At 71.7% G+C, this 112293-nt stretch carries 111 protein-coding genes, 2 pseudogenes and 1 riboswitch (2 of these 114 only partly in view); of the genes and pseudogenes, 34 read left to right on the top strand and 79 right to left on the bottom strand.

The features are described 5' to 3' along the window. Positions 1-333, bottom strand: the 5' end (the start) of a protein-coding gene (locus EV567_RS18005; RefSeq protein WP_130441213.1) for an AAA family ATPase. The gene continues 777 nt to the left of window position 1, outside the view; only the first 333 of its 1110 coding nucleotides appear in the window; it begins with the start codon at positions 331-333; its stop codon lies off the left edge, out of view. A 145-nt stretch (positions 334-478) separates the two neighbouring features. On the opposite strand from EV567_RS18005, the gene EV567_RS18000 reads away from it, so the two are divergent. Then, positions 479-1843 (top strand): SWIM zinc finger family protein, encoded by a 1365-nt coding sequence (locus EV567_RS18000; RefSeq protein ID WP_130441211.1) that lies wholly within the window; start codon positions 479-481, stop codon positions 1841-1843. 165 nt (positions 1844-2008) lie between these two features. Further along, the gene (locus EV567_RS17995) at positions 2009-3652 is read left to right on the top strand and encodes a DUF5691 domain-containing protein (RefSeq protein WP_130441209.1); all 1644 of its coding nucleotides are present in this window, start codon (positions 2009-2011) and stop codon (positions 3650-3652) included. A gap of 104 nt (positions 3653-3756) precedes the next feature. On the opposite strand, the gene EV567_RS17990 is transcribed toward EV567_RS17995, so the two are convergent. Continuing rightward, entirely contained in the window at positions 3757-4173 is a 417-nt protein-coding gene (locus EV567_RS17990) for a cobalamin B12-binding domain-containing protein (protein WP_130441207.1), read from the bottom strand. Between the two features lie 306 nt (positions 4174-4479). On the opposite strand from EV567_RS17990, the gene EV567_RS17985 reads away from it, so the two are divergent. Both EV567_RS17985 and EV567_RS17980 read left to right on the top strand, forming a co-directional pair. Next, a complete protein-coding gene (locus EV567_RS17985) occupies positions 4480-5361 on the top strand; it encodes a triacylglycerol lipase (RefSeq protein WP_130441205.1) in 882 nt (293 codons plus the stop codon). A gap of 117 nt (positions 5362-5478) precedes the next feature. Further along, on the top strand, positions 5479-7149 hold the full coding sequence (locus EV567_RS17980) for a M23 family metallopeptidase (protein WP_130441203.1): 1671 nt from the start codon (positions 5479-5481) through the stop codon (positions 7147-7149). 72 nt (positions 7150-7221) lie between these two features. On the opposite strand, the gene pcrA is transcribed toward EV567_RS17980, so the two are convergent. Further along, complete coding sequence (gene pcrA, locus EV567_RS17975; RefSeq protein WP_130441201.1) at positions 7222-9711, bottom strand: DNA helicase PcrA; 2490 nt, start codon at positions 9709-9711, stop codon at positions 7222-7224. 268 nt (positions 9712-9979) lie between these two features. Beyond that, positions 9980-10153: riboswitch (cyclic di-AMP (ydaO/yuaA leader) on the top strand. An 8-nt stretch (positions 10154-10161) separates the two neighbouring features. Here pcrA and EV567_RS17970 point away from each other — a divergent pair. Next, the gene (locus EV567_RS17970; RefSeq protein ID WP_130441199.1) at positions 10162-11343 is read left to right on the top strand and encodes a C40 family peptidase; all 1182 of its coding nucleotides are present in this window, start codon (positions 10162-10164) and stop codon (positions 11341-11343) included. Between the two features lie 74 nt (positions 11344-11417). Here the strand turns inward: EV567_RS17970 and EV567_RS17965 are convergent, their stop codons facing one another. After that, positions 11418-11771, bottom strand: a complete 354-nt coding sequence (locus tag EV567_RS17965) for a hypothetical protein (RefSeq protein WP_130441197.1) — start codon at positions 11769-11771, stop codon at positions 11418-11420. 481 nt (positions 11772-12252) lie between these two features. On the opposite strand from EV567_RS17965, the gene EV567_RS17960 reads away from it, so the two are divergent. Together EV567_RS17960 and EV567_RS17955 are read left to right on the top strand one after the other, a co-directional pair. Then, entirely contained in the window at positions 12253-13332 is a 1080-nt protein-coding gene (locus EV567_RS17960; RefSeq protein ID WP_130441195.1) for a C40 family peptidase, read from the top strand. Positions 13333-13528: 196 nt separating this feature from the next. Beyond that, entirely contained in the window at positions 13529-14263 is a 735-nt protein-coding gene (locus tag EV567_RS17955) for a hypothetical protein (protein ID WP_130441193.1), read from the top strand. On the opposite strand, the gene EV567_RS17950 is transcribed toward EV567_RS17955, so the two are convergent. Beyond that, a complete protein-coding gene (locus tag EV567_RS17950; RefSeq protein ID WP_130441191.1) occupies positions 14154-14921 on the bottom strand; it encodes a response regulator transcription factor in 768 nt (255 codons plus the stop codon). The two genes, EV567_RS17955 and EV567_RS17950, sit on opposite strands and share 110 nt — an antisense overlap. Beyond that, positions 14918-16210: an ATP-binding protein gene (locus EV567_RS17945; RefSeq protein ID WP_130441189.1), complete on the bottom strand. Its 1293-nt coding sequence runs from the start codon at positions 16208-16210 to the stop codon at positions 14918-14920. The genes EV567_RS17950 and EV567_RS17945 overlap by 4 nt, the downstream gene beginning before the upstream one ends. A gap of 179 nt (positions 16211-16389) precedes the next feature. Here EV567_RS17945 and EV567_RS17940 point away from each other — a divergent pair, with 179 nt between their 5' ends. Next, positions 16390-17946: a PspC domain-containing protein gene (locus EV567_RS17940; protein ID WP_130441187.1), complete on the top strand. Its 1557-nt coding sequence runs from the start codon at positions 16390-16392 to the stop codon at positions 17944-17946. Then, positions 17933-18172 (top strand): hypothetical protein, encoded by a 240-nt coding sequence (locus tag EV567_RS17935; RefSeq protein ID WP_130441185.1) that lies wholly within the window; start codon positions 17933-17935, stop codon positions 18170-18172. The genes EV567_RS17940 and EV567_RS17935 overlap by 14 nt, the downstream gene beginning before the upstream one ends. A gap of 91 nt (positions 18173-18263) precedes the next feature. On the opposite strand, the gene EV567_RS17930 is transcribed toward EV567_RS17935, so the two are convergent. The 3 genes from EV567_RS17930 to EV567_RS17920 all read right to left on the bottom strand — a co-directional run bounded on the left by EV567_RS17930 (position 18264) and on the right by EV567_RS17920 (position 21234). Further along, positions 18264-18791 (bottom strand): DoxX family protein, encoded by a 528-nt coding sequence (locus tag EV567_RS17930; protein WP_130441183.1) that lies wholly within the window; start codon positions 18789-18791, stop codon positions 18264-18266. Between the two features lie 151 nt (positions 18792-18942). Continuing rightward, positions 18943-20220, bottom strand: coding sequence for a hypothetical protein (locus EV567_RS17925; RefSeq protein ID WP_130441181.1), 1278 nt, complete (start codon positions 20218-20220; stop codon positions 18943-18945). Between the two features lie 219 nt (positions 20221-20439). Beyond that, complete coding sequence (locus EV567_RS17920; protein ID WP_130441179.1) at positions 20440-21234, bottom strand: class II aldolase/adducin family protein; 795 nt, start codon at positions 21232-21234, stop codon at positions 20440-20442. A 97-nt stretch (positions 21235-21331) separates the two neighbouring features. Between EV567_RS17920 and EV567_RS17915 the strand changes: the two genes are divergently transcribed. Together EV567_RS17915 and EV567_RS17910 are read left to right on the top strand one after the other, a co-directional pair. Beyond that, positions 21332-21970 (top strand): hypothetical protein, encoded by a 639-nt coding sequence (locus EV567_RS17915; RefSeq protein WP_242620875.1) that lies wholly within the window; start codon positions 21332-21334, stop codon positions 21968-21970. A gap of 45 nt (positions 21971-22015) precedes the next feature. Beyond that, positions 22016-22522, top strand: coding sequence for a pyridoxamine 5'-phosphate oxidase family protein (locus EV567_RS17910; RefSeq protein WP_130441177.1), 507 nt, complete (start codon positions 22016-22018; stop codon positions 22520-22522). 12 nt (positions 22523-22534) lie between these two features. On the opposite strand, the gene guaA is transcribed toward EV567_RS17910, so the two are convergent. Continuing rightward, the gene (gene guaA / locus EV567_RS17905; RefSeq protein WP_130441175.1) at positions 22535-24115 is read right to left on the bottom strand and encodes a glutamine-hydrolyzing GMP synthase; all 1581 of its coding nucleotides are present in this window, start codon (positions 24113-24115) and stop codon (positions 22535-22537) included. 397 nt (positions 24116-24512) lie between these two features. Here guaA and EV567_RS17900 point away from each other — a divergent pair, with 397 nt between their 5' ends. After that, positions 24513-24794, top strand: a complete 282-nt coding sequence (locus EV567_RS17900) for a chorismate mutase (RefSeq protein WP_130441173.1) — start codon at positions 24513-24515, stop codon at positions 24792-24794. Between the two features lie 568 nt (positions 24795-25362). Here the strand turns inward: EV567_RS17900 and EV567_RS28230 are convergent. Then, the gene (locus EV567_RS28230; RefSeq protein WP_242620874.1) at positions 25363-25680 is read right to left on the bottom strand and encodes a hypothetical protein; all 318 of its coding nucleotides are present in this window, start codon (positions 25678-25680) and stop codon (positions 25363-25365) included. On the opposite strand from EV567_RS28230, the gene EV567_RS17895 reads away from it, so the two are divergent. After that, a complete protein-coding gene (locus tag EV567_RS17895; protein ID WP_242620873.1) occupies positions 25658-26431 on the top strand; it encodes an LPXTG cell wall anchor domain-containing protein in 774 nt (257 codons plus the stop codon). The genes EV567_RS28230 and EV567_RS17895 overlap by 23 nt on opposite strands. A gap of 185 nt (positions 26432-26616) precedes the next feature. Here EV567_RS17895 and EV567_RS17890 read toward each other — a convergent pair whose 3' ends face one another. The 8 genes from EV567_RS17890 to EV567_RS17855 all read right to left on the bottom strand — a co-directional run bounded on the left by EV567_RS17890 (position 26617) and on the right by EV567_RS17855 (position 42838). Further along, positions 26617-28395, bottom strand: coding sequence for a GMC family oxidoreductase (locus EV567_RS17890; RefSeq protein WP_130441169.1), 1779 nt, complete (start codon positions 28393-28395; stop codon positions 26617-26619). A gap of 72 nt (positions 28396-28467) precedes the next feature. Further along, positions 28468-30099, bottom strand: coding sequence for a succinic semialdehyde dehydrogenase (locus tag EV567_RS17885; RefSeq protein WP_130441167.1), 1632 nt, complete (start codon positions 30097-30099; stop codon positions 28468-28470). 118 nt (positions 30100-30217) lie between these two features. Further along, the gene (locus EV567_RS17880) at positions 30218-31834 is read right to left on the bottom strand and encodes a serine/threonine-protein kinase (protein ID WP_130441165.1); all 1617 of its coding nucleotides are present in this window, start codon (positions 31832-31834) and stop codon (positions 30218-30220) included. A gap of 85 nt (positions 31835-31919) precedes the next feature. Continuing rightward, positions 31920-33689 (bottom strand): serine/threonine-protein kinase, encoded by a 1770-nt coding sequence (locus EV567_RS17875; RefSeq protein ID WP_130441163.1) that lies wholly within the window; start codon positions 33687-33689, stop codon positions 31920-31922. Between the two features lie 104 nt (positions 33690-33793). Beyond that, on the bottom strand, positions 33794-35620 hold the full coding sequence (locus EV567_RS17870; protein ID WP_130441161.1) for a serine/threonine-protein kinase: 1827 nt from the start codon (positions 35618-35620) through the stop codon (positions 33794-33796). A gap of 166 nt (positions 35621-35786) precedes the next feature. Then, complete coding sequence (locus EV567_RS17865; RefSeq protein WP_130441159.1) at positions 35787-38432, bottom strand: protein kinase; 2646 nt, start codon at positions 38430-38432, stop codon at positions 35787-35789. Between the two features lie 175 nt (positions 38433-38607). Next, positions 38608-40848, bottom strand: a complete 2241-nt coding sequence (locus tag EV567_RS17860; protein ID WP_130441684.1) for a serine/threonine-protein kinase — start codon at positions 40846-40848, stop codon at positions 38608-38610. Positions 40849-41131: 283 nt separating this feature from the next. Beyond that, on the bottom strand, positions 41132-42838 hold the full coding sequence (locus EV567_RS17855; RefSeq protein ID WP_130441157.1) for a glycerol-3-phosphate dehydrogenase/oxidase: 1707 nt from the start codon (positions 42836-42838) through the stop codon (positions 41132-41134). A 301-nt stretch (positions 42839-43139) separates the two neighbouring features. Between EV567_RS17855 and EV567_RS17850 the strand changes: the two genes are divergently transcribed. Beyond that, on the top strand, positions 43140-44348 hold the full coding sequence (locus EV567_RS17850; protein WP_130441155.1) for a nucleotide sugar dehydrogenase: 1209 nt from the start codon (positions 43140-43142) through the stop codon (positions 44346-44348). 115 nt (positions 44349-44463) lie between these two features. Here EV567_RS17850 and EV567_RS17845 read toward each other — a convergent pair whose 3' ends face one another. The 4 genes from EV567_RS17845 to EV567_RS17830 form a co-directional block, all read right to left on the bottom strand. Further along, entirely contained in the window at positions 44464-45588 is a 1125-nt protein-coding gene (locus EV567_RS17845; protein WP_130441153.1) for a GuaB3 family IMP dehydrogenase-related protein, read from the bottom strand. 136 nt (positions 45589-45724) lie between these two features. Continuing rightward, positions 45725-47227 carry an IMP dehydrogenase gene (gene guaB / locus EV567_RS17840; RefSeq protein WP_130441151.1) on the bottom strand — a complete coding sequence of 501 codons (1503 nt, stop codon included), beginning with the start codon at positions 47225-47227 and terminating at the stop codon, positions 45725-45727. A gap of 164 nt (positions 47228-47391) precedes the next feature. Continuing rightward, positions 47392-47985, bottom strand: coding sequence for a sigma-70 family RNA polymerase sigma factor (locus EV567_RS17835; RefSeq protein WP_130441149.1), 594 nt, complete (start codon positions 47983-47985; stop codon positions 47392-47394). A 623-nt stretch (positions 47986-48608) separates the two neighbouring features. Further along, positions 48609-49220 (bottom strand): response regulator transcription factor, encoded by a 612-nt coding sequence (locus EV567_RS17830; protein ID WP_003948568.1) that lies wholly within the window; start codon positions 49218-49220, stop codon positions 48609-48611. Between the two features lie 378 nt (positions 49221-49598). Between EV567_RS17830 and EV567_RS17825 the strand changes: the two genes are divergently transcribed. Beyond that, complete coding sequence (locus EV567_RS17825) at positions 49599-49925, top strand: WhiB family transcriptional regulator (RefSeq protein WP_130441147.1); 327 nt, start codon at positions 49599-49601, stop codon at positions 49923-49925. A gap of 181 nt (positions 49926-50106) precedes the next feature. Here the strand turns inward: EV567_RS17825 and EV567_RS17820 are convergent, their stop codons facing one another. Beyond that, on the bottom strand, positions 50107-51006 hold the full coding sequence (locus EV567_RS17820; protein WP_130441145.1) for a LysR family transcriptional regulator: 900 nt from the start codon (positions 51004-51006) through the stop codon (positions 50107-50109). 377 nt (positions 51007-51383) lie between these two features. On the opposite strand from EV567_RS17820, the pseudogene EV567_RS17815 reads away from it, so the two are divergent. The 4 genes and pseudogenes from EV567_RS17815 to EV567_RS17800 all read left to right on the top strand — a co-directional run bounded on the left by EV567_RS17815 (position 51384) and on the right by EV567_RS17800 (position 55554). Continuing rightward, positions 51384-52603: pseudogene (locus EV567_RS17815) on the top strand (RNA-guided endonuclease InsQ/TnpB family protein). A gap of 51 nt (positions 52604-52654) precedes the next feature. Next, the gene (locus EV567_RS17810) at positions 52655-53428 is read left to right on the top strand and encodes an SDR family oxidoreductase (RefSeq protein ID WP_130441143.1); all 774 of its coding nucleotides are present in this window, start codon (positions 52655-52657) and stop codon (positions 53426-53428) included. A gap of 87 nt (positions 53429-53515) precedes the next feature. Then, complete coding sequence (locus tag EV567_RS17805) at positions 53516-54205, top strand: ester cyclase (protein ID WP_130441141.1); 690 nt, start codon at positions 53516-53518, stop codon at positions 54203-54205. A 320-nt stretch (positions 54206-54525) separates the two neighbouring features. Beyond that, positions 54526-55554: a hypothetical protein gene (locus EV567_RS17800; RefSeq protein ID WP_242620902.1), complete on the top strand. Its 1029-nt coding sequence runs from the start codon at positions 54526-54528 to the stop codon at positions 55552-55554. 8 nt (positions 55555-55562) lie between these two features. Here EV567_RS17800 and EV567_RS17795 read toward each other — a convergent pair whose 3' ends face one another. Both EV567_RS17795 and EV567_RS17790 read right to left on the bottom strand, forming a co-directional pair. Further along, positions 55563-56798 carry a PP2C family protein-serine/threonine phosphatase gene (locus EV567_RS17795; protein WP_130441139.1) on the bottom strand — a complete coding sequence of 412 codons (1236 nt, stop codon included), beginning with the start codon at positions 56796-56798 and terminating at the stop codon, positions 55563-55565. Between the two features lie 92 nt (positions 56799-56890). Then, on the bottom strand, positions 56891-57850 hold the full coding sequence (locus EV567_RS17790; protein ID WP_130441137.1) for a chlorophyllase: 960 nt from the start codon (positions 57848-57850) through the stop codon (positions 56891-56893). A 160-nt stretch (positions 57851-58010) separates the two neighbouring features. Between EV567_RS17790 and EV567_RS17785 the strand changes: the two genes are divergently transcribed. Continuing rightward, positions 58011-58598 (top strand): TetR/AcrR family transcriptional regulator, encoded by a 588-nt coding sequence (locus EV567_RS17785; protein WP_130441135.1) that lies wholly within the window; start codon positions 58011-58013, stop codon positions 58596-58598. Positions 58599-58736: 138 nt separating this feature from the next. Here EV567_RS17785 and groL read toward each other — a convergent pair whose 3' ends face one another. The 4 genes from groL to EV567_RS17765 form a co-directional block, all read right to left on the bottom strand. Then, positions 58737-60362 carry a chaperonin GroEL gene (groL, locus tag EV567_RS17780; RefSeq protein ID WP_130441133.1) on the bottom strand — a complete coding sequence of 542 codons (1626 nt, stop codon included), beginning with the start codon at positions 60360-60362 and terminating at the stop codon, positions 58737-58739. Positions 60363-60506: 144 nt separating this feature from the next. Continuing rightward, a complete protein-coding gene (gene groES, locus EV567_RS17775) occupies positions 60507-60815 on the bottom strand; it encodes a co-chaperone GroES (protein WP_020132158.1) in 309 nt (102 codons plus the stop codon). 353 nt (positions 60816-61168) lie between these two features. Then, entirely contained in the window at positions 61169-61951 is a 783-nt protein-coding gene (locus tag EV567_RS17770) for a polysaccharide deacetylase family protein (protein WP_130441131.1), read from the bottom strand. Further along, positions 61948-62874, bottom strand: coding sequence for a polysaccharide deacetylase family protein (locus EV567_RS17765; RefSeq protein WP_130441129.1), 927 nt, complete (start codon positions 62872-62874; stop codon positions 61948-61950). Before EV567_RS17765 ends, EV567_RS17770 begins: the two co-directional genes overlap by 4 nt. A gap of 365 nt (positions 62875-63239) precedes the next feature. On the opposite strand from EV567_RS17765, the pseudogene EV567_RS28625 reads away from it, so the two are divergent. Then, positions 63240-63302, top strand: a pseudogene (locus EV567_RS28625) (hypothetical protein); the annotation flags it as partial. Between the two features lie 284 nt (positions 63303-63586). Here EV567_RS28625 and EV567_RS28225 read toward each other — a convergent pair. Beyond that, positions 63587-64060 carry a hypothetical protein gene (locus EV567_RS28225; RefSeq protein ID WP_242620872.1) on the bottom strand — a complete coding sequence of 158 codons (474 nt, stop codon included), beginning with the start codon at positions 64058-64060 and terminating at the stop codon, positions 63587-63589. A 20-nt stretch (positions 64061-64080) separates the two neighbouring features. On the opposite strand from EV567_RS28225, the gene EV567_RS28220 reads away from it, so the two are divergent. Both EV567_RS28220 and EV567_RS17750 read left to right on the top strand, forming a co-directional pair. Then, positions 64081-64506: a transposase gene (locus EV567_RS28220; protein ID WP_242620871.1), complete on the top strand. Its 426-nt coding sequence runs from the start codon at positions 64081-64083 to the stop codon at positions 64504-64506. Between the two features lie 63 nt (positions 64507-64569). Continuing rightward, a complete protein-coding gene (locus tag EV567_RS17750) occupies positions 64570-65760 on the top strand; it encodes a THUMP-like domain-containing protein (protein WP_130441127.1) in 1191 nt (396 codons plus the stop codon). Between the two features lie 30 nt (positions 65761-65790). Here the strand turns inward: EV567_RS17750 and EV567_RS17745 are convergent, their stop codons facing one another. Both EV567_RS17745 and EV567_RS17740 read right to left on the bottom strand, forming a co-directional pair. Then, entirely contained in the window at positions 65791-66852 is a 1062-nt protein-coding gene (locus tag EV567_RS17745; protein WP_242620870.1) for an LCP family protein, read from the bottom strand. Positions 66853-66958: 106 nt separating this feature from the next. Then, positions 66959-68038 carry a LacI family DNA-binding transcriptional regulator gene (locus EV567_RS17740; RefSeq protein WP_130441123.1) on the bottom strand — a complete coding sequence of 360 codons (1080 nt, stop codon included), beginning with the start codon at positions 68036-68038 and terminating at the stop codon, positions 66959-66961. Between the two features lie 140 nt (positions 68039-68178). Here EV567_RS17740 and EV567_RS17735 point away from each other — a divergent pair, with 140 nt between their 5' ends. Further along, positions 68179-70548 carry a glycoside hydrolase family 3 N-terminal domain-containing protein gene (locus tag EV567_RS17735; RefSeq protein ID WP_130441121.1) on the top strand — a complete coding sequence of 790 codons (2370 nt, stop codon included), beginning with the start codon at positions 68179-68181 and terminating at the stop codon, positions 70546-70548. 37 nt (positions 70549-70585) lie between these two features. On the opposite strand, the gene EV567_RS17730 is transcribed toward EV567_RS17735, so the two are convergent. From EV567_RS17730 to tsaB, 4 genes are read right to left on the bottom strand one after another with little or no spacing between them, the layout of a single operon-like run. Continuing rightward, the gene (locus tag EV567_RS17730; RefSeq protein WP_130441119.1) at positions 70586-70846 is read right to left on the bottom strand and encodes a hypothetical protein; all 261 of its coding nucleotides are present in this window, start codon (positions 70844-70846) and stop codon (positions 70586-70588) included. 10 nt (positions 70847-70856) lie between these two features. Next, positions 70857-71978 carry a tRNA (adenosine(37)-N6)-threonylcarbamoyltransferase complex transferase subunit TsaD gene (tsaD, locus tag EV567_RS17725; protein WP_130441117.1) on the bottom strand — a complete coding sequence of 374 codons (1122 nt, stop codon included), beginning with the start codon at positions 71976-71978 and terminating at the stop codon, positions 70857-70859. Beyond that, the gene (gene rimI, locus EV567_RS17720; protein ID WP_165430424.1) at positions 71971-72495 is read right to left on the bottom strand and encodes a ribosomal protein S18-alanine N-acetyltransferase; all 525 of its coding nucleotides are present in this window, start codon (positions 72493-72495) and stop codon (positions 71971-71973) included. The genes tsaD and rimI overlap by 8 nt, the downstream gene beginning before the upstream one ends. 44 nt (positions 72496-72539) lie before the next feature. Beyond that, complete coding sequence (gene tsaB / locus EV567_RS17715; RefSeq protein WP_130441113.1) at positions 72540-73193, bottom strand: tRNA (adenosine(37)-N6)-threonylcarbamoyltransferase complex dimerization subunit type 1 TsaB; 654 nt, start codon at positions 73191-73193, stop codon at positions 72540-72542. A 154-nt stretch (positions 73194-73347) separates the two neighbouring features. On the opposite strand from tsaB, the gene EV567_RS17710 reads away from it, so the two are divergent. The 3 genes from EV567_RS17710 (at position 73348) to EV567_RS17705 (ending at position 74987) form a co-directional block, all read left to right on the top strand. Next, positions 73348-73890 (top strand): hypothetical protein, encoded by a 543-nt coding sequence (locus EV567_RS17710; RefSeq protein WP_130441111.1) that lies wholly within the window; start codon positions 73348-73350, stop codon positions 73888-73890. A 155-nt stretch (positions 73891-74045) separates the two neighbouring features. Next, positions 74046-74222, top strand: coding sequence for a hypothetical protein (locus EV567_RS27865; protein WP_165430410.1), 177 nt, complete (start codon positions 74046-74048; stop codon positions 74220-74222). Positions 74223-74363: 141 nt separating this feature from the next. Beyond that, positions 74364-74987 (top strand): hypothetical protein, encoded by a 624-nt coding sequence (locus tag EV567_RS17705; protein WP_130441109.1) that lies wholly within the window; start codon positions 74364-74366, stop codon positions 74985-74987. A gap of 230 nt (positions 74988-75217) precedes the next feature. On the opposite strand, the gene tsaE is transcribed toward EV567_RS17705, so the two are convergent. From tsaE to EV567_RS17680, 5 genes are all read right to left on the bottom strand, one after another. Next, on the bottom strand, positions 75218-75739 hold the full coding sequence (gene tsaE, locus EV567_RS17700) for a tRNA (adenosine(37)-N6)-threonylcarbamoyltransferase complex ATPase subunit type 1 TsaE (protein ID WP_130441107.1): 522 nt from the start codon (positions 75737-75739) through the stop codon (positions 75218-75220). Then, on the bottom strand, positions 75705-76961 hold the full coding sequence (locus tag EV567_RS17695; protein WP_130441105.1) for an alpha/beta fold hydrolase: 1257 nt from the start codon (positions 76959-76961) through the stop codon (positions 75705-75707). Before EV567_RS17695 ends, tsaE begins: the two co-directional genes overlap by 35 nt. 160 nt (positions 76962-77121) lie before the next feature. Then, entirely contained in the window at positions 77122-78318 is a 1197-nt protein-coding gene (gene alr / locus EV567_RS17690) for an alanine racemase (protein ID WP_130441103.1), read from the bottom strand. Positions 78319-78577: 259 nt separating this feature from the next. After that, entirely contained in the window at positions 78578-80014 is a 1437-nt protein-coding gene (locus EV567_RS17685) for an NAD(P)H-hydrate dehydratase (protein WP_130441101.1), read from the bottom strand. Positions 80015-80093: 79 nt separating this feature from the next. After that, positions 80094-80465 (bottom strand): holo-ACP synthase, encoded by a 372-nt coding sequence (locus tag EV567_RS17680; protein ID WP_130441099.1) that lies wholly within the window; start codon positions 80463-80465, stop codon positions 80094-80096. A gap of 123 nt (positions 80466-80588) precedes the next feature. On the opposite strand from EV567_RS17680, the gene EV567_RS17675 reads away from it, so the two are divergent. Both EV567_RS17675 and EV567_RS17670 read left to right on the top strand, forming a co-directional pair. Beyond that, on the top strand, positions 80589-81566 hold the full coding sequence (locus EV567_RS17675) for a hypothetical protein (RefSeq protein WP_130441097.1): 978 nt from the start codon (positions 80589-80591) through the stop codon (positions 81564-81566). Then, positions 81563-83314: a pitrilysin family protein gene (locus EV567_RS17670; protein ID WP_130441095.1), complete on the top strand. Its 1752-nt coding sequence runs from the start codon at positions 81563-81565 to the stop codon at positions 83312-83314. Before EV567_RS17675 ends, EV567_RS17670 begins: the two co-directional genes overlap by 4 nt. A gap of 126 nt (positions 83315-83440) precedes the next feature. Here EV567_RS17670 and glmS read toward each other — a convergent pair whose 3' ends face one another. Continuing rightward, a complete protein-coding gene (glmS, locus tag EV567_RS17665; protein WP_130441093.1) occupies positions 83441-85288 on the bottom strand; it encodes a glutamine--fructose-6-phosphate transaminase (isomerizing) in 1848 nt (615 codons plus the stop codon). Between the two features lie 470 nt (positions 85289-85758). Between glmS and EV567_RS17660 the strand changes: the two genes are divergently transcribed. The 3 genes from EV567_RS17660 to EV567_RS17650 all read left to right on the top strand — a co-directional run bounded on the left by EV567_RS17660 (position 85759) and on the right by EV567_RS17650 (position 88242). Beyond that, positions 85759-86136, top strand: a complete 378-nt coding sequence (locus EV567_RS17660; protein ID WP_130441091.1) for a hypothetical protein — start codon at positions 85759-85761, stop codon at positions 86134-86136. A 199-nt stretch (positions 86137-86335) separates the two neighbouring features. Then, positions 86336-87304, top strand: a complete 969-nt coding sequence (coaA, locus tag EV567_RS17655; protein WP_165430423.1) for a type I pantothenate kinase — start codon at positions 86336-86338, stop codon at positions 87302-87304. A 17-nt stretch (positions 87305-87321) separates the two neighbouring features. Further along, entirely contained in the window at positions 87322-88242 is a 921-nt protein-coding gene (locus tag EV567_RS17650) for a DUF389 domain-containing protein (RefSeq protein WP_130441087.1), read from the top strand. Here EV567_RS17650 and glmM read toward each other — a convergent pair whose 3' ends face one another. The 3 genes from glmM to rplM all read right to left on the bottom strand — a co-directional run bounded on the left by glmM (position 88243) and on the right by rplM (position 90819). Beyond that, positions 88243-89601 (bottom strand): phosphoglucosamine mutase, encoded by a 1359-nt coding sequence (glmM, locus tag EV567_RS17645; RefSeq protein ID WP_130441085.1) that lies wholly within the window; start codon positions 89599-89601, stop codon positions 88243-88245. It lies immediately after the preceding gene. A 218-nt stretch (positions 89602-89819) separates the two neighbouring features. Further along, complete coding sequence (rpsI, locus tag EV567_RS17640; RefSeq protein ID WP_130441083.1) at positions 89820-90332, bottom strand: 30S ribosomal protein S9; 513 nt, start codon at positions 90330-90332, stop codon at positions 89820-89822. Positions 90333-90375: 43 nt separating this feature from the next. Next, positions 90376-90819 carry a 50S ribosomal protein L13 gene (gene rplM, locus EV567_RS17635; RefSeq protein ID WP_130441081.1) on the bottom strand — a complete coding sequence of 148 codons (444 nt, stop codon included), beginning with the start codon at positions 90817-90819 and terminating at the stop codon, positions 90376-90378. A 288-nt stretch (positions 90820-91107) separates the two neighbouring features. Between rplM and EV567_RS17630 the strand changes: the two genes are divergently transcribed. Further along, positions 91108-91983: a hypothetical protein gene (locus EV567_RS17630; protein ID WP_130441079.1), complete on the top strand. Its 876-nt coding sequence runs from the start codon at positions 91108-91110 to the stop codon at positions 91981-91983. 72 nt (positions 91984-92055) lie between these two features. Here EV567_RS17630 and truA read toward each other — a convergent pair whose 3' ends face one another. From truA to rpsJ, 31 genes are all read right to left on the bottom strand, one after another. Further along, complete coding sequence (gene truA, locus EV567_RS17625; RefSeq protein ID WP_130441077.1) at positions 92056-92913, bottom strand: tRNA pseudouridine(38-40) synthase TruA; 858 nt, start codon at positions 92911-92913, stop codon at positions 92056-92058. An 86-nt stretch (positions 92914-92999) separates the two neighbouring features. Beyond that, positions 93000-93494, bottom strand: a complete 495-nt coding sequence (gene rplQ, locus EV567_RS17620) for a 50S ribosomal protein L17 (RefSeq protein ID WP_130441075.1) — start codon at positions 93492-93494, stop codon at positions 93000-93002. A 182-nt stretch (positions 93495-93676) separates the two neighbouring features. Further along, entirely contained in the window at positions 93677-94699 is a 1023-nt protein-coding gene (locus EV567_RS17615; RefSeq protein WP_003966937.1) for a DNA-directed RNA polymerase subunit alpha, read from the bottom strand. Positions 94700-94818: 119 nt separating this feature from the next. Then, on the bottom strand, positions 94819-95223 hold the full coding sequence (gene rpsK, locus EV567_RS17610; protein WP_010354218.1) for a 30S ribosomal protein S11: 405 nt from the start codon (positions 95221-95223) through the stop codon (positions 94819-94821). 68 nt (positions 95224-95291) lie between these two features. Further along, positions 95292-95672 carry a 30S ribosomal protein S13 gene (gene rpsM / locus EV567_RS17605; RefSeq protein WP_130441073.1) on the bottom strand — a complete coding sequence of 127 codons (381 nt, stop codon included), beginning with the start codon at positions 95670-95672 and terminating at the stop codon, positions 95292-95294. A gap of 217 nt (positions 95673-95889) precedes the next feature. After that, entirely contained in the window at positions 95890-96003 is a 114-nt protein-coding gene (gene rpmJ, locus EV567_RS17600; protein WP_003948619.1) for a 50S ribosomal protein L36, read from the bottom strand. 70 nt (positions 96004-96073) lie between these two features. After that, complete coding sequence (infA, locus tag EV567_RS17595) at positions 96074-96295, bottom strand: translation initiation factor IF-1 (RefSeq protein WP_003948620.1); 222 nt, start codon at positions 96293-96295, stop codon at positions 96074-96076. Between the two features lie 162 nt (positions 96296-96457). Then, positions 96458-97294, bottom strand: coding sequence for a type I methionyl aminopeptidase (gene map / locus EV567_RS17590; protein ID WP_130441071.1), 837 nt, complete (start codon positions 97292-97294; stop codon positions 96458-96460). Between the two features lie 121 nt (positions 97295-97415). Beyond that, a complete protein-coding gene (locus EV567_RS17585; protein ID WP_130441069.1) occupies positions 97416-98087 on the bottom strand; it encodes an adenylate kinase in 672 nt (223 codons plus the stop codon). Next, the gene (gene secY, locus EV567_RS17580; protein WP_130441067.1) at positions 98087-99400 is read right to left on the bottom strand and encodes a preprotein translocase subunit SecY; all 1314 of its coding nucleotides are present in this window, start codon (positions 99398-99400) and stop codon (positions 98087-98089) included. The genes EV567_RS17585 and secY overlap by 1 nt, the downstream gene beginning before the upstream one ends. 245 nt (positions 99401-99645) lie before the next feature. Next, a complete protein-coding gene (rplO, locus tag EV567_RS17575) occupies positions 99646-100101 on the bottom strand; it encodes a 50S ribosomal protein L15 (RefSeq protein WP_003974249.1) in 456 nt (151 codons plus the stop codon). Between the two features lie 2 nt (positions 100102-100103). Further along, on the bottom strand, positions 100104-100286 hold the full coding sequence (gene rpmD / locus EV567_RS17570) for a 50S ribosomal protein L30 (protein WP_030788246.1): 183 nt from the start codon (positions 100284-100286) through the stop codon (positions 100104-100106). Continuing rightward, complete coding sequence (gene rpsE / locus EV567_RS17565; protein WP_013001409.1) at positions 100286-100894, bottom strand: 30S ribosomal protein S5; 609 nt, start codon at positions 100892-100894, stop codon at positions 100286-100288. Before rpsE ends, rpmD begins: the two co-directional genes overlap by 1 nt. Before the next feature lie 39 nt (positions 100895-100933). Then, on the bottom strand, positions 100934-101317 hold the full coding sequence (rplR, locus tag EV567_RS17560; RefSeq protein WP_030039763.1) for a 50S ribosomal protein L18: 384 nt from the start codon (positions 101315-101317) through the stop codon (positions 100934-100936). A 3-nt stretch (positions 101318-101320) separates the two neighbouring features. After that, positions 101321-101860 (bottom strand): 50S ribosomal protein L6, encoded by a 540-nt coding sequence (rplF, locus tag EV567_RS17555; protein ID WP_130441065.1) that lies wholly within the window; start codon positions 101858-101860, stop codon positions 101321-101323. Between the two features lie 24 nt (positions 101861-101884). Continuing rightward, positions 101885-102283 (bottom strand): 30S ribosomal protein S8, encoded by a 399-nt coding sequence (gene rpsH, locus EV567_RS17550; RefSeq protein ID WP_013001411.1) that lies wholly within the window; start codon positions 102281-102283, stop codon positions 101885-101887. Positions 102284-102495: 212 nt separating this feature from the next. Further along, positions 102496-102681, bottom strand: a complete 186-nt coding sequence (locus EV567_RS17540) for a type Z 30S ribosomal protein S14 (protein ID WP_003948630.1) — start codon at positions 102679-102681, stop codon at positions 102496-102498. A 5-nt stretch (positions 102682-102686) separates the two neighbouring features. Further along, the gene (rplE, locus tag EV567_RS17535; protein WP_016434630.1) at positions 102687-103244 is read right to left on the bottom strand and encodes a 50S ribosomal protein L5; all 558 of its coding nucleotides are present in this window, start codon (positions 103242-103244) and stop codon (positions 102687-102689) included. Further along, positions 103244-103567: a 50S ribosomal protein L24 gene (gene rplX, locus EV567_RS17530; RefSeq protein WP_130441063.1), complete on the bottom strand. Its 324-nt coding sequence runs from the start codon at positions 103565-103567 to the stop codon at positions 103244-103246. Before rplX ends, rplE begins: the two co-directional genes overlap by 1 nt. 2 nt (positions 103568-103569) lie before the next feature. Next, positions 103570-103938, bottom strand: coding sequence for a 50S ribosomal protein L14 (gene rplN, locus EV567_RS17525; protein ID WP_003998823.1), 369 nt, complete (start codon positions 103936-103938; stop codon positions 103570-103572). Between the two features lie 128 nt (positions 103939-104066). Beyond that, positions 104067-104351, bottom strand: coding sequence for a 30S ribosomal protein S17 (gene rpsQ / locus EV567_RS17520; protein WP_067249205.1), 285 nt, complete (start codon positions 104349-104351; stop codon positions 104067-104069). After that, positions 104351-104575: a 50S ribosomal protein L29 gene (rpmC, locus tag EV567_RS17515; RefSeq protein ID WP_130441061.1), complete on the bottom strand. Its 225-nt coding sequence runs from the start codon at positions 104573-104575 to the stop codon at positions 104351-104353. The genes rpsQ and rpmC overlap by 1 nt, the downstream gene beginning before the upstream one ends. Next, positions 104575-104994, bottom strand: a complete 420-nt coding sequence (gene rplP, locus EV567_RS17510; RefSeq protein WP_003992362.1) for a 50S ribosomal protein L16 — start codon at positions 104992-104994, stop codon at positions 104575-104577. The genes rpmC and rplP overlap by 1 nt, the downstream gene beginning before the upstream one ends. Positions 104995-104999: 5 nt before the next feature. Further along, a complete protein-coding gene (rpsC, locus tag EV567_RS17505; protein WP_130441059.1) occupies positions 105000-105827 on the bottom strand; it encodes a 30S ribosomal protein S3 in 828 nt (275 codons plus the stop codon). Further along, entirely contained in the window at positions 105827-106174 is a 348-nt protein-coding gene (gene rplV / locus EV567_RS17500) for a 50S ribosomal protein L22 (protein WP_030174537.1), read from the bottom strand. The genes rpsC and rplV overlap by 1 nt, the downstream gene beginning before the upstream one ends. A gap of 42 nt (positions 106175-106216) precedes the next feature. After that, positions 106217-106498, bottom strand: a complete 282-nt coding sequence (rpsS, locus tag EV567_RS17495; RefSeq protein WP_130441057.1) for a 30S ribosomal protein S19 — start codon at positions 106496-106498, stop codon at positions 106217-106219. Positions 106499-106510: 12 nt separating this feature from the next. Next, positions 106511-107347 carry a 50S ribosomal protein L2 gene (gene rplB, locus EV567_RS17490; protein ID WP_030788280.1) on the bottom strand — a complete coding sequence of 279 codons (837 nt, stop codon included), beginning with the start codon at positions 107345-107347 and terminating at the stop codon, positions 106511-106513. Between the two features lie 40 nt (positions 107348-107387). Next, the gene (rplW, locus tag EV567_RS17485) at positions 107388-107807 is read right to left on the bottom strand and encodes a 50S ribosomal protein L23 (RefSeq protein WP_130441055.1); all 420 of its coding nucleotides are present in this window, start codon (positions 107805-107807) and stop codon (positions 107388-107390) included. Beyond that, positions 107807-108466 (bottom strand): 50S ribosomal protein L4, encoded by a 660-nt coding sequence (gene rplD / locus EV567_RS17480; protein ID WP_130441053.1) that lies wholly within the window; start codon positions 108464-108466, stop codon positions 107807-107809. The genes rplW and rplD overlap by 1 nt, the downstream gene beginning before the upstream one ends. An 8-nt stretch (positions 108467-108474) precedes the next feature. Next, positions 108475-109119 (bottom strand): 50S ribosomal protein L3, encoded by a 645-nt coding sequence (gene rplC / locus EV567_RS17475; protein ID WP_130441051.1) that lies wholly within the window; start codon positions 109117-109119, stop codon positions 108475-108477. Between the two features lie 17 nt (positions 109120-109136). Further along, positions 109137-109445, bottom strand: coding sequence for a 30S ribosomal protein S10 (rpsJ, locus tag EV567_RS17470; RefSeq protein ID WP_003948644.1), 309 nt, complete (start codon positions 109443-109445; stop codon positions 109137-109139). 1037 nt (positions 109446-110482) lie between these two features. On the opposite strand from rpsJ, the gene EV567_RS17465 reads away from it, so the two are divergent. Then, positions 110483-110725 (top strand): hypothetical protein, encoded by a 243-nt coding sequence (locus tag EV567_RS17465; RefSeq protein WP_130441049.1) that lies wholly within the window; start codon positions 110483-110485, stop codon positions 110723-110725. Positions 110726-110807: 82 nt separating this feature from the next. Here the strand turns inward: EV567_RS17465 and EV567_RS17460 are convergent, their stop codons facing one another. Together EV567_RS17460 and EV567_RS17455 are read right to left on the bottom strand one after the other, a co-directional pair. Continuing rightward, positions 110808-112247 (bottom strand): ABC transporter permease, encoded by a 1440-nt coding sequence (locus tag EV567_RS17460; RefSeq protein WP_165430409.1) that lies wholly within the window; start codon positions 112245-112247, stop codon positions 110808-110810. 3 nt (positions 112248-112250) lie between these two features. Continuing rightward, on the bottom strand, positions 112251-112293 hold the 3' end of the coding sequence (locus tag EV567_RS17455) for an ABC transporter ATP-binding protein (protein ID WP_130441045.1). The gene runs 734 nt beyond the window's last position; 43 of the gene's 777 nt are visible here — the last part of the coding sequence; its start codon lies off the right edge, out of view; the stop codon is at positions 112251-112253.

Genomic DNA, 112293 nt, shown 5'->3' with positions numbered 1-112293 from the left:
GTCGCCGCTGACCGCGGCCGCCAGGTGCTCGGACACCCAGGTCTTCGCCGTGCCGGGCACGCCCAGCAGGAGGAGGGCGCGGTCGGTGGCCAGCGTGGAGACGGCGACCTCGACGATGCGGCGCGGCCCCACGTATTTCGGTGTGATCACCGTGCCGTCGGGCAGCGTCCCGCCGAGGAGGTAGGTGGCGACCGCCCACGGCGACAGCTTCCAGCGGGCCGGGCGGGGGCGGTCGTCCTGTGCCGCGAGCGCGGCGAGCTCGTCGGCGAAGGCCGCCTCGGCATGCGGCCGCAGCACGTCGGCCGGGTGCCGCTCATTCAGTCCCACGAACATGTCCGGGCCCCCCTTCGGTTCCACCGGTCCGGATCTGGTGTCCACCGTGCACCACGGCACTGACAATGCGATGTGACCTGCGCAAACGTGCTCGCGGAGGTCGCAGCCGGGCCGATTGTCAGTGGCGGGATCTACCTTCGACGGCATGACTCAGCAGGGGGTGCGCTGGACTGCGGAACAGGTGCTGGCACTGGCGCCTGACGCCATGTCACGCGCAGCGGGAAGCGAACTCGGCACGGCAGGTCCGTGGTCGGAGACGGGGAGTGCGGAGGAGGGGGCGGTGTGGGGGGTGTGCAAGGGGAGCGGCAGCTCGCCGTACCGGACGGTGGTCGACGTCAGGGAGGCGTCGAGTCCGGCGTATTCGTGCAGTTGTCCGAGCCGGAAGTTCCCGTGCAAGCACGCGCTGGGGCTGCTGCTGCTCTGGTCCGGCGGGGAGGTGACGGCTTCCCCGGGGCGGGCGCCGGACTGGGCCGAGCGGTGGACGGCGGCGCGGCGCGACCGCCCGCCGGAGCAACGGGCGGCGGGCCCGCCTGGTTCCGGGACCGGGCCCGCCGATCCGGAGGGGGCGCGGCGGCGGGCGGAGCGGCGCGCCGAGCGGATCACGGCGGGGGTGACGGAGCTGGAGCAGCGGCTCGCCGACCTCCTGCGCTCCGGCCTCGCCACGGCCGAGCAGTCGGGATACGGACTGTGGGAGGAGACGGCGGCCCGCATGGTCGACGCCCAGGCGCCCGGGCTGGCCTCGCGGGTCCGGGAACTGGGGGCCATCCCCTCCTCGGGGCCCGGCTGGCCGGCGCGGCTGCTGGAGGAGTGCGCGCTGCTCCACCTCCTCGACCAGGGCTGGCTGCGGCGGGCGCAGCTGCCGGACGCCCTGGCCGCCACGGTCCGCACCCGCGTCGGGCTGCCCTCCACGCCGGCCGGCCCGCCGCTGCGGGACGACTGGCTGGTCCTCGCCCAGTACGACACCGGTGACGCCAGGCTGACCACCCGCCGCGTCTGGCTGCACGGCGCCGCTTCGTCCCGCACGGCGCTCCTTCTCTCCTACGGCGCCGCCGGCCGTGCCCCCGAGCTGTCCCTGCCGGTCGGGGCGACCCTGGACGCGGAACTGGCCTTCCATCCCGGTCACCCCGGCGCCGGACGGCTCAGGGCCTCCCTCGGCGAGCGGTTCGCCCCGCCCGCCCCCGCCGACGTCCGGCCACCCGGCATGACGACGTCCGAGGCGACCGCCCGCTACGGCGACGCCCTCCGCGACGACCCCTGGCTGGACTCCGTCCCGGTCACCCTGGACGACGTCATACCGACCCCTAACGGGGACTCCTGGCAGTTGGCGGACGCCGAGGGCGACACGGCCCTCCCCCTCACCCCGGCCGCCGTCGCCCGCCCCGCCCTGTGGCGCCTGATCGCCCTCTCCTGCGGCACTCCCCTGAAAATCTTCGGCACCTGCGGCCACCAGGGCTTCACCCCCCTCACGGCCTGGCCCCCACCCCCAAACCCCCCGACCCCCCTGTGCTGACAACGCAGCAAGCTGCGGGCAGTCGTGCCGCCGGTGCGCCACGGGTGGCCGCACCGGCACCCGGCGATGCCGGCCCACCCCCACCCCGGCAAGCCACCACCCCGCCGGCACCACCACACCGGCCACCGCCCCACCTCCGGCCCCGACGGAAGGCACACGCCTCCCATGAACAACGCCCCGCACACCCCACCCACCTGGCAAGACCTCCTCACCGCAGCCCTCCTGGGCACAGACCGGCGGAAGCCCACCGCCGGCCAAGCCCACCCCACAGCCCACCCGAAAGCCCTGCTGGACGCCGCCGCCGCCGAGACCGTACGCCGGAGAGCCGGCCTCCAGCCGGGCCGAGCGGCCCCCCGCCTCGAGCCGGCCCCCACCGACCCCCGCCCCCGACTTCCCGCCCCCGCAGCCCGCCGGCTCGCCCTCCTCCTGGCCGACCGCCCCAACGCGGGCGGAGGCGGCCGCAGAGGCAGCGCACCCGATCTCATGGAGCTGCTCCCCCAATGGCTTGCGGCGGCGAACGCCCACGGCTTCGCCCCGCCCCCCGAGACACTGCCCGCCCTGCTCGACGCGGCGAGGGCCCGCACGGACCTGCGTCCGGCGGTCCTGGAGTTCGCGGGCTCACACGCCCTGTGGCTGGCACGGCTCAACCCGGACTGGCGGTTCGCCCTGCGCACCACTCCCGGCGCAGGCGCGTCCCTGCCGGGGCCGGAGGAACCGGGCCGGGTGACAGCGCTCTGGCGGGAGGGGCTGTTCGCCGAGCGGGTAGCCCTCCTCGCGGCGCTGCGCGCCCGCGACGCCGACGCGGCCCGCACCCTGCTCGCGGCCACCTGGCCGACGGAGCGCGCCGAGGACCGGCTGATGTTCCTCGACTCGCTGCGCACCGGCCTGGGCCCGCGGGACGAGCCGTTCCTGGAGCAGGCCCTCGCCGACCGCAGCCGCAACGTCCGGGCGACGGCGGCGGAGCTGCTGTCGGCGCTGCCCGGCTCGGCGCTCGCCGCACGGATGGCGGTCCGGGCCGGCGCGTGTGTGGCCCTCGACCACACCCGTGACTCACCGACGCTCGTCGTGGAGGCGCCGCAGGAGTGCGACGCGGCCATGGAACGCGACGGTGTGGCCGCCAAGGCGCCGTCGGGCCGGGGTGAGCGGTCCTGGTGGCTGGGCCAGCTGGTGGAGGCGGCCCCGCTCGCCGCCTGGCCCGCTCGCCTGGGCGGTCGTACGCCCGAGGAGATCGTGGCGCTGCCGGTCGCCGACGACTGGACGGGCGAGCTGCACGCGGCGTGGTGCCGGGCGGCCGTACGGCAGCGGGACGCCGCTTGGTCGCGGGCGCTGCTGGGGCCCCCGTCGGCGCCCGGCGCGGGCGGCCCGGGCGCGGTCTCGCTGGCCGAGCGGGCCAAGCTGCTGGAGACGCTGCCGGTGGACGAGCGGGCCGGGTGGGTGGCCGGCTTCATCGCGGCGCACGGCCTGTCGGAGGCGTTCCAGTTGCTCGGAGTGTGCGCGGTGCCCTGGGCCGCGCCCCTGGGGCGGGCGGTGGTCGACGCGCTGAACATCGCGCGTGACGCGGGCAGCTACCCGTGGAGCTTCAGCGGGGTGATGGGCCTGGCGGAGCGCTGCCTCGACCCGTCGGAGGCGTCCCGCCTGGACAGCCTGCTCACGGCCCCGGACGAACCGGAGGACGCGTCGCCCGGAGCCGGCGGCTACTGGACGGAGGCGTTCCAGCGACTGGGCACGACGCTGCGGCTGCGGGCGGTGATGGCGGCGGAACTGCGGACGGCGGAGCGGACGACGGCACAGGAGCCGGGTCCGGCATGAAAGCACCGATCACGACGCCCGCACCCGCCCGAGAAAAGCCCCGCTCCCCGGCGCCCGCGCACGAACCGCCCCGAGAAACGCCCCCACGCCCCGGCACGGCGGCCCTACGCCCCCGCCGGCTGCCGCACGTTCTCCCGCACCCACTCCACGATGGACGTCGTCGTCGCCCCGGGCGTGAAGATCTCCGCGACGCCCTTCTCCTTCAGCGGCGCGATGTCGGCCTCCGGGATGATCCCCCCGCCGAAGACGAGGATGTCCGCCGCGTCCCGCTCCCGGAGCAGCTCGATCACGGCGGCGAAGAGCGTGTTGTGCGCCCCGGAGAGGATCGACAGGCCGATCGCGTCGGCGTCCTCCTGGATCGCGGTGTCGACGATCTGCTCGGGGGTCTGGTGGAGGCCGGTGTAGATGACCTCCATGCCGGCGTCGCGCAGAGCGCGCGCGATCACCTTGGCTCCACGATCGTGGCCGTCGAGCCCCGGCTTCGCCACCACGACGCGGATCGGACCGGCTGCCACACCCATCACTGCCTCCATGAAGCCATTTCGAAGTGAACGAACGTTATCTCCAGCATCCCGCACCCGGCAGTTTCTGGGATGCGGCGAGGGGGAAATCACACGATGGGACACGTAGACGTTCGCCGCGCGGGGTTCCTTCCGCATCAGGGGGGTACTCGCGCACCGGGAGCCGCACACGAGGTCGCCGCACCGCCGAGGCGCAAGGCGCGCCGTGGCGGCGCGCGCCCGGCGGGCCGAGGGGCCCGCACCGCGACTTCCACGAGGGCACACGGGGGACAGAGGCGTCCCCAGCGTGCCGACAGGAGGTCGGCCATGCAGGTCACCCGGGCGTTGGAGCCCCTGTTTCCGCTGTGTCAGCGTCTGCTGCCGAGCAGACTGGCGGGGCTCTCCGTGACGCTTCTCAAGGCGACGGCCTTGGAACTCGCGATTCTCGCCGGGCACCTCCTCCTGTACCCCTCGGGCATCGTCCAGGAGCGCCGCGGACAGGTCGTCCCGCCGCTCCCCACCGCGGACGACGCGAGCGATCCGGCCCGGTTGCCGACCCAGGCCGCGCCCCCTGTCGTCCTGCTGCACGGCTTCATCGACAACCGTTCGGTGTTCGTGCTGCTGCGCCGCAGCCTCGCCCAGCACGGCAGGCATCGCGTGGAGTCCCTCAACTACTCCCCGCTGACCTGCGACATCCGCACGGCGGCCGAGCTGCTGGGGCGGCACATCGAGGAGATCTGCGAGCGCACGGGCAGCAGCCGCGTGGACGTCGTGGGGCACAGCCTGGGCGGTCTGATCGCCCGCTACTACGTGCAGTGCCTCGGCGGCGACAGCCGGGTGCGCACGCTGGTCACGCTCGGCACCCCGCACGCCGGCACACGGGTGGCGCCGCTGGCGAACGCGCACCCCATAGTGCGCCAGATGCGCCCCGAGTCCGAGGTCATGGAGGAGCTGTCCCGCCCCGCCCCCGGGTGCCGGACGAACTTCGTCAGCTTCTGGAGCGACCTGGACCACCTGATGGTCCCGCTGGAGAGCGCCCGGCTCGACCACCCCGACCTGCGCGCACAGAACGTCCAGGTGAGCGGCATCGGCCATCTCGCGCTGCCCGTCCATCCGGCCGTGGCGACCGGGATACGGCAGGCCCTCGACCTCGACCGCGCGGCCGCAGCCGCGGCAGCCCCGCACACGGACGGCCTGACGGTCGCCTGACGACCGGACCGGAGCGCCCTGCGACCGCCCTGCGACCGCCCTGACGGTCGTACAACATCGAACAGTTTTCGAACATAGGGCCAAACCCGCGCCCGCCCTCCCCCGAAACAGGGCCGAATGCCCCTTTCCCTCGGGCACGAAACCTGCGGAAGATTGTCGCGCCCGCATACCGCCGGGTACAGTCGCCGCACTGCTCTGGCAGCCCCTGTTGTCGAGGCGAGAGAGAAGTTGGTGAACGACCGTCATCCGTCGGGGACCATGACCACCCCGGCTCCGGCTTCCGACGCCGACTCCGCGCACTACGCGTCCTACGGCACCCAGGAGGCTCCGTACGACGGCTTCACCTCGTACGTCGACCAGGACGCCCAGTCCTCCGGGCACTACGCGGCCGGCCCCCTCTACGGCGTCCTGCCTGACGACGGCTCCGCGACCGGCGCGTACGACGCCACGCACTGGGCGACGGGCAGCCACCACACCCTGAACTACGACCCGTACGCGGCCCAGCACCACGCCGCCTACGACACGGGCGCCTACGACACGACCGCCTGGTCCACGGACCAGCAGCTGTCCGCCATCCCGCAGCAGTCCCCGGCCCCCGACACCAGCGGCCAGTGGGACGCGAGCGCCTGGCAGCAGCCCGACCGCTCGAGCGGCCTCGCCGACCAGACCCAGCAGTGGGAGTGGGGGACGCAGGCCTTCGACACCGGCGCCTACGACGCCACGCAGTGGAACTCCGACGGCGGTGTCCCCACGCCGGGCGCCGAGGAGTACGAGCACCAGCACGAGGCGCCGTTCGACCAGCAGGCCACCTCCGCCTTCGAAGCCGTCGCCTATGACGAGCCGGGCGCACACGACTACGACGAGTCGGCTACGTACGAAGAGACGGGCGCGTACGACGAGAACGGCGCGTACGACGACGCTCTCGCCTACGACGACGGCGACCCCGCCGCCACCGGTGAGCTGACCGCCGTCCCCGACGCCCCGCTCCTCGACGACCAGGAGGAGACCGCGCCGGCCCCCGCCTCCCGGGTCGCCGCCCGCGCCGCCAACCGCTCCCGCCGCCGCTCGCCCGCGAAGCGCTCCGCGCTCCTCACCGTGGCCGTGCCCTCGGCCTGCGTGATGGGCGTCGCCGGCATCGCCGCCGCCTCCGTCGGCACGCTGACCGGCGGTGACGACACGGAGACCACGGCGTCCGCCGCCGAGGCGCAGCCGGTGAAGCCCTCCGCCGCCAACAACAAGCTGGACGCCCAGCTCCAGACGCTGAGCGCCGAGGCCGACGACTTCGGCGACCGCGTCAGCCGCACCCAGGAGCGCATCGACCTCAAGGCGCAGCAGGAGGCCGACCGCAAGAAGGCGATCGCGGAGGCGGCCCGCAAGGAGCGGCTGCGCCCCAAGTACGCCCTTCCGGTCGCCGCGCACGGGCTGAGCGCCCTGTACGGCCAGTCCGGCATCAACTGGATGTCCCAGCACACCGGCATCGACTTCCCGGTCTCCTACGGCACGACCGTGATGGCCGCGACCGACGGAACCGTGCGCACGCAGTACAACGTCGCCTACGGCAACATGCTGATCCTGACGGCGAAGGACGGCACGGAGACCTGGTACTGCCACCTCTCCAGCTACCGCGTCTCCTCCGGCACCAAGGTGAAGGCCGGCGAGCCGATCGCGTACTCCGGGAACTCCGGCAACTCGACCGGCCCCCACCTGCACTTCGAGGTGCGGCCGGGCGGGGGCAGCTCGGTCGACCCGCTTTCCTGGCTGCGCAGCCACGGTCTGGACCCGACGTAGGCCCTGCCGGCACCAGCTTTCGGTGAGCCCCCGCCGTGACGGACTCCGTCGCGGCGGGGGCTTTCCGTCATGTCAGAGCTTCTCCACCGGCGCGTACCGCAGCAGCAGCCGCTTCGGCTTGACGTCGCCGAAGTCGATCGTGGCCTCGGCGTTCACGCCCGTGCCCTTCACGGCGACGACCGTGCCGAGCCCGAACTGGTCGTGGGTGACGCGGTCGCCGACGGCCAGGGAGACGACCGGCTTCTCCGCCGTGCGCCGCGTGGCGAAGCCGGACGCGCCGGCCGCCGAGGAGCGGGAGCGGGACGACGACAGCGAGGCCGCCACCGAGGACGCCGGGCCGCCGGAGGACAGGGGCGAGGTCGAGCCCGTGCGCTTCCAGTCGACGTGCGTGGCCGGGATCTCCTCCAGGAACCGGGAGGGCGGGTTGTACGAGGGCTGCCCCCAGGCGCTGCGCATCGCGGACCGCGTGAGGTACAGCCGCTCACGCGCGCGCGTGATGCCGACGTAGGCGAGGCGGCGCTCCTCCTCCAGTTCCTTCGTCTGGCCGAGGGCGCGCATGTGGGGGAAGACGCCGTCTTCCATGCCGGTGAGGAAGACGACCGGGAACTCCAGGCCCTTGGCCGTGTGCAGGGTCATCAGTGTGATGACGCCCGAGCCGTCCTCGTCCTCGTCGGGGATCTGGTCGGAGTCGGCGACGAGCGCGACCCGCTCCAGGAACTCGGCGAGCGAGGCGGGCGTCTCGCTCTCCCCCGACTCCTGCTCGAACTCCAGGGCCACGGCCGCGAGTTCCTGGAGGTTCTCGATGCGGGTCTCGTCCTGCGGGTCGGTGGAGGCCTGCAACTCGGCCAGGTAGCCGGTGCGTTCGAGGACCGCCTCCAGCACGGTGGCCGGTCCCGCGCCCGACTCGACGATGGTGCGCAGTTCGTCCATCAGCACGTTGAACCGCTTCACGGCGTTGGTCGACCGGGCGGCCATGCCGTAGGCCTCGTCGACGCGCTTCAGGGCCTGCGGGAAGCTGATCTTCTCGCGCTGGGACAGGGCGTCGACCATGGCCTCGGCGCGCTCGCCGATGCCGCGCTTGGGCACGTTGAGGATGCGGCGCAGCGGCACCGAGTCCTCCGGGTTGGCGAGGACCCGGAGGTAGGCCAGGACGTCCCGGACCTCCTTGCGCTCGTAGAAGCGGACGCCGCCGACGACCTTGTAGGGCAGGCCGACGCGGATGAAGACCTCTTCGAAGACACGGGACTGCGCGTTGGTGCGGTAGAAGACGGCGACGTCCTTGGCCTTCGCGTCGCCCGCGTCCGTGAGGCGGTCTATCTCGTCGGCGACGAACTGCGCCTCGTCGTGCTCGGTGTCGGCGACGTAGCCGGTGATGCGCGCGCCCTCGCCCGCGTTGGTCCACAGGTTCTTGGGGCGGCGGGACTCGTTGCGTTCGATGACCGCGTTGGCGGCGGACAGGATCGTCTGGGTGGAGCGATAGTTCTGCTCCAGCAGGATCGTCGTCGCGTCCGGGTAGTCCTCCTCGAACTGGAGGATGTTGCGGATGGTCGCGCCGCGGAAGGCGTAGATCGACTGGTCGGCGTCGCCCACGACGCAGAGCTCGGCCGGCGGCACGTCGTACGTGCTCGGCGGCACGTCGACGGGGTGCTCGGAGGTGCCGACCAGCTCGCGGACCAGGGCGTACTGGGCGTGGTTGGTGTCCTGGTACTCGTCGACCAGGACGTGCCGGAAGCGGCGGCGGTAGTGCTCGGCGACGTCGGGGAACGCGCGCAGCAGGTTGACCGTCGTCATGATCAGGTCGTCGAAGTCGAGGGCGTTCGCCTCGCGCAGCCGCGACTGGTACATCGCGTAGGCCTGGGCGAGCGTCTTCTCGAAGCCGTCGGCGGCCTGGGCGGCGAAGTCCTCCTCGTCGACCAGCTCGTTCTTCAGGTTGCTGATCTTGGCGCTGAAGGACTTGGGCGGGTAGCGCTTGGGGTCGAGGTCCAGGTCGCGGCAGACCAGGGCCATCAGACGCTTGGAGTCGGCGGCGTCGTAGATCGAGAACGACGAGGTGAAGCCGAGCTTCTTGCTCTCGCGGCGCAGGATGCGCACGCACGCGCTGTGGAACGTCATCACCCACATCGCGTTCGCGCGCGGGCCGACGAGCTGCTCGACGCGCTCCTTCATCTCGCCCGCGGCCTTGTTGGTGAAGGTGATCGCGAGGATCTGCCCGGGGTGGACGTCCCGCTCGGCGAGGAGGTGGGCGATGCGGTGGGTCAGCACGCGCGTCTTGCCGGAGCCGGCGCCTGCGACGATGAGCAGCGGCGCGCCGGCGTGGACGACGGCGGCGCGCTGGTTGTCGTTGAGCCCCTCCAGGAGCGCGGCGGCGTCGATGACCGGGCGGGGAGCGCCGTCGCGGTAGTGGGCCTCCCGGTCCGGGGACACGTCGAACTTCCCGCCGAACAGATCGTCCGGAACCGACTCCGGAGTGTGATCGTCCTCGGGCGGAGGCGGGGGCTCCTCCTCGTGGCCGCGCGGGGCCTGGAGGTCCGCCAGGAAGCTGTCGTCAAAGAGGCTGCTCATCGCTCTCCGAGTCTAGGGTGCCGCACCGACAACCCGCCGCCGTCCCGGGAACATCACCACCCGGTGGGCATGAACATGACGGACCAATCGCCCAGAGCGCGGCAAAGCGCACCGAATTCGCCGCATCGATCACAGAACACCAAAGACCTGACCGAGAGTCACGGAAATGTATCGGGGCATATCACCCATCAACCTTCACAGGGGCCACACCAGTTGGCTACCGTGCCGGGAAGGCCGTACGCCCCACACCGGCGAACCCCGCCGGACCGCGCGGCCTCCGCCGAGTCCGGCGTGCGCCCTCGCGGCAGCCGGAGCCGGGGACCCACCGAGACCTTGGGGTGAATCGGCCGCCCGCCCCGCGAGGGCGCGGCCGTAGGGCAACCCTTCCGAAGCACCCGCCCGAACCCGACAGCTAACCCGGTAGGCGGAGCACGGAAGGAGTCGCCTCCCTTGGCGTCGCAGCACCGCAAGCCACGCTCGCCGGTTACGCGCGTAGCGGGCATACGCACCCCCGCCCTCGCCACCGCCGCCCTCGCCTCCGTGGCGCTGCTCTCTCAGACGGCCCAGGCCGCGCCCCCCGCCGACGGCAAGCCGAGTCTGGAGGAGGTCGAGAAGAAGGTCGGCGACCTCTACCGGCAGGCGGAGTCGGCGACCGAGAAGTACAACGCCGCCAAGGAGAGGACGGCCCAGCAACGCACGCGCGTGGACGGCCTACTCGACGACGTCGCCCGGCGCACCGAGAAGCTCAACGAGGCGCGCGAGGAGCTGGGTTCCTTCGCCGCCGCGCAGTACCGCACCGGCGCCTCCGCGCCCGACACCGCGACCTTCCTGCTCGCGGACACCCCGCAGGACTACTTCGACCGGACGCAGCTGATGGACCGGCTGACCAGCCGCCAGAAGGAGTCGGTCGACGCCTACGTCACCGAGCAGTCGGCCACGATGAAGAAGCGGCAGGAGGCGTCCCGGAGCCTTCAGACGCTCACCGCCTCCCAGAACGACCTGAGGACCGCCAAGGCCACCGTCCAGAAGAAGCTCAGCGACGCGCGCGTGCTGCTGTCGCAGCTGACGGCGCAGGAGAAGGCGCGGCTCGCCGAGATCGAGAGGCGCAAACAGCGGGAGGCCGCCCGCAAGGCGGCGGAGCTGGCGCGGCAGCAGGCGGCCGAGCGGGCGGCGCAGGAGGAGAGCGCCGGCTCCGCGGGCTCGGACGCGCCCTCGTCATCGCCCTCGGCGCCCCCGTCGTCATCCTCCTCCTCGACCGCCGACGCCTCGTACGGCACCAAGGCGGGGAAGGCGCTGAGCTTCGCCCGCGCGCAGATCGGCAAGCCGTACGTCTGGGGCGCCACCGGACCCGATTCCTACGACTGCTCCGGTCTCACCCAGGCCGCATGGAAGGCCGCAGGAGTCTCCCTCCCGCGCACCACCTACGACCAGGTCGGCGCCGGCACGACGGTCTCCGTGGCCGACGCCCTGCCCGGCGACCTGATCTTCTTCTACGACGACGTCACCCACGTGGGCCTCTACATCGGCAACGGCATGATGATCCACGCGCCCAAGCCCGGGGCGTACGTGCGCGAGGAGTCGGTGTTCTACGACGGCGAGTCCGCGATCCACGGCGTGGTCCGGCCGGCCTGAGCCGGAGGCCCGGGCCCGGGCACGGGCACGGGGTCACCGGTCGGGTGTGCCGGGCCCCTGCCCTGCGCGCCGCGTCAGGTCCAGAGCACCGCGATGAAGACGTTGGCCACGGTCAGCGCCCCGACCAGCCCGAAGAGCGGCTTCTCCACGCTCTCCTCGTCCCGCTTCACGTAGACGAGACCGAGGATCACGACCAGCAGGGCGAGCTTCACACCGATCTTGATGTTGTTGACGGCCTGGTCGTCCGCCTGGTTGAGGCCGACCAGGACGACACCGGTGACCAGCATCGTCGCCGCGCCGTGCAGCATCGCGGGGACGAAATGGGCCGTGCCCCGGCCCATCGCCTTCATCTGGGTGAGAAAGCCCCCGAGCAGCGCGGCGATGCCGATGATGTGCAGGCCGACGAAGAGATGGATGAGTACGTCCATGGAGCCGGATGCTAGTCAGCGGTGCTGTCGCCGCCCGACACCGGCCCACCCCTCGCGCCGGTCTCGCATATGTGCGCCGCATAGCAGCCCGCCGTCGGAAGCCGCCCCGAAAGCACCGCATCGATCACCGAAGTGCGCGAAACCGACGGCTTCGGACCGGCCTGACGACCATGTCCGGTCACCCTCCAGTCCACTGGTGTCACTTCCGTACATCTCGTTACCGACCCGACATCACCGGGCCTAGCGTCCTCCCCCAGGTGACCGGCTCCCCACCGCCGTCCGGACCAGGGACGGCAGTCGGCCACCACCGCCGAAAGTCCGGCGGCGCGTCCGCTTCCCTGAGCGGGCCGTCGCCGGACGCGTCAGCCGCTCCCCGCGGCCGTACGTCCGTCCGCTCCCCACGGCGGGCACGGGCCCCCGCCCGGCCCCACCCGACGGCCGTACCGACGAGGCGGTCGTACGAAAGGACGTGCAGTCCCACGTGGCAGCGCACCGCAAGCCGAGACATCGCTCGCTCGGCGGCCATACGGTCCGAACGGCGGCCACCCTCGCCCTCGCCGGCGCGGCGGGCGCGACGGCTTTCGAAGGGGCCGGCATCGCCGCCCCCCAGGCCACTCCGGCGCAGGTGAAGGCCAAGGTCGACAAGCTGTACCAGGAGGCGGAGGCCGCCACCGAGAAGTACAACGGGGCGCAGGAGAAGGCGACGGCGACCGAGCGGCGGCTGAAGGGCTTACAGGACGAGGCCGCCCGCAGGGAACTGCGGCTGAACACGGCGCGTGAGGCGCTCGGCAACATGGCGGCCGCCCAGTACCGCGGCGGCGGCCTCGATCCCGCGATGCAGCTCTTCCTCTCCGACGACCCCGACGCCTACCTCGACGGCGCCGCCTTCGCCGAGCGGGCTGGCGACCGGCAGTCCGGGGCCGTCGCCCGGGTCCGCGAGCAGGTGCGCGAGGTGGAGCAACTGCGCGGCGCCGCGCGCGTGGAGCTGACCTCGCTCAAGAAGCGCCAGGCCGAACTGCGGCGGCACAAGAAGACGATCACCGGCAAGCTGGACGCCGCGCGTGACCTGCTGTCCCGGCTCACGGCGCGGGACCGGGCCGAGTTCGACGACGAGGGGACGGGCGGCGGCACGGACCCGCGGGCCTCCCGCGGCTCCACGGGCGCCCGCGACGCCCTCCCGGCCGTCGGCTCCGCCACCGCCGAGGCGCCCAGCTCCCGTGCCGCGGAGGCCGTCTCCTACGCCTACTCCAAGCTCGGCAGCCCCTATGTATGGGGGGCGACCGGCCCGAACGCCTTCGACTGCTCGGGGCTCGTCCTGGCCTCCTACCGCTCCGCGGGCGTCGCCCTGCCCCGCACCACGTATGCGCAGATCGACGCCGGCCGACGTGTCTCGCGTTCCGAACTGCGCCCCGGCGACCTGGTGTTCTTCTACTCCGGCATCACCCACGTCGGCATCTACATCGGCGACGGCAAGATGATCCACGCCCCCAACCCCTCGGCCCCGGTACGCGTGGCCCCCCTCGACGAGATGCCCTTCGCGGGGGCGACGCGAGTGGTGTGAGAGCACCTGGGCGGCCGGGGCGGGGTGGCCGGGCTGCGACCCGATGCGGACCGACCGTCGGGTCTGCGTGGCATGGGCATGCGACGCGGTAGGTTCAGCGCGCGAAGCGAACGGCACCGCGCCTGTACGTCGGCGTCGGGCAGACCGCCGTCTCGCGCCTGCCGCTCACGCCCCTGGCCCGCTCGAAAGAGGCCCGATGTCTCCAGCCGCGCTGCCGCCTCCCCCTCCCCCGCCGCACATCCGGTCCTGGCCCGACCGGTCGGCGCTGCTGGCCGACCGGGAGCGGGCGCTGGAGGAGCTGCACGGGCACAGCCTCGGCGTGCACCGTGTCCTGCTGCTGTGGCTGCTGGCGCTCGCGGCGATCATCGGCTGGGCGCTGCTGGTTTTGCCGCTGAAGCAGTTCGAGGAGCGGGACCCCACGGGCTTCCTGCTCGGCCCGGTCTTCGCCCTTCTCGGACTCGCCGCGCTGACCCCCTCCGTCGTCGCCGTCGCGCTCGCCGTGCGCCGCGACCAGCAGCTGCGCCGGCTCCTCGACGCCTGGCTCGCCCTGGACAGCCACCCGCTGTCCGACGCCCGTCTGCGCTCCCCGGGCCTCAGTCTGTTCTGGCTGCTGTCCTCCCTCACCGTCGGCGCGATCGGCCTGTGGGCGTCCTTCACCTCCGCTGCCGGCGCGAGCGCCGGGCGGTCGGCGCACGCCGACGTCGCCCTGCGCGTCGGCGCGGGCACCATCCTGTGGCTGGCGGGCCTGATCGGCGTGGTGAAAGCCGTCCGGCACTACCGGTGGGCGCTGCGGATGCTGGCTCCGGCGCCCGCCGCCGAGCTCACACCAGCCGCCGTGCCGTCGCCCACCGCGTCAGCTCGTGCCGGTTCGACAGCTGGAGCTTTCTCAGGACCGCCGACACATGGGACTCGACCGTCTTCACCGAGATGAACAGCTGCTTGGCGATCTCCTTGTACGCGTAGCCGCGGGCGATCAGGCGCAGCACCTCCCGCTCGCGCTGCGTGAGACGGTCGAGGTCCTCGTCGACCGGCGGGGCGTCGGTGGAGGCGAAGGCGTCGAGGACGAACCCGGCGAGGCGGGGCGAGAAGACGGCGTCGCCCTCCTGCACCCGGAACACGGAGCCGATCAGGTCGGCGCCGGTGATCGTCTTGGTGACATAGCCCCGGGCGCCGCCGCGGATCACCCCGATCACGTCCTCCGCCGCGTCCGACACGGACAGGGCGAGGAACCGCACGGGCTGCTCGGCGTCCGCCATCAACGGGGCGCAGCGGCGCAGCACTTCGACTCCGCCGCCGCCCGGCAGGTGCACGTCGAGGAGGACGACCTCGGGCCGGGTCGCGGTGATCACCGTGACGGCCTGGTCGACGTCAGCGGCCTCGCCGACGACCTCGACGCCGGTCTCCTCGGTCCGGCCGATCTCGGCCTGGACGCCGGTGCGGAACATGCGGTGGTCGTCGACGAGGACCACCCGCACCCGGCGCCCTCCCGCGCCGTCGCGGTCGCCGTCTCCGATGGAGTGCGCCGGCTCGGCCGCCTCGGCCGCGCCCGCCGTTCCGTTCGCCTCGGTGGCCTCGGTGGGGTCGCTCATGACGTCTTCTCCGCCCTCTCCATCTCCAGTTCGACCTCCGTGCCGCCCCCCGGCACCGCGCGCAGCCGCGCGGTCCCGCCGTTGCGCTCCATACGGCCGATGATCGATTCTCTGACGCCCATGCGGTCGGCGGGTATGGACTCGAGGTCGAATCCGGGACCGCGGTCCCGGACGGACACGAAGACCGTCCTTCCCTCCACTTCCGCATACACCTGCACGGCGCCGCCCTCGCCACCGTACTTGGCGGCGTTCACCATCGCCTCGCGCGCGGCCTGCATCTGCGCGGCCACCCCCTCGTCGAGCGGGCAGTCGCCAACTATCACGACCTCGATGGGCACACCGTGGTTGTCCTCCACCTCCGCGGCGTTGCGCCGGACCGCTTCGGCGACCGTGTCCGGCTCGTCCGCCTCGTCCTTGCCGGTGCCCTCGGGTTTGTAGAGCCAGGTGCGCAGGTCGCGTTCCTGGGCGCGGGCGAGGCGGCGCACCTCGCCGGCGTTCTCGGCGTTGCGCTGGATCAGGGTGAGCGTGTGCAGCACCGAGTCGTGGACGTGGGCGGCGACCTCCGCGCGTTCCTGGGCACGGATGCGCATCAGCCGCTCCTCGGACAGGTCCTGCGTCATCCGCACCAGGTACGGCCCGGCGAGCAGGGTGATGCCGACGAGGACCGCGAGGGCCGCCTGCAGGACCGAGCCGAGGTGGGCGGTGGAGCCCTGCAGCACGAAGACCCCGGACACGCCGGCCGCGACCAGGAGGACGCCGGCGCCCGCGCGCAGGAGCGTGAGCGTACGGCGTCTGCGGCCGACCTCGACCCAGCGGGCCCGGCGGGCGTTGTCCGCCTGCCGCCAGACGAGGGCGACGCCCGCGCCGACGAGCACCGCGGGCACCAGGTACGCCTTGGCGCCGCTGCCCAGGTTCACATTGCCGACGAAGACCATGGCGACGACGACCATGAGGAGCAGGGCGACGATCTGGCCCCTGTCCGGCTTGCGGGCGACGAGCCGGCGGCGGCCGTCGGGAGCGGTCTCGGTGGCGACGAGGGAGGGGGACCTCTGGTCGCCGACTCCGCCGACCCCGAGCGGCACGAAGAACCAGAAGGCCGCGTAGAGCAGGGCGCCGAGGCCGTCGGCCGTGAACAGGCCCACGAAGACGAGCCGCACCCAGATCACGGGCAGCCCGAGATGCCCGGCGAGCCCCCGCGCCACACCACCCAGCCAGCGTCCGTCGCTGCTGCGGTAGAGCTTGCGCGGCGGCCGCGGTTCGACGAGTGGCGCTGCTGCGACTTCCGGCATGCCAACGATGTTCACACGGCGGTCGGACAGGGGCATCAGGGTTCGCCCCCGAGACGCCCCTGATCTTCGGCGCCGTCGCGGCTCGAACGCCTCCCGGGCCGGTTCTCAGGGCCGATATCAGGGTCCGACCAGGGTCGTTCCGACTGCCGCGGAGGCGGCTCGCCCGCCACCATGGAGCCATGACAGATCACCAGCACGCCGCGGACGCCGGGCCCGACAGGGGCGCCGCGCCCGACGCGGCCACCCCGTCCTCCGGCGCACCCGGCGCCGCAGGTGAGGAACCGCGCGCACACGGGCAGGCGGCCGGGTTCAAGCAGCCGGACGCCCGCGCGGGCACCGGTGAAGGCACCGGGCCCCGCACCTCCGGCGGATCAGGAAACCCCGGAGACCCAGGAGGCGGCCCCGGAGACCGGGGCAGGCCCTCCGGCGTCCACGGGCCGCCCGACGACCCGGACCCCGCCGGCCGCCTCCCGCACCGGTTCCGCCGCGACCGCGAGCACAAGCTGCTCGCCGGTGTGTGCGCGGGACTCGGGCGGCAGTGCGACATGGACCCGGTGATCTTCCGGATCACGCTCGCCGTGCTCTCCGCGACCGGTGGCATCGGCCTCATCTTCTACGGCTTCGCCTGGCTGTTCGTCCCGTACGCGGGCGACGACCAGAACGAGGTGCGCAAGCTCCTCACCGGCCGGGTCGACGGGCAGGCGCTCGCGGCGCTGCTGTTCGCGCTGGTCGGCTGCGGGGTGTTCCTGTCCATGCTGAACAACGGCGGCGTGCTGAGCTTCGCCGCCCTCCTCTCCCTGCTGCTCGCCGGCGCCGCGTACTGGTCCCAGCACCGGGACGCCTCCGATACCGACCCGCTCGCCGCCCAGGCCGTCGCCGACGCCCCGCCGGAGGCCAAGGCGCCGCCGGCTCCGGCCGCCTACTCGTCCTGGTGGCGCGACCCCATCGTCAAGGACGGCACCCACGAGGGTGGCACGGGCTATCTGTGGGGCCCGCGGGACCCGCACACCCCGGACGCCACCTCGGTCTTCGACGTCGAGCTCGCCGGGCACAAGATCCCCTACACGTCGATACGCCCGCCCGCCCCGGCGCCGCGGCCCCGCGGTCCCCGACGGATCGGCGGCTGGCTGTTCCTGCTCGCCACGCTGGCCGGCGGCCTCGTCACCCGGCTCACCTGGGACGAGCACCCGCTGGGCACCAGCCTCCAGGCGGGTCTGGCCACCGGGCTCGTGATCCTGGGCGTGGGCATCGCGGTCAGCTCGTACCTCGGGCGCACCGGCGCCGGGTCGGTGTTCCTGGCGGTCGTCGTGGCGGGCCTGCTGGCCGGGGCGGCCGTCCTGCCCAAGAACATCGGCACCCGGTGGACGCACACGACATGGCGGCCCGCCGCGGTGACGGAGGTCCGGGCGGACTACGAGGTCGACACCGGGGACGCCGTCCTGGACCTGTCCCGGCTGAACCTGACGAAGGGGCAGACCCTTCGTACGGGGGCCGAGCTGGGGGTCGGGCGGCTGAAGGTGATCGTGCCGCCGGAGGTGACGGTGAGGCTGAGCGTCGAGGTGGCCCTGGGCGACATCCAGCTACCGGGCGAGGACGAGAAGGACGTGGACGTGCAACCGGGGCGGCACAAGCAGATGACCCTGTCGCCGGCGTCGGGCGGTCAGGACGCCGGGACGATCGACCTCGACCTCCAGGTCGCGGTGGGACAGGCGGAGGTGGCCCGTGCTGCGTCATGAGTTCCGGCCGGGCCGGCTGGTCGCCGGCGTGGTCTTCACCGTGGTGGGCGTCCTCTACGCGGGGGACGCGGGCGGCCTGTGGGAGACCCCGTGGTTCGTGGTCGCCCCGGTCGTGGTGGGCGGTCTGGTCCTCGCGGGGGCGACGGGAGCGGTGAGCCGGTCCCTGCGCAGACGGCGCGAACCGGCCCGGGCGACGCCCGGAGCCGGTTCGGAAACGGCGAGCTGAGCGGTAGGCCGGGAGCGAAGACGGCCCGACCTGACGGGTCCTGTCGGAGAAGTCCGACCGGAGGGGGGCCGCCCCGGCCGGCCCTGAGTGATCAGTAGCCGCCCGTTCGCTGTCGCTTCCTCGTGCGCCAGACGGCGTCCACGGAGAGGACGGGAGCGCCGGCGAGCACCAGGGGCAGCCAGGCCATCAGGTAGGCGAGGTCGTTGCCGTAGTAGTAGGGGTCCGAGGCCCAGCTCACCGTCAGCCAGAGGCTGAGCGAGATCAGGGCTCCGCCGAGGGCCGCCAGCCGGGACAGGACGCCCAGGAGGGTGCCGATGCCGACGGCGAGTTCACCGAAGGCCATGGCGTAGCCGAAGCCGACCGGGCTCTTCAGGGCCAGGTCGACGAGGGCCGGGATGGCCGAGGAGTCGCGGACCGCGCGCATCGTGTCGCCGATGGAGCCGGCGCCGCTGCTCTGCACGAAGGCGCTGTCGGTGAGCTTGTCGAGACCGGCGTAGATGAACGTGATGCCGAGGAAGACCCGCAGTGGGAGGAGGGCGTACCGGGTGGCGGTGTCCCGCCAGTCGCTTCCCCCGTCGAGGTAGGGAGGGTGTGTGTCCGTCCGCATGCTGTGCGTCATCGCCCGTAGCCGCCTCTCGCCCGACGTGGTGGACCCCTCGAAAGACCTTACGTACGAAATAGGAGGTGCGCTCACAATGTGGCCGTGGTTTCTCGGCGCGTTGCGACGCCGGCGGGCGCTGCGTGCCGCGCGCAGTGACGGTGAGCGCCGGTCAGTCCGTCACGTCGATCGTGCAGCGGTTCGTCTCCACACCGGCGGCGGTGACCACCTGGACCTCCACGCGGCCCGGTTCGACGTCCGCCGGGACGGGGACGGTGAGCAGTGCGTCGGCGGGGTTGCTGAAGCCGCCCGTCACGGGGACGAGGGGCACATGGACGTGGACCGTGCCGATGCGCACGACCATGCGGGAGAGACGGTCGGCGGTCTGCGCGCCGGGCGGGACGAAGCCCGCGCCGCGGATCTCGATGTCGTCGCCGGTGCGGATCGGGGCGTCCAGGTCGCCGGCCTCGCGGGAGCGGACGACGGAGAGGATGACGGGGCGGCCGCCCTCGGCGTACTTGCCGGCGAGGTAGGTCGCGGCGGAGACCAGCACCACCACGGCGAGTCCCCAGGGCAGGTCGGGCAGTTGGTCGGGGCGGCGGGCGAGGCGCACGGCGGCGAAGACGACGGCGACGGCGCTGATCACGACGTACTGGATGTCGGCGAAGGCGCCGCGGCCGGAGTCGTCGGTCAGCAGGTCGGCGGCGCGCGGCCGGTGGGCGCGGATCTTCTGCAGGCGCTGGCCGAGGACGCGCAGGCCGACCACTCGACGCACCAGCACGGCGATCCCGCAGACCACGGCGAGGACGGTCACCACGCCGGCGCCGCGTTCGAGGGCGAGACCGGAGATCAGCGTGTCGCGTTCGTGCGGACCGGAGGCGGCGGCGAGCCGTCCGGCGAGGACGAGCACCGCGTACGCCACGAGCAGGACCCAGGCGGCCGCGACCGCGCGGGAGGTGGACAGGCGGTTGTCCTCGCCGATGACGGGGGCCAGTGCTCCGCCGCGAGCGCGGTGGAACCAGGAGGCCGCGGTCAGCGCGCCGGCGACGGCGAGCGCGGCGAGCAGCCCGGCGGTGCGGGCGTCGCTCCAGCCCGCGCCGACCGCGGTGAGGGACTGCGTCAGCAGCAGCGCGAGGACCGCCGCCCACACCGTGTACGTCGTGCGCAGCCAGAGGCGGGCGAGCCAGGCCTGGCCCTCGGCGCGGCCGCGTTCTGCGACGAGCTCGGCTGACTGGGCCAGTTCCTCGGAGACCCACTGGCGCGAGGCGGAGACCGAGTGGGCGACGGCGGCGGGCAGTCCCTGGCCGGCGGCGAACTCGTCGCGCCGGGACAGGAACGCGGCCACCGCGCGCCGGTGGCCCTCCCGTGCCCCGTGCGGGCAGTCCCCGCAGGCGCAACCGCCGGCGTGCGCGCCCGTGTCCGGGCCCTGTCGCGCCTCCTGGACCGCCATGTCCGATGCCTGCCTTCCCCGCGACCTTCACGACCGGCGGCCCTCGAGAATTTCGGCCACGGTCCTGCTGAACAACTCGCCTGCGATGAGAGCGAATTGTGCCCTACGGCACACCGTCCGGTTTCGGCGGGTCTGGTCAGCGCGGGTGAAGGGTGTTTCGCGGAGTTGACCGGGTCGGAAGTGCGCCCGGCGGGGTGGACGCCGGGTGCGGGCCCGGGGTCAGGACAGCAGGTCCGGTTCGCTGCGGCTGATGTCCTGCCACAGCGGCTGGTAGTTGATCCATGCGACCAGGTCGCCGCCGAGCTGCTCCCGGGTGGCGACGGCGGCCCGGTGGTCGATCAGCACCGGGCGGCCCGCTGCGCGGGCGGTGAGCTGGACCTGGCAGGAGCGTTCCATCGACAGGAACCACCAGGCGGCCGCGTCCACCGAGTCGCCGACGGTGAGCAGGCCGTGGTTGCGCAGTACGAGCGCCTTGCGGCTGCCGAGCGCGGACGCGATGCGCCGGCCCTCCTCGGTGTCGACGGCCACGCCGGTGTAGGCGTCGTAGAGGGCGTGGTCCTCGTAGAAGGCGCAGCTCTCCTGGGTGATCGGGTCGAGCAGTTCGCCGAGGGCGGCCAGGGCGCGTCCGTGCACGGAGTGGCAGTGGGCGACGGCGACGACGTCGGGCCGTGCGGCGTGCACCTGGGCGTGCACGGTGAAGGCGGCCTGGTTGACGTGGTAGCCGCCTTCGACGACCTGACCGTCGGCGTTGGCGAGCACCAGGTCGCTCACCGTGACGTGCTTGAACGGCATGCCGAACGGGTTCACCCAGAAGCAGTCGCTGTACTCGGGGTCGCGTGCGGTGATGTGCCCGGAGACCCCGTCCTCGAAGCCGAGCCGTCCGAAGATCCGCACCGCGCCGGCCAGCCGTTCCTTGCGGTGCCGGCGCTCGTCCTCGACCGAGTCGTGCATCGGCGGCATCGCGAACCGCAACCGGTCGGTGGGCAGCGGGGCAGGCGGCGTGGGCCCGTGCATCGGTCCTCCAGACTGGGTTGCCTTACGTTGCGGAAGTTACCGCCGGTCAGAGCAAAAGGGCAGAGTCGTTATGTAAAGATGACGATTTCCGTCATCCGTGGAGCACGTCTTGTCCCTCGCCGACCGGCACCTCACGTATCTCATGCGCCAGATCGCCACGCGCAACGCCTTCGTGCTCATGCACCCTTTCGCGGAGTTGAAAACCTTCGCCGCCCAGGTCTACGTGGCCGAGTGCTACGGCTTTCGGTACGAGCGCGTCGAACTGGTCGGCCGGCAGCGGATGGTGCACGTCCATCTGGTCCGCGATCCCAGCCCCGCGGCACGGCAGCGGGCCGCGGTCAACTCGGCGGCCTTCCCCGATCTGGGCCCCGGCCGGCCGGTCCCGGGGATGCGCCCGGGAACGCTCACACCGCTGCCGGAGGCCCAGGCGGACGTCGATCTGCTCACCGACCTCATCCGCTACGAGGGTCTGGGCCATGCCGCCAACCAGGCGCAGCTGAAGGCGATCGCCTGGGGCTCCGCCGTCTTCTTCGCGTTGCTGGCGGCTCTGAGCGGCAAGTACGCCGTCTGCCTCACGATCGCCGTGCTGCTCCCGCTCGGCGCGCTGGGAGTGCTGCGCTTCAACACCGCCCGGCGCGCGAAGCTCGCCGAGCGGCTCACGGCGGCGGGCTGCACGACCGTGCGGGACGCGGAAGGGCAGGAACGGTTCGTACGCCCGGAGCGGTACGCGGTCTGAACGACGCGGGTGGGGGATGACGGGTGGCGGCGGCAGACTCGTCGTATGACATCCAATGGTGGGACGCCTGAGGGCGGGGCGGTGAGCTGGGCGGGGTTCGCCGCCGAGGCGCCGGAGTTCGCGGCGGTGGTGGAAAAGCGGTTCGGGGGCTTCGTCCATCATGTGCTGGCGACGTTGCGCAAGGACGGTTCGCCCCGCACCAGCGGGCTCGAAGTCCGGTTCATCGGCGGACAGTTGTGGCTCGGCATGATGACCGGTTCGCTCAAGGCGCTCGATCTGCGCCGGGATCCGCGGTTCTCGCTCCAGGCCAACCCCGGGGAAGGCACCGACATGGGCGGCGGGGACGTCCGGATCAGCGGGCGGGCCTTCGAGGTCGGCGACGAGGAGGCGACGAAGGCCGGATACGTGGAAGAGGTGGGACCGCCGGAGCCGTTCCACCTCTTCCGCACCGAAGTGACGGAGGTCGTGCGGACCTACGTCGAGGACGACACGTATCTCGTCGTCCAGGTCTGGAAGCCCGGAGAGCCGGTGCGCACTCTCAAACGGACCTGAACCCCGGAGGGGTCACTCCCACTCGATGGTGCCCGGAGGCTTCGAGGTGACGTCGACGACGACTCGGTTGACGTCCCGCACCTCGTTGGTGATCCGGGTGGAGATCTTCGCCAGCACGTCGTACGGGATACGGGACCAGTCGGCGGTCATCGCGTCCTCGGAGGAGACCGGGCGCAGCACGATCGGGTGGCCGTAGGTGCGGCCGTCGCCCTGGACACCCACGCTGCGGACGTCCGCGAGGAGGACCACCGGGCACTGCCAGATCTCACGGTCGAGGCCGGCGGCGGTCAGCTCCTCGCGGGCGATGGCGTCGGCGTCGCGCAGCAGGTCCAGGCGGTCCTTGGTGACCTCGCCGACGATCCGGATGCCGAGGCCGGGACCCGGGAACGGCTGGCGCTGGACGATCTCCTCCGGCAGGCCGAGCTCCTGGCCGACCATGCGGACCTCGTCCTTGAACAGCTTGCGCAGCGGCTCGATCAGCTTGAACTCGAGGTCCTCGGGCAGACCGCCCACGTTGTGGTGCGACTTGATGTTCGCGGTGCCGGTGCCGCCGCCGGACTCGACGACGTCCGGGTACAGGGTGCCCTGGACCAGGAACTCCACGGCCGGGCCCTCGTCCGCGATGATCTCGGCCTGCGCCTGCTCGAAGACGCGGATGAATTCGCGGCCGATGATCTTCCGCTTCTCCTCGGGGTCGGAGACCCCGGCGAGGGCGTCGAGGAAGCGGGCCTCCGCGTCCACGACCTTCAGCTGCACGCCGGTCGCGGCCACGAAGTCCTTCTCGACCTGCTCGGTCTCGCCCTTGCGCATCAGACCGTGGTCGACGTAGACGCAGGTCAGCTGGGAGCCGATGGCCTTCTGGACGAGGGCGGCGGCCACGGCGGAGTCGACGCCGCCGGACAGACCGCAGATCGCGCGCCGGTCGCCGACCAGCTCGCGGATCGCGGCGACCTGCTCCTCGATGACGTTGCCGGTGGTCCAGTCCGGCTTGAGGCCCGCGCCCCGGTAGAGGAAGTGTTCCAGGACCTGCTGGCCGTGCGTGGAGTGCATGACCTCGGGGTGGTACTGGACGCCGTAGAGCTTCTTCTCGTCGTTCTCGAAGGCGGCGACCGGGACGACGTCGGTGGACGCCGTGACGGAGAAGCCCTCGGGGGCGGCGGAGCAGGCGTCGCCGTGCGACATCCACACGGCCTGCTCGGCCGGGGTGCCCTCGAAGAGGGTGGACGACGACTTGGAGACGTGCAGGTCCGTGCGGCCGTACTCGCGGGCGCCGGTGTTGTCGACGGTGCCGCCGAGGGTCTGCGCCATCAGCTGGAAGCCGTAGCACATGCCGAAGACGGGGACGCCGGCCTCGAAGAGCGCGCCGTCGAGGCGGGGGGCGCCCTCCTCGTACACGGACGAGGGGCCGCCGGAGAGGATGATCGCCGCCGGGTTCTTGGCGAGCATCTCCGTCACCGGCATGGTGCTCGGCACGATCTCGCTGTAGACCCGCGCCTCGCGGACTCGACGGGCGATGAGCTGGGCGTACTGCGCGCCGAAGTCGACGACCAGGACGGTGTCGGGGGCGGCGGCAGCGGGAGTCGCTGATGACACGGGAGCCTTCCGGCGGTTTGGGCTGGTCTCTGTGCTAGCCGAGTCTACCGAGGTGGCGTGGGGACAGTCCCGCCGCTGGGGGCTGCCGCCCCCGGACCCCCGTTTCGGCGCTGGACGGGCTCGTCCTCAGGCGCAGGACGGGCTGATCATCCGGGCGGGCGTCTCAGGATCCGAGCGCCTTTGGCCGCCGCCCCCACGCCGTGCATACTGGCCGCATGCTCGCGCACACGACCTTCGTCTTTACCTATGGCACCCGGCCCGCCGGCTGCCGTGGTCGTGCTGCTCGAAGCAACTGACGAGCGACTTCCCCAGACGCCCCGGGCCGACAAGGCCCGGGGCGTCTGGCGTTCTCCGGGGCTTGCCGGGCCGGGCCGCCTTCCACCCCAAGGAGCCCTCCATGACCGTCCTCGACGTGACCGGCGCCCGTACCCCCGAGGCCGCCGACGTGATCAGCGGCGCCCGTGAGCGCATCGACGCGCTCGACGACCGGATCATCGGTCTGATCCAGGAGCGGATGGCCGTCTCCGCGGTGATCCAGGACGCCCGGCTCGCCTCCGGCGGCCGCCGCGTGAACCTCTCCCGCGAGATGGAGGTCCTCGGCCACTACAGCGAGGCCCTCGGCAAGCCGGGCACGTCGCTCGCGATGACGCTCCTCGAACTGTGCCGCGGTCGCATCTGAGTTCGGGACCGCTCTCACCCGTACGGCGCGTGACCGGCCGGGGGCGGGTTCGTTGGTCCCGGTGTCCGTACCAGCCAGGTGCGGGCCCGGAAGAAACCACGCGTGGCTCGCTGGAGCGATGAGACGCACGGATCGCTGTCGTGCGTCGTGGGACCTCGCTCCGGGGATGTGACCGGACGGCAGGGGACAGCAGCCCGGTCACCCAAGAGAACGGCCGGCCCCGGGGACGCCCGGGGCCGACCGGCGGAAACCGTGAGAACGCACAAGGGGCGGGTCGAACGGTTGCGGGTACCGCCTTCATCCAGCACGATGCACAGAAGGCCCCGAACAGCCGAAACTCCCCCAGATCGTCACCCCGCACCAGGGGCGACACCCATACCAGCGGCGCAACCCCCCGGCGCCGCTCCCAGGCACCGGCGCTGCCCTGACGCCGGTGCTGACGGAAGAAGGGCCCCGCGGATCCGTCCCGCGGGGCCCTTCGCCATGCCTGGAAGACCGTGATGTGACGCGGGACACATAAAGATCGTGTGAGAACAGCACAACTGTTCACAGCTTCAACCCGTCACACCTACTGCACACGGGTCACTCCTGCTCTACACGAGGTCTTCATGAAGCTCCGCCGCGCCATGGTCACCATGGCGGCGACCGCTGCCATCGCACCGCTCGCTCTGCTGTCCGGGCCCGTCGCCTTCGCCGACGACAGCACCCCGTCCCCGAGCGTCTCCTCGTCCGAGAGCAGCTCCGCCTCCGCCTCGCCCTCCGAGGGGTCGAGCGCCGACGCCTCCTCGTCCACGTCCCCCAGCCCTTCCGGCTCCGTCTCGGCGTCGCAGAGCGGGAGCACCGCGAGCTCGCCGTCCGCGTCGGTGTCGAGTTCGTCGAGCACCAAGCCGTCACCGTCCGCGAGCGCACCGGCCGGTGACGAGGGCGCCTTCGACCCGGAGACCGACTGCGAGGACATGGAGCTCGACGAGGACCTCTCGGCCGAGGTCACCGGGCTGCCGAACAAGATCGTCGCCGGTTCCGGCTGGCACGACTTCGAGTACACGGTGAGCAACGACTCCGCCAAGGACCTCAAGGACCTGTACATGGAGGTCATGCTCGAGTACGGCGACGACACGGACGCGTCCCTGGTCGAAAACCTCGCCGTCATCCAGGTCAAGGAGGACGGCAAGTGGACCGACGCGTACCAGGACTCCTACGAGGACGAGAACGGCAAGCAGGTCAACCTCACGGGCACCTTCACCGGCCTGCTGGACGTACTGGAGAAGGACAGCTCCGCCTCCCTCGACCTGCGCATCCAGGTCAAGGCGTCGGCGCCGGCCGGCACGGCGTTCGCGCTGAGCGGGGCCGTCTACGCCGGCAAGGACTCCGCGTGCTACGGCAACGGTGACTTCTACGACGTCGAGATCCTCGCCGCCGGCGGCGAGCCGGGCGACGTCGACGACGCGAAGCCCAACGGGGACAAGCCCACCGGCACCGAGGGCACCAAGGTCCAGGGCGGCGCCAAGCCGATCAGCGGCAGCCTCGCCCAGACCGGCTCCGGCTCCGCTCTGCCGGTGATCGCCCTGGCCGGCGGCGTCACCGTCCTCGCGGGCGCGGGCGTGGTGTTCGCGGTGCGTCGCCGCAAGACGGCGTGACCCCGAGCCGGCGCTGAGAGCCGGCCACGGACGAAGAGGGACCTGCACTCGGAGGGGGGCGCAGGTCCCTCTTTCACATGCGCCCCCGCCAGGAGCACCGCGCGCCCCGCGCCAAGAGCACCCCGCACCCCGCCCGATCTCACAGTGCCCCCACGCCGGGCGCCCCGCACACCCCGCGCACCCCGCTACTTCTTCGGCGGCACCGCCGGCATCCCCAGGAACGGCAGCCGCAGCGCACCGAAGGCGTCCGCCGGGACCGCCGGCGCCTTCGGCTCGACCGGCTTCAGACGCTCGTACACCGCGCCCTGCGCCGGACGCGGGTCCTCCTCGCCCTTGTTGGGCCAGAAGGACATCGCGCGCTCCGCCTGGGCGGTGATCGTCAGTGACGGGTTGACGCCCAGGTTCGCCGAGACCGCGGCACCGTCGACCACGGAGATCCCGGGGTGGCCGTAGAGACGGTGGTAGGGGTCGATCACGCCGCTCTCACGCGAGTCCCCGATGGGGCAGCCGCCGAGGAAGTGGGCGGTGAGCGGGGTGCCCATCAGTTCGCCCACGTTGGAGCCGGCGAAGCCGTTGATGTCGGCGGCGATCGCGGAGGCCGCCTCCGAAGCCGCCCTGATCTGCTTCGGGTTGGGACTGCCGTGCCCCTGACGGGCCGTCAGCAGACCTCTTCCGGGGCCGGACTGCTTCAGGTATGTCGTGAGCGAGTTGTCCAGGGACTGCATCACCAGGCCGATGATGGTCCGCTCCGACCAGCGCCGGTTGGACAGGGAGCGCAGGACGAGCAGGGGGTGACGGGCGGCGTGCGCCAGCCAGCCGGCCACCCTCGACGAGCCCTCGGCGTAGGGCACTTGGAGGATGGACAAGCCGCCCATCGAGTTGGAGCCCTTGCCGTAGCGGACCGGCTCGATGTGGGTGTCGTCGTCCGGGTGGATGGAGGAGGTGATGGCGACGCCGCGGGTGAAGTCGACCTTCTGGTGGCCCGTGGCCCTGCGGTAGCGGCGGTCGTCGGTCTGGGCGCCCACCAGGGCCTCGGAGTTGGTGCGGGTCAGCTCGCCGAGCCGGTCGGAGAGGTACGGGAGCCGGCCGCTCTCCTTCATGCGGTGCAGGAGGGTCTGGGTGCCGTAGGTGCCGGCGGCGAGGACGACCCTGCGGGCCGTGAACGTCCGCCCCCCGCCCTTGCGGCGGTCGTCGGTAGGCAGGGTGGCGATCGCGTAGCCGCCGCGCGAGTCGTCCGTGACCGAGACGACCGTCGTCAGCGGGTGCACGACCGCGCCCGCCTTCTCCGCGAGGTACAGGTAGTTCTCGTTGAGGGTGTTCTTCGCGCCGTGCCGGCAGCCGGTCATGCACTCGCCGCACTCCGTGCAGGCCTTGCGGGCCGGACCCGCCCCGCCGAAGTAGGGGTCCGGCACCTCCTCCCCCGGCTTCGCCCGCGCCGACCCGTCGGCGTCCTGCCCGTCGCCGAAGAACACGCCCACCGGCGCCATGTGGAAGGTGTCCCCGACGCCCATCCGCTCGGCGGCCGCCTTCAGATGCACGTCGGAAGGGGTGGTCGTCGGGTTGAGGCGGACGCCGAGCATCCGGCGGGCCTGGTCGTAGTACGGCCGGAGCTCGTCCTGCCAGTCGGTGATGTCACGCCACTGCGGGTCCTCGAAGAACGGCTTCGGCGGGACGTAGAGGGTGTTGGCGTAGTTGAGGGAGCCGCCGCCCACGCCCGCGCCGGCCAGGACCATGACGTTGCCCAGCAGATGGATGCGCTGGATGCCGTACAGGCCGAGCCGGGGCGCCCACAGGTAGTTCCTGAGGTCCCAGGAGTTCTTCGGCAGCGTGGCGCGGGTGAAGCGGCGGCCCGCCTCCAGGACGCCCACGCGGTAGCCCTTCTCGGTGAGGCGGAGGGCCGTCACCGAGCCGCCGAAGCCCGATCCGACGACGACCACGTCGTAGTCGTAGGTGTCCTGTGGCACGTGCTCTCCTCGTCGAGAACGGGTGTTCCTGCCGAACGGCCGGCGGGCCCGGGCGCCCCTGCGGCCCGGGGACTACTTGAACCGGAGGGTCTTCATCAGCTTCAGGCTGCGGCTCATGAACTGCGCGTACTTCTCGTCGTCCATGCCGAGCGAGGGCGCCATCGGCAGCAGGCGCTGGTGGGCCACCGTCTGCGCCTCGGTGTACTTGAGGATGCCCTCGGAGCCGTGGCGGCGGCCGAGGCCGGAGTCCTTCATGCCGCCCATGGGGGACTGGACGCTGCCGTAGGCGGACGCGTAGCCCTCGTTGACGTTGACCGTGCCGGTGCGCAGCCGGGCGGCGACGTCCCGGCCGCGGCGCGCGCTCGTCGTCCACACGGAGGCGTTGAGCCCGTACGGCGTGGAGTTGGCGCGCTCGACCGCCTCGTCGTCGCTCTTGAAGCGGTAGACGGAGACGACCGGCCCGAACGTCTCCTCCGTGCACACGCTCATGGAGTCCTCGACGCCGTCGAGGATGGTCGGCTCGAAGAAGTACGGGCCGATGTCGGGGCGCGCCACACCGCCCGCGATCGCCTTCGCGCCCTTGGCGAGGGCGTCCTCCACGTGCTGCTCGACCGCCTTCAGCTGGCGCTCTCCGGCGAGCGAGCCCATGTCGGCGCCGTAGGCGAGGGAGCTGCCGAGCCGCATGGCACGGGTGCGGGCGGCGAAGCGCTCCAGGAAGGCGTCGGCGATCGACTCGTGGACGTACAACCGCTCGATGGATATGCAGAGTTGGCCGGCGGAGGAGAAGCACGCGCGGACCGCGCCCGCGGCCGCCTTCTCGATGTCGGCGTCCTCGAGGACCAGCATGGCGTTCTTGCCGCCGAGTTCCAGCGAGACGCCGATCAGGCGGGCGGCGGCGCCTTGCGCGACCTCGCGGCCGGTGCGGGTGGAGCCGGTGAAGGAGACGTAGTCGGCGTGCCGGACGACCTCGGGGCCCACGACCGGGCCCTCGCCGAGGACGACCTGGAAGACGCCCTCGGGCAGGCCCGCCTCGACGAGCAGGTCCCGCGCCCACAGAGCGGTCAGGCAGGTCTCGGTGTCCGGCTTCATGACGACGGCGTTGCCCGCGGCGAACGCCGGGAGCGCGTCGCCGACGGACAGCTCCAGCGGGTAGTTCCAGGGCGCGATCTGGCCGACGACCCCGCGCGCGTGGCGCAGCTCGGTGACCTTCGTCAGCGTCGGTACGGCGCCGGTGTGGCCCTTGGGCCTCAGGTAGGCGGGGGCCTTGCGGCCGTAGTGCCGGGCGGCGACGGCGACCGCCTGCACCTCCTCGTGGGCGTGCAGCCGCGCCTTGCCGGTCTCCAGCTGGATCAGGTCGAGGACCTCGCCCTGGCGCTCCAGAATCAGGTCGTGGAAGCGGAGCAGGACCGCGGCACGCTCGCGCACCGGGACCCGCTCCCAGACCCGCTGGGCGGCGCGGGCCGCCTCGTACGCCTTCTCCACGTCCTGCGGGGTGGACTCGGGCAGGTCGGCGAGCTTCTCGCCGGTGAAGGGCGTGTGGTTGGCCGTGCGCCCGGAGCCCACGACGCCCTTGGTGAGGTGGGCGACGAGCTGGGGGGTGACCACGTCCGCGGCGGTGCGGACGCCGATGGGGGCGGGGGCGAGGGGATTGGTACCGGCCGGGGTCTTGGCGCCGGTGCTGTCCGTGGCCTGCGAGTCCGTCATGAGGCGCAGGGTATGACGCCCGAAGGCCTTTTGGTACCCGTCGGTAATAGTCGTTCACCGGGTGCGCACACGACGCCAGTGGTCACTGGCAGCAAAGCCGCTGATCAGGCGGCGTGCATCAGTGTTCACCGACGCGGAGGCGGTCACGGGCCGACCGGAAAACCGCGGCGCCGCGTTCCTCTTCCGGCGTTCCCTTGGGCATGTCCACGCGCAGTTCGTACAGTCGCCGGTCGTCGGTGCGGACGAAGAGTTCGAGGACGCGGGCCGCACGGCCGGCGGGACCGCGGGTGGTGTCGGTGAGGACGGCCTCCTGACCGCGGAAGCTCGTGACGGTGGTCAGCGTCCGCGCGCCTCCCCCGGCACGGCTCCACGCCTCGCCCGCCTGCGCGGCCCGCTCCGCCGGGGAGGCGGGCGCACGGTCCCACTGCGTGAGCCGTACGACGAGGGGGCCGGCCGAGTAGACGACCACCCGGGGCTCACGCCCGCCGCCGCTGCCCTGCCGGGCCGTCTCCCGGTAACCGGCGGGTAGGGAGAGGACGGCGCCCATCGCGGGCTCGGGGTGGGCGACCCAGGACGACCCGGTCCGCTCGGTGCTCGCCCCGCTGTCGGGCTCGCCCACGAAGGACGTCCCGAGCCAGGCGCCTCCGGCGAGGAGGAGCGTGAGGAGGGTCAGGGGCAGGGGGCGGCTGTGCAGGGGGCGGCGGCGCGGCGACGGATCGGGGGGCGGGGTGGGAAGCGGGGCGGCCGTCCGTTCCTCGGAGGACGCCACGCGCGGGTCGTCGGACGACGGCTCCGCCTTGCGCCGCCTCGACCCCCTGGGGCTTCTCGGCTGCTTCTGCCCCCTGGGGTTCCTCAGGCTCCTGGCGTTCCCAGGGCGCGGGCCGGGCTCGGGCGGCGTCCGCCCCTCCGCCACCGCCTCCAGCACCGCGGCGGCCTCCGTCGCGGACGGCCTGCGCTCGGGGTCCCGCTCCAGCAGCCGTACGAGGAGCGGGCCCAGCGGGCCGGCCTCCTTCGGTTCGGGTCGCCCGTCCGCGGAGCCGGCGTGACCGGGGGCGCGCCCTTCCACGGCGGCGTACAGCAGGACGCCGAGCGACCACAGATCGGCGGCGGGCCCGGCGGCCCCCAGCCCGGACGTCCGCTCGGGCGCCACGAACTCGCCGTGGTCCAGAAGGAGTTGGCTTTCACCCTGCACGGGTGCGTCCTCACCCTGGGTGTCGGCGATGCCGAAGTCCGTGAGGACGACCCGGTCGGGCGGGGCGAGCAGGACGTTCGTGGGTTTCACGTCCCGGTGGACGATGCCCACGGCGTGCGCGGCGCGCAGGGCCCCGAGGACGGCGAGGCCGATGCGGGCGGCCTCGGACGGCTTCAGCGGGCCGCGCCGCAGGACCTCGTCCAGGGACTCGCCGCGGACCGACTCCATGACGATCCAGGGCAACGCGTCCTGGCGGCCCTCGTCCTCCTCCATCACCACGTCGTGGATGGCGACCGCGGAGGGGTGGTCGACGCGGGCGGCGGCGCGCGCCTCCCGGTACAGACGGTGGGCGGCTCTGCGCTGCTCCTCGTCGTCGGGGTCGTCGGGCGAGTGGGGCCGCTTGACGGCGACTTCGCGTTCGTCGATCTCGTCGTGCGCCCGCCAGACGGTGCCCGTGACGCCGGAACCGATGCGTTCCAGCAACCGGTAACGCCCGCCGACTATCCGGCCCTTGTCGTCTTCGGGCTCCCCGTCGTCAGTCATGTCTCATGACTACCACGAAGGGCCCGGCGTAGACCGGCACGACGTGTGGCGGGCGTCGCAGGGCGGCGGGACGGACTCCTGGGCGTCAGGCGGGGACCAGCGTGTCGACCGCCACGTCGAAGTACTCCCGCGCCTGCCGGACTTCGCCGACCGGCCCCGACACCCACACGTCGTACATCCGGCCGTCCTCCTCCCAGCACAGGTCGTAGGTGTGCCGGCGCCCCTCCGTCACGCTGAAGCCGTCCCAGCTGAACTCCCAGAGCGCGGCGGGCCGTCCGTCGCGCGTGGTCTCGGTGACACGGCCGTCGCGGTAACCGGGGTAGTTGTCGCCCCCCTTGGCGGCCGAGCGCCGCATCACGCCGAGCGGACCGCCCCGTTGGGGCGCGGAGATCTTGATGCCCAGGCGGAACCTGTCACCCTGCGACATGTAGAAGACGCGCTCGCCCTGCGGGACGCGGGTGAACCCGTCCGGCACGGCGAGCGCGAACCCCGCCGGGTCGTCGGCGACGCGGTACCCGGAGGGCGCGGAGGGCCGTTCCCTGCCGGACGCCCCGCTCGTCCGCGAAGGGCCCGCGCCGGTGGCGTCCGCCCCCTTGGACGATCCCGTGGACGACGGTCCCGTGGAGGAAGTTCCCGAAGACGACGTCGTGGGCGGCGACCCCGTCTGTGACGCCCCCGTGGGCGAGGCGCTCGTGGGCCGTCCCGGCGCGGAACTCGCCGTCGGGCCGCCGTCGTTGGCGCCCTGGTCCACCAGCAGCGCCGCCGCGGACACCCCGGCCCCCGCCATCGCGGCGACCAGCAGCGCCGCCACCAGCACGCCCCTCGGGGAGCGCTCCCGGCCGGAGCCCGCCTCCTCGGGGAGCGGGGGCTGCCGCAGCGGCACGTCGGCCTGCGTGGGCGTGTACCCGACCGCCGCCCGCGCCGACGGCGTACGCCCGGTGTGCAGCCAGGCCGAAGCCGTGCGCCCGGTGTTGCGCCACCCCGACAGCGTACGTCCGGTGTCCCGAGCCGTCTCCGGCGTGCGCCCGGTGTCCAGGAAGGCGCGCAGCAGGCGCTCCGCCTCCGCCGCGCCCAGCCGCCGGTCGGGGTCGCGCTCCAGCAGCCCCCGCACGACGGGCAGCAGCGGCGCGGCCTGCGGGGGCGTACGGATCTCGGCGAAGACGACGGCGTGCAGGATGCCGCCCAACGAGTCGCGCCGGAAAGGCGATTCACCGCTGAGCGCGGTGCACAGCAGCGCGCCCAGGGACCACAGGTCGGACGCCGGACCGGTCCGCTCGCCGGACATCCGCTCGGGCGCGGTGTACTCGGGCGAGCCGACGAACGACCCGGTTTCGGTGAGCGTGGTGGCCCCCGCGACCTGGGCGATCCCGAAGTCGGTGAGGACGGCGCGGCCGGTGCCGGCCTCGATCAGGACGTTGGCGGGCTTGATGTCCCGGTGCAGCACTCCGGCGGCGTGCGCGGCACTCAGGGCGCCGAGCAGGTCGGCGCCGATCCGGGCCGCCTCGCGCGGCTCCACGGGGCCGCCTTCGGCGATCCGGTCGGCGAGCGAGCCGCCGTCGACCAACTCCATCACGATGTAGGGACGTTCGTCCTCCTCGACGACGTCGTGCACGACGATGATGTGCGGGTGGCTCAGCTGGGCGACCGCGCGGGCCTCACGCAGCGTCCGGTCGCGCCGGCCACGGGCCTCCGCCGCCGAGAGCGCGTCGTCCTGGACCAGTTCCTTGACGGCGACGCGCCGCCCCAGCAGCCGGTCGGTGGCCCGCCAGACGACGCCCATGCCACCGCGCCCGAGCCTCGTCTCCAGCCGGTAGCGGCCGGCGATCACCCGGCCGTCGTCCCCCTCGGTCCCCATGCGCCCCATCATGCCGCACCGGACGGCACGCCTCCGGGGCGGCGACCGGCCAAGTCACACACACGGCCGGAGGGCGCGGAGCGGAGGGCGGCGCACACTCCGGCTCAGGAAGCGCCCGCCGGTTCGCGCCAGCTCCGCAGCACGGACTTGAACTGCTGGGCGGCGGTGTCCCAGTCCTCGGCCGGCGAGGACATGTAGATCACGTATTCGGTGCCGTCGCGGGCGATGTACGTCTCCTCGATCGCGCGCCGCGGGCCGGGGAACTCCGTGTCCTTGGCCTGCGCGGTCCAGGAGTACTCCCACTCGGCGCCGTCGCGGTCGCGGTAGAGGTTCCGCTCCAGCGTGACCCGCTTGTAGTCGACCAGCCGCTGCAACTGCTGTTCCAGATCGAGCTGGTGAGCGAGCGGGTCGGCGAAGTCCGGGGAGGCGTCGATGGCGATCCGGACGAAGTGCTCGCCGCCGTCGGGCGTGTAGTCGATCTGTTTGAGGTCGCCGGCGTCCTGGAACATCTGGCGCTTCCAGCCCGGGGGCAGGGAGAGCCCGAAGCCGAGGGGGTCGGTCACCTTCTCCCAGGAGTCGGGCACCGCGCCCTGCTCGGCGCGCTTGCCGGTGGGCGTCGGCGAGGTGCCGGGCGTGGCGGCGCCGGCGGTCGAGCGCCGGCCTTCGTCCCACTTCTGCAACGTCAGCGCCGTACCGCCGCCGACCAGCGCGGCGACGACGACCACGAGCGTGAGGTTGCGCAGTTTCCGGCGCCGCGAGGAGCGCGTGGGCTCGGCGGGGGCCCGCGAGGAGTGGACCGCCACCGGCGGCACCGGGCCCGGACCGGCCGGGGCCGCCTGGCCGACGGGGGGCCGGCCGACAGCGGTCGGGACCGTCCCGTACGGCTGGTGCCCGGACTGGGCGTGGGGCTGCGTGTCGTGCCGGTGCCGGCCGGGCGCCTCGCCGGAGCCCGGAGCCGCAGCCGCCGCTTCCGCCGCCGCAGCGCCGTACGAGCCTGCCGTGCCGGTCCCCTGATGACCGCCCGTGCCCGCACCCGCGCCCGTGCCGCCCGTCCGGTAGCCGCCCGTGCCGTCGCCGGTGAACCGCGTCGGAACGAACGCCTGGGCGCCGCTCGGACGGCGGCCCTCCGCCGCTTCGGCGAGCAGTTGTTCGGCCTCGGCCATGGTGGGCCGGTCCGCCGGGTCCTTGCGCAGCAGGGCCGTGATCACGGGTTCGAGCGGGCCGGCGTGGCGCGGCTCCTCGGCCTCCTCCTCGACGACCGCCTGGAGGGTGGTCAGCGGCGAGGTGCGGCGGAACGGCGAACGGCCCTCGACCGCCGTGTAGAGGGTCGCGGCGAGCGCCCACAGGTCGGAGGACGGGCCCGGGTCCTGGCCGCGGACCCGCTCGGGCGCGAGGTAGTCGACGGATCCGACGACCTCTCCCGTGCGGGTGATGGTCGTGTCGCCCTCGATCTGGGCGATGCCGAAGTCGGTGAGCAGGACCCGCCGGTCGTGGGCGAGGAGCACGTTGCCGGGCTTGACGTCACGGTGCAGGACGCCGGCGGTGTGCGCGGCGCGCAGCGCGCGCAGCACCCACAGGCCGATCCGCGCGGCCTCGGTGGGCTCGACGCGTCCGTCCTCCTTGACCGCGTCGGCCAGCGAGCGGCCCTCGACCAGCTCCATCACGATCCAGGGACGGCCGTCGTGTTCGAGCACGTCGTGCACGGTGACGACGGCCGAGTGGTTGATCCGCGCGGCGGCGCGGGCCTCCGCCCGGGTGCGTGCCAGCAGGACGGCCTGGTCGCTCTCGGAGACGTACAGCGCGGCGGTCAGTTCCTTGATGGCGACGGCCCTGTGCAGCAGCTCGTCGTGCGCACGCCACACACGGCCCATGCCGCCGCTGCCGATCGCGTCGGCGAGCCGGTAGCGGCCCGCGATGAGCGAGCCCTGCATCTGATTCACGTTGCCCCGCAATGTTCTTGACAGGGTCAGCGTAAAGACCGTCACCCCTTCGGGGAACAAGCGGGGTGGCAAGGAAACCGCACTGTGACGGTTGTCGCTTCCTGGCCGGAACGGGAACCGATCGCGCTTCGGGCCTGTCGCGAAAGCCCCGTCCGGCTCAGCCGGTGTACCGGTACGTCGCCGACGCCTGCTCGAACAGCCGTGTCACCTCGTCGCGCTCGGCCGCCGGGCCGCGCACCTGGACGACGTGGTAGCGCCCGTCGAGGAGCAGTGCGAGGTTGCGCACGAACAGCTCGCGCCCGCCGGCGCCCGTCCATGTGAACTGTCCCTCGGCCATGGTCCGTCCGCCCACCTGGATGGTCCGCAGGCCCGAGGCGGTGGCCCAGCTGGAGTCGCGGTACGGCTGGAGTTCGCTCTCCTTCTCCCGCTGGTAGACCATCGGGTCGCCGCCGAACCGGGCGGCGGTGTCCCGGCCGGGGACGAGGATCAGCTCGAAACCGCCATGGGAGTACACCACTTGACCGCGCCCGTTCCTGGGCGCGCGGTCCCAGCCGTTGGCGACGGCGACCTGGAACCCCTCCGCGTCCTTGCGCACGGTGAAACCCGGGGCGGCGCCCGCCGCGGACCCGGCTGAGCCGGACTGCGTCGCGGGCCCTCCGGACTCACCCGAGCCACCGGAGGCCGGGGCGGAGGCGCTCTCGTCGGCCGACGGCGAGTTCTGGTCGGGCCGGGGCGCGCTGCTCGCGTCGGGCGCCTGTTCGGCCTGGCCGGCGGCCCCGGTGCGGTCGGCTCCGGGCGTGCCGCCCGAGTTCTCCTCGCCGGCCTTCGGCATGAACAGCACGGCGTACGCGATCGCCGCGGCCATCGCCAGCAGTATCAGCAGCAGCAGTGTGCGGCCCAGGCTGCGGGGCGAGCGGCCGCTCTCCTCGCGGGCCCGCTTGTGCCGTCCGCTGGTCGCGGGCAGACCGGCGCGCCGCCTGCGCACCAGCTCACCCCGGCGGCGGACGATCGGCAGCCGGCGCGGATCGGTGGGCGGCGCGGCGACGACGTACGTGCCCGCCTCGGGCTCGGGGGCCGAGCGCACCAGCGAGCGCAACCAGCCGCTCAGTTCCTCGAACTCGGGCCGCTCGGTGGGGTCCTGACGCAGCAGCGACTCCACGACCGGGCGGAGCGGGCCGCACTCCTCGGCGAAGGCGGGCGGTTCGGCGCACACCAGCTGCACCAGTTCCGCCGTCGAGTCCTCCGGGTACGGGGCGTGTCCCTGGACGGACCTGAACAGGAGCGCGCCGAGCGCCCACAGGTCGGTCGCGGGTCCGATGGGCGCTGCCAGCTGCCAGTTGTCGTGCACGGGGCCGGCCTGTTCCGGTGCCCAGCGTTCGGTGACGGGGCCGACGACGGCCATCCGCGCCTGTCGTGCCCGTTCGGCGGCCAGCGCGGTGCCGGGCCCCCGGCGCACCCCGGCCCCGGCCGCCGGCTCGTCCCATCGCGCGCCGGCGAGGGTCTCGCCGGCGGCCGCGACGCCCTGCGGCGGCACGGGCACCGGCCCGATCTCCGTCCTGCCCGGAGCGTGCGCCCCGCGTGTCCCGTAGGGGTCGGCGATCTGCCCCGGCCGCGCACCTCCGCCCGGGCTCCCGGGCGGCTGCTCCCGGCCGGTACCGAGGGCGTACGGCGCACCGGGCACGCCGGTGGCCCGGGCGTCGCCCTCGGACGACGTGCGCGCTCCCGGCAGCGCCGCCCGCCCGCTCTGCTGGGCCTCCTGGACCCGGGCCGCCGCCCGCGCGCCCGCCCGGTACGCGGCGATCGCCCCGGCGCGCGCGGCGCGGACGTCCCCGCCGGTCTCCAGTGCTCCGGGGGCCGGTCCGCCGGACGCCCCGTCGGCGTCGGCGCGCTCCGGGCCGGCCGGCGGCAGCCCTCCGGCCGCCCGCGCCTCGATCGCCGCCCGGCGCGCGGCCTCGGGGTCGCCCCCGTCGGCTCCGCCCGGGAGCTGCCCCGCCCGATGCCCGCCCGGAAGCGGCCGCGCGTGCCCTGCCGTGCCGCCCGCCGGACCGGCCGGACCGCCGAAGCCGGGCGGACCGCCGAAGCCGGGCGGACCTCCGAGGCCGGCCGGACCGGCGCCCGGACCCTGCCCCGGCCCCGCGCCCGACAGAGCGTCAAAGCCCGTACCGGTGTCCTCGTTCTCCTCCTGCGGCACCGGGTCGTATCCGCACAGCGCCTCCTCCGCCGCGCCGACCGCCAGGCCGGTCAGCATGACCCGGCCGTCGTCGCAGACGAGGACGGTGCGTGCGGTGATGTTGCGGTGCACCCAGCCGTGCGCGTGCAGCACCCGCAGCGCCATCAGCACGTCGGAGGCGACCTCGGCGGCCCGGTAAGGCGTCAGCGGCCTCTCGGCGAGCAGCGCCGCGAGCGGTCGTGCCGCCACCAGCTCGCTCACCACCCACAGCGAGCCGCCCTCGGCGAACACGTCGAAGACTTGGTCGAGCCGGGGGTGGTCGGGGATGCCGGCCGCGGCCTGCGCCGCGTCCACCGCGCGCCGCACGACAGGATCGGCGGGCCTGCGCGTACTGGCCCCCGCGCGTCCCGCAGGCCGCCGGGCGCCGGGCGTACGCGCCGTGAACCCGTCGGGCAGCCCTTCCGCGTCGAGCACCTCAGCCTCGACGACCTCGGGCAACGGCACCTGCCTGACCAGGACTTCCTGCCCGCTGTAGGTGTCGAAGGCCCGGGTCTCGGCGAGTTCGTACTCGTCGGAGGGCGGCAGCGGCAGGCGGTAGCGGTCGGCGAGCACCCGTCCCGCATAGTCGTCCACGATGCCTCCCCCGGCCGCCCGGTCGATCAATTCCGTTCGTCCCGCGGTCCGTTCCGGCCGGATCCGGCCGAACAGCCGGATGCGTACGGTCCGCAGCCACTCACGATACGTGCCGGAGGCAACTCGCAAGGAGGGATGCCCAGATCTCACGCACCGCACACGGCGGACCCGCGTCCTACTTCTTCGGCTGGAAGGTCTCCGTCAGCGTCGTCCAGGTGCTCCGGCGCAGCTCGCCGTCCCAGGAGGCCGACTTCGCCGTGTACATCAGCGCGTATCCCTGGCTCGGGCTGACCACGAACCCGCGGTCGATCGTGCGGTAGCCGGTGCCGTCCGCCGAGTAGGTCCACTCCCAGTCGGCCGTGTTCCAGCCCCGGTAGGCCACCTTCTCTATGCGGATCTTCTGGTACTGCGAGCGCCTCATGGAGCGCTCCTGGTTCTTCCAGTCCGCGACCGGGTCGTCCTTGGGCGTGGACGTCCAGGCGACGAGCAGCTTCTGTCCGTCGGGCCCGGTGAACCGGTCGCCGGCCTCGCTCGCCTCCTGGTACTTCCACCCGGCGGGCAGGCCTATGGAGTAACCCTGGGAGCCCTTGTGGGTCGACACCGCCCCGCCCGCGCCGCCGGTCCCGCCGACGGCGCCGCTCGGGGCGGCCGCGGACCCCGTGCCGGTGGACGCGGACTGGCCGGTCGCGCCGTCGGTGCGGGTGCCGTCGGCCTCGTCGCCCTTGGTGTCGGGGCTCGGGCTCTTGCCCGGCGCCGAGCCGGCGCTCACGCCGGCCGGGGAGCCGCCGGGCTTCGCGCCGTTCGTCTTCTCGTCGTCCCCGTTGAGGACGACGGCCAGCACGGTGCCGAGCACCGCGAGGACGACCACCACGGCGATGATGACCAGCGTCCGCTTCGGCACCACGTCGGTGATCGGCGCCCGGGGCACGGGCCGCGGCGGAAGGTCCGGCGGAGTCATCACGGGCCACCCGGAACTGCGGCCGCCCGTGCCGCCGGCCGTCCCGGAGGATCCGGACACCGGGGCGGACGCGGATCCGGACGCCGCCGTGGCCGTGGCCGCGCCGGTCCGCGCACCGGCCTCGGACCTCGGCGCGGCAGCCGGCGAGGCGGCAGCCGCGGCGGAGGGCGCGGACTTGGCGGCCCCGGCACGGGACCCCGAGCCGAATCCCGAGCCCGACCCCGAACGAGAACCGGACCCCGAACCGGAACCGGAGTCGAAACGGGAAGCGGAACCGGAACCGGCCCCTTCGCCGCCCTTCACGGAGTCACCGGCCCGCCGGGCTCCCGAGCCGGCCGCACCGGGCGAGCCGGCTGAACCGGCCGTGCCCGACGAGCCCGCTGCACCACCCGAACCCGCCGACCCGTTGGCCGACTTTGCGCGCGCCGCGGCCGCCGAGGTGGCCGCCCCGGCCGCGACGGCGGCCTTGCGCACGGAGCGGAACGCCCCGCGCAGCTTCTCGGCCGCCTCCGCGCCCCCGGAGCCGCCCGAACCGCCCCTGCCGTCCGGCTGGATCGGCAGCGGCACGAGCTTGGTCGCGTCGGCCGGTTCGGCGTCGTCCGGGTCGGGCCCGTGGATCACCGCGTTGAGCATCGCCCGCGCCCCGGCGTCGTCGAGCCGGCGCTCGGGGTCCTTGGTGAGCAGACCGTAGATGACGTCCTTCAGCGGGCCCGCGTTCTTCGGTTCCTCCAGCTGCTCGGTCATCACCGCGGTGAGCGTCGCGATCGCGGAGCCCTTGTCGTACGGGGGGCTGCCCTCGACCGACGCGTACAGCAGACCGCCGAGCGACCACAGGTCGGCGGCCGGTCCGGGCTTGTGGCCGCGGGCGCGCTCGGGGGAGATGTAGGAGGGCGCGCCGACGAGCATGCCGGTGGAGGTGATGGACGGGTCGCCCTCGACCTGCGCGATGCCGAAGTCGGTGAGGACGACCCGGCCGTCCTCCGCGATCAGCACGTTCGACGGCTTCACGTCACGGTGCAGGATGCCCTCGCGGTGCGCCGAGCGCAGCACGTCGAGGATCGCGAGCCCGACCTCCGCGGCGCGCCTCGGCCGCAGCACGCCGTCCTCACGGATGACCTCGGCGAGCGACTTGCCCTCGACGAGCTCCATCACGATCCACGGCCGGTCGTCCTCGTCGACGACGTCGAAGACGGTCACCGCGCTGTTGTTGCGGATACGGGCGATGGCCTTGGCCTCGCGCAGCGTCCGCGTGATGAGCCGGCGCTTCTCCTCCTCGTCGATGTTCGACGGGAACCGCAGCTCCTTGACGGCGACCGTGCGCCCGAGGGTCTCGTCCTCCGCGCGCCACACCGTCCCCATGCCGCCGCGGCCGAGTACGTCTCCCAGCCGGTACCGCCCGGCGAGGAGACGTGCACTCTTGTCCTGACGGGATGTCCCCGCCCGCTCCGCCTCCGACATGCGTCCCCTCATGCAACCCGCCCTGACAGAGCCTCCATTGTCCCCTACCCGACAAGTGCCCGACGCCCAGGGGGCCCCTGACGGCACATGAGCGCCGACGTGTTCCGGCCAGAAGGCGCGGCGCGGATCCGCGCCTCCTCGAACCGGCCCCGCCCGCCGCCGAGTTCGGGACGGCGGCAGCACTCCGCAGGGGGCGCGCATTCGTCGCCGGGCGCCGGCCGGTCGTGGCCGATCGCACAGTTCCCCGCGGGCCGCATCGCGCGGATCCGAGGCTCCGGGCGGGTCACAGCGGGACGATGTCCGGCGCCCCGAGCCGTGCCGCGTCCGCCGTCAGGTCGTCGGGCTGGCGCTGGGACTCCCTTTCGGCCTCCACCCGCTTCTCGTAGTGCTGGACCTCGCGCTCGATCTGGTCCTTGTCCCAGCCGAGGACGGGCGCCATCAGCTCGGCCGCCTCCCGCGCGCTGCGCGCGCCCCGGTCGAAGGTCTCTATGGAGATGCGGGTGCGCCGGGTCAGCACGTCGTCGAGGTGCCGGGCGCCCTCGTGGGAGGCGGCGTAGACGATCTCGGCGCGCAGGTAGTCGTCGGCGGACTGGAGCGGTTCGCCCAGCGACGGGTCGTCCGCGACGAGGTCGAGGAGTTCCCCGGCCATCGAGCCGTACCGGTTGAGGAGGTGTTCGACCCGCACCACGTGCAGCCCGGTCCGGGCGGCCGTGCGCGCCCGCGCGTTCCACAGCGCCTGGTAGCCCTCCGCGCCCAGCAGGGGCACCTCCTCGGTGACGCAGTCGGCGACCCGCAGGTCCAGCCCGTGCACGGCGGCGTCGACGGCGTCCTTGGCCATCACCCGGTACGTCGTGTACTTGCCGCCTGCCACCACGACCAGGCCGGGCACGGGGTGGGCGACGGTGTGCTCGCGCGACAGCTTGCTGGTGGCGTCGGACTCGCCCGCGAGGAGGGGGCGCAGACCGGCGTAGACGCCCTCGACGTCGTCGCGGGTGAGGGGTACCGAGAGGACGGCGTTGACGTGTTCCAGCAGGTAGTCGATGTCGGCGCTGGAGGCGGCCGGGTGGGCCTTGTCGAGGTCCCAGCCGGTGTCGGTGGTGCCGACGATCCAGTGCCGGCCCCAGGGGATGACGAACAGCACCGACTTCTCGGTGCGCAGGATCAGCCCGGTGGTGGAGTGGATGCGGTCCCGGGGGACGACGAGGTGGATGCCCTTGGAGGCGCGGACGTGGAACTGTCCGCGCTCGCCCACCATCGCCTGGGTGTCGTCGGTCCACACTCCGGTGGCGTTGACGACCTGCCGGGCGCGCACCTCGTACTCGCCGCCGCCCTCGACGTCCTGCACGCGCGCGCCGACGACCCGTTCGCCCTCGCGCAGGAAGCCGGTCACCCGCGCCCGGTTGGCCGTCTGCGCGCCGTACGCCGCCGCGGTGCGCACCAGGGTGGCCACGAAGCGGGCGTCGTCCATCTGGGCGTCGTAGTACTGGAGCGCGCCGACCAGGGCGTCCTTCTTCAGGGCGGGGGCGACGCGCAGGGCGTGACGGCGGCTCAGGTGCCGGTGCATGGGCAGGCCCCGGCCGTGACCGCGGGCCATGGACATGGCGTCGTAGAGGGCCACGCCCGAACCGGCGTAGAGCCGCTCCCAGCCCTTGTGCTGGAGCGGGTACAGGAACGGCACGGGCTTGACCAGGTGGGGCGCGAGCCGCTCCAGCAGCAGGCCCCGCTCCTTGAGCGCCTCGCGGACGAGGGAGAAGTCGAGCATCTCCAGGTAGCGCAGGCCGCCGTGGATCAGCTTGCTGGACCGGCTGGAGGTGCCCGACGCCCAGTCCCGCGCCTCGACCAGGCCGGTCGACAGTCCGCGGGTGACGGCGTCGAGCGCGGTGCCCGCGCCGACCACTCCGCCTCCCACGACCAGCACGTCCAGCTCGCCCTCGGCCATGGCCGCCAGTGACCGCGCTCGCTGCGCCGGTCCCAGTGTCGCTGTCCTCACCGCTGCCTCCCGCTGTCGCCTCGCGTGGGCCTCGCCATCAGGGCGAGGCCGCGTCGCTTGTCCCCATGCCCAGATTCTGGCTGGATCGTCCGACTTCGGCCACCACGCACCCCCAGCCTGTGGACAACCCTCACGTGACCGTCGCCGAGTGCCCGAAAACTCGGGAAACACCACCGAACACAGCCGACCAATCCCGCATATCGGTCATATTTACTCCTAGTGTGACATTGAGTTCGCTCGTCCTGTCCACAGGGCTTGCGCACCTGTCCCGCTTCGGTTACTGGGAAGGACGGCTCACGCCATGCCCGCAGATCTCGCCGTGATCGGACTCGGACCGCTCGGCCTGCCCCTGGCCCAGGCCGCCGTGGCCGCCGGCATCCCCACGCTCGGCTACCGCACCGGTCCCGAGGCGGGCTCCCTCAGCCCCGCCGAACTGCGCCGGATGCTCTCGGGGGGCTTCCGGCCCGCGACCGACCCCGCACTGCTCGGCCGGGTGCGCACCGCCGTCATCTGCGCCCCCACCCCGCGCGACGCGGACGGCGGGCTCGACCTGAGCCAGGTCGAGGCGGCCGCCCGCACCCTCGCCGGGCATCTGCGCCCGCACACCACCGTGATCCTGGAGTCACCCGTCTACCCAGGGGCGACGGAGGAGTTCCTGCGGCCGCTGCTGGAGGAGACGTCCGGTCTGCGCGCGGGCCGCGACTTCCACCTCGCGTACTCCCCGAGCCGCGTCGACCCCGGCCGCCGGGACTTCACCCCCGTCAACACCCCCAAGGTCATCGGCGGCCTCACCCCGGCCTGCACCGAGTCGGCCGCCGCGTTCTACGGCCGCCTCACCGACAAGGTGGTACGCGCGCGTGGGCTGCGCGAGGCGGAGACCGTGCATCTGCTGGAGACCAACTTCCGGCACGTCAACATGGCCCTCGTCAACGAGATGGCCGTCCTCTGCCACGACCTCGGCGTCGACCTCTGGGACGTCGTCCGCTGCGCCGAGACCAAGCCCTTCGGCTTCCACGCCTTCCGCCCCGGCCCCGGCGTCGGCGGCCACTCCGTGCCGCTGAACCGCACCGGACACCTCGGCAGCCCCCTGCGGATGGTGGAGCTGGCCGAGCAGGTCAACAGCCGCATGCCCCGCTACGTCGTCCAGCGCGCCGCCGCCCTCCTCAACGAGCACGGCAAGTCCGCCCGCGGCGCGCGCGTCCTGCTCCTCGGCGTCACCTACAAGCCCGACCTCGCCGACCGGCAGAACACCCCCGCGCGCGAGATCGCGATCCGGCTGACGGAGCTCGGCGCCGCGGTCAGCTACCACGACCCGCACGTCCCGTCCTGGAGCGTCCTCGACCGCCCGGTCCCCCGCGCCGAGTCCCTCTACGAAGCAGCCGCCGACGCCGACCTCACGATCCTGCTCCAGCAACACCGCGTGTACGACCTCCAGGGCCTCTCGGTGAAGGCGCAACTGCTCCTGGACACCAGAGGAGCCACCCCGACGGGGGCGGCGCACCGGTTGTGAGGGGGGCGCCCAGCGCGCCCCCGGTTCGCCCCGCACTCCGCCCCGCGAGCGGCATGCGAAAGGGGCCGGCCGGCTCACCTGGGTGAGCCCGCCGGCCCCTTTCGGGGGTTCCGGGTCAGCGGCGGTGGACCGAGTCCGCGACCGTGACCTCCACGCGCTGGAACTCCTTCAGTTCGCTGTAGCCGGTGGTCGCCATGGCGCGGCGGAGGGCGCCGAAGAAGTTCATCGAGCCGTCCGGGGTGTGCGACGGGCCGGTGAGGACCTCCTCGAGGGTGCCGACCGTGCCGAGGTCGACCTTCTTGCCGCGCGGCAGTTCCTCGTTGACGGCCTCCATGCCCCAGTGGTGGCCCCGGCCCGGCGCGTCGGTCGCGCGGGCCAGCGGGGAGCCCATCATCACCGAGTCCGCGCCGCAGGCGATCGCCTTGGGCAGGTCGCCGGACCAGCCGACGCCGCCGTCGGCGATCACGTGCACGTACCGGCCGCCGGACTCGTCCATGTAGTCGCGGCGTGCCGCGGCGACGTCGGCCACCGCCGTGGCCATCGGGACCTGGATGCCGAGCACGTTGCGCGTGGTGTGCGCCGCGCCGCCGCCGAAGCCGACCAGCACGCCGGCCGCGCCGGTGCGCATCAGGTGCAGGGCCGCGGTGTAGGTGGCGCAGCCGCCGACGATCACCGGGACGTCGAGCTCGTAGATGAACTGCTTCAGGTTCAGCGGCTCGTGCGAGCCGGAGACGTGCTCCGCCGAGACCGTCGTACCGCGGATGACGAAGATGTCCACGCCCGCGTCCACGACGGCCTTGGAGAACTGGGCGGTGCGCTGCGGGGAGAGCGCCGCGGCGGTGACCACGCCCGAGTCGCGCACCTCCTTGATGCGCTGCCCGATCAGCTCCTCCTTGATGGGAGCCGCGTAGATCTCCTGCAGACGCCGGGTGGCCGCCTCGACGGGCAGCCCGACGATCTCGTCCAGCAGCGGCTGCGGGTCCTCGTGCCGCGTCCACAGGCCTTCGAGGTTGAGCACGCCGAGCCCGCCGAGCTCACCGATGCGGATCGCGGTGGCCGGGGAGACGACCGAGTCCATGGGGGCGGCCAGGAACGGCAGCTCGAAGCGGTAGGCGTCGATCTGCCAGGCGATCGAGACCTCCTTCGGGTCCCGCGTACGGCGGCTGGGGACGACGGCGATGTCGTCGAAGGCGTACGCCCGGCGGCCGCGCTTGCCGCGCCCGATCTCGATCTCAGTCACGTCTGTGGCCTTTCCCTGATGCGTTTCAGCGTCTTCCAGTATCGCCGACGGGCCCGACGGGCACACCGAGGGCGGCCCCGGAACGAGCGAGGGCGGCCCCGGGGGACCCGGGGCCGCCCTGGCGGAAGCCCTGCTTCTACTTGGTGCTGTAGTTCGGCGCCTCGACCGTCATCTGGATGTCGTGCGGGTGGCTCTCCTTCAGGCCCGCCGAGGTGATCCGGACGAAGCGGCCCTTGCTCTCCATCTCCCCGATGGTGGCCGCGCCCACGTAGCCCATCGTCTGGCGGAGACCGCCGACGAGCTGGTGCAGCACGTTGCCGAGCGGGCCGCGGTAGGGCACCTGGCCCTCGATGCCCTCGGGCACGAGCTTGTCGTCGGAGCCGACCTCGGCCTGGAAGTACCGGTCCTTGGAGTAGGACCTGGCCTGGCCGCGGGACTGCATCGCGCCGAGCGAGCCCATGCCGCGGTACGACTTGAACTGCTTGCCGTTGATGAACTGCAGCTCACCCGGCGACTCCTCACAGCCGGCGAGGAGGCTGCCCAGCATCACCGTGTCGGCGCCGGCGGCGAGCGCCTTGCCGATGTCGCCGGAGTACTGCAGGCCGCCGTCGCCGATCAGCGGGATGCCGGCCGGGCGGGCCGCGAGCGAGGCCTCGTAGATGGCGGTGACCTGCGGGACGCCGATGCCGGCGACGACACGCGTGGTGCAGATCGAGCCGGGGCCGACGCCGACCTTGATGCCGTCGACACCGGCGTCGATGAGGGCCTGCGCGCCGTCACGGGTGGCGACGTTGCCGCCGATCACGTCGACGCCGACGCTCGACTTGATCTTGGACATCCAGCTGAGGGCGTTGCTGTTGTGGCCGTGCGAGGTGTCGACGACCAGGAAGTCCACACCGGCCTCGGCCAGCGCCTGGGCGCGCTCCAGCGCCTCGGGGCTCGCGCCGACGGCCGCGCCGACGAGCAGCCGGCCCTCGGCGTCCTTGGCCGCGTTGGGGTACTGCTCGGCCTTGACGAAGTCCTTGACCGTGATCAGGCCCTTGAGGACGCCCGCGTCGTCGACCAGCGGAAGCTTCTCGATCTTGTGGCGGCGCAGCAGCTCCATGGCGTCGCCGCCGGAGATGCCGACCTTGCCGGTGACCAGCGGCATCGGCGTCATGACCTCGCGCACCTGGCGCGTGCGGTCCGACTCGAAGGCCATGTCGCGGTTGGTGACGATGCCGAGCAGCTTGCCGGCCGGGTCGGTGACCGGGACGCCGCTGATGCGGAACTTGGCGCACAGCGCGTCGGCCTCGGCGAGCGTGGCCTCGGGGTGCACCGTGATCGGGTCGGTGACCATGCCGGACTCGGACCGCTTGACCAGGTCGACCTGGTTGACCTGGTCCTCCACGGACAGGTTGCGGTGCAGCACGCCGACGCCGCCCTGACGGGCCATGGCGATCGCCATGCGGGACTCGGTGACCTTGTCCATCGCCGCGGAGAGCAGCGGGATGTTCACCCGGACGTTGCGGGAGATGCGGGACGAGGTGTCGACCGCGTTGGGGAGCACCTCGGACGCTCCCGGCAGCAGCAGCACGTCGTCGTAGGTCAGCCCGAGGGTCGCGAATTTGTCGGGCACTCCGTCGACGTTGGCAGTCATGACACCTTCCCCAAATGGCCTTGATCGGTGCGGATGTCCATGCTAACGGGAAGCGCGCTTCACTCATTCCACGGTTCGGAAGGACTCCTGGCTTCGTATGTTCGTACGGCACCGGCCCCGGGCCCGTTCAGCGGGGGGCCGCCGCAAGGGGCCGCTGGTCCGGACTACTGCTCGGCGAGGGCGCGCAGTCTGCTGAGCGCCCGGTGCTGGGCGACGCGGACCGCGCCGGGTGACATTCCCAACATCTGACCGGTCTCCTCCGCCGTGAGGCCCACCGCGATGCGCAGCAGGAGCAGCTCCCGCTGGTTCTCGGGCAGGTTGGCCAGCAGTTTCTTCGCCCATTCGGCGTCGCTGCTCAGCAGGGCCCGCTCCTCGGGCCCCAGGGAGTCGTCGGGGCGTTCCGGCATCTCGTCCGACGGGACCGCCGTCGAGCCGGGGTGGCGCATCGCCGCGCGCTGGAGGTCGGCGACCTTGTGGGCGGCGATGGCGAAGACGAAGGCCTCGAAGGGACGGCCGGTGTCCTTGTAGCGAGGCAGGGCGAGCAGGACGGCGACGCAGACCTCCTGCGCGAGGTCCTCCACGAAGTGCCGCGCGTCCCCGGGGAGCCGGGACAGCCGGGTGCGGCAGTAGCGCAGGGCGAGGGGGTGGACGTGGGCGAGCAGGTCGTGGGTGGCCTGTTCGTCGCCGTCGACGGCGCGGTGCACGAGGCCGCCGATCGCCCCCTGGGCGTGGGCACGGACCGCCTCGTCATCGCGCATCGGTCCATGGTGCCCTGCGGCCGGGCCGGCCGCCGCGCCGTGCCCGTCGTTGTGCACCGAAGCGTTATGAGCAGGTGCGCCGGAACTCATCCCCTGCGCCCTCCCCTTCCGCTCGACCGACTCGTCCCCGAGGAACTCCACACCTCAAGGATGCGGCATCCGCCGGGAAACGAGCAGCGGGCGGTCCGGCGGGATCCGGCGCCGCCACCGGTCTGCGCCCCGCGTACGGGTACTCTCCGCGCGCTCGCGGTCCCGCGCGAGCAGGGCCCGTCCCGCATACCCCGCTCCCCTCCGCCGACGTCGGCTCACTCCGTCCCCGTCCGGCAGACCGCGTCTGTGACGAAGTACGCGCACGCGACGGATTCCACTCATACGACGAGTCGTGCGCCGAGGTCGTACGACGGTGTCCCCGGGCCGCCGTCGCCCGCACCGTGGCGCTCGCCTCACCCGTGACGTTTTCCACACGCACGGCGCACACGGCGACTCCCGTCACTCGCGTGTCGGTGCGCGCCCGTCACGGAGAGTGGTCGGAACGGGGTGCCGAGAGGGCCGAAGCCCTCCCCCACCGGAACGCGTGTTCGCCCCGGTGTTCGGCTCGAATGTTCGACCCGGCGGACCGGTCCTCAGCGGACCAGCCCCCAGCGGAACCCGAGCGCCACGGCGTGCGCGCGGTCCGAGGCGCCGAGCTTCTTGAACAGTCGGCGGGCGTGGGTCTTCACGGTGTCCTCGGAGAGGAACAGCTCCCGGCCGATCTCCGCGTTGGAGCGGCCGTGGCTCATGCCCTCCAGCACCTGGATCTCGCGGGCGGTGAGCGTGGGGGCCGCGCCCATCTCGGCCGAGCGCAGCCGGCGCGGGGCGAGCCGCCAGGTCGGGTCGGCGAGGGCCTGGGTCACGGTCGCCCGCAGTTCGGCGCGCGAGGCGTCCTTGTGCAGGTAGCCGCGGGCCCCGGCGGCCACCGCGAGAGCGACTCCGTCGAGGTCCTCCGCGACGGTCAGCATGATGATGCGCGCGCCGGGGTCGGCGGACAGCAGCCGCCGGACGGTCTCGACGCCGCCCAGCCCGGGCATGCGCACGTCCATCAGAATCAGGTCCGAGCGGTCGGCGCCCCAGCGGCGGAGCACTTCCTCGCCGTTGGCCGCCGTCGTCACGCGCTCGACGCCGGGCACGGTCGCGACCGCGCGGCGGAGCGCCTCTCGGGCAAGCGGGGAGTCGTCGCAGACGAGGACGGAAGTCATGGCCGCCCTCCGCAGCTGATGCGCGTCACCTTGTGCCTCCAGGCTGGTACGAATCGTCACCTGTGCGGTCGACCGTCTCGGACGCCTGCCCGAGCGTTTGTGTTTTCAACCGCCTCCGCACTCTCAACGATGGTCACTCGAAAGAGTTACGGGCTGCGTGCAGTCTTCGGCACTCTACGTGAGGGGACGGACACGCGGGAGGCAGCCGCGCGGGCCCTCGGTCTTTCATCACGAGCGATGCCCCAATTAGCCCCATTTCTTCCCATTTACTGGTGTCTGAGGCTAGATTCGCAATGAGTCATATTTTCATCTCCTTAGATCGTAGTTGTACGGTCGTTGGCACCGTATCCGCTCGAAACGGCTACAAGGGGTCACGCAATGGCAGATTTCTCCCGCCTTCCCGGACCGAACGCGGACCTGTGGGACTGGCAGCTCCTGGCCGCCTGCCGCGGGGTGGACAGTTCGCTCTTCTTCCATCCGGAAGGTGAGCGCGGGGCGGCGCGGAGCGCTCGCGAGAACTCGGCCAAGGAGGTCTGCATGAGATGCCCGGTCCGCGCGCAGTGCGCGGCGCACGCGCTGGCGGTGAGAGAGCCGTACGGCGTGTGGGGCGGGTTGACCGAGGACGAACGCGAGGAGCTCATGGGCCGGGCACGCCACCGCCTGGTGTCGGCGTCGACCGGCGGGGAGACACCGCCGGACGACTGAAGGAACGCGGATCAGGACAACTGAAGGAACGTTTCTGCACAGAGGTCAGCTCAGAGGTCTGCATCAAGGTCGGCACAGAGGTTCTGCACGAAGGTCTGCAAAGGGATGGGGCACGCACACGTGTGCCCTTGTGTCATGTGCGCGCCCTCTCAGCGCGCCCCCGTTCCTGTGCGCGCCCCTCTCAGCGCGCCGCCGCCCGCTCCAGCTGGTCCAGGGTCGCCGCCACCGCCGGCACCGGCGCCAGGTCGGGCAGGGTCAGCGCGACGATCTCCCGCCGCACCGCCGGCTCCAGCGTCACCGCCCGCGCCCCTCGGGGCCGCACGGACTCGATCGCGAGCTGGGGCAGGACGGCGACACCGAGCCCCGCGCCCACCAGGCCGGCGACCGCCGGGTAGTCGTCGGTGGCGAAGTCGATCCGGGGCGTGAAGCCCGCCTCCGCGCACACCTCCACCAGCTGGCCACGACAGCGCGGGCAGCCCGCGATCCAGGGCTCCCGGGCCAGTTCGCCTATGGCGACGGACTCCGCGCGCGCGAGGGGATGCCGCTCGGGGACGAGGGCGACGAGCCGGTCCGTCAGCAGGGGACGTACGACCAGGTCGGCCCACTCCTGCGCGCAGCCCGGCGCGCTCTCGTAGCGGAAGGCGAGCGCGATGTCGCAGTCGCCGGCGCGCAGCTTGTCCACCGAGGCGGGCGGTTCCGCCTCCTCCAGGGAGACGCGGGTACCGGGGTGGGCGGCGCGCAGCGCGGCGAGGGCGGTGGGCACGAGGGCGGAGCTGCCGCTGGGAAAGGAGACGAGCCGCACCCGCCCGGCGCGCAGCCCGGCGATCGCGGCGACCTCCTCCTCGGCGGCGGTCAGCCCGGAGAGGATCCCGGCCGCGTGCCGTACCAGGGCCTCGCCCGCCTGGGTCAGCCGCATCTCGCGTCCGCTGCGCACGAGCAGGGGCGTGCCGACGGACGCCTCCAGCGCCTTCATCTGCTGGCTGACGGCCGGCTGGGTGCAGCCGAGCTCGCGCCCGGCCGCCGAGAAGGAGCCGGTGGCGGCGACGGCGCGCAGCACACGGAGATGACGGGCCTCGATCACCCTTCGAGCATAAGCGGCCCTTGGGATCATCGGTCGATCATGCGTCGGCGCTTTGACGGCGACCGTCCCGCTCCGCAGGGCGACGGGAGCGGGCGAGCACATTTCTGGTCACCTGCGTCTTGCGAGGAAGCCCCGGCGTTCACGCCGGAGAGGGAACGCATCCGTGTGTCGCGACGCGGAGCGTCGCCGCGTCGGTACCGGCGCGAAGTGCCCGTACCGCTGCTGTTCCACCGAGGTGGTGCGAACGTGGGTGCGCGTGGTCGCTGGTCGGGGTGGTGGCCGTGAGATCGGAGGGCGTGTGTGCGACCGCCGTACGTATGGTCCTTCGCAAGGTCGGGGAAGGCACCGGATCCCGGGCGGGCCTTTGAGGGGGCGAGATGGCGCAGGCGGAGGCGGTTGCGGAGGTCGGGCATGCCCGCTACACCTACCGGCTGCGTGTGTCGTCCACTGCCCGCGCTGCCCTGCTGGCGGAGGGGGATCGGTGCCGCTGGATCTGGAACGAATGCGTCGCCAAGTCCAGGGCCGTGCACCTGCACAACAAGGCGAGTGGCGAGAAGCAGACGTGCGGTCCGGCGCAGCTGGACAAGATGCTGACCGAAGCCCGCAGGACTGCGCCGTGGCTGCGTGAGGGCTCGTCGGTGGTCCAACAACAGGTCATCCGTGACTTCGGCCGCTCCCGCGCCAAGGCGCACAAGGACATCCGCGAGCGCCTGCCCGAGGCCCGCCGGGCCGGTATGCCCGCGCACAAGAAGAAGCGTGAGGCCCTGCCGAGCCTCAACTACACCCAGCGCGGCTTCCGCCTGAAGGACGGCCGGCTTTACCTGGCGGGCGGGACCGTGGTGGGGGTGGTGTGGTCGCGGGAACTACCGACACAACCGTCCTCGGTACGCGTCTATCAGGACAGCCTCGGGCACTGGTACGGCTCGTTCGTCGTCCCCGCCCAGGTACAGCCCCTGCCGGAGACCGGGCGGGTGCTCGGTGTGGACTGGGGTGTGAGCCAGACCGCGACCACCACCTCCGACCCGTACGACCTGGCCCACGCCGAGCACGGCAGGAAGGCGAAGGAGAAGCTGACCCGGTACGACCGGATGATGGCCCGCCGCAAGCCGAAGAAGGGGCAGCCGGCGTCGAAGGGCTACCGTGAGGCGAAGAAGCTGCGGGCAAAGGCGCACAAGAAGGTCGCACGGCGGCGTCAGGACACCGGCCGCAAGTGGGCCAAGAAGGTCGTCCGCGACCACGACGCCGTCGCGGTCGAGGACTTCCGCCCCAAGTTCCTGGCCAGAACCACGATGGCCCGCAAGGCCGCAGACGCCGCCATCGGCGCCACCAAAATCGCCCTGATCGAGATGGGCCGCAAACACGGACGGGACATCCGCCTGGTCCACCCCGCGCACACCACGATGGACTGCGCGCACTGCGATGCGAGAGCCAAGCATCGCCTGCCGCTGGGGATGCGCACCTACACCTGCACCGCATGCGGACACACCTGCCCACGGGACAAGAACTCCGCACGCGTCATGCTCGTCCGGGCTGGTTTCACCCGGCTGGTGCCGACGGCACAAGACCTCCCGGAGCGCCGCTCCGGGAGGCAGCCTGAGCCAGGAATCCCCTCCCCCACAGGGAGGGGAGGATTCAATAATCTTGCGCCATGACTACGGCTCTGATCACAGGTTCGACCGCGGGCATCGGTGCCGCGTTCGCGCGGCGGCTGGCGGCGGACGGGCATGACCTGGTCCTCGTGGCCCGGGACACCAAGCGGCTGCGCGAGCAGGCCACCGAGTTGCACGACCGGCACGGCATCGAGGCGGAGGTGCTGACCGCCGACCTCGCCGAGGACGCGGGCATCGAGGCGGTGGCCGCCCGGCTCGGCGACCGCAAGAACCCCGTCGACCTGCTGGTCAACAACGCCGGCTTCGGGAACAAGGGCCGCTACCTCGACGTGCCGATGGCCGACGAGCTGAAGATGCTCAAGGTGCACTGCGAGGCGGTGCTGCGGCTGACCTCGGCGGCCACGGCGGCGATGCGGGAGCGGGGACGCGGCGGTGTCGTCAACGTGGCCTCGGTGGCGGCGTTCCTGCCGCGCGGGACGTACGGGGCGTCGAAGGCGTGGGTCGTGCAGTTCACGCAGGGGGCCGCGAAGGACCTGGCGGGCAGCGGGGTGCGGCTGATGGCGCTGTGCCCGGGCTTCGTGCGCACCGAGTTCCACGAGCGGGCCGGGATGGGCACGGACAACATCCCGGGCTGGATGTGGCTCGACGCGGACAAGCTGGTCGCGGCGGCGCTGCACGACCTGGCGCGCGGGAAGTCCGTGTCGATCCCCGACGCCCGCTACAAGGCGCTGATGGGCCTGGTGAAGGTGACTCCCAGGGGCCTGCTGGGCGGGGTCAGCTCGCGGACGGGACGCAAGTACGGGCCGCAGTAGGCGGGCGGTGAGCGGTGGGTGGCGTCGGCGCTCCGGTGGGAAAATGGGCGTGACGGAACCGGACCCAGGGGGGCCGGAGGCTGCGCCATGACGTTCGTACAGCTCATCGACTGCAGGACCAGCCGGTTCGACGAGATGAACCGGCTGCTGGACACGTGGGTCGAACAGACCAAGGGGAAGCGGACCGCCACGCACGCGCTGGTCGGCAAGGACCGCTCCGACGATTCGCACTTCATCGAGATCGTGGAGTTCCCGTCGTACGAGGAGGCGATGCGGAACTCGAACCTGCCGGAGACCGGACGGATCTTCCAGGACATGGTCGCCCTGTGCGAGGAGACGCCGACCTTCACCGACCTGGACGTGGTGCGCGACGAGCAGCTCAACCGCGTGATGGCCCGCGAGTTCTTCGAGGGGCTCGGACGGGGCGACATCGACCGGCTGTTCGAGCGCGTCTCGGACGACTACCTCGACCACGACCCGGCCAACGCGCGTGACACGGGCTTGCGGGCCGCCCGTGAGGAGGTCGCGGGCTGGCGGCGGGCCTTCGACTTCTCGATGCGGGTGGACGACCAGCTCGCCGAGGAGGACCGGGTGTGCACCCGCTGGACCTTCACGGGCCGCCACCACGGCGACTTCGTCGGCATCCCGGCGACCGGCCAGGACGTCACCATGACCGGCATGACCTGGCACCGCTTCCGCGAGGGCATGATCTGCGAGGCCTGGTGGCAGTACGACCGGGCGGGGCTGCTGGAACAGCTGGGGGCACTGGGCCGGTAGGCCGCGCACGCGGGGGCCCCGTTCCGCCCGGGCCGGCCGGGACGGGGCCCCCGCGCAGTCAGCCGCTCCTGTGGATGGCGATTGAACACCGGGAAGGTGAAAGCCCCGGCCTGCGGTTCGGGATCTTGTCATGCGTCCACGCAGTGGAGTTGCTCCGTGTGGGTGAACGCAGCGCGAAACGGTCCTCACTCGACGCGTCCGCCCGCAGACTTTGCGTGCGGCACATTCACCGCGAACGCAGCACCCCATGCAAACGGCCCCCGCAGCGGCGGCAACCGCTCACGAGGGCCTGGACCACTAGTGGAAGTACGGCCTCCACCGTGATTTATCGTCACCATATCGCGCCCCCGCGCGCCTACACCCAGTTCTCGCACGACATCATCCGGCACCCCCGGCTCTCCTCCGACGCCGTGCGTCTCCTCACCTGGCAGCTCTCCCTTCCCCAGGGAGCGCGCGAGCCCCTCTCCCGCACCGCCGAACGCGCCAACATCGGTGCCTGCGCCTTCAGTCGGGCCAAGCGGCAGCTCAAGGAGGAAGGGTTCGTGCACGAGCGGCGCGTCCAGGGTTCCGGCGGTCACTGGGCCACCCAACAGCTGGTCTCCAACGTGCCGTTGAGCGCCGCCGAGGCGGCCAAGCTCCTCGGGCGGATGCCCGTGGCGGGCGCGGCGCCCGAACCCGTGTCGCCGCAGGTGGCACCGAGTCCCCTGATTCCGGCCGTCGGTGATCCGACTCCCCGGCTCTCCGACGGTCATCCAAAGAAAGACCTTGCAGGAAACACCTCCGACCAACCCCCCGAGCCCCCGGTCCAGCCGGGCCCCGAGCCGGCTGTCGCGGCTGAACCCGAGACGGACGCGCCCCCGGAGATCCTCTCCGCCGCCACCGACCTCGTCGCCGGCTTCCCCCGCCTCTCCCCCGCGCTGCGCCACGTCCCCCGGCCGATGCACGCCGAGCTGACCCGGCTCACCGCCCGCTGGCTGGAAGCGGGGCATCCGCCCAGCGCCGTCCGCATCCACATCCTGCGGGGCCTGCCCGACGACACCACCCCCGTCCACCGCCCCGGCGGCCTCCTGCGCCACCTCCTCCGCGAGGTCCCGCCCGTCCCCGAGCCCACGCCGCCGAGGCCCGCGCCGGACCCACTCCCGCCGACGCCAGCCGCAGGCCCACGTCTCTCCGCCCGCCTGACCGGCGCCGTCGAGTGCCAGGGCCCCCACACCCAACCGATGCTCTTCCGCCCGACCGCCGGAGAAACCCTCTGCCCACGCTGTGCCACCGGTGGCCGGCTCGCCGACGTGGCAGACCGCGGTCGGCGGGCCGGGAGCACGACGACCCTCGTCCGAGGCGTCTGTTGAGTTCTTGGTCAGTCCGGCCGTACCGGGGCGGGGCTTGCTCTGTGCGATGTCGGGTCGCGCGGGTCGTTCGTCTGCGGGCCGTGCCAGTCAAGGCACAGGACGGTGGCGTCGTCTCTCGGCTGACGACCGCCGTAGGCGTCGGCCACCGCGCCGACCAGCGTGCGCACGACCTCGCGGGGGTGCTCGGCGGCGGTGTCGCTGATCAGGGCGGGCAGGTCGACGGTGTCCGCCTCGCGTTCCTGCATGCCGTCGGTGTACAGGATGAGGCGGTCGCCGGGGCGCAGGTCGAGGTCCTGCACCCGGTAGGCGCCCTGCCAGGCGACGCCGAAGGGCAGGTTCACGGCCAGGCGCAGCTGTTGGACCGTGCCGTCGCGCAGTCGCAGCGGCCAGGGGTGGCCGGCGTTGACGAGCTGGGCACCGCTGCCGTCCAGGGCGATGCGCACGAGCTGTCCGGTGGCGAAGGTCTTCCGGCCGTGGTCGATGAGTGCCTGGTGGGTCTGGCGGGCCTGTTCGGCGAGGTCCTTTCCGGCGCGGCGGGCGCCGCGGGAGGCGTTGACCAGGAGGGTGGCCATGAGTGAGGCGTCGACGTCGTGGCCCATGGCGTCGGTGACGGACAGGTGCAGGGTGTCCTGGTCGAGGGAGTAGTCGTAGGTGTCGCCGGCGATGTCGGAGGCCGGGACCAGGGCGCCGGCGAGGTCGAACTCGGCGGCCTCGCAGGAGGCGGCCGAGGGCAGCAACTGGCGCTGGATCTCCGCGGCCAGACTGACCGTGGTGGTGCGGTTGCCCCAGTGGTAGAGGTCGGTGAAGCGGCGGTCGGTGACGATGATGTACGCCAGCGCGTGCGCGGCCTCCGCGACCTGTGCGAGCACGTCCTCGGTGGCGTCGTCGAGGAAGAGTTCGAGGACGCCGATGGTGTCGCCGCGGTTGGTGACGGGGGCCAGCACCCGCTGTCCTTGCTCGTGTCCGTCGTGCGGCGTCCGCACCGGCTTCTGGGTGCGCAGGACCTCGTCGTAGACGCTGCTGCCGGCCAGGGAGATGTGTTCGGCACGGTGCTGCTGCGGCGTGGCGGTGTTGTCGCTGACGCGCAGCAGACGACGGCCGACGACGTCGACGAACAGGAACGACACGTACCGCGCTCCGAAACGCCGGCGCAGGTTGTGCGCCACGACATCCAGCGAGCCGACCGGCGCGGCTTCCTCGGCCGCCGTCAGCACGTCCGCCAGTTCCACCCGCTCACGCAACACACCAGCCTCCTCTTGGTTGGAGACTCGTTTTCCCGCCGACCGGCCAAACACCCCCACTGCTGCGACAGGTGCCTGCGCTCAGGCGTGCCGGCCTACTTGGATTCGACGCGTCCGACGGGGTCGGAGTCGGCCGCCAGCGCGTCGCACGCCGTCTGCCAGGCCCGGTCCTCGGGGTGGAACGCGCTGCGCAGGTAGGCCCAGGCGAGGTGGGCGAGGGCGGCGACCCGCTCGGGGTTCTCGTCGGTGGTCTCAGCGACGTCGTATCCGGAGACCCCGCCGAGCCCGTGCTCCGCGCCGAACAGGGTGAGCAGGGACTTGGGGCCGGGGGCGAGGGTGTAGGGATCGGTGTGCCAGTCCGGGCCGTTGACCGTCAGGAAGGCGGAGTCGTCCTTGTCGCCGGCGACCACGAGTGCGGGGGTGGTCATCGTGGAGAAGTCGGTGGTCAGGAAGAAGGGGTAGTTCTCGACGGTGAACTCGGTGAGGGCGTCGCCGCCCCGGCCGGGCGCGGCGAGCAGCACGCCTGCCCTGATCCGCGGGTCGGCCAGGTCCACTTCGGTTCCGTCGTGGGGATCGGTGAGTCGGGCGCCGAGCAGCAGGCTCGCGGTGTGCCCGCCCATGGAGTGCCCGGCGACGGCGATCCGGCTCCGGTCGAGACGTCCGGCGAGCTGCGGAACGGCTTCCTCGATCGCGTCGAGCTGGTCGAGGACGCGCGTCATGTCCTCGGCCCGGGTACGCCAGTGCGCGGCGGCCCCGGGGGTGTCGGCGTCCAGGCTCAGCGTCCTGGAGTCCAGGTGGGTGGGCTGGATCACGACGAAGCCCCGTCCGGCCCAGAAGTCGGCGAGCGGGGCGTAGCCGTTCAGCGAGGAGAGGTGGTGGGAGAAGCCGAGGCCGTGCGAGAGGAGAACGACCGGCAGCTCGCTCCCGGTCACCGGCGCGGAGACGCGCACCTGGAGGTCCACGGCGCGGCCGGGGGCCGGCAGCACCACCGGACTGACGGAGAGGACGGGGGTGGGCGAGTGGAGGGTGCGGGCCGGGTAAGCAGGTGCGCTCATGAGGAGCATGCCCTTCGGTGACACCCGTCGCCTGGCCGCGTACGGCGGCGGCGGGTACGGCGGAGTGCCCGCAGTCAGCTAACCTGAAAGCGGATCGTTGTTCCATTTAAGATACGGAACACTGATCCGCTTAGTCAACGGCCGCCGGAAGGAGAGCGTGGTGCCCGCAGCAGGCCCGGCCGAGGGAGCGTCCGCCCGCAGCAAGCGAGCAGACGCGGTACGCAACCAGCAGACGCTGCTCGACGCCGCGGCGGAGGTGTTCGTGACCTCGGGCATCGACGCGCCGATCCGTCAGATCGCGGCCCGGGCGGGTGTCGGGCTGGGGACGGTCTACCGCCACTTCCCCACCCGGGCGGACCTGGTCACCGCCGTCTATCACCATCAGATCGAGGCCTGCGCCGAAGCCGGCCCGAGGCTGCTGGCCGACGCCGCCTCCCCGTTCGACGCGCTGCGCCAGTGGATCGACCTCTTCGCCGACTTCCTGGTCACCAAGCACGGACTCGCCGACGCCCTCCAGTCCGACAGCGACCGCTTCGCCACGCTGCACACCCATTTCCTCGACCGGCTGATGCCCGTCTGCGCCCGGCTGCTCGACGCCGCCGTCGACGCCGGCGAGATCAGGCCCGGCACACAGCCCTACGAACTGATGCGCGGCATCGGCAACCTCTGCATCGGGCACGACAGCGACCCCCGCTACGACCCGCGGAGGCTGATCGAACTACTCCTCCGAGGGCTCCGACGCTCATGAATCCGCCCCTGCGCCCGGGCAGCACGAAGGCCCGGCGCTCCGTCCGGGGAGGCTGCTGGTCGATGCAGCGGTCTCACCGTTCAGGGGCGCCGGGCCTCACTGCCGATGTCGGTCAGTGCCCGTCAGTGGCGGGGTGCCTCAGTGGGCGTGGCCGTGGCCGTGGCCGGCCGCGGCGGGCTCTTCCTCTTCCTTCTTCTCGACGACCAGGGTCTCGGTCGTCAGGAGGAGGGAGGCGATGGAGGCGGCGTTCTCCAGGGCGGAGCGGGTGACCTTGACCGGGTCGATGACGCCGGCCTTGACCAGGTCGCCGTACTCGCCGGTCGCCGCGTTGAAGCCCTGGCCCTTGTCGAGCTCGGCGACCTTGGAGGTGATGACGTAGCCCTCCAGGCCGGCGTTCTCGGCGATCCAGCGCAGCGGCTCGACGGCGGCCTTGCGGACCACGGCGACGCCGGTCGCCTCGTCGCCGGTCTTGTCGAGGTTGCCCTCGAGGACCTTGACAGCGTGGACGAGCGCGGAACCGCCACCGGAGACGATGCCCTCCTCGACCGCGGCGCGGGTCGCGGAGATGGCGTCCTCCAGGCGGTGCTTCTTCTCCTTCAGCTCCACCTCGGTGGCGGCGCCGACCTTGATCACGCACACGCCGCCGGCCAGCTTCGCGAGGCGCTCCTGGAGCTTCTCGCGGTCCCAGTCGGAGTCCGTGTTCTCGATCTCGGCCTTGATCTGCGCGACGCGGCCCTGCACGTCGGCGGAGTTGCCGGCGCCGTCGACGATCGTGGTGTCGTCCTTGGTGACGGTGACGCGGCGGGCGGAGCCGAGGACGTCGATGCCGACCTGGTCGAGCTTGAGGCCGACCTCCTCGGAGATGACCGTGGCGCCCGTGAGGGTGGCCATGTCCTGCAGCATCGCCTTGCGGCGGTCGCCGAAGCCGGGGGCCTTGACCGCGACCGCGTTGAAGGTGCCGCGGATCTTGTTGACGACGAGGGTGGAGAGCGCCTCGCCCTCGAGGTCCTCGGCGATGATCAGCAGCGGCTTGGAGGCGTTGGCCTGGATGACCTTCTCCAGCAGCGGCAGCAGGTCGGCGATCGAGGAGATCTTGCCCTGGTTGATGAGGATGTAGGGGTCCTCCAGGACGGCCTCCATGCGCTCCTGGTCCGTCACGAAGTACGGCGACAGGTAGCCCTTGTCGAAGGCCATGCCCTCGGTGAAGTCCAGCTCCAGACCGAAGGTGTTGGACTCCTCGACGGTGATGACACCGTCCTTGCCGACCTTGTCCATGGCCTCGGCGATGAGCTCGCCGACCTGCTGGTCCTGGGCGGACAGCGCGGCCACGGCGGCGATGTCGGACTTCTCGTCGATCGGGCGGGCCGACGCGAGCAGGTCCTCGGAGACGGCCTTGACGGCGGCGTCGATGCCCTTCTTGAGGAGGGCGGGGGACGCGCCGGCGGCCACGTTCTTCAGGCCCTCGCGCACCAGCGCCTGGGCGAGCACGGTGGCGGTGGTCGTGCCGTCACCAGCGATGTCGTTGGTCTTGGTCGCCACCTCCTTCACCAGCTGCGCGCCGAGGTTCTCGTACGGGTCGTCGATCTCCACCTCGCGGGCGATCGTGACACCGTCGTTGGTGATGGTGGGGGCGCCGAACTTCTTGTCGATGACGACGTTGCGGCCCTTGGGACCGATCGTCACCTTGACCGTGTCGGCCAGCTTGTTGACGCCGCGCTCGAGGGCGCGACGGGCGTCCTCGTCGAACTTCAGGATCTTCGCCATGACAGCGGGAGCCCTCTCGGAGATCTGTGGATGAAGCTTTGAAAAAAACGCACTGCGCCCCGGGCGCCCGGCTTTTTATGTGGTCGCGGGGGCCAGGGGCGCAGCGTCAAGCATCAATGTGCTTCCGGAACGATCCGGGGTGAACTACTTCTCGATGATCGCGAGAACGTCGCGAGCCGAGAGGACGAGGTACTCCTCGCCGTTGTACTTCACCTCGGTGCCGCCGTACTTGCTGTACAGGACGACGTCGCCGACCTTGACGTCGAGCGGCAGGCGCTCGCCGTTCTCGAAGCGGCCCGGGCCCACGGCGAGGACGGCGCCCTCCTGGGGCTTCTCCTTCGCGGTGTCCGGGATGACCAGGCCCGAGGCCGTGGTCTGCTCGGCGTCGAGCGGCTGGACCACGATGCGGTCCTCGAGCGGCTTGATGGCAACCTTGGAGCTGGTGGTCGTCACGATCCGACCTCCCCCTTCGGAGATCTCACGGGGTTAACTGTCTGAGGTGGCGACCAGGTGGATCCGTCGTCGCGGGTGCCGGACCTGCCCGTCGCGTTGTTGGCACTCTCCAGTGGGGAGTGCCAGAGCCGAGACTATGACCGGGGTTAGCACTCGGTCAAGCGGAGTGCCAATGCCTGCGGCGCGTCGGCCGAAATTTCCGCTCGGGTGAGTGTGTTCGGCACCCGGTGCCGGGGTGGGCGCCGGCTGGGGGCTGCCGCCCCCAGACCCCCGCTTCGGCCCTGTACGGGCCTCGTCCGAAAACTCCCCCAGAGAGGGCACCCCCAGACGGGCCGGCTACAGCCGACCGCGCCTTACAGGTAGTCCTCCAGCTTTCCCACCGTCAGGTGTTGTCGCTGGATCTCGCGCAGCAGGCCCGGTGTCCGGTCGGGGGTCGTGGCGAGGATGTCGCCTGGGTGCAGGCGGTGGGGGTCGGTGGGGGTGTGCCACAGGACGATCGCGGTGATGCCGCAGTCGGCGGCGGCTCGGCGGGTGGTGGTGTCGTACGCGCCGTAGGGCGGGCGGAAGAGGCGGGGGCGCAGGCCGAAGCGGGCGTTGAGCTTGTTCTGCTGGCCGCAGATCTCGGCGCGCTGGCCGGCGTAGGGCAGGCCGCGCAGGGCGGCGTGGTCGAGGGTGTGGTTCTGGAGGTCCGCGCCGACCTCCCGCAGGCGGGCGAAGTGGGCGTAGGCCGGGCCGGCGACGCTGTCGGTGACGAACACACTGACGGGCAGGCGCAGTTCGCGGACCATGTCGACGAAACGGGGGTCGCGTTCGGCGCCGTCGTCGTAGGTGAGGAAGACGACCCTGTCGGAGGTGGTGACGCGGTCGAGGACCGGGGGGAGGGTCCGCCGGGGCGGGGGCTTCGGGCGGGCGGGGGCCGGTGCGGGGGCCAGGGGGGACGGGAGGCCCCAGCGGCGGTACGGCGGCTCGTTCGTCGCGGGGGCGTGCGCGGAGCGCGCTCGGGTCGCCGCCGGACCCGCCGCCGGTTCGCCCGCGGGGGCGCAGGCCGTGAGGGCGCAGACGCTGAGGGCCGCCGCGACGAGGACCGCCGCGAGTGCCGGCGCCGCCGGGGCCGAGGGCCGCCCCCGGTGTCTCACAGGTAGTCCTCCAGGCGGGCCACCGCGTACCCCTCTCTGGTCGCCTTGTTCAGGAAGGTGCGGACCATGTCGGGCATTGTGCCCTTCCAGTCGTCCGGGCCGCGGAAGTGACTCAGGACGATGTCGCCCGGGTGGAGCTCGCGGTCCCACTCGCGGTACTCCCAGTGGTCGACGAACACCTCCTCGTTCCACAGGGGCACATGGGTGACGCCGCAGGACTTCGCGGCTCGCAGGGTGGCCTTGTTGTAGTTGCCGTAGGGCGGGCGGAAGAGGCTCGGGCGGCGTCCGTACTGCTTCTCGACGACGTCCTGCATGCCGCAGATCTCGCGCTTCTGGCGCTGGTAGGACAGACCCGGCAGGTAGGGGTGGTGGAGGGTGTGGTTGTTGAGGGTCACCCCGTCGTCCTGCATCTTCTTGAAGTAGCCGTAGTCGTCCTTGACGAGGTAGTCGCTGAGGAACGCGGTGTACGGGATCCGCAGCTCGGTCATCATGCGCAGGAACGCCGGGTCCTTCTCCGCGCCGTCGTCGACGGTGAGGAAGACGACCTTGTCGTCGGTGGGGACGGTGGTGAAGACCGGCGGGAGGCCGAGCTCCTCGTGGTCGTCCACCTCGAAGCCCTCGCGGGTGCCGATCCTCGGCTTCCTCGCGGGTGGCGCGGGGGGTGTGAGCGGCGCCTTCTCCAGGTCCCAGCGCTCGGCCGCCGCGACCCGCGCCGCGTGGTCGGCGCGCAGTCTGGCCGCGTACGAGTGGAGGGGGCCGGCCTTCGGGCTCTCGTCGGGCTGCTGACCGGGGGCGGGACCGACCGCGCCGCCGCCGCTCTCCGCACAGCCCGAGACGATCGCGGCCAGGGCGAGGGCCGTGAGACCGCTCTGGTACGCCGTCCACCTCGTCCGGCATTTATCATTTCGTACGACTGATCCCATGGCGCCGGATCCTCGCAGTCCGGCCCGGAAACCCCCGTCCGACACCGCGGCCGGAGGCGCACAGTCCACCGACTGGCCCACTTGCTTGCCGGGCAGGGTGCCCGGCCCTTCAGGGCCGGGGTGAATGCCCGCTCCCGCGTAGCGGGGCAGGGGGAGCCGAATCGCCGTCAGGGCGATTGGGCGTCTCGGGAGGGACGGCGGCCTGAGCTGGGTGAAACCGACGTGAGCCGTTCGTGGTGTCGGCGGGTCGAGGGCCCTGGCGTGGGGGGGCTGCCCGGGTGGATGAGAGCGGTGCTGGTCACTCTTGCGGGTGATGGTGATCGAAGGCGTGGGCGGGAGGGGAACGGGATGGCTAGGTTCGCGGCATGTCGCGTTTCCGGATGTACCCGTCGCCTGCGCAGGCCGAGCGGATGCTCACGCACTGCGCGCACGCGAGGTATGTGTGGAACCTCGCGGTCGAGCAGCACGCGCACTGGCGGCCGGGTCGCCGGTCCGCACCGTCCTTTGCCGAGCAGTGCCGTCAGCTCACCGAGGCGCGGCGGGAGCATGTGTGGCTGGGTGCGGGGAACGCGGATGTGCAGCAGCAGGCGCTCAAGGACTTCGCCCGGGCCAAGAACGCCAGGTTCACGTCCGGGTTCGGTGAGCCGGCCTGGCGCAAGAAGCATGTGCACGAGGGTTTCCGGGTCATCGGCACCGACCGTGTACCGGAGTGTCACGCGGACGGGTCGCCGAAGCTGAACGCGAGGACCGGCAGGCCCGTCATGGGCCGCTCGGTCGTGGTGCGCCGGCTCAGCCGGCGGTGGGCGCAGGTCAGGGTGCCCGGCTGCGGCTGGGTCCGCTTCCGTCTCAGCGCCCGGGGCAAGGGTGCGAAGCCGCCCGAGGCGAAGACGTTCCGGGGCACCTTCCGCAACGGGCAGTGGCATGTCGCGTTCGCGGTCGTCCCTGATCCGGTCCCGGCGCCCGGCACGGGTGGGGTGATCGGCATCGACCGGGGTGTCACGGTCACCGCCGCCCTCGCCGACGGCAGGATGCTGAACTGCCCGCAGCTCACCGTCAAGGAACGCGCCCAGATCCGAAAGCACCAGCGGCGCGCCGCCCGCGCCCCGAAAGGCAGCCCCCGCAAGGCGGCCGAGTACGCGAAGATGGCCAGGCTCAGGGCGCGGGAGGCGATGCGGCGCAAGGACATGGTGCGAGAAGACCAGCACCATGCTCGCCCGCACCTACGACCTGGTGCGGTTCGAGAAGCTGAACATCAAGAACATGACCCGCTCCGCGAAGGGGACCGTGGAGCAGCCCGGCAGGAACGTGGCGCAGAAGTCCGGTCTCAACCGGTCGATCCTCGCCCAGGGCTGGGGCCTGCTCCGGCAACGCACCGGGCACAAGGCGCCCGGCCGGGTCGAGGACGTTCCCGCCCCGTACACGAGTCTGCGGTGCAGTGCCTGTGGATGGATCGACAAGAACTCGCGCAAGAGCCAAGCCGAGTTCGTCTGTTCCGCCTGCGGCTTCACCTGCAACGCGGACACCAACGCCAGTAACAACGTCGCGGCAGGACAGGGCGGGGATCCCCCGCCCCCGGCGCACAGCCGGTGCCGGAGGGGCGACAACGGCCACCCGCCGTCCGAACGCCCGTGAACCTCAACCCAAATGGGTTGGAATCCCCCTCTCTCTAGAGGGGGAGGATGTCAAAATGACCCGGTGAACGACCTCGTCCCTCTCCTCACCGCCGAAGGCCGCGCCCTGCTCGACGCCGTGCGCGGTACCGCCCCCGCCGACGAACTCGCCGTCGCCACCCGGCTGCGGCGCACGCATCCCGCCCCGCTCGTCTCCGCCGCCCTGGGGCAGGAACGGCTGCGGCAGCGGGCGGCGGTGAAGTTCGGGGCCGAGGACGCGGCGCGGATGTTCTTCACGCCCAACGGGGTCGAGCAGTCGACGCGGGCGAGCGTGGCGGCGTACCGGGCGGCGCGGCTGAGGGAGCTGGGCGTGTCCCGCGTCGCCGACCTGTGCAGCGGGATCGGCGGCGACGCGATCGCGCTGGCGCGCGCGGGGATCACGGTGCTGGCCGTGGACCGGGACCCGGTGACGGCGGCGGCGGCCCGGGCGAACGCGGACGCGCTCGGCCTCGCCGGCCTGATCGAGGTACGGGAGGCGGACGTGACGGAGGTGGACACGGCCGGGTACGACGCCGTGTTCGTCGACCCCGCAAGGCGGGGCGGCCGGGGGCGGATCTTCGACCCGGAGGCGTACTCGCCGCCCCTGTCCTGGGCCGTCGGGGCCGCGCTCGAGGCGCCGCACGCCGCGCTGAAGGTGGCCCCGGGCATCCCCCACGAGGCCGTGCCCGCCGAGGCCGAGGCCGAGTGGATCTCGGACGGCGGGGACGTGAAGGAGGCGGTGCTGTGGTTCGGGACGGCCCCGGGCGCCGTGCGCGCCACGCTGCTGCCCGGCCCGCGCACCCTGCGCGGCGCCGGTCTGCCGAACCCGCCCGTGCGCCCCGTCGGCCGCTACCTCTACGAGCCCGACGGGGCCGTCATCCGCGCGCATCTGGTCGCTGACGTCGCCCGGGACCTCGACGGCGGCCTGGTCGACGAGACCATCGCCTACGTCACCGCGGACACCCTGCGGCCGACGCCGTACGCCACCGCGTACGAGATCACCGACCGGCTGCCCTTCAACGTCAAGAAGCTGAAGGCGCTGCTGCGGGAGCGGGGGGTGGGGATCCTGACGGTGAAGAAGCGCGGGTCGGCCGTGGAACCGGAGGAACTCCGCAAGAAGGTCAGGCCCCAGGGACCGAACGCGGCGACGGTCTTCCTGACCCGCGTGGCGGGAGCCCCGACGATGCTCGTCGGCCGCCCGACCGAAGCCCCCACGACCGACGGCCCCCGCCCGTAGCTCAGTTGCGCATGCCGCGGGGCAGGCGCATCAGGGACGGCGCAGGGACCTCCAGAGGTCGCTTGCCCCGGGGTTGCGGGCGACCACCCGGTTGGGGTCCGAGGGGGCCGGGCGCACCGGCATCATCACGGTCGTGACCTGCGCTGCGGACAGGGACTTCAGACTCCGGGCGAGTTCCGTCAGCTCGGAGAGGGAGTCCAGGCCGGTGTCGGTGGTGAGGCTCCGGGTGGCCGCGTCGGCGACCTCGTACAGGCGGGTGGGGCTGGTGAACAGGTCGGTGGAGGCGATCTGTTCGAGGAGGGCCTTCACCAGGGTCTGCTGGAGGCCGATGCGGCCGAGGTCGCTGCCGTCGCCTATGCCATGCCGGGTGCGGGCCAGGGCGAGGGCCTGGACGCCGTCGAGGTGGTGGACGCCCGCCGCGAGGGTGAGGTGGCTGTCCTCGTCGTCGATGTCCTCGGTCGTGGTCACCGTGACCCCGCCGAGCGCGTTCACCAGCTTCGCGAAGCCCGAGAAGTCGACCTCGACGTAGTGGTCCATGCGCACGCCGGTGATCGACTCGACGGTCTTCACCGCGCACACCGGACCGCCCACGGAGTACGCGGTGTTGAACATGACGCCGTGCGCCCTCGACGTGGAGCCGCCGCCGGGCAGCGGGCAGGACGGCCGGGTCACCAGGGTGTCGCGCGGGATGCTGACGATCGTGGCGCTGCGGCGGCCCGCGTCGACGTGCACGACCATCGCGGTGTCGGAGCGGGCGCCGGTGCTGTCGCCGCCGCCGAGTTCCCGGTTCTCCCTGCCGCCGCGCGAGTCGGAGCCCAGGACGAGGATGTTGAGGGACCCCGCCGGTAACGGGGCGGGGGACGCGGCGCCGTACGGCACGGGGGCGTTCACCGCCCGCGCCGGGCGGTCGTCGCCGAGCGCGGTGTCGATGTCGACGCTCGTGATGTTGCCGTCGAGGTGCCGGTAGGCCGCCCAGCCCGCCGCGGCCGCGCCCAGGACCAGCGCGGCGGCGAGGGTGAGGCCGACGGTCTTCAGCGTTCCCGGCCGTCTGCGCCGGCCGTCTCCATGCTCGCTCGCGTCGATTTCCGTCACGCGATGAACGTAAGTCCGAATTATTAGGGGGCTGTTAGGACGTCCGCCCCAAACAGGTTCTGGACCTGTTCCACGGGATGACCGGCACGGCGAAAGTTTCGACCGGTCAGCCGATTTGCTTCGGTCCCGTCGATCCGCCCGGCGCCGCCGTGCTCGTGCGCACGACGAGACTCGTCGCCAGTTCCACCCGCGTCGCCGCCGGCCCTTCCTGCGACGAGGACCGCCCCAGCTCCAGCACCAGCCGGGCCGCCGCCTCCGCCATCTCCATCAGCGGCTGCCGTACGGTCGTCAGCGGCGGCCCCACCCAGGGCGCCACCGGCAGATCGTCGAAGCCGACGACGCTCAGGTCCTCCGGGATCCTCAGCCCCAGCTCGCGCGCCGCCTCGTACACGCCGAGCGCCTGGAGGTCGTTACCGGCGAAGACGGCGGTGGGGCGGTCGGGGCGGTCGAGCAGCTCACGGCCGATCCGGTAGCCCGCCTCGTGGTGGAAGTCGCCGGTCCTGATCAGCGCCGGGTCGACCGGCAGCCCGGCCGTCTCCAGGGCGGCCCGGTAGCCGTCGATGCGGGCCCGGCTGCACATCATCTGCGGCGGCCCGCTGATCGCGCCGATCCGCCGGTGCCCCAGCTCCACCAGATGCCGGGTCGCGGCCAGCCCGCCCTGCCAGTTGGTGGCGCCGATCGACGGCACGTCCGCGCCCGGGTCGCCCGCCGGGTCCATCACCACGAACGGGATGGAACGGCTGGTCAGCAGCGCGCGCTGGGACTCGTCGAGCCCGGACAAAACCAGGATCACGCCGTGCGGGCGGCGGGCGGCGACCTGGTCGGCCCAGGTCCGCCCGGGCGTGAGCCGCCCGGCGCTCTCGCTCAGCACCACGCTCAGCCCGGCGTCCCGCGCGACGTTCTCCACACCCCGGATGACCTCCATCGCCCAGGCGCTCTCCAGCTCGTGGAAGACCAGGTCGATCAGGGGCGAGCGGGTCGCCTCCGCACGCCGGCGCCGGTAGCCGTGGGCGCGCAGCAGCTCCTCGACACGGGTGCGGGTCGCGGGGGCGACGTCGGCGCGGCCGTTGAGGACCTTCGAAACAGTCGGGGCGGAGACGCCGGCCTCGCGGGCGATCTCCGCGAGCGTGGCGGTCTGCGTCGCCCGCGCTCCTGTCCGCGTTCCAGCGGGATCCGGGGAAGTCATGGCGGCGATCGTATCCCCGCACCCCCTCTTGACGAACCTCGTACGGCACCATAGGTTCCCGGAACATTCGAAGTGTGTTACGAAACATTCGAATCCTTCGGGACCGGTTTCCTCCAGGACACCTCCGGGACAGGAGTTTCATGACCACCGCCCCCTGGCGTGACAGCGCTCTGCCCGCCGCCGCCCGAGTCGACGACCTCCTCGCCCGGATGACCCTGGAGGAGAAGACCGCCCAGCTGTACGGGGTGTGGGTCGGCGCCGCGACGGACGGCGAGGGAGTCGCCCCGCACCAGCACGACATGACCGCCGAGGCCGCCGAGCGGGACTGGGCCGAGCTGATCACCCGGGGACTCGGCCAGCTGACCCGCTCCTTCGGCACCGCCCCCGTGGACCCGGCGGTCGGCGCCCGCGCCCTGGCCGGGGCGCAGCGGCAGATCGCCGGGGCGAGCCGCTTCGGCATCCCGGCGGTGGCGCACGAGGAGTGCCTCGCCGGGTTCACCGCCTGGCGGGCAACGGCCTACCCGGTCCCGCTGGCCTGGGGGGCCTCCTTCGACCCGCCGCTGGTCGAGGAGATGGCCCGGCGCATCGGGCGGGACATGCGCTCGGTCGGCGTGCACCAGGGACTGGCGCCCGTGCTCGACGTCGTCCGCGACCCGCGGTGGGGGCGGGTCGAGGAGACGATCGGCGAGGACCCGTACCTGGTCGGCACGGTCGGCACGGCGTATGTGCGGGGCCTTGAGTCGGCGGGGATCGTCGCCACGCTCAAGCACTTCGCCGGGTACGCCTCCTCGGCGGGCGCGCGGAACCTCGCCCCCGTGCGGGCGGGCGCGCGCGAGTTCGCCGACGTGACGCTGCCGCCGTTCGAGATGGCGCTGCGCGAGGGCGGGGCGCGTTCGGTGATGGCCGCGTACACGGAACGGGACGGCGTCCCCGCCTCCGCCGACCCGGAGCTGCTGACCGGGCTGCTGCGCGAGGAGTGGGGCTTCACCGGGACGGTGGTCGCCGACTACTTCGGCATCGGCTTCCTCCAGACCCTGCACCGGGTGGCGGGCACGCCGGCGGAGGCGGCCCGGCTGGCGCTGGAGGCCGGGGTCGACGTCGAGCTGCCCACGGTGAAGTACTACGGCGACGCGCTGGTCGCGGCCGTGCGGGAGGGGCTGGTCCCGGAGGACCTGGTCGACCGGGCGGCCCGCCGGGTGCTGGTGCAGAAGTGCGAACTCGGGCTCCTCGACGAGGACTGGCGGCCGGAGGGGGCGGCGGAGCAGGAGACGGCCGGGGAAGCGGCTGGGGAGACGGCCGGGTCCGACCGGCCCCGCATCCGGCTCGACTCGGGGGCCAACCGCGCGCTCGCCCGTCGGCTGGCCGAGGAGTCCGTGGTGCTGCTCGACAACCCCGACGGGCTGCTCCCCCTCGCCCCCGGCACCCGGATCGCGGTGGTGGGCCCGAGAGCGGCGGACCCGCTCGCCATGCTCGGCTGCTACTCCTTCCCCTCCCATGTCCTCACCCACCACCCCGGCGTGGAGACCGGCATCGGGATCCCGACGCTGCTGGAGTCGCTGCGCGCCGAACTGCCCGACGCCAAGGTCACGTTCGCTGAGGGGTGCCCGGTGTCGGAGCCGGACCGGTCCGGGTTCGACGAGGCGGTGGCCCGGGCGGCCGAGGCCGACGTCTGCGTGGCGGTCCTCGGCGACCGGGCGGGCCTGTTCGGGCGGGGCACCTCGGGCGAGGGCTGCGATGTGACGGACCTTCGACTGCCGGGCGTGCAGGGGGAGTTGCTCGACGCGCTGACGGCGACGGGCGTCCCGGTGGTGCTGGTCCTGCTGACCGGCCGCCCCTACGCGCTCGGCCGGTGGCACGGCCGGCTGGGCGCGGCGGTCCAGGCCTTCTTCCCCGGCGAGGAGGGCGGCCCGGCGGTCGCGGGAGCCCTGTCGGGCCGGGTGAACCCCTCGGGCCGCCTCCCGGTGAGCGTGCCGCGCGTCCCCGGCGGCCAGCCGTGGACGTACCTCCAGCCGCCGCTGGGCCTGGCCGGGGAGGTCAGCAACCTGGACCCGACCCCGCTGTACGCCTTCGGGCACGGCCGCTCGTACACGACGTTCGTCTGGGAGGACGTCACGGGCGGCCCCGACGCGGAGATCTCCACCGACGGCTCCTACGACCTCTCCGTCACCGTCCGCAACACCGGCGACCGCGCCGGCGCGGAGGTCGTCCAGCTGTATCTGCACGACCCGGTGGCGAGCGTGACCCGCCCCGACGTGCGCCTGGTCGGCTACCAGCGCCTGGAACTGGCCCCGGGCGAGGCCGGCCGGGTCACCTTCCGCTTCCACACCGACCTGTCGGCGTTCACCGACCGCGAGGGCCGGCGCGTGGTGGAGCCCGGCGCGCTGGAACTCCGGCTGTCCTCCTCCAGCGCCGACCACCGCCACACGGCGTCACTGCGGCTGACGGGTCCGGTGCGCGAGGTGGGGACCGACCGCCGACTGTGCTGCGAGACGGAGGTGTCAGCGGGCTGAGGGACGACGCCGCACGGGCGATCGGCCCCGCACGGGCTCACGCCTGGTCGGTCACCGACTCGAAGCGCCAGCGGTGCACCGACCGGGTCGTCAACCCGTCTTCCGGCTCGGGCAGTTCGGGAAGTTCGGCGTCGAGGTCGGCGTCCCACCAGGTGATGACGAGGACCCGGTCCTGGGGGGCGCGGAAGGTCTCGCGGCGCAGGGGGACGCCGTCGAGCCGCTGGGCGCGGGCCCAGGCCAGCAGTTCCTCGCCGCGTCCCGCCGCCGCCCGGGCCTCCCACATCAGCGCGACCGTCATGCCGCAGCCCTCATGAGTACAGGTTCTCCTTGCTGACCTCGTGCACGTGATCGTGGCCGTGGCTGTGCCCGTGGTCGTCGTCGTGCGTGTGGCCCGGAACGTGCGGGTCGGTCACCGGGAGGGAGGAGTCCGCGGACAGGTCCCAGCCGGACGCGGCCCGCCCCCGGGCGACCATCTCCGCGCCCAGCGCGGCCACCATCGCGCCGTTGTCCGTGCACAGCTTGGGACGCGGGACCCGCAGCCGGATGCCGGCGGCCTCGCAGCGCTCCTGGGCGAGGGCGCGCAGCCGGGAGTTGGCCGCGACGCCGCCGCCGATCATCAGGTGGTCGACGCCCTCGTCCTTGCAGGCCCGCACGGCCTTGCGGGTGAGGACGTCGACGACCGCCTCCTGGAAGGAGGCCGCCACGTCACGCACCGGGACCTCCTCGCCGGCGGCCCGCTTGGCCTCGATCCAGCGGGCCACCGCGGTCTTCAGACCGGAGAAGGAGAAGTCGTAGGCGGGGTCGCGGGGGCCGGTCAGGCCGCGCGGGAAGGCGATCGCCCGCGGGTCGCCCTCGCGTGCGTAGCGGTCGATGACCGGGCCGCCGGGGAAGCCGAGGTCCAGCACCCGGGCGATCTTGTCGAAGGCCTCGCCGGCCGCGTCGTCGATCGTGGCGCCCATCGGACGGACGTCGGAGGTGATGTCGGAGGACAGGAGCAGCGAGGAGTGGCCGCCGGACACCAGCAGCGCCATCGTCGGCTCGGGCAGCGGGCCGTGCTCCAACTGGTCCACGCAGATGTGCGAGGCGAGGTGGTTCACGCCGTACAGCGGCTTGCCGAGCGCGTAGGCGTACGCCTTCGCCGCCGAGACGCCGACCAGCAGCGCGCCCGCGAGGCCGGGGCCGGCTGTGACGGCGATGCCGTCCAGGTCCTTCGCCGAGACGCCCGCCTCCTTCAGCGCGCGGTCGACGGTGGGGATCATCGCCTCCAGATGGGCCCGGGATGCGACCTCGGGGACCACCCCGCCGAAGCGGGCGTGCTCGTCGACGCTGGAGGCGATGGCGTCCGCCAGCAGCGTGGTGCCGCGCACGACGCCGACGCCGGTCTCGTCGCAGGAGGTCTCGATGCCCAGGACGAGCGGTTCGTCAGCCATTGATCTCGGTTCCTTGTACGCCGTTCAGGGAGGTGGAGGGATCGGTGAGGCGCATCACCAGGGCGTCCACGTTGCCCGGCTGGTAGTAGCCACGCCGGAAGCCGATGGCCTCGAAGCCGAAACGCTCGTACAGCTTCTGCGCGCGGACGTTGTCGACCCGGCACTCCAGCATGACCTCGGTGCAGTCGAACTCTGTCGCCGCGCGCAGCAGTTCGGTGAGCAGGCGGGCGCCGAGCCCGGTGCCCCAGCGTTCGCGGGCGACGGCGATGGTCTGGATGTCGGCGCCCGTCGCGGAGCCGTCCTCGCCCTCGCCCCCGCCCTCGGACGCGGTGCCGGCGACGGCCAGACCGGCGTACCCGACGATGCGGTCGCCGTCGGTGGCCACGACGTAGCGCCGGGTCGCGCCGGGGCCGCGGGCGTGGGCCAGGTCGGACCAGAACATGCCCCGCGACCAGGCGTCCTCGGGGAAGAGGTCCTTCTCCAGTTCCAGCACGGGTTCGATGTCCCACCAGCGCATCTCGCGCAGCGCGGGCAGGGCGGTCTCGGAGGCGGCGGGCGCGGTCACTTCGGGGTGACCACCTTGTAGTTCTTGGGCACCTGGGCGTCGGGCCGGCGCAGGTACAGCGGGCGGGGCTCGGGGAGTTCCTCGCCGGCGGCGAGCCGCTCGGCGGCCAGACTCGCGAGCGCCGCGGCCGAGACGTGCTCCGGCGCGTGGACGTCGGGGAAGGTGTCGGGGTAGAGCAGCGCGCCCGCGCCGACGGCGGGCAGCCCGGCCACCTGGTCGGCGATGTCGGCGGGCCGGTCCACGGCCGGGTCGCCGACGCGGGTGCGGGAGTCGGTGTAGCGGGCCCAGTAGACCTCCTTGCGCCGAGCGTCGGTCGCCACGACGAAGGGGACCGACAGGTCGGCGGCGTAGGCGAGGCCGTCGAGCGTGCACAGCCCGTGCACGGGGACGCCGAGCGCGAGACCGAAGGTGTCGGCGGTCATCAGACCGACGCGCAGCCCGGTGTAGGGGCCGGGTCCGACGCCTACGACGATCCCGGTGACGGCGTCGAGCCGGAGCCCCGCCTCGGCGAGCAGACGGTCGACGGCCGGCAGCAGCAGCTCACCGTGCCGGCGCGCGTCCACCTGACTGGAGGAGGCGACGACGTCCGCGCCGTCGTGCAGCGCGACGGTGACGGCGGGGGTGGCGGTATCCAGAGCGAGCAAGAGCACACAAACAGCCTACGGCTCCCCGGCCAGCGCGCGTGCCGCGCACGGGCACACGGGCCGCGGCCGCGACGGCTGCTAACGTCACGGCCGGGCATATTCCTGGGTGAAGACGACCAATGCGACCAATACGACCGAAGCGACGAAGAGGTGGATTCCGGTGGCCGGGAGCAGCGCGACGATCGTGGCCGGGCTGACCGCGGCGGCGCTGACGACCGTCGGGTTCCTCGCCCTGCGGGCGTCGGCGACCGCGCCGGCCGGGCCGGCCGAGCCGCGCGCGGAGGCCGCGGCGGCCAAGGCGGCCCCCGGGCGAACGCGTTCCCTCGCGCTGCCGGCCTCCTCCGGCGTGGGCGAGCGGGTCGTGTACGCGCTGGACGGCGACCGGGTGTGGCTGGTGGGCCCCGACAGCCGGGTCGAGCGGACGTTCGCGGTCACCCCGGGCACCGTCGACCCGGTGCCGGGCTCGTACGCCGTCACGTCCCGCTCCAGCACGGCCACGGGGACCGACGGCGTGCCGGTCGAGCACGTCGTGCGCTTCACCGACGTCGGCGATGTGGTCATCGGCTTCAGTGCGACGACGGACGGCTCGATGCCGGTGCCCGACCCGGAGTCCCGGACGGGCGGGATCCGCGAGACGCCGGCGGACGGCGAGGCGATGTGGCGGTTCGCGACGATCGGCCAGCGGATCGTCGTGGTCCGTTAGCCGGGGGTCCGGAGAGGCCCCGGGCTGATCGTATGAAGGTTCCGACAAGACGTCGGCAAGATGTTGCGTTCGGCGTCCCGGACGTGGTGACATGGTGGCCAGCCCTTGGTTAGGTGAACCTAACCAGGTCCGCCCCCGGCCCGCAGGAGGCGTCCGTGCCCGCCACCGAGTCCCAGGCCCAGCCTTTGCGACCGTTCACGCTCGCCGGGGTGTCCATGCGCGAGCTGCTCGCGTCCTGCACCGCCGCCGACGTGGTGTCCCGCCCGCCGCGCGCCCCGGAGCCCGAGGCGACCCCCAGGGAGCGGCGGGCCGAACACCGCGAGGCCGCCTGACCGAGCGCCCCGAGGAGGCGTACCAGCTCGGGCTCAGGCCGTGCGAGTATCGCCCCCTGACGGCGTGTCAGGGGCGATCCAAGGGTCTTCTCGGGGTCATGCCTGATCTCGGTGTGCGAGACCGGCCGACAAGATCGACACATGACGAACCGACCTCGGGGGACCCGCCGGGCCGCGCTGACGCGGACTGCTTTCATCGCCGCGCCCCTGTGCATGCTCGCCTACGGAACCATCCGTCTCTCCGACCCGGACCACGGTCCGGGGCTCGCCTGGACCAGCGGGCATATCGCGCTGATCGCGGGAGTGCTGCTCTTCGGCTCGATCTTCCTGGGCCTGCTGAGGCTGTCGGAGCCGACAACCGGCGCGGCACGGCTCAGCGCCCGTGTGGCGACGTCACTCGGGTTGGTGGGGGCGGTTGCGGTCACCGCCCAGGGCGTCATCGATCTCGTCGTCGGCTTCCGGGCCGACGACCGCGCCGGGATGGAGCGACTCTTCGAGGAAGTACAGAGCCACCCGGGCGTGATGCCCACGGTGTACACGGTCGGCCCGATGCTGTTCTACGTGGGCCTGCTGTGGATGGTGATCCAACTCGCTGCACAGCACCGCATCAGCGTCTGGCGGCCCGCACTGGTGGTGTTCGGCACGGCAGCCATGGCCGCCAGTCTGGATCTGTTGCCGGTCGGCGGGCTCCTCTTCGCCGCGGCGCTGTCCCCCCTGGGGCGCGATGTGACAAGTCACGGCGCGGCACACATACGGAAGGCGTAGTCCTTGAACGCTCCGTCGCCACTGCGGGGTGTGGGTGACGGTGAAGATGATCGCGTCGCGGACGGGGAGTCGCCCGGTTCCGACCGTACGGTGCGAGGGGAGCGGCGACGAGTCACGCCGCCCCTACGACCACACCGGACAGCCGGCCCTGCGATCAGGCACCCGCGTCGGCGACCCGGCCGTGGACCGGCCCGCCGACACTGCGGGCAAGATCCGGGTGAAGACGGACCCTAGGCCGCCAGGGCGCTGAGGTCGGCCGACGCCCATCGCTCGCCGAGGCCCGTGACGGTGACGTGGCGCACCTCGTCCGTCGTGTCGCCGACGGCCCGGTGGATGCGCACCTGGAGCCGCTCCTCGGTCAGTTCCTCGACCTTGCCCTCGCCCCACTCCACGACGACGACGGACTCGGGCAGCGACACGTCGAGGTCCAGGTCCTCCATCTCGTCCAGCCCGCCGCCCAGGCGGTACGCGTCGACGTGGACGAGCGGCGGACCGTCCCCGAGGGACGGATGGACCCGGGCGATCACGAACGTCGGAGAGGTGACCGCGCCCCGGACGCCGAGCCCCTCGCCGAGCCCGCGGGTCAGCGTGGTCTTGCCCGCGCCGAGCTCCCCGCTGAGCATCACGAGATCGCCGGCGCGCAGCAGCTTGGCCAGGCGGCGGCCCAACTCCCGCATCGAATCGGGGGAGTTGACGATGATCTCCAGAGAAACCGGATCAGCCGGGTCGTACGGTGCTGCTGGTGCTTCCATAGCCCCCCACCGTAGCCCCTGCCGGCACGGCGCCCGCGCGGGTCAGCAGGTCGGCGAGGCGGTCGGTGACCACCTCCGGGTGCTCCAGAATCACCAGGTGCCCGGCGTCCGGCACGAGGACCAGCTCGGCGTCGGGCAGGAGGTCGGCGATCGCCTCGCTGTGCTCGCTGGGCGTGACCAGGTCCCCGATGCCGGCCAGCACCAGCACGGGCATGCCGGTGAAGCAGGCCAGCGCCTCGGTCTTGTCGTGATCGGTGAAGGCCGGGTAGAACTCGGCGACCACGTCGATCGGCGTGCCCTCGATCATCCGCTCCGCGAACCGGGCGATCGCCGGGTCGACGTCCCGGGAGGCGAACGAGTACCGCTTGATGACCCCGGCGAACAGATCGGCGGTGGCCCGCCGCCCCTTCTCCACCAGCGCCGCCTGCTGCCCCAGCGCCTTCAGCACACCGGGCAGCACCCGCCGCACCGCGTTGACGCCGGCGACCGGCAGCCCGAAGTTGACCTCGCCGAGCCGCCCCGACGACGTACCGACGAAGGCGGTGGCGACGACCCGCTCCCGGATCAGCTCCGGGTACTGCGCGGCGAGCGCCATGACGGTCATACCGCCCATCGAGTGCCCGACCAGGACTATCGGCCCCTCGGGCGCGGCCGCGTCGATGACGGCCTTCAGATCGCGCCCCAACTGGTCGATGCTGACGGGCGCCTCCCCCCGGACCTGGCCGGCGCCGCGCGCGGACCGGCCGTGGCTGCGCTGGTCCCAGTGCACGGTCCGTATGACGCCCCGCAGGGCCGCCCGCTGGAAGTGCCAGGAGTCCTGGGTCAGGCAGTAGCCGTGGCTGAAGACGACGGTGACGGGCAGCGGCGCCTTGCGGCCGAAGAGCCGTCGGCGGCGGGGCGCCGGGCCGCCCTCCGGCTCCACGTCGTCGACCTCGTAGTACAGCTCGGTGCCGTCGTCGGAGAACGCCTTGCCCGGTGTGCCGCGCAGCGCGCCGTAGGGGCCTGCCGCGTCGAGGGCCAGCCGGGCCTTGGCGCGCATCCCGCGCCCCACGGTCATCCGCTCCAGCGCGACCCCGGCCGCCGCGCCGGCGGCGATCACGCCTATCGCCGCGCCGGCGACGCCGGTCGCCCGGCGCCAGCCTCCGGCCGCCCCCGTGGCGGAGACGGCGGCGACGGCCGCCGAGGCGGCGTCCGCCACTGCCTCCGCACTGCTCTCGCTCACGTACCGCTCCTCTTCGCCTGATCCCGGGTGGTGCCACATGACCGGTCGTGCAGTGCCGTGCCGCTGACGCCCGTGGTGCGGCGGGCGGCCGTCGTGCTGCGAGCGCCGGTCGGATGATCCTCCTACCCGGCGGCACGGCGGGCAGTGCCGCGACCGGCGCTCACCCGTCCCCGTGTGCCCCGGCGAATCCGGGGCCCTCGCCCACATAGACGCGCGGAACGCGCGCTCCGATGCGCGTGACGATCTCGTATCCGATGGTGCCGGCGGCCTGCGCCCAGTCCTCCGCCGTCGGCTCGCCGCGGTCGCCGGGCCCGAACAGGACCGCCTCGGCGCCCGCCTCCGGCTCGTCGCCTCCGAGGTCCACGACGAACTGGTCCATCGCGATCCGCCCCGCCGCCGTACGCCACTTGCCCCCGATCAGCACCGGGCCGGAACCGGAGGCGTGCCGCGGGACGCCGTCGGCGTAGCCGAGGGGGACCAGGCCGAGGGTGGTCTCGCCGGGGGTCGTGTAGTGGTGGCCGTAACTCACGCCGTGCCCGCCCGGCACGTGCTTGACCAGGGCCAGCGACGCCATGAGGGTCATCGCCGGGCGCAGCCCGAGGTCGGCGGAGGAGCCCAGCTCTGGGCTGGGCGCGACGCCGTACATCGCGATGCCGGGGCGGACGAGGTCGTAGTGGCTCTCCGGGAGGGTGAGCGTCGCCGGGGAGTTGGCGATGTGCCGCACCTCGGGCCGCAGGCCGCGCGTCTCGGCGTACGTCACCATCTCGCGGAACAGGGTGAGTTGAGCGGCGATGGAGGGGTGCCCGGGCTCGTCGGCGCAGGCGAGGTGCGACCACAGGCCGGTGACCCGGATCAGGCCCTCCGCCTCGGCGCGCAGCGCCTCGTCGACCAGGCCGGGCCAGTCGGCGGGCTGGCAGCCGTTGCGTCCGAGGCCGGTGTCGGCCTTGAGCTGCACCCGCGCGGTCCGTCCGGCGAGGCGGGCGCCCTCCTCCGCCTCCCGCAGCGCCCACAGCGCGCTCACGGAGACGTCGAGGCCGGCCTCGACGGCCTCCCGCCAGGGGCCGCCCGGCGTCCACAGCCAGCACATGATCCGGACGTCGTCCGGCAGCCCGCCCTCCGCGCGCAGCGCGAGCGCCTCCTCCGGCGTGGCGGTGCCTATCCAGGTGGCGCCCGCCTCGACGGCCGCGCGGGCGCAGGGGGCCGCGCCGTGGCCGTACCCGTCGGCCTTCACGACGGCCATGAACGCCGCCCCGGGCGCCTTGGCGCGCAGGGTCCGCACGTTGGCCCGCACGGCGCCCAGGTCGATCTCGGCGCGGGCGCGCTGCGGGTTGGCGGTCGGCAGTGCAGTCTCACTCATCGCGCCCAGTGTCTCAGAGCCCCCCGGACACCCCCGGAGCGGACACGGTCGACGGCCCCGGGGGGCGGCGGCCACAGGTCTTTCCGGACGCCTCCTCCCACCAGACCGCCCGCCCCGCCCGGGACACCCGTCCACCGGACCTGACGGCCCCGGCCGGACCTCGGTGGGCCACGGCCGCTCGGGGCGCGGCTGCGCGGCGACCGGCGGCTCGGGCCGGGCGCCGCCCGCCGCCGGGCGGAGCGGGCCGCGTTCAGGAGCCTCAGCCGCGCATCACGTCCCGCCAGGCCTGCCGTACCGCGTCGGCCACGTCTCCCGCGGACACCGGCGCCCCCTCCGCCGCGAACCGGCCCGCGAGGCCGTGCAGGTACGCGCCCGCGCCGGCCGCGTCCACCGTGCTCAGGCCCGCCGCCAGCAGCGACCCCGCCAGCCCGGAGAGCACGTCACCGCTGCCGGCCGTGGCCAGCCAGCCCGTGCCCGTGGCGTTCACCCGGACCGCTCCCCCGTCCGCCGCCGCGACCAGCGTGGTCGACCCCTTCAGCAGCACCGTCGCCCCGTACCGCGCGGCCAGCTCCCGTACCGCCGCGAGGCGCCCCGACTCGACCTCCTCGCGCGACACCCCGAGCAGCGCCGCCGCCTCACCCGCGTGCGGGGTCATCAGCGTGGGCGCGGCACGGCCCCGCACCGCCTCGGCGTCGGCCAGCCGCAGCCCGTCCGCGTCCACCAGCACCGGCACCTCGGCGGCCAGCACCTCCGCCACCACGCCGGCGTCGTCCCCTGCGCCCGGGCCGACGACCCACGCCTGCACCCGCCCGGCCCGCCGCGGCCCCTGGTCGGAGACGAGCGTCTCGGGGAACCGCGCGAGCACGGCGTCGCCCGCGGGACCGACGTACCGGACGGCTCCCGCGCCGCCCCGCAACGCGCCGGCGACCGCCAGCACGGCGGCCCCGGGATAGCGCGCGGACCCGGCCGCGATCCCGACCACGCCCCGCCGGTACTTGTCGCTCTCGGCCGCCGGCGCCGGCAGCAGCCGGGCCACGTCGGCGTGCTGCAACGCCTCCAGTTCGGGCCGGTCGGGCAGCTCCAGGCCGATGTCGACCAGCCGCACCGTCCCGGCGTGCTCCCGCGCCGGATCGATCAGCAGCCCGGGCTTGTGCGTCCCGAAGGTCACCGTGAGGTCGGCCCGCACCGCCGTGCCCCGCACCTCGCCCGTGTCGGCGTCGACCCCGCTCGGCAGGTCGACGGCGACGACGACGGCCCGGGACCGCGCGGCGAGCGCGGCCAGGTCCACGGCGTCGCCGCGCAGCCCGCCGCGTCCGCCGATGCCGACGATGCCGTCGAGCACGAGGTCGGCCCGCCGGACCGCCTCGTCCGCCCCGTCCCCCGACGTGAGCGTGCGGCCCCCGGCACGCCGCAGGGCGCCGAGCCCGCCGGGGTGCGTGCGCTCCGGCGTGAGCAGCACGGCGGTCACCCCCGCGCCGCGCCGGGCCAGCCGGGCCCCGGCGTACAGGGCGTCACCTCCGTTGTCCCCGCTGCCGACCAGCAGCACGACCCGGCTCCCGTACACCCGCCCCAGTACGTCGGCGCAGGCGGCGGCGAGACCGGCGGCGGCCCGCTGCATCAGCGCGCCCTCCGGAAGCCGTGCCATCGCCTCCCGCTCGGCGGCCCTGACGGTGTCCACACAGTAGGCAGTACGCATGCACCCCAGTCTCACACCGCCGCACCCGACCCGGCCTCAGCCACCCACCGGCCCACCGGTGGCAGGCGCGCGCACCGCCTCACCCCTCGGCGATCACCACCGCCGAAGCCACGCCCGCGTCATGACTCAGCGACACATGCCAGCCGCGCACCCCCAGTTCCGCCGCCCGCGCGGCGACGCTGCCCCGCACCCGCAGCCGGGGCTGCCCGCTGTCCTCGACGTACACCTCCGCGTCGGTCCACAGCAGCCCCGCCGGCGCCCCCAGCGCCTTGGCGAGGGCCTCCTTCGCCGCGAACCGCGCCGCCAGCGAGGCGATCCCCCGCCGCTCCCCGCTCGGCAACAGCAACTCGCTTTCGAGGAACAGCCGTTGGGCCAGCGCGGGCGTCCGCTCCAGCGACGCCGCGAACCGCTCGATCTCGGCAACGTCGATACCGACCCCGATGATGCTCATGCCGAGCACCCTACGGCGGAGCCCCTGCACCACCGGTCGGCCGCGCGGCTGTCACCCCCTGCTGCTAGCCTGCGCGTCTTCTCACACTGATCACATCAGTCACACCAACCACACGGTGGAGGAATGAGCAGCACCCCCCACGGCGCACCCACGGACCCGTCCGGGCCGACCTTCGACCCGTACGACAACATGCCGGAGCTCATCCCGCTGCGCACCGCCGCGCAGTCCGGCGACTGGCCGTCCGTCCGCGCCTACATCGCGCGGCTGGACTCCGTCAACAGGGTCAACTCGGCCGTCAGCCTGGTCGCGGACGTCCCCGGCGTCGAGAACATGCTCGAGCGAGCCGTCCGGGAGCAGCCCGGGGACCCGCTGCCCCGCACCCTGCTCGCCCAGCGCTATGTGTACATCGGCTGGGACATCCGCAGCGCCGCCCGCGCCCAGCACGTCTCCCGGGACCAGTTCGACCAGTTCCACTCCTGGCTGCGCCGGGCCGAGCAGCTGCTGATCGAGGTGTGCGCGGAGCAGCCGTCGTACACCCCCGCCTGGAACGCCCGCCTGACCACCGCGCGCGGCCTGGAACTGGGGCAGTCCGAGGTCCGCCGGCGCTACGACCGGCTGTCCGCGCACCACCCGCACGACTACCACGCCCAGACGAGCCTGCTCCAGCAGCTCTGCCCCAAGTGGGGCGGCTCCTGGGAGGCCGCGCACGGCTTCGCCCAGGAGTGCGCCAAGGCCGCGCCCGACGGCTACGCCAACGCCGCCCTCGTCGCCGACGCCCACATCGAGCACTGGCTGGAGCTCGGCGGCTCGGAGGGCGCGGCGTACCTGCGGGGCGTCCCGGTCCACGACGACCTGCGCTTCGCCGCCCACGCCTCCGTGCTGCACCCCGACCACCGGGCCGACTGGAACTCCATCGGCGCGCACAGCACGTTCGCGTTCGCCTTCTCCCTCGGCGGCCACTTCGAGGACGCGGCCCCGCACTTCGCCTTCCTCGGCAACCGCGCCTCGAAGCACCCGTGGGACTACATGAACGACCCGAAGGCGTCCTTCCGCAAGTTCCGCAAGTCCGCGCTGGAGTCCCGAGGAGGCGGATACCGGTGACCACCGACCTGCACGAGGCCGCCGACGGCCTGGCCGCCCTCGACGGGCTGATCTCCCACACCGCCGTCCAGGGCATCCCCACCCTCTACGCCCCGGCCCCCGGCGGCAACGAGATCACCGCCGGGCTCTTCTTCCGCGTGGGCCGCGCCGACGAGACCCTGGCCACCGCCGGCATCACCCACCTCGTCGAGCACCTCGCCCTGTACCGGCTCGGCCTGTCCGACCTGCACTACAACGGGGCGACGGCGAACGCGTACACCCTCTTCCACGTCACCGGCAGCGAGGCGGAGGTCGTCTCCTACCTCAACAGCGTGTGCGCGGGACTGCGCGAGCTGCCGATGGACCGGCTGGAGACGGAGAAGGAGATCCTGCGCACCGAGGCCGCGGGCCGCGGCGGCGGCTCCCAGCTCCCGCTGTGGCGTTACGGCGCCCAGAGCTACGGCCTGTCCAGCTACAACGAGCTCGGCACCTGGAGCCTGACCCCCGAGCAGGTGCGGCACTGGGCGCACACCCGCTTCACCCGGGACAACGCGGTGCTGTGGATCACCAGCGACCGCGTGCCCGACGGCCTGGACCTCACCCTGCCCGCCGGCGTCCGCCTCCCCGCGCCGGCGCCCACCAGCGCGCTGCCCGTCACCCCGGCGTTCATCCGCGGGGACGACGGCCATGTCGCGTTCTCCGCGGTGCTGCCCCGCTCCACGGCGGCCTCCGTCTTCGCCGACGTCCTCGGCCGGGCCCTCTTCCAGGACCTGCGCCAGGAGGGCGGCTACTCGTACTCCGCCGAGGCCGACTACTCCCCGCGCGACGCCGACTTCGCCACGCTCACCGCGTACGCCGACGCCCTCCCGCAGAAGCAGGACGCGGTGATCGGCGGTTTCATCGACACCCTCGCGCGGCTGCGCGCCGGCCGGATCGAGCAGTCCGAGCTGGACTCGGCACGCGCCAAGACCCTCAAGCTGTACGACGTCCCGGACTTCGGCGCCGTCTCGCTGCCGTCGTACGCGCTGAGCCTGCTGCTCGGGCACCGCATCCTCTCCCCCGAGCAGCACAAGGCCGAGCTGCACGCGGTCACTCTCGCCGACCTGCACGACGTCGCCCGCCAGGCCTGGGACAACGGGCTGCTCCAGACGCCCGGGCGCGGCGTCGACTGGGCCGGCTTCAGCCCCGCGCCCCAGTACTCCACGACCACCGTCACCGGCACCCGGCACCAGTCCCTGGAGGACGACCAGGTCACCCTGATCATCGGCACGGAGGGCGTCAGCCTCACGACGCCGCAGGGCCCGGTGACCGTCCGCTACGACGCCTGCGCGGCGATGACCACCCGCCCCGACGGCGCCCGCGCCCTCACCGGGCACGACGGGTTCTCGGTCTCCGTCGAGCCGACCCTCTTCCGGGGCATCACCCCGGAGCGCATCGCCACGGTGGACGCGGGGGTGCCGCCGCAGGCGGTCGTGCACATGCCGCCGCGCACCCCCGACCGCATCCCCCAGCCCTCGGCGCGGTCCGCCGGGGTGGGTGGCGCGCGAGGAGGAGCCGGCGGGCGCGCGACGTGGCCGTGGACGGCCGCGCTGTGGACGGTGGGATCGCTGGCCGGGATCTGGTCGCTGCTGTGCGCCCTGATCACCCTGGTGGAGGGAACCGACGCGACCCCGGAGTGGGACGTCGTCGCCATGGTCTGGATCATGGCGGTCCCGCTGCTTCTGACCACCTGGCAGCTGAGGAAGGCCCGAAACCAGCGGAGGTCTTGAGCGGGGGCGCCCAATGAGGTGAGGGGTGCGGGTTGGGCGGCGAGTGCGGGTCCGTCCGGGCTGATCGCCCACGACGCGCCGGTACTCGCGCACGGCCCCGCCCCCCACTTCGTCAGGCGGCCGCGCCTACTCCACCGTCACCGACTTGGCCAGGTTGCGGGGCTGGTCCACCTCGTTGCCTCGGGCCGTCGCGAGTTCGCAGGCGAACACCTGCATCGGCACCGTGGCCACCAGCGGTTGCAGCAGCGTCGGCGTGGCGGGGATGCGCACGAGGTGGTCGGCGTACGGCACGACCGCCTCGTCCCCCTCCTCCGCGATCACGATCGTCCGCGCGCCCCGCGCCCGGATCTCCTGGATGTTGGACACGATCTTGTCGTGCAGCACGGACCGGCCCCGGGGCGACGGCACGACCACGACGACCGGCATGTCCTCCTCGACCAGCGCGATCGGCCCGTGCTTGAGCTCACCGGCCGCGAACCCCTCGGCGTGCATGTAGGCCAGTTCCTTCAGTTTCAGCGCGCCCTCCAGGGCCACCGGATAGCCGACGTGCCGACCCAGGAACAGCACGGTGTCCTTGCCGGCGAGCGACCGCGCCAGCTCCCGCACCGGCTCCATGGTCTCCAGCACGCGCTCCACCTCACCGGAGATCCGCGCGAGGTCGCGCACCACGGCCCGGATCTCGTCGGCCCACTGAGTGCCCCGCACCTGGCCGAGATACAGCGCGACCAGATAGCAGGCCACCAGCTGCGTCAGGAACGCCTTCGTCGAGGCGACCGCCACCTCGGGACCTGCGTGCGTGTACAGCACGGCGTCCGACTCGCGGGGGATCGTCGAGCCGTTGGTGTTGCAGACGGCCAGCACCCTGGCCCCCTGCTCACGGGCGTGCCGCAGCGCCATCAGCGTGTCCATGGTCTCGCCGGACTGCGAGATCGCGATCACCAGCGTCTGCCGGTCCAGGATCGGGTCGCGGTAGCGGAACTCGCTCGCCAGCTCCACCTCGCACGGGATCCGCGTCCAGTGCTCGATGGCGTACTTGGCGATCAGCCCAGCGTGGAAGGCCGTACCGCAGGCGACCACGACGACCTTGTCGACCTCGCGCAGCACCCCCGCGGGGATCCGCACCTCGTCGAGCGTCAGCGAACCGGACGCGTCGACGCGCCCCAGCAGCGTGTCGGCGACCGCCTTGGGCTGCTCGGCGATCTCCTTGAGCATGAAGTAGTCGTAGCCGCCCTTCTCCGCGGCGGACGCGTCCCAGTCGACGTGGTACGGCCTGACCTCCGCCGGACGGCCGTCGAAGCCGGTCACCGTCACCGCGTCCCGGCGCAGCTCCACCACCTGGTCCTGGCCCAGCTCGATCGCCGAGCGCGTGTGGGCGATGAACGCGGCGACGTCCGAGGCGAGGAAGGCCTCGCCGTCCCCGACGCCCACCACCAGCGGTGAGTTGCGCCGCGCGCCCACGACCAGGTCCGGTTCGTCGGCGTGCACCGCGACCAGCGTGAACGCCCCCTCCAGCCGCCGGCACACCAGCCGCATCGCCTCGGCGAGGTCCGCGCAGGAGGAGAACTCCTCGGCGAGCAGATGGGCCACGACCTCGGTGTCGGTCTCGGAGACCAGGTCGTGCCCCCGCTCGGCCAGCTCGGTCCGCAGCGCGGCGAAGTTCTCGATGATCCCGTTGTGCACGACGGCGACCCGCCCGGCGTTGTCCAGGTGCGGATGCGCGTTGGCGTCCGTCGGCGCGCCGTGCGTGGCCCACCGGGTGTGGCCGATCGCCGTCGTCCCGGTCGGCAGCGGCCGCTCGTCGAGTTCCTTCTCCAGATTGACCAGCTTGCCCGCCTTCTTGGCGGCGGCGATCCCCCCGTCCGCCAGGACGGCGACGCCCGCCGAGTCGTATCCCCGGTACTCCAGCCGCTTCAGCCCGGCCGTCACGACCTCCAGGGCCGACTGCGATCCCACGTATCCCACGATTCCGCACATGAGCCGCAGCGTACGGCGAAACCCCGCCCGAAAAGAGGCTGGCCGTGCCCGATTTCGGAAATCCCCGCCCCGTTTCCCACAGCTGACGCACTGACAGGCCGTTCTCAGCCATCACTCGGATGCTCCCTTGTCGCACCGAACACCCGTTCATAGACTGGCCCGGCACTCAGCGGATCTTGACCACATCCGTCTCGTGCACACCGGTCAGCGACCGGGGGAACCACGTCGCTACGGGGAGGACCCTCCATGCCGCAGCACCTGCGAGCCGCACGTCTCACGCCTGCCTCCGTGCGGGCCGCCGGACGACCGACGCGGCCCAGACGCTCGTTCCCCGGCACCGCCTGAGCTCTTCTGGCGGGCTTTCCCGCGCCGGAGCGATCCGGCGTTCACCTCAGAGCACTTCCTCCAGCAGGACGTCATGTCCTTCCGCACACAGGGGGCGCCTCGCCGTGCCCCGGGAGAGAGGAACCATGTTCAAGTCCACCTTCAGCCGTCTGGCCCTGGCCGGCGCCGGAGCCGCCGCCATGGTGGTCACCCTGGCGCCCTCCGCCCAGGCCGTCTCCGACAAGACCATCACGCTCCCGCAGGGCCGCGGCTACATGAAGTTCATCGACGACGGAGACGTCTTCAAGGTCTGTGACACCAAGGCCGACGGCCACGGCGTCACCGGCACGCTGTGGGTCCGCAACATCGGCGGTGTGACGTCGGTGGCGACGACCGTCGACGACGGCGGCAACTCCGGCTGCGACAAGAAGGGCTACAACGTCGGCCAGCTGGCCAGCTACCGGATGGAGCTCTGTTGGAACGGCGGCGGCGGCTGCGTGTTCTCCGAATGGTTCAACGAGTGAACCGCTGAGCCGGCCGACGCGGTAGCACCGTGACGTACGCCGGTGTCCGCGTCCCCGTCACCGGGACGCGGACGCCGGCGCCGCCCTCCGCCACGCCCGGCGGAGCCTCACCGGCCCGGCCGGGCCTGCGTGACGGACCCCACCCGCCATCGGGTTCAAACTCCGTTAACAATGGAGCGTGATCTCTCCGGTCTCCCCGATGCCCCGGAGCGCCCACCGGCACAGGCCGGAGGCGACTCCCTACGTCGACCTCACCCGCTGTGAGTGGAGTGCGCTGCGCGACAAGACGCCGCTGCCGCTCACCGCCGACGAGGTCGAGAGACTGCGCGGGCTCGGCGACGTCATCGACCTCGACGAGGTCCGTGACATCTACCTCCCGCTCTCCCGTCTCCTCAACCTCTACGTGGGCGCCACCGACGGTCTGCGCGGCGCGCTCAACACCTTCCTGGGCGAGCAGGGCTCCCAGGCCGGCACCCCCTTCGTCATAGGCGTCGCCGGCTCGGTCGCCGTCGGCAAGTCGACCGTCGCCCGGCTCCTGCAGGCCCTGCTGTCCCGCTGGCCCGAGCACCCCCGCGTCGAACTGGTCACCACCGACGGCTTCCTGCTCCCCACCAGGGAACTGCAGTCCCGCGGCCTGATGTCGCGGAAAGGTTTCCCCGAGTCCTACGACCGCCGCGCCCTCACCCGCTTCGTGGCCGACATCAAGGCCGGCAAGGACGAGGTCACGGCCCCCGTGTACTCCCACCTCATCTACGACATCGTCCCCGACCGGCGGCTCACCGTCCGCCGCCCGGACATCCTGATCGTCGAGGGGCTGAACGTCCTGCAGCCCGCGCTGCCCGGCAAGGACGGCCGCACCCGCGTAGGCCTCGCCGACTACTTCGACTTCAGCGTGTACGTCGACGCCCGCGTGGAGGACATCGAGCGCTGGTACCTCAACCGCTTCCGCAAGCTGCGCGCCACCGCCTTCCAGGACCCGTCCTCGTACTTCCGCAAGTACACCCAGGTGTCCGAGGAGGAGGCCCTCGACTACGCCCGCACGATGTGGCGCACCGTCAACAAGCCCAACCTGACGGAGAACATCGCCCCCACCCGCGGCCGCGCCACGCTGGTCGTGCGCAAGGGCCCGGACCACAAGGTGCAGCGGCTGAGCCTGCGCAAACTGTGATGCGCTAGAAAGACGTCATGCTGCATCTGCGCCTGATCTCGCCGGCCGGGCAGACCGACGACGTCGTCCGCCTGATCGAGAACACCGTCGGCACCGCCCACCTGGTGGTGCTGCCCGGGGCCGCCCGCAACCCTGAGGGCGACGTCGTCCTGTGCGACGTGGCCCGCGAGGCGGGCGACGAACTGCTCAGCTCGCTCCAGGAGTTGGGCCTTCAGAAGAGCGGCTCGATCGCCGTCGAGAACATCGACCTCTCCCTCTCCCTGCGCGCCGACAAGGCGGAGGCCGAGGCGCCGGGCGAGCCCGCCGACGCGGTGCTCTGGGAGCATCTGACCGACGCGACCCACGAGGAGTCGACTCTCTCCGTCACCTACCTGGCCTTCATCGTCCTGGCGACGATGATCGCGGCCTGCGGTGTGGTGCTGGACAACGCGGTCCTGATCGTCGGCGCGATGGCGGTGGGCCCCGAGTTCGGCCCGCTGGCCGGCGTCTCCACGGCGATCGTGCAGCGCACTCCGCGGCTGGCCGTGCGCTCCCTCATCGCCCTGCTGGTCGGCTTCGCAGCGGCGATGGCGGTGACCGCCGGATTCAGCCTGTTCATGGATGCCGTGGGCCTGTTCACCAAGGCGCAGCTGGAGGCCGACCGGCCCAACACGGGCTTCGTCTACGCGCCCGACTGGTTCTCCTTCGTCGTGGCGGTTCTGGCGGGAGCCGCCGGCACGCTCTCCCTCACCTCCGCGAAGTCGGGCGCGCTGGTCGGCGTCGCCATCTCGGTCACGACGGTCCCCGCCGCGGCCAATGCCGCCGTAGCCTTCAGCTACGGCGACACCAGGCAGACCTGGGGATCCACCCAGCAGCTCCTGCTGAATCTGCTGGGCATCATCCTCGCCGGGACGCTCACCCTGCTGATCCAGAAGTGGGCCTGGGGGAAACGCGGCTGACTATCCGAGCGCGGACTTCACCGCGTCGGCCAGGCGGCCGGCGACGGCTCGGGCCTGCTCGATGTCGGCGGCCTCGACCATCACCCGGACCAGCGGCTCGGTCCCGGAGGGCCGCAGCAGCACCCGCCCGGTGGTCCCGAGCTCCCGCTCCGCCTCGTCCACGGCCGCGGCCAGCTCCGCCGAGGAGGACACCCGCGACTTGTCGACGTCGGGCACGTTCACCAGCACCTGCGGCAGCCGCTCCATCACGGAGGCCAGCTCCCGCAGCGACCGCCCGGTCTGCGCGACCCGGGCGGCCAGCATCAGCCCGGTCAGCGTGCCGTCACCGGTCGTCGCGTGGTCCAGGATGATCACGTGCCCGGACTGCTCGCCGCCGAGCGCGTATCCGTGCTGCTTCATCTCCTCCAGCACGTACCGGTCGCCCACGGCGGCCTGGACGAGCCGGATGCCCTCGCGCTCCATGGCCAGCTTGAAGCCGAGGTTGGACATCACGGTGGCGACGACGGTGTCCGAGCGGAGCACGCCCCGCTCCCGCATGGCGAGGGCGAGCACGGCCAGGATCTGGTCGCCGTCGATCTCCTCGCCGGTGTGGTCCACGGCCAGGCAGCGGTCGGCGTCGCCGTCGTGCGCGATGCCGAAGTCGGCGCCCTGCTCGACGACCGCCGCCTTCAGCTTGTCCAGGTGGGTGGAGCCGTAGCCGTCGTTGATGTTGAGCCCGTCCGGCGAGGCGCCGATCGTGACGATCTCCGCGCCGGCCCGCGTGAACGCCTCCGGCGAGACCCGGGCGGCCGCGCCGTGCGCCTCGTCGAGGACGATCTTCAGCCCGTCGAGCCGGTTCGGGAGAACGGCGACGAGGTGGGCGACGTACCGGTCGAACCCCTCGTCGTAGGAGCGCACGCGGCCGACGCCGGAACCGGTCGGACGGTCCCAGGGAGCGCCGGTGCGGTGCTCGTCATAGACGCTCTCGATCTTGTCCTCCAGCTCGTCGGCGAGCTTGTGCCCGCCGCGGGCGAAGAACTTGACGCCGTTGTCCGGCATGGCGTTGTGGCTGGCGGACAGCATCACGCCGAGGTCGGCGCCGAGCACGCCGGTCAGGTACGCCACCGCGGGCGTGGGCAGTACGCCCACCCGGAGCACGTCCACCCCGGCGCTCGCCAGGCCGGCCACCACCGCGGCCTCCAGGAACTCCCCGGACGCGCGCGGGTCACGTCCCACCACGGCCGTCGGCCTGTGGCCAGCGAACGTGCCCGCCTCGGCCAGTACGTGTGCGGCGGCCACGGACAGGCCGAGCGCCATCTCGGCCGTGAGATCCGCGTTGGCCACACCGCGCACGCCGTCCGTGCCGAAGAGTCGTCCCACGTGTCCTCCTGAGGAAACATCAGTTGCGTAATCGTCACGGGTGCCCCGGACGGTCGGCGCCGGCCCCGCACCCAGGCATTTGATGCCCTTAGCATCCGATCACACAACCCTTTGAGCATCTTGTGCCGTTATACGCCCAGGTCTGCGATAAAACGAACGCCCCGACGGCACAATGGCGTGCCGCCGGGGCGTTCGACGTACGTGCAGGCAGCTGAGATTTAGCGCTTGCTGTACTGCGGGGCCTTGCGGGCCTTCTTCAGACCGGCCTTCTTGCGCTCGACCGCACGGTCGTCACGCGTGAGGAAGCCGGCCTTCTTCAGCGGGCCGCGGTTGTTGTCGACGTCGGCCTCGTTCAGCGCGCGGGCGACACCGAGACGCAGCGCACCGGCCTGACCGGAGACACCGCCACCGGCGATGCGGGCGACGACGTCGTAGCGGCCCTCGAGCTCCAGGACCTTGAACGGCTCGTTGACTTCCTGCTGGTGCACCTTGTTCGGGAAGTAGTCCTCGAGGGTGCGACCGTTGATCTTCCACTTGCCGGTGCCCGGGACGATCCGGACGCGGGCGATGGCGTTCTTGCGACGGCCCAGGCCGGCGGCCGGCTGCGGCTCGCCGAAGCGGGAAGCCAGCGACTCCGAGGTGTACTCGCCCTCGACGGGGACGTCGGACTCGGTGGTGTAGCTGTCGATGTCAAGCTCTTCGAGCGGCTGCTCGGCAGTGGTCTCGGCCACGGTTCTCCTCAGATTCTCTGTGCTTGGGGTGGTGTGGCCGGACTTACTGCGCGACCTGGGTGATCTCGAACGGCTGCGGCTGCTGCGCGCCGTGCGGGTGCTGGTCACCCTTGTAGACCTTCAGCTTCGAGAGCATCTGACGGCCCAGCGAGTTCTTGGGGAGCATGCCCTTGACGGCCTTCTCGACGGCCTTCTCCGGGTTCTTGTCGAGCAGCTCGTCGTAGCGGACCGAGCGCAGACCGCCCGGGTAGCCGGAGTGGCGGTACGCCATCTTCTGGTTCCGCTTGTTGCCCGACAGGTGCACCTTGTCGGCGTTGATGATGATGACGAAGTCACCGGTGTCGACGTGAGGGGCGTAGATCGGCTTGTGCTTGCCGCGCAGGAGAGAGGCGGCAGTGGTGGCGAGACGGCCCAGGACAACGTCCTGAGCGTCGATGACGTGCCACTGGCGCGTCACATCGCCGGGCTTGGGGCTGTACGTACGCACGGTTCGTAGCCTTCGCTTCGAGTGAGTGGTCCTGACAGGTCACCGAAGACGATCACGACAGCCCTGACCGCACAGCGGTGACGCAAACCGCGTGCTGGTCGCTGGTCATCGGCCCGGTGGACCGGTGTAAGGGCCCGTCCCGTGAGAATGAGCAAGCCAATACACAACGAAGATGCAGGATACCCGGGCCGCCCGAGCCAGGTCAAAACGAGTCCGCCCCGCCTCGCGGGCCCTCCGCGGACCTGCACGGAGGCCGAGCACCGCCCGTGCCCGTCTAAGATGCGCCCCATGAGCTATGGGCAGGGGGGACCTCAGTCCCAGTGGGATCCCTGGAAACCGAACTCCGAACAGCCGTGGACCGCCGGCGCCTCGGATCCGACTCCGGACTGGGCCGCGCTCGCCGAGGCGTCCGAGAGCCGCAGCAGGCGCCGACGCGTGCTCCTGATAGGCGGGGGCGCCGTCGCGACCCTCGCGATAGGCACCGCCGTCGCCATGGCAGTGGTGTCGGCGAACGACGACGACAAACCGAGCAGACCGACCTCCTCGCTCCCCGCGAGCGGCGGCCTGCCGAGCGCCTCCGGCACCCCCTCCTTCGCCCCGACCAGCGCGCCGCCGCCGCTGGACCCGAAGGAGTTCGTCTCCAGCAAGGCCAAGGACACCGCGCCCAACGGCCCGGACATCCTCTTCCCCGGCACCCAGCTGACGATGGGCTCGACGGTCTACAAGAAGGCCGGCAAGGCCGACACCACCACCTGCGCCGGCGCCGTCCAGGGCACCCTGCCCAAGGTCCTCACCGACAACGGCTGCACCCGGATGATGCGCGTCACCTATGTGAAGGACGGCATCGCCGCCACCGTCGGCGTGGCCGTCTTCGACACCGAGGCGCAGGCCCTCAAGGCCAAGAGCCAGGCCGACAAGCGCAGCATCGTCAAGGCCCTCGACGGCTCCGGCGTCAAGCCCTTCTGCGCCGGCGCGATCTGCCGCTCGACGACCAACTCCTACGGCCGCTACGCCTACTTCACGATCACCGGCTTCACGAACGGCAAGGACGTGACGAAGAAGGACGCGCAGGTCTTCACGACCGGCGACGGCCTCGCCGACTTCGCCTTCCAGCAGATCAGCCGCCGCGGCCAGGCCCAGGCGTCGGCTGCGGCGAACCGGTGACCCGCTGAGCGCCGGACCGCTGGGCGCCGGCCCGCTGGGCGCCGGCCCGCTGAGCGCGGGACCGCGTCCCCGTCAGCAGCACCCGGCCGCACCGGGCAGCATCCGCCTGTTGCGCGCCTCCTTGTTACGGGCGGCGAGGAGCTCGTCGGCCGGATAGCCGACCTCCTCGAGCGTCAGCCCGTGCGGCCGTACGACGTGCACCGCCGAGTCCCGGACGCCCGCGGCGAGGACCTTGCCCGGCCACTCGGGCCCGCGGTGCCCGTCCCCGACGAACAGCAGCGCCCCGATGAGCGAGCGCACCATGTTGTGGCAGAAGGCGTCGGCGCGGACGGTCGCGGTGACGATCCCGTCGTCGCCCCGTACGAGGCTCAGCTCCTGGAGGGTGCGGATGGTGGTCGCACCCTCGCGCCGCTTGCAGTAGGCCGCGAAGTCGTGCTCGCCGAGCAGCCGCCGCGCGGCCTCGTTCATCGCGTCGACGTCGAGCGGCCAGTCGTGCCACAGCACATGGCCCCGCAGCAACGGGTCGACGCCGCCCGGGTTGTCGGTGACCCGGTACGCGTAGCGCCGCCACACCGCCGAGAACCGCGCGTTGAAGCCGTCGGGCGCCTCCCGCAGCGCCCACACCCGCACGTCCCTGGGCAGCCGCCCGGCGAGCCGCTTCAGCAGCTTCTCGTGGTGCTCACGCCAGACCTGCTCCGGCAGATCGACATGCGCGACCTGCCCCCGGGCGTGCACCCCGGCGTCGGTCCGCCCCGCCACGGTCAGCTCGTACGTCTCCCGGGACCGGGTGACGGTCCGCAGCGCGTCCTCGATCTCCCCCTGGACGGTCCGTCGCCCGCCGGCCTGCTTGGCCCAACCGGAGAACTCGGAACCGTCGTAGGAAAGGTCGAGCCGGACGCGGACGTAACCGGGTGCTGCTTCATCACTCACGTGCAGATCCTCTCACCGACACCAAAGCGGGCCCGCTCCTCGAAAGGAACGGGCCCGCCAACACCCCTCGGGGGCGCGGGGAACGCTTACGCGTCCTTGGACTCCTCGGCGGGAGCCTCGGCGGCCTCGTCAGCCTTGGTCTCCTCGACCTTGGCCTCCTCGGCCTCCTTGACCGCGCGCTTCGTCGCGGCCTCGGCCTCGCCGGTCGCCTCCTGCGCCACCGTCAGCGCCTCGACCAGCTCGATGACGGCCATGGGCGCGTTGTCGCCACGGCGGTTACCGATCTTGGTGATGCGGGTGTAGCCACCCGGACGGTTCTCGTAGCGCGGGCCGATCTCGGTGAAGAGCGTGTGGACGACGCTCTTGTCCGTGATGACCTGGAGCACCTGACGGCGGTTGTGAAGGTCGCCCTTCTTCGCCTTGGTGACCAGACGCTCGGCGTACGGGCGCAGGCGGCGGGCCTTCGCCTCGGTGGTGGTGATGCGGCCGTGCTCGAAGAGGCTCTTCGCGAGGTTCGCGAGAAGCAGCTTCTCGTGCGCGGCGCTGCCGCCCATGCGGGCACCCTTGGTGGGCTTCGGCATTGTTCTTCTCCTGTGTGTCTGCCCCGGCCGTATCAGGTACCGGAGTCAGTATCCGAGCAGGCGGTCGCCTGTCGGAGATCCGGGAGTCGCCCCGAAGGGGCGCTCCCGGAAGGGGCGCGGGGAACTGCGCGACAAGCCACAGCGCACCCGCACCCAAGAACGGACCGGACGGCCCGAGCTTCTTAGTACTGCTCGGTCTCCACGAAGCCCGCGTCCGCGTCGTCGTCCGCGCCGAACGCGTCCGCCGCAGCGGTGGGGTCGAACCCGGGAGGCGAGTCCTTGAGCGCGAGACCCATGCCCGCCAGCTTCGCCTTGACCTCGTCGATCGACTTCGCACCGAAGTTGCGGATGTCGAGCAGGTCGGCCTCGGAGCGGGCGACGAGCTCGCCCACGGAGTGGATGCCCTCGCGCTTGAGGCAGTTGTACGACCGAACGGTGAGCTCCAGCTCCTCGATCGGCAGCGCCAGGTCGGCGGCCAGGGCGGCGTCCGTGGGGGACGGGCCCATGTCGATGCCCTCGGCGTCGATGTTGAGCTCGCGGGCCAGACCGAACAGCTCGACCAGGGTCTTGCCGGCGGACGCCATGGCGTCGCGCGGGCGCATCGCCTGCTTGGTCTCGACGTCGACGATCAGCTTGTCGAAGTCGGTGCGCTGCTCGACACGGGTCGCCTCGACCTTGTACGTGACCTTGAGGACCGGCGAGTAGATGGAGTCGACCGGGATACGGCCGATCTCCTGGCCGACCTGCTTGTTCTGCACGGCGGAGACGTAACCGCGGCCGCGCTCGACCGTCAGCTCCATCTCCAGCTTGCCCTTGCCGTTGAGCGTGGCGAGGACGAGGTCGGGGTTGTGGACCTCGACACCGGCCGGGGGCGCGATGTCGGCGGCGGTGACCAGACCCGGGCCCTGCTTGCGCAGGTACATCACGACCGGCTCGTCGTGCTCCGAGGAGACGACCAGCTGCTTGATGTTGAGGATCAGGTCGGTGACGTCCTCCTTGACGCCCGGCACGGTGGTGAACTCGTGCAGCACGCCGTCGATGCGGATGGACGTGACCGCCGCACCCGGGATCGAGGAGAGGAGCGTCCGGCGCAGGGAGTTGCCGAGGGTGTAGCCGAAGCCCGGCTCCAGCGGCTCGATGACGAACCGGGAGCGGAACTCGTCGACGACCTCTTCGGTCAACGAGGGACGCTGAGCGATCAGCATGTTGGTGATCCTTCAGTCAGGGGCGCCCGCTATTTGACGCCCGACTCGTTACTGCAAGGGTACGGGCGGCACGCCTCCGAGGAGCCGTACCGCCCGCGAACCTTCAAGACAACCGTGCGTCAGACGCGGCGGCGCTTGGGCGGACGGCAGCCGTTGTGCGGGGTCGGGGTGACGTCCTGGATGGAGCCGACCTCGAGGCCAGTGGCCTGCAGGGAACGGATGGCGGTCTCACGACCGGCGCCCGGGCCCTTGACGAAGACGTCGACCTTGCGCATGCCGTGCTCCTGAGCGCGACGGGCAGCCGACTCGGCGGCCATCTGCGCGGCGAACGGCGTGGACTTGCGCGAGCCCTTGAAACCGACGTGGCCGGCGGAGGCCCACGAGATCACGTTTCCGGCCGGGTCCGTGATGGACACGATCGTGTTGTTGAACGTGCTCTTGATGTGCGCCTGGCCGTGCGCGACGTTCTTCTTTTCCTTGCGGCGCACCTTCTTGGCTGCGCCCTGACGTCCCTTGGGGGGCATGTCGAAAACTCCTACGGGAGGTGGTCGGTCCTACAGCGAAGACCGCTGGACGGCGAGTCCGCTGCGGACTACTTCTTGCCCGGCTTCTTCTTGCCGGCGATGGCGCGACGCGGGCCCTTGCGGGTGCGGGCGTTGGTGCTGGTGCGCTGACCGCGGACAGGCAGACCGCGACGGTGACGCAGACCCTGGTAGGAGCCGATCTCCACCTTGCGGCGGATGTCGGCCTGGATCTCGCGACGGAGGTCACCCTCGGTCTTGATGTTGTTGTCGACGTACTCGCGGATGGCGACCAGCTGCTCTTCGCTCAGGTCGCGAACACGGGTGTTCGGGTCGACGCCGGTCGCAGCCAGCGTCTCCTGCGAGAGGGTCCGGCCGATGCCGAACACGTAGGTGAGGGCGACCTCCACGCGCTTTTCGCGCGGGATGTCAACACCGGAAACGCGTGCCATTTCAATGGCTCCTGGTGATCTTCGGAGGTCTTCCACAGAACCGGCTCCCAGCCGCCGGCCTCTTCCCTTCGAAAGAGTTGGTACGGCTGGGTCCCCGGCCTCCGACCGGGGGTGTCAGACGGGTGTCGAATCCGCCTGGGCCCTGCGTATGAACATATTCAGCTCGCGTCGCGCGAAGTCTCTGCGATATCGATGCAGAGGGTGATCAGAGTTGGGATCAGCCCTGGCGCTGCTTGTGGCGCGGGTTGTCGCAAATGATCATGACCCGACCGTGACGGCGGATCACCCTGCACTTGTCGCAGATCTTCTTGACGCTCGGCTTGACCTTCATGTGATGAGGTTCTCCGGGTCAGTTGCCGACAGCCCCGAACACCGAGCGGCGCACGGGGCATTGGCAAGATCTACTTGTAGCGGTAGACGATCCGGCCACGCGTCAGGTCGTACGGAGACAGCTCCACCACGACCCGGTCGTCAGGGAGGATACGGATGTAGTGCATACGCATCTTGCCGCTGATGTGTGCCAGGACCTGGTGGCCGTTCTGGAGCTCGACCTTGAACATGGCGTTCGGCAGAGACTCGACGACAGTGCCCTCGATCTCGATGGCACCTTGCTTCTTGGCCACGCTTCGCCCTTCGAATCGACTACCTTGATCGACCCCCGGGCACTTCCCGCTGGCGAGCAGCGTTGGCATGCAGGCATGCGGGTGCACAAGAGCCGACGAGTCAGTCTACGTCAGCGCACCCAGAAACACGAATCGAGAAAGCCTGCCCCACCGTGGCCCACATCATGCGAGCGGGTCCGGCGCGGCCGTGACGCCGTGCTCCGCCAGCTTCGCCCTGCCACCGTCGGGAGCCGTCAGGACCAGCGGGCCCTCGTCCGTCAGAGCGACCGAGTGCTCCCAGTGCGAGGACCAGGTGCCGTCCGTCGTGATGACGGTCCAGTCGTCCGAGAGGACCTCGGTCTTCGGGGTGCCGAGGGAGACCATCGGCTCGATGGCGAGGCAGAAGCCGCTGACCAGCTTGGGCCCCTTGCCGCGGCGGCGGTCCACGTAGTTCAGCAGATGCGGGTCCATGTGCATCTCGGTGCCGATGCCGTGGCCGCCGTAGTCCTCGATGATGCCGTAGCGGCCGCCGCCGGGCTTCGGCTGACGGCGGATGTACGTCTCGATGGCACGGGAGACGTCGACCAGCCGGTTGCCCTGCTTCATGGCCGCGATGCCGGCCCACATCGACTCCTCGGTCACCCGGGAGAGCTCGATCAGCTCCGGGGAGTGCCCCGAGCCCACGAACGCGGTGTAGGCGGCGTCGCCGTGCCATCCGTCGACGATCGCGCCGCAGTCGATGGAGATGACGTCCCCGTCCTTCAGGACGACCTCGTCGGAGGGGATGCCGTGGACGACCACGTCGTTCACCGAGGTGCAGATGGTGGCGGGGAAGCCGCCGTAGCCGAGGAAGTTCGACTTGGCGCCGTTCTCCGCGAGCACCTTGCGGGCGACCTCGTCCAGGTCCTTCGTCGTGGCCCCGGGCACCGCGGCCTCACGGGTGGCCGCGTGGATCGCCGCGACGACCAGCCCCGCCGCACGCATCTTGGCGATCTGCTCGGGGGTCTTGATCTGCACCATGCTCGGTCGCGCCTCCTGGCAACTCGTCTAGCGGCACTCCAGGATACGCGCCCACCCGACGAGGAAGCCCCCGGAGTCCGGGCGCGGATGCGCGGGACGCCGGGGGCTCCTTCGTGAGCGCTCAGTGGGAGTGCGCGGGGTCCTCCAGCTGGGGCAGCGCCGCCATGGCGCGCTCGGTGACCTCGGCGACGTCACCCAGGGCGGAGATCGTGGTGACCAGGCCCTGCGCGCCGTAGTAGCTGATGATCGGCTCGGTCTGCGTGTGGTAGACCTCCAGCCGCGTGCGCACCGTCTCCTCGGTGTCGTCGGCGCGCTGGTACAGCTCGCCGCCGCACACGTCGCAGACGCCGTCCTTGGCCGGCTTCTTGTGCGTCACGTGGAAGACGTGGGCGGAGTCGTTGCGGCAGATGCGCCGGCCGGCGATCCGCTTGACGACCTCCTCCTCGGGGGCCTCCAGGTCCAGCACCGCGTCCAGCTTGATGCCCTCGGTGGTGAGGAGCTCGTCCAGCGCCTCGGCCTGCGAGACGTTGCGCGGGAAGCCGTCCAGCAGGAAGCCGCGCTCGGCGTCCGGCTGCTCCATGCGGTCCTTGGCCATGCCGATGGTCACCTCGTCGGGGACGAGGTCGCCGGCGTCGATGTAGGACTTCGCGAGCTTCCCGAGTTCCGTCTGCCGGCTGATGTTGGTCCGGAACAGGTCGCCCGTGGAGATGTGCGGAACGCGCAGCTTCTCGGCCAGGCGCGTGGCCTGCGTTCCCTTTCCGGCGCCCGGCGGCCCGACGAGGACGATTCGCATCAGCGGAGGAACCCTTCGTAATTGCGCTGCTGAAGCTGGCTCTCGATCTGCTTCACCGTCTCCAGGCCGACACCCACGATGATCAGGATGCTGGTCCCGCCGAACGGGAAGTTCTGGTTCGCATTGAAGCCGGCCAACGCCATTGTCGGGACGAGAGCGATCAGACCCAGATACAGCGAGCCCGGCCAGGTGATCCGGTTGAGTACGTAGCTCAGGTACTCAGCGGTCGGTCGGCCAGCCCGGATGCCCGGGATGAAGCCACCATACTTCTTCATGTTGTCGGCCACTTCCTCGGGGTTGAACGAGATGGCCACGTAGAAGAACGCGAAGAAGATGATCAAGAAGAAGTACAGCGTGATGTGCGCGGGCGCGTCCGGCTTTGCGAGGTTCTGTTCGATCCAGGTCTTCCAGCCCGCGTTGCCGCCGGCGAACTGCGCCACCAGCGCCGGGATGTAGAGCAGCGACGAGGCGAAGATCACAGGGATGATGCCCGCCTGGTTCACCTTCAGCGGGATGTACGTCGAGGTCCCGCCGTAGGAGCGGCGGCCGATCATGCGCTTGGCGTACTGGACCGGGATGCGGCGCTGGGCCTGCTCGACGAAGACCACCAGGCCGATCATGACCAGGCCCACGGCGACGACCGTGCCGAACTCGATCCAGCCGCCCGCCAGGGTGCCCTGCTTCTTGATGGCCCACAGGGCCGACGGGAAGGTCGCGGCGATCGAGATGAACATCAGGATCGACATGCCGTTGCCGATGCCGCGGTCGGTGATGAGCTCACCGAGCCACATGACGATGGCCGTACCGGCGGTCATGCAGATGACCATGGTCACGGTGGTGAAGATCGCGCGGTCCGGGACGATCTGGCTCGCGACCGTGCAGCCGGAGAAGAGGGCGCCGCTGCGGGCGGTGGCCACCAGGCCGGTGCCCTGCAGGATGGCGAGCGCCACGGTCAGGTAACGGGTGTACTGCGTGATCTTCGTGGTGCCGGCCTGTCCCTCCTTCTTGAGGGCTTCCAGACGCGGGATGACCACGGTCAGCAGCTGAAGGATGATGCTCGCCGTGATGTACGGCATGATGCCCAGCGCGAAGACCGTGATCTGCAGCAGCGCCCCGCCGCTGAACATGTTCACCAGCCCGAAGAGGCCCTGGTTGCCGGACGCCTCGTCCACGCAGCGCTGGACGGACGTGTAGTCGACGCCGGGGATCGGTACATGCGTACCCACCCGGTAGACCACGATGATGCCGAGCGTGAAGAGCAGCTTCTTGCGCAGGTCGGGCGTCTTGAACGCCCGGGCGAACGCGGTGAGCACGGTGCCTCCTGCGACCCCCGCGCAACTGCGTCAAGGGTGACGGTCTTGAAGGTCCAATAAGAACAACGACATGTGTAACGGACGACTGCCGCTCAAGGTGCCCGTTTGCGCGCACCTTGTGAAAGTGGGCAGTGGAGGTCACCTTACCGGCGACACCGCCGCCCTAGGAACGACCAACCGGGGATACCCCATTTGTGGGGTATCCCCGGTCGGGATCGCTCAAGTCATCGAGACGCCTGATGGGCTCAGACGAGCTCGGTGACGGTACCGCCGGCGGCGGTGATCTTCTCCTTGGCGGAGCCGGAGACGGCGTCGACCGTCACCTGCAGCGCCACGGAGATCTCGCCCTGGCCGAGGACCTTGACGAGGCTGTTCTTGCGAACCGCGCCCTTGGCGACGAGACCCTCGACGGTGACCTCGCCACCCTCCGGGTACAGAGCCGCCAGCTTGTCGAGGTTCACGACCTGGAACTCGGTCTTGAACGGGTTCTTGAAGCCCTTCAGCTTCGGGAGGCGCATGTGCAGCGGCATCTGGCCGCCCTCGAAGCGCTCCGGAACCTGGTAGCGGGCCTTCGTGCCCTTGGTACCACGACCGGCCGTCTTACCCTTCGACGCCTCACCACGACCGACACGGGTCTTGGCGGTCTTGGCGCCGGGGGCGGGACGGAGGTTGTGGATCTTGAGCGGGTTGTTCTCCGCCATGATCAGTCGACCTCCTCGACCGTCACGAGGTGGCGGACGGTGTGCACCATTCCGCGGAACTCGGGGCGGTCCTCCTTGACGACCACGTCGTTCAGGCGCTTGAGCCCGAGCGAACGCAGGGTGTCGCGGTGGTTCTGCTTGCTGCCGATGTACGACTTCGTCTGCGTGATCTTGAGCTGAGCCATTACGCAGCACCAGCCCCGGCACGCGCACGCAGCAGGGCCGCGGGAGCGACGTCCTCGAGCGGCAGACCACGGCGGGCCGCGATCTCCTCGGGACGCTGCAGGCCCTTCAGGGCCTCCACGGTCGCGTGCACGATGTTGATCGCGTTCGACGAACCGAGCGACTTCGACAGGATGTCGTGAACGCCGGCGCACTCGAGCACGGCACGCACCGGGCCACCGGCGATAACGCCGGTACCGGGGGAAGCCGGCTTGAGCAGGACGACGCCCGCCGCCTTCTCACCCGTGATCGGGTGCGGGATGGTGCCCTGGATACGGGGGACCTTGAAGAAGTGCTTCTTGGCCTCCTCAACGCCCTTGGCGATGGCGGCCGGCACCTCCTTGGCCTTGCCGTAACCGACACCCACGGTGCCGTCACCGTCGCCCACCACGACCAGCGCGGTGAAGCTGAAGCGACGACCACCCTTCACAACCTTGGCGACGCGGTTGATCGCGACGACGCGCTCAACGTACGCGGTCTTCTCGGCGGCAGCAGCGCCGCCGTCACGGCCCTTCCGGTCCCGCCGCTCGCCGCCACCGGCACCGCCACCGCGGCGCTGGGGTCCAGCCATTGGAATTACCTCTCTCTGTTTCCGCTAGCTACGGCAGGCTCAGAACTTGAGCCCGGCTTCGCGGGCGGCGTCCGCCAGGGCGGCGATGCGCCCGGCGTACTGGTTGCCACCACGGTCGAACACGACAGCCTCGACACCGGCGGCCTTGGCGCGCTCGGCGACCAGGGCACCGACCTGCTTGGCCTGCGCCGACTTGTCGCCCTCGCCACCGCGGATCGAGGTGTCCAGGGTGGACGCCGACGCAAGGGTGTGCCCCTTGAGGTCGTCGATCACCTGGGCCACGATGTGGCGGTTCGAACGGGTCACGACCAGACGAGGACGCTCCGCCGTACCGTTGATCGACTTGCGGATCCGGATGTGGCGGCGCTTGATCGCGGCGCGCTTGTAGGCGTCGCCCTTGAGGATCTTCTGCCCGTATGCCATGGCTTACTTACCCGCCTTTCCGACCTTGCGGCGGATGACTTCGCCCTCGTACTTGACGCCCTTGGCCTTGTACGGGTCGGGCTTGCGCAGCTTGCGGATGTTGGCCGCAACCTCGCCGACCTTCTGCTTGTCGATGCCCGCGACCGAGAAACGGGTCGGGGCCTCCACGGTGAAGGTGATGCCCTCGGGGGCCTCGACGAGGATCGGGTGGCTGTAACCGAGCGCGAACTCGAGGTTCGAACCCTTGGCGGTCACGCGGTAACCGACACCGCTGATCTCGAGCTTCTTCACGTAACCCTGGGTCACGCCGGTGATCATGTTCGCCACCAGCGTGCGGGACAGGCCGTGCAGGGCCTTGCTCTGACGCTCGTCGTTGGGGCGGGTGACGTTCAGAACGCCGTCCTCACCCTTGGCGATCTCGATCGGCGAAACGACGGTGTGGGTCAGCGTTCCCTTGGGACCCTTGACCGAGACCGTCTGGCCGTCGATGGTGACGTCCACGCCGGCGGGAACCGTGATGGGGAGCTTGCCAATGCGCGACATAGCTGTTTCCTCCGTTCCCTTCCGCTACCAGACGTAGGCGAGGACTTCTCCGCCTACGCCCTTCTTGCCGGCCTGCTTGTCGGTGAGGAGACCGTGCGACGTGGAGATGATCGCCACGCCGAGGCCACCGAGCACCTTGGGCAGGGAGGTGGACTTCGCGTAAACCCGGAGACCGGGCTTGGAGATCCGCTTGATGCCCGCGATGGAGCGCTCACGGTTGGGGCCGAACTTCAGCTCCAGGACGAGGTTCTTGCCGACCTCGGCGTCCTCGACCTTCCAGCCCGTGATGAAGCCCTCCTGCTGGAGGATCTCCGCGATGTGAGACTTGATCTTCGATGCCGGCATCGTCACGGAGTCGTGGTACGCCGAGTTCGCGTTCCGCAGACGCGTAAGCATGTCTGCGATCGGATCAGTCATGGTCATGAATTGGCCTGTGGCCTCTCTCGCCGGGGTTTCCTGGTGCGCCATCCCTCTCCCCGATCCGAGACGGGACGGGTGCGGCGCGGTGGACCTACGGCGTAGTAAGTCGTACGGGCGCGGCAAGCGCCCAACCCCACCAGCCTAAGGCATGGGGGGAAGGGCTCCTGCCGACCCAGATGCTTACCGAGAGCCCGGATAAACCCTGAACTAGGGGATTACCAGGAGCTCTTGGTCACGCCCGGCAGCTCGCCACGGTGAGCCATCTCACGAAGGCACACGCGGCACAGGCCGAACTTGCGGTACACGGAGTGGGGACGGCCGCAGCGCTGGCAGCGCGTGTAGCCACGCACGCCGAACTTGGGCTTGCGAGCAGCCTTCGCGATCAGAGCCTTCTTCGCCATCTCGCTCACGCCTCCTTGAAGGGGAAGCCGAGGTGACGAAGGAGCGCGCGGCCCTCAGCGTCGTTGGTCGCCGTGGTCACCACGGTGATGTCCATACCCCGGACGCGGTCGATCTTGTCCTGGTCGATCTCGTGGAACATGACCTGCTCGGTGAGACCGAAGGTGTAGTTGCCACGGCCGTCGAACTGCTTGGGGGACAGGCCGCGGAAGTCGCGGATGCGCGGCAGCGCGAGCGACAGGGTGCGGTCCAGGAACTCCCACATGCGGTCGCCACGGAGCGTGACGTGGGCACCGATCGGCTGGCCCTCACGCAGCTTGAACTGCGCGATGGACTTGCGGGCCTTGGTGACGGCCGGCTTCTGACCGGTGATCGTGGTGAGGTCGCGGATGGCGCCCTCGATCAGCTTGGAGTCGCGGGCGGCGTCGCCCACACCCATGTTGACCACGATCTTGACGAGGCCGGGGATCTGCATGACGTTCTCGTACTTGAACTCGTCACGCAGCTTGCCCGCGATCTCCTCGCGGTACTTCTGCTTCAGACGCGGGGTCGTGGTGGTAGCCATCAGATGTCCTCACCCGTCCGCTTGGCAACGCGGATCTTGTTGCCCTCGTCATCGAAGCGGTAACCGACGCGGGTCACGACCTTGTTGCCGTCCTTCTCAACGACCAGCTGGACGTTGGAGACGTGGATCGGCGCCTCGGTGGTGATAATCCCGCCGGCCTGCGAACCGCCAGCGGTCGGCCCGGCCTTGGTGTGCTTCTTGACCCGGTTGACACCCTCGACCAGGACGCGGTCCTCGCGGGGGAAGGCCGCGATGACCTTGCCCTGCTTGCCCTTGTCCTTACCGGTGATGACCTGGACCAGGTCGCCCTTCTTGATCTTCATGCTTACAGCACCTCCGGAGCCAGCGAGATGATCTTCATGAACTTCTTCTCGCGCAGCTCACGCCCGACCGGGCCGAAGATGCGGGTGCCGCGAGGGTCGCCGTCGTTCTTCAGAATGACGGCGGCGTTCTCGTCGAAGCGGATGTACGAGCCGTCCGGACGGCGGCGCTCCTTGACGGTGCGAACGATGACCGCCTTGACGACGTCACCCTTCTTCACGTTGCCACCGGGGATCGCGTCCTTGACGGTGGCGACGATGACGTCACCGATGCCCGCGTAGCGGCGACCGGAGCCACCGAGCACACGGATGCAAAGGATCTCCTTCGCACCAGTGTTGTCGGCGACACGCAGTCGCGACTCCTGCTGGATCACGTCTATCTCCTGTTTGTCTGCCGGTTCCCGGCAGGGGCCTCGGAGCGAGGACCCCTGCCGAGCCTGGCGGAACTGTCCTGCGGGGTTTGCCGCAGGCGTACTTGCTGCAATTCCCTTGCGGGAATTACCTACTTGGCCTTCTCGAGGATCTCGACGACGCGCCAGCGCTTCGTCGCGGACAGCGGCCGGGTCTCCATCAGGAGGACGCGGTCGCCGACACCCGCGGCGTTCTGCTCGTCGTGGGCCTTGAGCTTGTTCGTACGGCGGATGACCTTGCCGTACAGCGCGTGCTTCACACGGTCCTCGACGGCGACGACGACGGTCTTGTCCATCTTGTCGCTGACGACGAGACCCTCACGGGTCTTGCGGAAGCCGCGCGCCTCTGCGTTCTCAGTCACGTTGTTCTCGCTCATCAGGCGCTCTCCACCGTTTCGATGCCCAGCTCACGCTCGCGCATCAGGGTGTAGATCCGCGCGATGTCCTTACGGACCGCCTTCAGACGGCCGTGGTTCTCGAGCTGTCCGGTCGCCGCCTGGAAGCGGAGGTTGAACAGCTCTTCCTTGGACTCGCGGAGCTTCGCGAGAAGCTCCTCGTTGCCCAGCTCGCGCAGCTCTGACGCCTTGGTACCGGCCGACATCACGCTTCACCTGCCTCGCGCTTGACGATCTTGCACTTCATCGGCAGCTTGTGAGCCGCACGGGTCAGGGCCTCGCGCGCGATCTTCTCGTTGGGGTACGACAGCTCGAACATCACGCGTCCGGGCTTGACGTTGGCGATCCACCACTCCGGAGAACCCTTACCGGAACCCATGCGGGTCTCGGCCGGCTTCTTCGTGAGCGGGCGGTCCGGGTAGATGTTGATCCAGACCTTGCCGCCACGCTTGATGTGACGGGTCATGGCGATACGAGCCGCTTCGATCTGGCGGTTCGTCACGTACGCCGGGGTCAGCGCCTGGATGCCGTACTCGCCGAACGCAACCTGCGTCCCACCCTTGGACATACCGTTGCGCTTCGGGTGGTGCTGCTTGCGGTGCTTGACCCTACGGGGGATCAGCATTTCGGTCAGGCCTCCGTTCCGGTGCTCTCAGCCGGAGCAGCCGCGGGGGCCTCGGCCTTGGGGGCCTCGGCGCCGGCAGCCTGCTGCGGCTTGCGACCGCGACCGCCACGCTCGCCACCGCGGCCACCACGGGCCGGGCGGTCGGCGCCGCCACGGGCCGGGCGGTTGCCGGCGCGGGCAGCAGCGTTCTCGGCGCGGACCTCGGCGATGTTCTTGACGTCGCCCTTGTAGATCCAGACCTTCACGCCGATGCGGCCGAAGGTCGTCTTGGCCTCGAAGAAGCCGTAGTCCACGTTCGCGCGGAGCGTGTGCAGGGGCACACGGCCCTCGCGGTAGAACTCCGAGCGGGACATCTCGGCGCCACCGAGGCGGCCGCCGCACTGGATCTTGATGCCCTTGGCGCCGGCCTTCATGGCGGACTGCATGCTCTTGCGCATGGCCCGGCGGAAGGAGACGCGGGAGGAGAGCTGCTCGGCGACGGCCTGAGCGACCAGCTGAGCGTCCGTCTCGGGGTTCTTGACCTCGAGGATGTTCAGCTGGACCTGCTTCTTGGTCAGCTTCTCCAGGTCGCCGCGGATACGGTCGGCCTCCGCGCCGCGACGGCCGATGACGATGCCCGGCCGGGCGGTGTGGATGTCGACGCGGACACGGTCACGGGTGCGCTCGATCTCCACCTTCGAGATGCCGGCGCGCTCCATGCCGGACGTCATCATCCGACGGATGGCGACGTCTTCCCCGACGTACTCCTTGTAGGACTTGTCGGCGTACCAACGCGACTTGAAGTCGGTCGTGACACCGAGCCGGAACCCGTGCGGGTTTACCTTCTGGCCCATTACCGGGTCCCTTCCTTGCTGCTGACGACCACGGTGATGTGGCTGGTCCGCTTGCGGATCCGGTAGGCGCGGCCCTGGGCGCGCGGACGGAACCGCTTCAGGGTCGGGCCCTCGTCGACGTAGGCCTCGGAGACGTAGAGGCTGTCGGCGTCAGTGTGGTCGTAGTTGTGCGCGGCGTTGGCGATGGCGCTGTCCAGCACCTTGCCGACCGGCACGCTCGCGGCCTGCGGGGCGAAACGCAGGACCGCCTGAGCCTCCGTGGCGTCCATGCCACGGATAAGGTCCACCACGCGGCGGGCCTTCATGGGCGTGACGCGGATGTACCGCGCCTGGGCCCTGGCTTCCATGGTTGTCCTTCCAGTGTCTGTCATGGTCATTCCACCCCGCTACTAGCGGCGCTTCGACTTCCGGTCGTCCTTGACGTGACCCCGGAAGGTGCGCGTCGGCGAGAACTCGCCGAGCTTGTGGCCGACCATCGACTCGGTGACGAACACCGGAATGTGGGTCTTGCCGTTGTGCACCGCGATCGTGTGGCCCAGCATGCTGGGAGTGATCATCGAGCGACGGGACCAGGTCTTGATGACGTTCTTGGTACCGGCTTCGTTCTGGGCGTCCACCTTCTTCACGAGGTGGCCGTCGACGAAGGGTCCCTTCTTGAGACTGCGCGGCATCTAAACCCGCTCCTAGCGCTTCTTGTTCGTCTTGCGGCGGCGGACGATGTACTTGTTCGAAGCCTTCTTCGGCGAACGAGTACGACCCTCCTTCTGACCCCAGGGGCTGACCGGGTGGCGACCACCGGAGGTCTTGCCCTCACCACCACCGTGGGGGTGGTCAACCGGGTTCATCGCCACACCGCGAACGGTCGGGCGGACGCCCAGCCAGCGCTTGCGGCCGGCCTTGCCCCAGTTGATGTTGCTCTGCTCGGCGTTGCCGACCTCGCCGACCGTGGCGCGGCAGCGCTGGTCGACCAGGCGGATCTCACCGGACGGCATGCGCAGGTGGGCCATCGAGCCCTCCTTCGCGAGCAGCTGCACCGAAGCGCCGGCGGAGCGGGCGAACTTGGCGCCGCCACCGGGACGGAGCTCGATCGCGTGGATCGTGGTACCGACCGGGATGTTGCGGAGCGCCAGGTTGTTGCCCGGCTTGATGTCGGCCCCGGGACCGTTCTCGACGCGGTCACCCTGCTGCAGGTTGCGCGGGGCGAGGATGTAGCGCTTCTCGCCGTCGGCGTAGTGCAGCAGCGCGATGCGCGCGGTGCGGTTGGGGTCGTACTCGATGTGCGCGACCTTCGCCGGCACGCCGTCCTTGTCGTGACGACGGAAGTCGATCACGCGGTAGGCGCGCTTGTGGCCACCGCCCTGGTGGCGGACGGTCACACGACCGGAGTTGTTACGGCCACCCTTGCTGTGCAGGGGGCGGACCAACGACTTCTCCGGCGTGGACCGCGTGACCTCGACGAAGTCGGCGACGCTGGAGCCACGACGGCCCGGCGTAGTCGGCTTGTACTTGCGGATTCCCATTTTTCAGTCCTCGTCCGATATCGGACGATCCGGACCGCCCTCAGGCGGTCGGACCGCCGAAGATGTCGATACGGTCGCCCTCAGCAAGGGTCACGATCGCGCGCTTGGTGGCGGCACGCTGGCCGAAGCCCGTCCGGGTCCGCTTGCGCTTGCCCTGGCGGTTGATCGTGTTGACCCCGGTGACCTTGACCGAGAAGACCGCCTGGACGGCCTGCTTGATCTGGGTCTTGTTGGCGTTCGGGTCGACGATGAACGTGTACTTGTTCTCGTCGAGGAGCGCGTAGCTCTTCTCCGACACGACCGGCTTCAGCAGCACGTCACGGTGGTCCGTGTACGCCTTGCTGGGCGCGGTGACGACGGTGTTCTTGCCCTCGGCCTCGTGGCGGCGGGCCTTCTTCAGGCGCGCTTCCTTGGCCTTCTTGGCAGCCTTCGAGGCGATAGCGGGGTGACGGATAGCCATCAGACCTCGCTCCCTTCGGTGTCGTTGGCCTTGTTCGGGCCGGCGACGAAGGACTCGAAAGCGGCCTGGGTGAAGACCACATCGTCCGAGACGATCACGTCGTACGTGTTCAGCTGGCCCGGCTCCAGGATGTGGACCTGGGGCAGGTTGCGGGCGGACAGCCACGCGGCCTCGTCGGCGCGGTCGACGACCAGGAGCAGGTTCTTGCGCTCCGAGATCTTGCCGAACAGCGACCGGGCGGCCTTGGTGGAGGGGGTCTCGCCCTCGATCACGCCGGTGACGACGTGGATGCGGTTGTGGCGGGCCCGGTCGGTGAGGGCGTGACGCAGCGCGGCAGCCTTCATCTTCTTCGGGGTCCGCTGCGAGTAGTCACGCGGCACGGGACCGTGCACGACGCCACCGCCGGCGAACTGCGGCGCGCGGGTCGAGCCCTGACGGGCGCGGCCGGTGCCCTTCTGGCGGTACGGCTTCTTGCCGCCACCACGGACTTCACCGCGGGTCTTGGTCTTGTGCGTGCCCTGACGGGCAGCCGCGTTCTGCGCGACGACGACCTGGTGGATCAGCGGGATGCTGACCTTCTCCACGCCGAAGATCTCCGCGGGGAGCTCGACGCTACCGGTCTTCTCGCCGGCAGGCGAAAGGATGTCAACAGTGCTCATCGGTTACCTCAGGCCCCCTTGGCCGCGGTGCGGACCAGGACGAGGCCGCCGTTCGGACCCGGGACAGCGCCCTTGATGAGCAGCAGACCCTTCTCCGCGTCAACGGCGTGGACGGTCAGGTTCTGGGTGGTGACGCGCTCGTTGCCCATGCGACCCGCCATGCGGAGGCCCTTGAACACGCGGCCCGGGGTGGCGCAGCCACCGATGGAACCGGGGGAGCGGTGCTTGCGCTGGGTGCCGTGTCCGGCGCCGAGGCCCTTGAAGTTGTGACGCTTCATGACACCGGCGAAGCCCTTGCCCTTGCTCTTGCCGGTCACGTCGACCTTGACGCCGGCCTCGAACACCTCAGCGGTGATCTCCTGGCCGAGGGTGTACTCGCTGGCGTCAGCGGTACGGATCTCGACGAGGTGGCGGCGGGGAGTGACGTCGGCCTTCGCGAAGTGGCCCTTGAGGGGCTTGTTCACCTTGCGCGGGTCGATCTCGCCGAACGCGATCTGGACGGACTCGTAGCCGTCGATGTCGTTCGTGCGCACCTGGGTGACGACGTTGGGGCCGGCCTTGACGACGGTGACCGGAACAACACGGTTGTTCGCGTCCCACACCTGCGTCATGCCGAGCTTCTCGCCCAGGATGCCCTTGATCTGCTTAGCCATTCTCAGATCACCGGCCTTCAGAGCTTGATCTCGATGTCGACACCGGCCGGGAGGTCGAGTCGCATCAGAGAGTCAACGGTCTTGGGGGTCGGGTCGAGGATGTCGATCAGGCGCTTGTGCGTGCGCATCTCGAAGTGCTCGCGCGAGTCCTTGTACTTGTGCGGCGACTTGATGACGCAGTACACGTTCTTCTCAGTGGGCAGCGGCACCGGGCCCGCGACCGACGCACCAGTGCGGGTCACCGTCTCGACGATCTTCTTCGCCGAGGAGTCGATGACCTCGTGGTCGTAGGCCTTGAGCCGGATGCGGATCTTCTGTCCCGCCATGGCTACTCAGTAGTCCTTTGTCTCGTTTAACGCTCTGGAACCCGGTGTTCCGTAACCCGCCCCTCCGACCCACGCGGTCGGGTGTGTCGCGCCCCCGCTGACACAGATGCCCCTTGTTCGAGCATCCCCTGTCGGGAAACGCGGCCCTTCCGGAACCGCAGGCCGGGGGCGGAAGCCCACCGGGTGCCTGGCCAGTGGCGCACTGACACTTCCCGAAAGATTCCCGTACGTCCGCTCCAGCGCTGCCATGAGGCAGTTGGGGCGACGAGTACTGTGGGACTCGCTTCCGGTCCTCCCGGCGGGAGGCGCGCAGCATCAACACTCGACCGAGCAACCCCGCTAGTCTGCCATACGGGGCGGGATCTACGCCAATCGAGCCGGAGAGAATACCCCGGACGTGACGCAGGTCAAACAGGCGCTCCCTTGACGACCGGCGGGGCGGGCGCGGATGAGCACGGGAACGGGGCGAGCGAACCGCCGGAGAAGAAGATTCCGAGGTCACGGCTCGACGACTACGCGGAGATGGCGGAGCCGCCGCGGAAAGAGCCGGCCGCAGTACCCGCCGACCCACCTCCCCGTGGCCGACTAAATGGAGCTGTGCGCAACAGGCAACTGGCCCCCCAGGAAGGGATAGCGAGGTGTCCCTCCCCCACGATCGCGCCGCTGCCTGGCTGAACGCCACGTACCGGGGTCTGGTAGGCCCCAACACCCGTGGCTGCTCCCCTGCCGGACAGTGCCCCAACCCGGATCTCCGCGGACGCCGATGCCGGCGGCCGGGTCGCGTCAACGCCCTCGACTGCGGCGGGAGATCGGCGGCCACGAGGCCACGGGCAACCTGCTCTACGCCCACGACATCATCGTGGCCGAGCCGCCGCGAGCCGCGCTGGGCACTGCTACTCAGGCGGAACACACGAGGCGGATGGGTAGGCGTCCTGATGTCGCGGGGTCACCGATGCCGGTGTAGTGGAACCATGACGACGCAGACCGCAGTGACCCAGCTTCCCGCGCCCCACACAACGTGGTGGAGAGCCCCCCTCGTGGCCTCCGTGATCGGACTGCCGGTTCTCGCGACGGAGTACGCCGTCGTCCGGGACCACGACGGCATGGGGCAGTACGGAGGCCTGATCTACACGGCGCTGGCGCTGTATGCCCTCGCCTGGGGCCTGCCGCACCGTCTCTCGCTGCGGCTGCCCCGCATCCTGGCGGCCGGTGCGGCACTGTTGATCACGCTCTTTCCGGTGGGGTTCCTGGTGCTACTGGCCGCGATGGTCTCCGCCTGACGTACGACCTGACGCACCAGGCAGGGCCGGCCAGGCACTCCCCCACGGTGTGCGCCGGCCCCGCGGGCCGTCCCCGAACCCCTCAGTCCGCGGTCCGCGTTGCCCTTACCGCCTTCGTCCGCAGGGCGGAACGGGCAGGGACCAGCACCCCCAGCAGGCCCAGGACGGTGCAGCCTGCCACCACCCACGTCAGCTGACCCCAGGGCAGGGCCGCTGCCGTCTCCACGCCGAACGGGGTCAGCCGCCGGGACAGCACCGCGAGGAAGACGCCGACCACTGCGCCCGCGGTGGCTACGCCGGTGATGACCACGGCCAGCGCCTCCCACAGGAGCATCCGCAGCAGCTGCCCGGTCGTACCACCGGTGAGGCGCAGCACCGCGAACTCCCGGCGCCGCTGCCGGGTGGCCAGCAGCAGTGTGTTGAGGATGCCGACGCCGGAGAAGGCGATCAGTGGCGCCATCAGCGTCTTGACGGCGACCGCGTTCCGCCGTCGTTGCCGGTCCGCCTCGATGCCCACCGGGACGCCACCGGCCCGTACGGCCGCTCCAGGGGGCTCGGCGGTCCGCGTGCTCGCCGTCCGACGGGCCTGCGCCCCCTCGACCTCTCCGGCGGCGGCCGCGGAGCAGAGCAGCAGCGCACTCAGGCCGACGGCGATGAGCACGGGCCCCGTCATGGCCGCCGTCCGCCGCGTCGCGCTCCCGGCGTTCACCGTCGCCAGACACCCCGTGTACCGCGACAGCATCCGGCCCGGGCCGGCGCCCACCACCGTCAGCGGGCGCACGAGCACCGGCATGAGCAACCAGGCGGTGAGCAACAACATGAGGCCCAGCGCCATCGCACCGTCGACGGCGTCGTCCGCGCCGACGCGGTGCTCGTAACGCCGGTGGACCGCCAGTGCCAGCGCGAGCATCAGCAGTACGGAGATCACCCGGCCGGTGGGCATGGCGCGCCGCGGCACCTCGGCCTCCCGCAGCGAGGTCAGCGCGCCCATGCGGACGGGCCGGTGCACGGCGGTGAGCGCCGCGAACACCGCGATGACCGCCGTGCACAGGGGCCCCGTCAGCGCGCCCGTCACCGAGAAGTGCGCCTCGGGACGGGCCGGGAGGACCTCGTTGCGGACGAGCCAGTCCAGCGCGGGACCGGTTCCGGCGGTGCCGAGGATCGAGCCGGCCAGTCCGCCGGCCAGGGAGACGAGCAGCGCCTCACCGACGAGCTGGAGCCGGACCTGGGCCGGCGTGGCCCCGATGGCCCGCAGGACGCCGAACTCCCGCAGCCGCTGGTCGACCACAAGGGAGAAGGTGTTGGCGACCAGGAGCAGTGCCGCCAGACCGGACGTGCTGCCCACGAGCCCCATGAGGGACTCCGCCGACCGCACCGCTCCGTGTCCGAGGCCGGACAGCCGTACCCGGTCCAGGATCGTCGCGAGCGCGGTGATGAGGGCGGACGTCATGACGACCACCAGGAGCGAGCCGAGGTACTGGCCGATCCGGGCGCTGAAGGAGTTCGCCACCAGCGAGAACACCGTTCAGCCCCCCAGTGCGGCCAGCCGGGCCGCGATCGTCCCGGCC

It is taken from the genome of Streptomyces sp. BK239, assembly GCF_004217285.1.
Classification (GTDB): Bacteria; Actinomycetota; Actinomycetes; order Streptomycetales; family Streptomycetaceae; genus Streptomyces.
Note: the sequence above shows the minus strand (reverse complement) of the source record. Positions and strands in the feature narration are given on the sequence as shown.

What these genes read in the sequence shown, in the direction of transcription:
- EV567_RS18000 (WP_130441211.1), top strand. Translation starts at nt 479, where the DNA reads ATGACTCAGCAGGGGGTGCGCTGGACTGCGGAACAGGTGCTGGCACTG.
- EV567_RS17995 (WP_130441209.1), top strand. Translation starts at nt 2,009, where the DNA reads ATGAACAACGCCCCGCACACCCCACCCACCTGGCAAGACCTCCTCACC.
- EV567_RS17990 (WP_130441207.1), bottom strand. Translation starts at nt 4,173, where the DNA reads ATGGGTGTGGCAGCCGGTCCGATCCGCGTCGTGGTGGCGAAGCCGGGG.
- EV567_RS17985 (WP_130441205.1), top strand. Translation starts at nt 4,480, where the DNA reads ATGCAGGTCACCCGGGCGTTGGAGCCCCTGTTTCCGCTGTGTCAGCGT.
- EV567_RS17980 (WP_130441203.1), top strand. Translation starts at nt 5,479, where the DNA reads ATGCCCCTTTCCCTCGGGCACGAAACCTGCGGAAGATTGTCGCGCCCG.
- pcrA (WP_130441201.1), bottom strand. Translation starts at nt 9,711, where the DNA reads ATGAGCAGCCTCTTTGACGACAGCTTCCTGGCGGACCTCCAGGCCCCG.
- EV567_RS17965 (WP_130441197.1), bottom strand. Translation starts at nt 11,771, where the DNA reads ATGGACGTACTCATCCATCTCTTCGTCGGCCTGCACATCATCGGCATC.
- EV567_RS17955 (WP_130441193.1), top strand. Translation starts at nt 13,529, where the DNA reads ATGTCTCCAGCCGCGCTGCCGCCTCCCCCTCCCCCGCCGCACATCCGG.
- EV567_RS17950 (WP_130441191.1), bottom strand. Translation starts at nt 14,921, where the DNA reads ATGAGCGACCCCACCGAGGCCACCGAGGCGAACGGAACGGCGGGCGCG.
- EV567_RS17945 (WP_130441189.1), bottom strand. Translation starts at nt 16,210, where the DNA reads ATGCCGGAAGTCGCAGCAGCGCCACTCGTCGAACCGCGGCCGCCGCGC.
- EV567_RS17940 (WP_130441187.1), top strand. Translation starts at nt 16,390, where the DNA reads ATGACAGATCACCAGCACGCCGCGGACGCCGGGCCCGACAGGGGCGCC.
- EV567_RS17930 (WP_130441183.1), bottom strand. Translation starts at nt 18,791, where the DNA reads ATGACGCACAGCATGCGGACGGACACACACCCTCCCTACCTCGACGGG.
- EV567_RS17925 (WP_130441181.1), bottom strand. Translation starts at nt 20,220, where the DNA reads ATGGCGGTCCAGGAGGCGCGACAGGGCCCGGACACGGGCGCGCACGCC.
- EV567_RS17920 (WP_130441179.1), bottom strand. Translation starts at nt 21,234, where the DNA reads ATGCACGGGCCCACGCCGCCTGCCCCGCTGCCCACCGACCGGTTGCGG.
- EV567_RS17910 (WP_130441177.1), top strand. Translation starts at nt 22,016, where the DNA reads ATGACATCCAATGGTGGGACGCCTGAGGGCGGGGCGGTGAGCTGGGCG.
- EV567_RS17900 (WP_130441173.1), top strand. Translation starts at nt 24,513, where the DNA reads ATGACCGTCCTCGACGTGACCGGCGCCCGTACCCCCGAGGCCGCCGAC.
- EV567_RS17885 (WP_130441167.1), bottom strand. Translation starts at nt 30,099, where the DNA reads ATGACGGACTCGCAGGCCACGGACAGCACCGGCGCCAAGACCCCGGCC.
- EV567_RS17880 (WP_130441165.1), bottom strand. Translation starts at nt 31,834, where the DNA reads ATGACTGACGACGGGGAGCCCGAAGACGACAAGGGCCGGATAGTCGGC.
- EV567_RS17875 (WP_130441163.1), bottom strand. Translation starts at nt 33,689, where the DNA reads ATGGGGACCGAGGGGGACGACGGCCGGGTGATCGCCGGCCGCTACCGG.
- EV567_RS17870 (WP_130441161.1), bottom strand. Translation starts at nt 35,620, where the DNA reads ATGCAGGGCTCGCTCATCGCGGGCCGCTACCGGCTCGCCGACGCGATC.
- EV567_RS17860 (WP_130441684.1), bottom strand. Translation starts at nt 40,848, where the DNA reads ATGTCGGAGGCGGAGCGGGCGGGGACATCCCGTCAGGACAAGAGTGCA.
- EV567_RS17850 (WP_130441155.1), top strand. Translation starts at nt 43,140, where the DNA reads ATGCCCGCAGATCTCGCCGTGATCGGACTCGGACCGCTCGGCCTGCCC.
- guaB (WP_130441151.1), bottom strand. Translation starts at nt 47,227, where the DNA reads ATGACTGCCAACGTCGACGGAGTGCCCGACAAATTCGCGACCCTCGGG.
- EV567_RS17835 (WP_130441149.1), bottom strand. Translation starts at nt 47,985, where the DNA reads ATGCGCGATGACGAGGCGGTCCGTGCCCACGCCCAGGGGGCGATCGGC.
- EV567_RS17830 (WP_003948568.1), bottom strand. Translation starts at nt 49,220, where the DNA reads ATGACTTCCGTCCTCGTCTGCGACGACTCCCCGCTTGCCCGAGAGGCG.
- EV567_RS17825 (WP_130441147.1), top strand. Translation starts at nt 49,599, where the DNA reads ATGGCAGATTTCTCCCGCCTTCCCGGACCGAACGCGGACCTGTGGGAC.
- EV567_RS17810 (WP_130441143.1), top strand. Translation starts at nt 52,655, where the DNA reads ATGACTACGGCTCTGATCACAGGTTCGACCGCGGGCATCGGTGCCGCG.
- EV567_RS17805 (WP_130441141.1), top strand. Translation starts at nt 53,516, where the DNA reads ATGACGTTCGTACAGCTCATCGACTGCAGGACCAGCCGGTTCGACGAG.
- EV567_RS17790 (WP_130441137.1), bottom strand. Translation starts at nt 57,850, where the DNA reads ATGAGCGCACCTGCTTACCCGGCCCGCACCCTCCACTCGCCCACCCCC.
- groL (WP_130441133.1), bottom strand. Translation starts at nt 60,362, where the DNA reads ATGGCGAAGATCCTGAAGTTCGACGAGGACGCCCGTCGCGCCCTCGAG.
- EV567_RS17765 (WP_130441129.1), bottom strand. Translation starts at nt 62,874, where the DNA reads ATGGGATCAGTCGTACGAAATGATAAATGCCGGACGAGGTGGACGGCG.
- EV567_RS28225 (WP_242620872.1), bottom strand. Translation starts at nt 64,060, where the DNA reads ATGTCCTTGCGCCGCATCGCCTCCCGCGCCCTGAGCCTGGCCATCTTC.
- EV567_RS28220 (WP_242620871.1), top strand. Translation starts at nt 64,081, where the DNA reads ATGCTCGCCCGCACCTACGACCTGGTGCGGTTCGAGAAGCTGAACATC.
- EV567_RS17740 (WP_130441123.1), bottom strand. Translation starts at nt 68,038, where the DNA reads ATGACTTCCCCGGATCCCGCTGGAACGCGGACAGGAGCGCGGGCGACG.
- EV567_RS17735 (WP_130441121.1), top strand. Translation starts at nt 68,179, where the DNA reads ATGACCACCGCCCCCTGGCGTGACAGCGCTCTGCCCGCCGCCGCCCGA.
- EV567_RS17730 (WP_130441119.1), bottom strand. Translation starts at nt 70,846, where the DNA reads ATGACGGTCGCGCTGATGTGGGAGGCCCGGGCGGCGGCGGGACGCGGC.
- tsaD (WP_130441117.1), bottom strand. Translation starts at nt 71,978, where the DNA reads ATGGCTGACGAACCGCTCGTCCTGGGCATCGAGACCTCCTGCGACGAG.
- rimI (WP_165430424.1), bottom strand. Translation starts at nt 72,495, where the DNA reads ATGCGCTGGTGGGACATCGAACCCGTGCTGGAACTGGAGAAGGACCTC.
- EV567_RS17705 (WP_130441109.1), top strand. Translation starts at nt 74,364, where the DNA reads ATGACGAACCGACCTCGGGGGACCCGCCGGGCCGCGCTGACGCGGACT.
- tsaE (WP_130441107.1), bottom strand. Translation starts at nt 75,739, where the DNA reads ATGGAAGCACCAGCAGCACCGTACGACCCGGCTGATCCGGTTTCTCTG.
- alr (WP_130441103.1), bottom strand. Translation starts at nt 78,318, where the DNA reads ATGAGTGAGACTGCACTGCCGACCGCCAACCCGCAGCGCGCCCGCGCC.
- EV567_RS17685 (WP_130441101.1), bottom strand. Translation starts at nt 80,014, where the DNA reads ATGCGTACTGCCTACTGTGTGGACACCGTCAGGGCCGCCGAGCGGGAG.
- EV567_RS17680 (WP_130441099.1), bottom strand. Translation starts at nt 80,465, where the DNA reads ATGAGCATCATCGGGGTCGGTATCGACGTTGCCGAGATCGAGCGGTTC.
- EV567_RS17675 (WP_130441097.1), top strand. Translation starts at nt 80,589, where the DNA reads ATGAGCAGCACCCCCCACGGCGCACCCACGGACCCGTCCGGGCCGACC.
- glmS (WP_130441093.1), bottom strand. Translation starts at nt 85,288, where the DNA reads ATGTGCGGAATCGTGGGATACGTGGGATCGCAGTCGGCCCTGGAGGTC.
- EV567_RS17660 (WP_130441091.1), top strand. Translation starts at nt 85,759, where the DNA reads ATGTTCAAGTCCACCTTCAGCCGTCTGGCCCTGGCCGGCGCCGGAGCC.
- coaA (WP_165430423.1), top strand. Translation starts at nt 86,336, where the DNA reads ATGCCCCGGAGCGCCCACCGGCACAGGCCGGAGGCGACTCCCTACGTC.
- EV567_RS17650 (WP_130441087.1), top strand. Translation starts at nt 87,322, where the DNA reads ATGCTGCATCTGCGCCTGATCTCGCCGGCCGGGCAGACCGACGACGTC.
- EV567_RS17630 (WP_130441079.1), top strand. Translation starts at nt 91,108, where the DNA reads ATGAGCTATGGGCAGGGGGGACCTCAGTCCCAGTGGGATCCCTGGAAA.
- rplQ (WP_130441075.1), bottom strand. Translation starts at nt 93,494, where the DNA reads ATGCCGAAGCCCACCAAGGGTGCCCGCATGGGCGGCAGCGCCGCGCAC.
- EV567_RS17615 (WP_003966937.1), bottom strand. Translation starts at nt 94,699, where the DNA reads ATGCTGATCGCTCAGCGTCCCTCGTTGACCGAAGAGGTCGTCGACGAG.
- rpsK (WP_010354218.1), bottom strand. Translation starts at nt 95,223, where the DNA reads ATGCCCCCCAAGGGACGTCAGGGCGCAGCCAAGAAGGTGCGCCGCAAG.
- rpsM (WP_130441073.1), bottom strand. Translation starts at nt 95,672, where the DNA reads ATGGCACGCGTTTCCGGTGTTGACATCCCGCGCGAAAAGCGCGTGGAG.
- rpmJ (WP_003948619.1), bottom strand. Translation starts at nt 96,003, where the DNA reads ATGAAGGTCAAGCCGAGCGTCAAGAAGATCTGCGACAAGTGCAGGGTG.
- map (WP_130441071.1), bottom strand. Translation starts at nt 97,294, where the DNA reads ATGGTGCAGATCAAGACCCCCGAGCAGATCGCCAAGATGCGTGCGGCG.
- EV567_RS17585 (WP_130441069.1), bottom strand. Translation starts at nt 98,087, where the DNA reads ATGCGAATCGTCCTCGTCGGGCCGCCGGGCGCCGGAAAGGGAACGCAG.
- rplO (WP_003974249.1), bottom strand. Translation starts at nt 100,101, where the DNA reads ATGGCGGAGAACAACCCGCTCAAGATCCACAACCTCCGTCCCGCCCCC.
- rpmD (WP_030788246.1), bottom strand. Translation starts at nt 100,286, where the DNA reads ATGGCTCAGCTCAAGATCACGCAGACGAAGTCGTACATCGGCAGCAAG.
- rpsE (WP_013001409.1), bottom strand. Translation starts at nt 100,894, where the DNA reads ATGGCTGGACCCCAGCGCCGCGGTGGCGGTGCCGGTGGCGGCGAGCGG.
- rplR (WP_030039763.1), bottom strand. Translation starts at nt 101,317, where the DNA reads ATGGCATACGGGCAGAAGATCCTCAAGGGCGACGCCTACAAGCGCGCC.
- rplF (WP_130441065.1), bottom strand. Translation starts at nt 101,860, where the DNA reads ATGTCGCGCATTGGCAAGCTCCCCATCACGGTTCCCGCCGGCGTGGAC.
- rpsH (WP_013001411.1), bottom strand. Translation starts at nt 102,283, where the DNA reads ATGACCATGACTGATCCGATCGCAGACATGCTTACGCGTCTGCGGAAC.
- EV567_RS17540 (WP_003948630.1), bottom strand. Translation starts at nt 102,681, where the DNA reads ATGGCGAAGAAGGCTCTGATCGCGAAGGCTGCTCGCAAGCCCAAGTTC.
- rplE (WP_016434630.1), bottom strand. Translation starts at nt 103,244, where the DNA reads ATGGCTACCACCACGACCCCGCGTCTGAAGCAGAAGTACCGCGAGGAG.
- rplX (WP_130441063.1), bottom strand. Translation starts at nt 103,567, where the DNA reads ATGAAGATCAAGAAGGGCGACCTGGTCCAGGTCATCACCGGTAAGGAC.
- rpsQ (WP_067249205.1), bottom strand. Translation starts at nt 104,351, where the DNA reads ATGAGCGAGAACAACGTGACTGAGAACGCAGAGGCGCGCGGCTTCCGC.
- rpmC (WP_130441061.1), bottom strand. Translation starts at nt 104,575, where the DNA reads ATGTCGGCCGGTACCAAGGCGTCAGAGCTGCGCGAGCTGGGCAACGAG.
- rplP (WP_003992362.1), bottom strand. Translation starts at nt 104,994, where the DNA reads ATGCTGATCCCCCGTAGGGTCAAGCACCGCAAGCAGCACCACCCGAAG.
- rpsC (WP_130441059.1), bottom strand. Translation starts at nt 105,827, where the DNA reads ATGGGCCAGAAGGTAAACCCGCACGGGTTCCGGCTCGGTGTCACGACC.
- rplV (WP_030174537.1), bottom strand. Translation starts at nt 106,174, where the DNA reads ATGGAAGCCAGGGCCCAGGCGCGGTACATCCGCGTCACGCCCATGAAG.
- rpsS (WP_130441057.1), bottom strand. Translation starts at nt 106,498, where the DNA reads ATGCCGCGCAGTCTCAAGAAGGGACCCTTCGTCGACGGCCACCTCGTG.
- rplB (WP_030788280.1), bottom strand. Translation starts at nt 107,347, where the DNA reads ATGGGAATCCGCAAGTACAAGCCGACTACGCCGGGCCGTCGTGGCTCC.
- rplW (WP_130441055.1), bottom strand. Translation starts at nt 107,807, where the DNA reads ATGGCTATCCGTCACCCCGCTATCGCCTCGAAGGCTGCCAAGAAGGCC.
- rplD (WP_130441053.1), bottom strand. Translation starts at nt 108,466, where the DNA reads ATGAGCACTGTTGACATCCTTTCGCCTGCCGGCGAGAAGACCGGTAGC.
- rplC (WP_130441051.1), bottom strand. Translation starts at nt 109,119, where the DNA reads ATGGCTAAGCAGATCAAGGGCATCCTGGGCGAGAAGCTCGGCATGACG.
- rpsJ (WP_003948644.1), bottom strand. Translation starts at nt 109,445, where the DNA reads ATGGCGGGACAGAAGATCCGCATCCGGCTCAAGGCCTACGACCACGAG.